Source organism: Phytobacter sp. (assembly GCF_059074235.1).
Map to the genome: position 1 here is coordinate 115,343 of NZ_JCACPZ010000008.1, position 115,343 is coordinate 230,685.

At 53.1% G+C, this 115,343-nt stretch carries 98 protein-coding genes, 1 tRNA gene and 3 pseudogenes (1 of these 102 cut by a window edge); 43 read left to right on the forward strand and 59 right to left on the reverse strand.

The features are described 5' to 3' along the window. Positions 1-86 precede the first annotated feature (86 nt). The 6 genes and pseudogenes from dusC to AC5JPW_RS18465 all read right to left on the reverse strand — a co-directional run bounded on the left by dusC (position 87) and on the right by AC5JPW_RS18465 (position 5,280). Positions 87-1,026: pseudogene (dusC, locus tag AC5JPW_RS18440) on the reverse strand (tRNA dihydrouridine(16) synthase DusC). Between the two features lie 75 nt (positions 1,027-1,101). Continuing rightward, positions 1,102-1,947 carry a metal ABC transporter permease gene (locus tag AC5JPW_RS18445; RefSeq protein ID WP_494242579.1) on the reverse strand — a complete coding sequence of 282 codons (846 nt, stop codon included), beginning with the start codon at positions 1,945-1,947 and terminating at the stop codon, positions 1,102-1,104. Further along, positions 1,944-2,801, reverse strand: coding sequence for an iron/manganese ABC transporter permease subunit SitC (gene sitC / locus AC5JPW_RS18450; RefSeq protein WP_494242580.1), 858 nt, complete (start codon positions 2,799-2,801; stop codon positions 1,944-1,946). Before sitC ends, AC5JPW_RS18445 begins: the two co-directional genes overlap by 4 nt. Continuing rightward, complete coding sequence (locus AC5JPW_RS18455) at positions 2,798-3,625, reverse strand: manganese/iron ABC transporter ATP-binding protein (RefSeq protein ID WP_494242581.1); 828 nt, start codon at positions 3,623-3,625, stop codon at positions 2,798-2,800. The genes sitC and AC5JPW_RS18455 overlap by 4 nt, the downstream gene beginning before the upstream one ends. Positions 3,626-3,628: 3 nt before the next feature. Further along, positions 3,629-4,534, reverse strand: coding sequence for a metal ABC transporter substrate-binding protein (locus tag AC5JPW_RS18460; protein WP_494242582.1), 906 nt, complete (start codon positions 4,532-4,534; stop codon positions 3,629-3,631). 197 nt (positions 4,535-4,731) lie between these two features. Next, positions 4,732-5,280: a GNAT family N-acetyltransferase gene (locus AC5JPW_RS18465; protein WP_494242583.1), complete on the reverse strand. Its 549-nt coding sequence runs from the start codon at positions 5,278-5,280 to the stop codon at positions 4,732-4,734. Positions 5,281-5,375: 95 nt separating this feature from the next. Between AC5JPW_RS18465 and AC5JPW_RS18470 the strand changes: the two genes are divergently transcribed. From AC5JPW_RS18470 to sanA, 5 genes are all read left to right on the forward strand, one after another. Next, positions 5,376-6,287 carry a LysR family transcriptional regulator gene (locus AC5JPW_RS18470; protein ID WP_494242584.1) on the forward strand — a complete coding sequence of 304 codons (912 nt, stop codon included), beginning with the start codon at positions 5,376-5,378 and terminating at the stop codon, positions 6,285-6,287. 123 nt (positions 6,288-6,410) lie between these two features. After that, a complete protein-coding gene (locus tag AC5JPW_RS18475; protein WP_494242585.1) occupies positions 6,411-6,806 on the forward strand; it encodes a CidA/LrgA family protein in 396 nt (131 codons plus the stop codon). Continuing rightward, positions 6,806-7,501 carry a CidB/LrgB family autolysis modulator gene (locus AC5JPW_RS18480; RefSeq protein WP_494243861.1) on the forward strand — a complete coding sequence of 232 codons (696 nt, stop codon included), beginning with the start codon at positions 6,806-6,808 and terminating at the stop codon, positions 7,499-7,501. The genes AC5JPW_RS18475 and AC5JPW_RS18480 overlap by 1 nt, the downstream gene beginning before the upstream one ends. A 129-nt stretch (positions 7,502-7,630) precedes the next feature. Then, complete coding sequence (cdd, locus tag AC5JPW_RS18485) at positions 7,631-8,515, forward strand: cytidine deaminase (RefSeq protein ID WP_494242586.1); 885 nt, start codon at positions 7,631-7,633, stop codon at positions 8,513-8,515. 126 nt (positions 8,516-8,641) lie between these two features. Then, entirely contained in the window at positions 8,642-9,358 is a 717-nt protein-coding gene (gene sanA / locus AC5JPW_RS18490) for an outer membrane permeability protein SanA (RefSeq protein WP_494242587.1), read from the forward strand. A gap of 7 nt (positions 9,359-9,365) precedes the next feature. Here sanA and AC5JPW_RS18495 read toward each other — a convergent pair whose 3' ends face one another. Continuing rightward, on the reverse strand, positions 9,366-9,791 hold the full coding sequence (locus AC5JPW_RS18495; protein ID WP_494242588.1) for a hypothetical protein: 426 nt from the start codon (positions 9,789-9,791) through the stop codon (positions 9,366-9,368). 225 nt (positions 9,792-10,016) lie between these two features. Beyond that, positions 10,017-10,244 (reverse strand): hypothetical protein, encoded by a 228-nt coding sequence (locus AC5JPW_RS18500; RefSeq protein WP_494242589.1) that lies wholly within the window; start codon positions 10,242-10,244, stop codon positions 10,017-10,019. 423 nt (positions 10,245-10,667) lie between these two features. On the opposite strand from AC5JPW_RS18500, the gene AC5JPW_RS18505 reads away from it, so the two are divergent. Beyond that, positions 10,668-11,552, forward strand: a complete 885-nt coding sequence (locus AC5JPW_RS18505; protein ID WP_494242590.1) for an SDR family oxidoreductase — start codon at positions 10,668-10,670, stop codon at positions 11,550-11,552. Between the two features lie 91 nt (positions 11,553-11,643). Here the strand turns inward: AC5JPW_RS18505 and mglC are convergent, their stop codons facing one another. From mglC to AC5JPW_RS18540, 7 genes and pseudogenes are all read right to left on the reverse strand, one after another. Further along, positions 11,644-12,654, reverse strand: coding sequence for a galactose/methyl galactoside ABC transporter permease MglC (gene mglC, locus AC5JPW_RS18510; protein ID WP_494242591.1), 1,011 nt, complete (start codon positions 12,652-12,654; stop codon positions 11,644-11,646). Positions 12,655-12,669: 15 nt separating this feature from the next. Next, positions 12,670-14,191, reverse strand: a pseudogene (mglA, locus tag AC5JPW_RS18515) (galactose/methyl galactoside ABC transporter ATP-binding protein MglA). 77 nt (positions 14,192-14,268) lie between these two features. Next, positions 14,269-15,267 (reverse strand): galactose/glucose ABC transporter substrate-binding protein MglB, encoded by a 999-nt coding sequence (mglB, locus tag AC5JPW_RS18520; RefSeq protein WP_494242592.1) that lies wholly within the window; start codon positions 15,265-15,267, stop codon positions 14,269-14,271. Between the two features lie 292 nt (positions 15,268-15,559). Continuing rightward, on the reverse strand, positions 15,560-16,585 hold the full coding sequence (galS, locus tag AC5JPW_RS18525) for an HTH-type transcriptional regulator GalS (RefSeq protein WP_494242593.1): 1,026 nt from the start codon (positions 16,583-16,585) through the stop codon (positions 15,560-15,562). Positions 16,586-16,743: 158 nt separating this feature from the next. Next, the gene (yeiB, locus tag AC5JPW_RS18530; protein ID WP_494242594.1) at positions 16,744-17,904 is read right to left on the reverse strand and encodes a DUF418 domain-containing protein YeiB; all 1,161 of its coding nucleotides are present in this window, start codon (positions 17,902-17,904) and stop codon (positions 16,744-16,746) included. Positions 17,905-17,925: 21 nt separating this feature from the next. Then, positions 17,926-18,591 (reverse strand): GTP cyclohydrolase I FolE, encoded by a 666-nt coding sequence (gene folE, locus AC5JPW_RS18535; protein ID WP_494242595.1) that lies wholly within the window; start codon positions 18,589-18,591, stop codon positions 17,926-17,928. Positions 18,592-18,716: 125 nt separating this feature from the next. Next, positions 18,717-19,844: a YbfB/YjiJ family MFS transporter gene (locus AC5JPW_RS18540; protein WP_494242596.1), complete on the reverse strand. Its 1,128-nt coding sequence runs from the start codon at positions 19,842-19,844 to the stop codon at positions 18,717-18,719. 149 nt (positions 19,845-19,993) lie between these two features. On the opposite strand from AC5JPW_RS18540, the gene fghA reads away from it, so the two are divergent. After that, positions 19,994-20,830 (forward strand): S-formylglutathione hydrolase, encoded by an 837-nt coding sequence (gene fghA, locus AC5JPW_RS18545; protein WP_494242597.1) that lies wholly within the window; start codon positions 19,994-19,996, stop codon positions 20,828-20,830. Positions 20,831-21,075: 245 nt separating this feature from the next. Continuing rightward, positions 21,076-23,061, forward strand: coding sequence for a ligand-gated channel protein (locus AC5JPW_RS18550; protein WP_494243863.1), 1,986 nt, complete (start codon positions 21,076-21,078; stop codon positions 23,059-23,061). 74 nt (positions 23,062-23,135) lie between these two features. On the opposite strand, the gene AC5JPW_RS18555 is transcribed toward AC5JPW_RS18550, so the two are convergent. The 6 genes from AC5JPW_RS18555 to yieE all read right to left on the reverse strand — a co-directional run bounded on the left by AC5JPW_RS18555 (position 23,136) and on the right by yieE (position 28,704). Next, positions 23,136-24,605, reverse strand: a complete 1,470-nt coding sequence (locus AC5JPW_RS18555; RefSeq protein ID WP_494242598.1) for an amino acid permease — start codon at positions 24,603-24,605, stop codon at positions 23,136-23,138. Between the two features lie 219 nt (positions 24,606-24,824). Then, positions 24,825-25,562: an amino acid ABC transporter ATP-binding protein gene (locus AC5JPW_RS18560; RefSeq protein WP_494242599.1), complete on the reverse strand. Its 738-nt coding sequence runs from the start codon at positions 25,560-25,562 to the stop codon at positions 24,825-24,827. Then, positions 25,543-26,199, reverse strand: a complete 657-nt coding sequence (locus AC5JPW_RS18565; RefSeq protein WP_494242600.1) for an amino acid ABC transporter permease — start codon at positions 26,197-26,199, stop codon at positions 25,543-25,545. Before AC5JPW_RS18565 ends, AC5JPW_RS18560 begins: the two co-directional genes overlap by 20 nt. After that, on the reverse strand, positions 26,199-26,864 hold the full coding sequence (locus AC5JPW_RS18570; protein WP_494242601.1) for an amino acid ABC transporter permease: 666 nt from the start codon (positions 26,862-26,864) through the stop codon (positions 26,199-26,201). The genes AC5JPW_RS18565 and AC5JPW_RS18570 overlap by 1 nt, the downstream gene beginning before the upstream one ends. A 9-nt stretch (positions 26,865-26,873) precedes the next feature. Further along, on the reverse strand, positions 26,874-27,659 hold the full coding sequence (locus AC5JPW_RS18575; RefSeq protein WP_494242602.1) for a transporter substrate-binding domain-containing protein: 786 nt from the start codon (positions 27,657-27,659) through the stop codon (positions 26,874-26,876). Between the two features lie 178 nt (positions 27,660-27,837). Next, positions 27,838-28,704: a DNA-binding transcriptional regulator YeiE gene (gene yieE / locus AC5JPW_RS18580; protein ID WP_494242603.1), complete on the reverse strand. Its 867-nt coding sequence runs from the start codon at positions 28,702-28,704 to the stop codon at positions 27,838-27,840. Positions 28,705-28,822: 118 nt separating this feature from the next. On the opposite strand from yieE, the gene AC5JPW_RS18585 reads away from it, so the two are divergent. The 3 genes from AC5JPW_RS18585 to AC5JPW_RS18595 all read left to right on the forward strand — a co-directional run bounded on the left by AC5JPW_RS18585 (position 28,823) and on the right by AC5JPW_RS18595 (position 31,905). Then, positions 28,823-29,878 (forward strand): YeiH family putative sulfate export transporter, encoded by a 1,056-nt coding sequence (locus AC5JPW_RS18585; protein WP_494242604.1) that lies wholly within the window; start codon positions 28,823-28,825, stop codon positions 29,876-29,878. A gap of 74 nt (positions 29,879-29,952) precedes the next feature. Beyond that, positions 29,953-30,810 carry a deoxyribonuclease IV gene (nfo, locus tag AC5JPW_RS18590; protein ID WP_494242605.1) on the forward strand — a complete coding sequence of 286 codons (858 nt, stop codon included), beginning with the start codon at positions 29,953-29,955 and terminating at the stop codon, positions 30,808-30,810. Beyond that, on the forward strand, positions 30,811-31,905 hold the full coding sequence (locus AC5JPW_RS18595) for a sugar kinase (protein WP_494242606.1): 1,095 nt from the start codon (positions 30,811-30,813) through the stop codon (positions 31,903-31,905). Between the two features lie 32 nt (positions 31,906-31,937). On the opposite strand, the gene AC5JPW_RS18600 is transcribed toward AC5JPW_RS18595, so the two are convergent. Together AC5JPW_RS18600 and rihB are read right to left on the reverse strand one after the other, a co-directional pair. After that, positions 31,938-33,188, reverse strand: a complete 1,251-nt coding sequence (locus tag AC5JPW_RS18600) for a NupC/NupG family nucleoside CNT transporter (RefSeq protein WP_494242607.1) — start codon at positions 33,186-33,188, stop codon at positions 31,938-31,940. A gap of 124 nt (positions 33,189-33,312) precedes the next feature. Further along, positions 33,313-34,245, reverse strand: coding sequence for a ribosylpyrimidine nucleosidase (gene rihB, locus AC5JPW_RS18605; protein WP_494242608.1), 933 nt, complete (start codon positions 34,243-34,245; stop codon positions 33,313-33,315). A gap of 128 nt (positions 34,246-34,373) precedes the next feature. Between rihB and AC5JPW_RS18610 the strand changes: the two genes are divergently transcribed. After that, positions 34,374-35,072 carry a transcriptional regulator YeiL gene (locus tag AC5JPW_RS18610; RefSeq protein WP_494242609.1) on the forward strand — a complete coding sequence of 233 codons (699 nt, stop codon included), beginning with the start codon at positions 34,374-34,376 and terminating at the stop codon, positions 35,070-35,072. Between the two features lie 72 nt (positions 35,073-35,144). On the opposite strand, the gene fruA is transcribed toward AC5JPW_RS18610, so the two are convergent. The 3 genes from fruA to fruB are packed head-to-tail and all read right to left on the reverse strand — an operon-like array spanning position 35,145 to position 38,917. Beyond that, the gene (gene fruA / locus AC5JPW_RS18615; RefSeq protein WP_494242610.1) at positions 35,145-36,833 is read right to left on the reverse strand and encodes a PTS fructose transporter subunit IIBC; all 1,689 of its coding nucleotides are present in this window, start codon (positions 36,831-36,833) and stop codon (positions 35,145-35,147) included. 15 nt (positions 36,834-36,848) lie between these two features. Continuing rightward, a complete protein-coding gene (gene fruK / locus AC5JPW_RS18620) occupies positions 36,849-37,787 on the reverse strand; it encodes a 1-phosphofructokinase (RefSeq protein WP_437888780.1) in 939 nt (312 codons plus the stop codon). Beyond that, a complete protein-coding gene (gene fruB / locus AC5JPW_RS18625) occupies positions 37,787-38,917 on the reverse strand; it encodes a fused PTS fructose transporter subunit IIA/HPr protein (RefSeq protein WP_494242611.1) in 1,131 nt (376 codons plus the stop codon). The genes fruK and fruB overlap by 1 nt, the downstream gene beginning before the upstream one ends. Before the next feature lie 398 nt (positions 38,918-39,315). Between fruB and AC5JPW_RS18630 the strand changes: the two genes are divergently transcribed. Beyond that, positions 39,316-40,095: an isocitrate lyase/PEP mutase family protein gene (locus tag AC5JPW_RS18630; RefSeq protein WP_494242612.1), complete on the forward strand. Its 780-nt coding sequence runs from the start codon at positions 39,316-39,318 to the stop codon at positions 40,093-40,095. After that, positions 40,082-41,179, forward strand: a complete 1,098-nt coding sequence (locus tag AC5JPW_RS18635; RefSeq protein WP_494242613.1) for a bifunctional transcriptional activator/DNA repair enzyme AdaA — start codon at positions 40,082-40,084, stop codon at positions 41,177-41,179. The genes AC5JPW_RS18630 and AC5JPW_RS18635 overlap by 14 nt, the downstream gene beginning before the upstream one ends. Here AC5JPW_RS18635 and AC5JPW_RS18640 read toward each other — a convergent pair. After that, positions 41,139-41,393: a YkgJ family cysteine cluster protein gene (locus AC5JPW_RS18640; protein ID WP_494243865.1), complete on the reverse strand. Its 255-nt coding sequence runs from the start codon at positions 41,391-41,393 to the stop codon at positions 41,139-41,141. The genes AC5JPW_RS18635 and AC5JPW_RS18640 overlap by 41 nt on opposite strands. A gap of 146 nt (positions 41,394-41,539) precedes the next feature. Between AC5JPW_RS18640 and yeiP the strand changes: the two genes are divergently transcribed. Further along, positions 41,540-42,112: an elongation factor P-like protein YeiP gene (gene yeiP / locus AC5JPW_RS18645; protein ID WP_437430955.1), complete on the forward strand. Its 573-nt coding sequence runs from the start codon at positions 41,540-41,542 to the stop codon at positions 42,110-42,112. Between the two features lie 39 nt (positions 42,113-42,151). Here the strand turns inward: yeiP and uxuA are convergent, their stop codons facing one another. Then, positions 42,152-43,342 (reverse strand): mannonate dehydratase, encoded by a 1,191-nt coding sequence (gene uxuA / locus AC5JPW_RS18650; protein WP_494242614.1) that lies wholly within the window; start codon positions 43,340-43,342, stop codon positions 42,152-42,154. Between the two features lie 205 nt (positions 43,343-43,547). Here uxuA and AC5JPW_RS18655 point away from each other — a divergent pair, with 205 nt between their 5' ends. From AC5JPW_RS18655 to yejF, 9 genes are all read left to right on the forward strand, one after another. Further along, complete coding sequence (locus AC5JPW_RS18655) at positions 43,548-45,014, forward strand: mannitol dehydrogenase family protein (RefSeq protein WP_494242615.1); 1,467 nt, start codon at positions 43,548-43,550, stop codon at positions 45,012-45,014. Between the two features lie 114 nt (positions 45,015-45,128). After that, positions 45,129-46,106, forward strand: coding sequence for a CobW family GTP-binding protein (locus AC5JPW_RS18660; RefSeq protein WP_494242616.1), 978 nt, complete (start codon positions 45,129-45,131; stop codon positions 46,104-46,106). A gap of 42 nt (positions 46,107-46,148) precedes the next feature. Continuing rightward, positions 46,149-46,841 carry a phosphatase PAP2 family protein gene (locus tag AC5JPW_RS18665; RefSeq protein ID WP_494243867.1) on the forward strand — a complete coding sequence of 231 codons (693 nt, stop codon included), beginning with the start codon at positions 46,149-46,151 and terminating at the stop codon, positions 46,839-46,841. Positions 46,842-47,275: 434 nt separating this feature from the next. Then, positions 47,276-47,839, forward strand: a complete 564-nt coding sequence (mepS, locus tag AC5JPW_RS18670; RefSeq protein ID WP_494242617.1) for a bifunctional murein DD-endopeptidase/murein LD-carboxypeptidase — start codon at positions 47,276-47,278, stop codon at positions 47,837-47,839. 193 nt (positions 47,840-48,032) lie between these two features. Next, on the forward strand, positions 48,033-49,589 hold the full coding sequence (locus AC5JPW_RS18675; RefSeq protein WP_494242618.1) for a cyclic di-GMP phosphodiesterase: 1,557 nt from the start codon (positions 48,033-48,035) through the stop codon (positions 49,587-49,589). Positions 49,590-49,717: 128 nt separating this feature from the next. Continuing rightward, on the forward strand, positions 49,718-51,493 hold the full coding sequence (locus AC5JPW_RS18680) for an extracellular solute-binding protein (RefSeq protein WP_494243869.1): 1,776 nt from the start codon (positions 49,718-49,720) through the stop codon (positions 51,491-51,493). 9 nt (positions 51,494-51,502) lie between these two features. Beyond that, entirely contained in the window at positions 51,503-52,603 is a 1,101-nt protein-coding gene (locus AC5JPW_RS18685) for a microcin C ABC transporter permease YejB (RefSeq protein ID WP_494242619.1), read from the forward strand. Then, positions 52,603-53,628 (forward strand): microcin C ABC transporter permease, encoded by a 1,026-nt coding sequence (locus AC5JPW_RS18690; RefSeq protein ID WP_494242620.1) that lies wholly within the window; start codon positions 52,603-52,605, stop codon positions 53,626-53,628. The genes AC5JPW_RS18685 and AC5JPW_RS18690 overlap by 1 nt, the downstream gene beginning before the upstream one ends. 1 nt (position 53,629) lies before the next feature. Then, positions 53,630-55,219 carry a microcin C ABC transporter ATP-binding protein YejF gene (gene yejF, locus AC5JPW_RS18695; RefSeq protein ID WP_494242621.1) on the forward strand — a complete coding sequence of 530 codons (1,590 nt, stop codon included), beginning with the start codon at positions 53,630-53,632 and terminating at the stop codon, positions 55,217-55,219. A gap of 3 nt (positions 55,220-55,222) precedes the next feature. Here yejF and AC5JPW_RS18700 read toward each other — a convergent pair whose 3' ends face one another. From AC5JPW_RS18700 to rsuA, 3 genes are all read right to left on the reverse strand, one after another. Further along, positions 55,223-55,567 (reverse strand): YejG family protein, encoded by a 345-nt coding sequence (locus AC5JPW_RS18700; protein ID WP_494242622.1) that lies wholly within the window; start codon positions 55,565-55,567, stop codon positions 55,223-55,225. A 347-nt stretch (positions 55,568-55,914) separates the two neighbouring features. Beyond that, positions 55,915-57,108, reverse strand: coding sequence for a Bcr/CflA family multidrug efflux MFS transporter (locus AC5JPW_RS18705; RefSeq protein WP_494242623.1), 1,194 nt, complete (start codon positions 57,106-57,108; stop codon positions 55,915-55,917). A gap of 14 nt (positions 57,109-57,122) precedes the next feature. Beyond that, the gene (gene rsuA / locus AC5JPW_RS18710; protein ID WP_494242624.1) at positions 57,123-57,830 is read right to left on the reverse strand and encodes a 16S rRNA pseudouridine(516) synthase RsuA; all 708 of its coding nucleotides are present in this window, start codon (positions 57,828-57,830) and stop codon (positions 57,123-57,125) included. Between the two features lie 158 nt (positions 57,831-57,988). On the opposite strand from rsuA, the gene radD reads away from it, so the two are divergent. Next, a complete protein-coding gene (gene radD / locus AC5JPW_RS18715; RefSeq protein WP_494242625.1) occupies positions 57,989-59,749 on the forward strand; it encodes a DNA repair helicase RadD in 1,761 nt (586 codons plus the stop codon). Positions 59,750-59,876: 127 nt separating this feature from the next. Next, positions 59,877-60,161 carry a 50S ribosomal protein L25 gene (gene rplY, locus AC5JPW_RS18720; protein WP_494242626.1) on the forward strand — a complete coding sequence of 95 codons (285 nt, stop codon included), beginning with the start codon at positions 59,877-59,879 and terminating at the stop codon, positions 60,159-60,161. A gap of 43 nt (positions 60,162-60,204) precedes the next feature. On the opposite strand, the gene AC5JPW_RS18725 is transcribed toward rplY, so the two are convergent. Continuing rightward, positions 60,205-60,849 (reverse strand): hypothetical protein, encoded by a 645-nt coding sequence (locus AC5JPW_RS18725; RefSeq protein ID WP_494242627.1) that lies wholly within the window; start codon positions 60,847-60,849, stop codon positions 60,205-60,207. Positions 60,850-60,878: 29 nt separating this feature from the next. Then, a complete protein-coding gene (yejK, locus tag AC5JPW_RS18730) occupies positions 60,879-61,883 on the reverse strand; it encodes a nucleoid-associated protein YejK (RefSeq protein ID WP_494242628.1) in 1,005 nt (334 codons plus the stop codon). A 133-nt stretch (positions 61,884-62,016) separates the two neighbouring features. Between yejK and AC5JPW_RS18735 the strand changes: the two genes are divergently transcribed. The 4 genes from AC5JPW_RS18735 (at position 62,017) to iraP (ending at position 64,738) form a co-directional block, all read left to right on the forward strand. Then, the gene (locus tag AC5JPW_RS18735; protein WP_494242629.1) at positions 62,017-62,244 is read left to right on the forward strand and encodes a YejL family protein; all 228 of its coding nucleotides are present in this window, start codon (positions 62,017-62,019) and stop codon (positions 62,242-62,244) included. A 17-nt stretch (positions 62,245-62,261) separates the two neighbouring features. Further along, positions 62,262-64,022, forward strand: coding sequence for an LPS biosynthesis-modulating metalloenzyme YejM (gene yejM, locus AC5JPW_RS18740; protein ID WP_494242630.1), 1,761 nt, complete (start codon positions 62,262-62,264; stop codon positions 64,020-64,022). 75 nt (positions 64,023-64,097) lie between these two features. Continuing rightward, a tRNA-Pro gene (locus AC5JPW_RS18745) sits at positions 64,098-64,174 on the forward strand. Positions 64,175-64,393: 219 nt separating this feature from the next. Continuing rightward, entirely contained in the window at positions 64,394-64,738 is a 345-nt protein-coding gene (iraP, locus tag AC5JPW_RS18750) for an anti-adapter protein IraP (RefSeq protein WP_494242631.1), read from the forward strand. Positions 64,739-64,853: 115 nt separating this feature from the next. Here iraP and mqo read toward each other — a convergent pair whose 3' ends face one another. After that, positions 64,854-66,509, reverse strand: a complete 1,656-nt coding sequence (gene mqo, locus AC5JPW_RS18755; RefSeq protein ID WP_494242632.1) for a malate dehydrogenase (quinone) — start codon at positions 66,507-66,509, stop codon at positions 64,854-64,856. A 278-nt stretch (positions 66,510-66,787) separates the two neighbouring features. Between mqo and AC5JPW_RS18760 the strand changes: the two genes are divergently transcribed. Then, positions 66,788-68,023: a SulP family inorganic anion transporter gene (locus AC5JPW_RS18760; RefSeq protein WP_494242633.1), complete on the forward strand. Its 1,236-nt coding sequence runs from the start codon at positions 66,788-66,790 to the stop codon at positions 68,021-68,023. Here the strand turns inward: AC5JPW_RS18760 and mgtE are convergent. From mgtE to AC5JPW_RS18790, 6 genes are all read right to left on the reverse strand, one after another. Then, a complete protein-coding gene (gene mgtE, locus AC5JPW_RS18765; RefSeq protein WP_494242634.1) occupies positions 67,986-69,422 on the reverse strand; it encodes a magnesium transporter in 1,437 nt (478 codons plus the stop codon). The two genes, AC5JPW_RS18760 and mgtE, sit on opposite strands and share 38 nt — an antisense overlap. Positions 69,423-69,548: 126 nt before the next feature. Continuing rightward, positions 69,549-71,192: a multidrug ABC transporter permease/ATP-binding protein gene (locus AC5JPW_RS18770; RefSeq protein WP_494242635.1), complete on the reverse strand. Its 1,644-nt coding sequence runs from the start codon at positions 71,190-71,192 to the stop codon at positions 69,549-69,551. A 73-nt stretch (positions 71,193-71,265) separates the two neighbouring features. Further along, positions 71,266-71,916 (reverse strand): DNA oxidative demethylase AlkB, encoded by a 651-nt coding sequence (gene alkB / locus AC5JPW_RS18775; RefSeq protein WP_494242636.1) that lies wholly within the window; start codon positions 71,914-71,916, stop codon positions 71,266-71,268. Then, entirely contained in the window at positions 71,916-72,995 is a 1,080-nt protein-coding gene (gene ada, locus AC5JPW_RS18780) for a bifunctional DNA-binding transcriptional regulator/O6-methylguanine-DNA methyltransferase Ada (RefSeq protein WP_494242637.1), read from the reverse strand. The genes alkB and ada overlap by 1 nt, the downstream gene beginning before the upstream one ends. A gap of 72 nt (positions 72,996-73,067) precedes the next feature. Beyond that, the gene (apbE, locus tag AC5JPW_RS18785) at positions 73,068-74,108 is read right to left on the reverse strand and encodes an FAD:protein FMN transferase ApbE (RefSeq protein WP_494242638.1); all 1,041 of its coding nucleotides are present in this window, start codon (positions 74,106-74,108) and stop codon (positions 73,068-73,070) included. Between the two features lie 116 nt (positions 74,109-74,224). Then, positions 74,225-75,346 carry a porin OmpC gene (locus AC5JPW_RS18790; protein ID WP_494242639.1) on the reverse strand — a complete coding sequence of 374 codons (1,122 nt, stop codon included), beginning with the start codon at positions 75,344-75,346 and terminating at the stop codon, positions 74,225-74,227. 837 nt (positions 75,347-76,183) lie between these two features. Here AC5JPW_RS18790 and rcsD point away from each other — a divergent pair. Continuing rightward, positions 76,184-78,856, forward strand: coding sequence for a phosphotransferase RcsD (rcsD, locus tag AC5JPW_RS18795; protein WP_494242640.1), 2,673 nt, complete (start codon positions 76,184-76,186; stop codon positions 78,854-78,856). 17 nt (positions 78,857-78,873) lie between these two features. Beyond that, positions 78,874-79,524, forward strand: a complete 651-nt coding sequence (gene rcsB / locus AC5JPW_RS18800) for a response regulator transcription factor RcsB (RefSeq protein WP_437430751.1) — start codon at positions 78,874-78,876, stop codon at positions 79,522-79,524. 37 nt (positions 79,525-79,561) lie between these two features. Here rcsB and rcsC read toward each other — a convergent pair whose 3' ends face one another. Then, on the reverse strand, positions 79,562-82,408 hold the full coding sequence (rcsC, locus tag AC5JPW_RS18805; protein WP_494242641.1) for a two-component system sensor histidine kinase RcsC: 2,847 nt from the start codon (positions 82,406-82,408) through the stop codon (positions 79,562-79,564). A 113-nt stretch (positions 82,409-82,521) separates the two neighbouring features. Beyond that, positions 82,522-85,179, reverse strand: coding sequence for a DNA topoisomerase (ATP-hydrolyzing) subunit A (gene gyrA, locus AC5JPW_RS18810; protein ID WP_494242642.1), 2,658 nt, complete (start codon positions 85,177-85,179; stop codon positions 82,522-82,524). Positions 85,180-85,337: 158 nt separating this feature from the next. Between gyrA and ubiG the strand changes: the two genes are divergently transcribed. The 4 genes from ubiG (at position 85,338) to yfaE (ending at position 90,187) form a co-directional block, all read left to right on the forward strand. Further along, the gene (ubiG, locus tag AC5JPW_RS18815) at positions 85,338-86,066 is read left to right on the forward strand and encodes a bifunctional 2-polyprenyl-6-hydroxyphenol methylase/3-demethylubiquinol 3-O-methyltransferase UbiG (protein WP_494242643.1); all 729 of its coding nucleotides are present in this window, start codon (positions 85,338-85,340) and stop codon (positions 86,064-86,066) included. 345 nt (positions 86,067-86,411) lie between these two features. Beyond that, the gene (gene nrdA, locus AC5JPW_RS18820; RefSeq protein ID WP_494242644.1) at positions 86,412-88,697 is read left to right on the forward strand and encodes a class 1a ribonucleoside-diphosphate reductase subunit alpha; all 2,286 of its coding nucleotides are present in this window, start codon (positions 86,412-86,414) and stop codon (positions 88,695-88,697) included. A gap of 105 nt (positions 88,698-88,802) precedes the next feature. Continuing rightward, the gene (gene nrdB / locus AC5JPW_RS18825) at positions 88,803-89,933 is read left to right on the forward strand and encodes a class Ia ribonucleoside-diphosphate reductase subunit beta (RefSeq protein ID WP_494242645.1); all 1,131 of its coding nucleotides are present in this window, start codon (positions 88,803-88,805) and stop codon (positions 89,931-89,933) included. Next, entirely contained in the window at positions 89,933-90,187 is a 255-nt protein-coding gene (gene yfaE / locus AC5JPW_RS18830; protein ID WP_494242646.1) for a class I ribonucleotide reductase maintenance protein YfaE, read from the forward strand. The genes nrdB and yfaE overlap by 1 nt, the downstream gene beginning before the upstream one ends. A 30-nt stretch (positions 90,188-90,217) precedes the next feature. On the opposite strand, the gene glpT is transcribed toward yfaE, so the two are convergent. Continuing rightward, complete coding sequence (glpT, locus tag AC5JPW_RS18835) at positions 90,218-91,570, reverse strand: glycerol-3-phosphate transporter (protein ID WP_494242647.1); 1,353 nt, start codon at positions 91,568-91,570, stop codon at positions 90,218-90,220. 275 nt (positions 91,571-91,845) lie between these two features. Between glpT and glpA the strand changes: the two genes are divergently transcribed. Genes glpA through glpC form a run of 3 tightly spaced genes read left to right on the forward strand, consistent with a single transcriptional unit; the run spans position 91,846 to position 95,901 of the window. Next, on the forward strand, positions 91,846-93,468 hold the full coding sequence (gene glpA, locus AC5JPW_RS18840; RefSeq protein ID WP_494243871.1) for an anaerobic glycerol-3-phosphate dehydrogenase subunit A: 1,623 nt from the start codon (positions 91,846-91,848) through the stop codon (positions 93,466-93,468). Beyond that, positions 93,458-94,714 carry a glycerol-3-phosphate dehydrogenase subunit GlpB gene (gene glpB, locus AC5JPW_RS18845; RefSeq protein WP_494242648.1) on the forward strand — a complete coding sequence of 419 codons (1,257 nt, stop codon included), beginning with the start codon at positions 93,458-93,460 and terminating at the stop codon, positions 94,712-94,714. Before glpA ends, glpB begins: the two co-directional genes overlap by 11 nt. Next, complete coding sequence (gene glpC, locus AC5JPW_RS18850) at positions 94,711-95,901, forward strand: anaerobic glycerol-3-phosphate dehydrogenase subunit GlpC (protein WP_494242649.1); 1,191 nt, start codon at positions 94,711-94,713, stop codon at positions 95,899-95,901. The genes glpB and glpC overlap by 4 nt, the downstream gene beginning before the upstream one ends. 37 nt (positions 95,902-95,938) lie before the next feature. Here glpC and AC5JPW_RS18855 read toward each other — a convergent pair whose 3' ends face one another. Continuing rightward, positions 95,939-97,138, reverse strand: a complete 1,200-nt coding sequence (locus tag AC5JPW_RS18855) for a nicotinamide mononucleotide deamidase-related protein YfaY (RefSeq protein WP_494242650.1) — start codon at positions 97,136-97,138, stop codon at positions 95,939-95,941. A 97-nt stretch (positions 97,139-97,235) separates the two neighbouring features. Then, entirely contained in the window at positions 97,236-97,778 is a 543-nt protein-coding gene (locus tag AC5JPW_RS18860) for a YfaZ family outer membrane protein (RefSeq protein WP_494242651.1), read from the reverse strand. A gap of 187 nt (positions 97,779-97,965) precedes the next feature. Between AC5JPW_RS18860 and nudI the strand changes: the two genes are divergently transcribed. Further along, a complete protein-coding gene (gene nudI / locus AC5JPW_RS18865) occupies positions 97,966-98,391 on the forward strand; it encodes a nucleoside triphosphatase NudI (protein ID WP_494242652.1) in 426 nt (141 codons plus the stop codon). 19 nt (positions 98,392-98,410) lie between these two features. On the opposite strand, the gene AC5JPW_RS18870 is transcribed toward nudI, so the two are convergent. From AC5JPW_RS18870 to AC5JPW_RS18910, 9 genes are all read right to left on the reverse strand, one after another. Next, the gene (locus tag AC5JPW_RS18870) at positions 98,411-99,349 is read right to left on the reverse strand and encodes an Rpn family recombination-promoting nuclease/putative transposase (protein WP_494242653.1); all 939 of its coding nucleotides are present in this window, start codon (positions 99,347-99,349) and stop codon (positions 98,411-98,413) included. 98 nt (positions 99,350-99,447) lie between these two features. Next, entirely contained in the window at positions 99,448-100,812 is a 1,365-nt protein-coding gene (gene menE / locus AC5JPW_RS18875) for an o-succinylbenzoate--CoA ligase (RefSeq protein ID WP_494242654.1), read from the reverse strand. Further along, complete coding sequence (gene menC / locus AC5JPW_RS18880; RefSeq protein ID WP_494242655.1) at positions 100,809-101,774, reverse strand: o-succinylbenzoate synthase; 966 nt, start codon at positions 101,772-101,774, stop codon at positions 100,809-100,811. The genes menE and menC overlap by 4 nt, the downstream gene beginning before the upstream one ends. Then, a complete protein-coding gene (gene menB, locus AC5JPW_RS18885; RefSeq protein ID WP_494242656.1) occupies positions 101,774-102,631 on the reverse strand; it encodes a 1,4-dihydroxy-2-naphthoyl-CoA synthase in 858 nt (285 codons plus the stop codon). The genes menC and menB overlap by 1 nt, the downstream gene beginning before the upstream one ends. After that, positions 102,628-103,404: a 2-succinyl-6-hydroxy-2,4-cyclohexadiene-1-carboxylate synthase gene (gene menH / locus AC5JPW_RS18890; RefSeq protein ID WP_494242657.1), complete on the reverse strand. Its 777-nt coding sequence runs from the start codon at positions 103,402-103,404 to the stop codon at positions 102,628-102,630. The genes menB and menH overlap by 4 nt, the downstream gene beginning before the upstream one ends. Next, the gene (gene menD, locus AC5JPW_RS18895) at positions 103,401-105,071 is read right to left on the reverse strand and encodes a 2-succinyl-5-enolpyruvyl-6-hydroxy-3-cyclohexene-1-carboxylic-acid synthase (protein WP_494242658.1); all 1,671 of its coding nucleotides are present in this window, start codon (positions 105,069-105,071) and stop codon (positions 103,401-103,403) included. The genes menH and menD overlap by 4 nt, the downstream gene beginning before the upstream one ends. Before the next feature lie 71 nt (positions 105,072-105,142). Beyond that, a complete protein-coding gene (gene menF / locus AC5JPW_RS18900; protein WP_494242659.1) occupies positions 105,143-106,441 on the reverse strand; it encodes an isochorismate synthase MenF in 1,299 nt (432 codons plus the stop codon). A gap of 87 nt (positions 106,442-106,528) precedes the next feature. Continuing rightward, on the reverse strand, positions 106,529-106,831 hold the full coding sequence (gene elaB, locus AC5JPW_RS18905) for a stress response protein ElaB (RefSeq protein WP_494242660.1): 303 nt from the start codon (positions 106,829-106,831) through the stop codon (positions 106,529-106,531). Between the two features lie 53 nt (positions 106,832-106,884). Further along, positions 106,885-107,346 carry a GNAT family N-acetyltransferase gene (locus AC5JPW_RS18910; RefSeq protein ID WP_494242661.1) on the reverse strand — a complete coding sequence of 154 codons (462 nt, stop codon included), beginning with the start codon at positions 107,344-107,346 and terminating at the stop codon, positions 106,885-106,887. 72 nt (positions 107,347-107,418) lie between these two features. Between AC5JPW_RS18910 and rnz the strand changes: the two genes are divergently transcribed. After that, complete coding sequence (gene rnz / locus AC5JPW_RS18915; protein WP_494242662.1) at positions 107,419-108,336, forward strand: ribonuclease Z; 918 nt, start codon at positions 107,419-107,421, stop codon at positions 108,334-108,336. 77 nt (positions 108,337-108,413) lie between these two features. Next, positions 108,414-109,439 (forward strand): chemotaxis protein, encoded by a 1,026-nt coding sequence (locus AC5JPW_RS18920; RefSeq protein WP_494242663.1) that lies wholly within the window; start codon positions 108,414-108,416, stop codon positions 109,437-109,439. A 67-nt stretch (positions 109,440-109,506) separates the two neighbouring features. Here the strand turns inward: AC5JPW_RS18920 and nuoN are convergent, their stop codons facing one another. The 5 genes and pseudogenes from nuoN to nuoJ all read right to left on the reverse strand — a co-directional run. Beyond that, positions 109,507-110,964: an NADH-quinone oxidoreductase subunit NuoN gene (gene nuoN, locus AC5JPW_RS18925; protein ID WP_494242664.1), complete on the reverse strand. Its 1,458-nt coding sequence runs from the start codon at positions 110,962-110,964 to the stop codon at positions 109,507-109,509. Between the two features lie 6 nt (positions 110,965-110,970). Continuing rightward, a complete protein-coding gene (gene nuoM, locus AC5JPW_RS18930; protein ID WP_494242665.1) occupies positions 110,971-112,500 on the reverse strand; it encodes an NADH-quinone oxidoreductase subunit M in 1,530 nt (509 codons plus the stop codon). A 235-nt stretch (positions 112,501-112,735) separates the two neighbouring features. Then, positions 112,736-114,584, reverse strand: a pseudogene (gene nuoL / locus AC5JPW_RS18935) (NADH-quinone oxidoreductase subunit L). After that, positions 114,581-114,883, reverse strand: coding sequence for an NADH-quinone oxidoreductase subunit NuoK (nuoK, locus tag AC5JPW_RS18940; RefSeq protein WP_002463445.1), 303 nt, complete (start codon positions 114,881-114,883; stop codon positions 114,581-114,583). The pseudogene nuoL and the gene nuoK overlap by 4 nt, the downstream one beginning before the upstream one ends. Then, positions 114,880-115,343 carry the 3' portion of an NADH-quinone oxidoreductase subunit J gene (gene nuoJ / locus AC5JPW_RS18945; RefSeq protein ID WP_494242666.1) on the reverse strand. It continues 91 nt past the right edge of the window, so only the last 464 of its 555 coding nucleotides appear in the window; its start codon lies beyond the right edge, outside the window — the gene reads right to left on this strand; it ends in the stop codon at positions 114,880-114,882. Before nuoJ ends, nuoK begins: the two co-directional genes overlap by 4 nt.

The window sequence follows — 115,343 nt, forward strand, 5'->3', positions numbered from 1 at the left end:
CAGTAACAATCCACGGAGCGAAACTCTATCAGGTTGCCTCTTGCACTCAATCGGCGTCGCGCAAAAACGTGATTACGATCTCAAGATTATTGATTTATACCCTGAATAACACGGGCAATATCCGCAGAGGTTTTGAGGGTACGAATCTGCTCAAATACGCCCTGCGACTCGTCATACTCTTTACGCAGGTAGCCCAGCCACTGTTTGATTCGGGCCACGTGATACAATCCCGTGTCCCCTTGCTTCTCCAGGCGGGTATATTTTTTCAGCAGCGTGATAACGTCAGACCAGGGCATCCGCGGCGCATTGTATTTCACCACGCGACTCAAATTGGGTACGTTCAGCGCACCACGACCCATCATTACCGCATCACCAGCCGGTGGCTGCCATACAGTCCTGTGCGCTTTGCCAGTCCCAGATTTCCCCGTTGGCGACAACCGGAATGCTCAGCCGCTTGCGGATCTCGCCGATGGCCTGCCAGTTAATGCGCTCGGCCTTGTAGCCATCTTCTTTGGTGCGCCCATGTACCACCAGCTCAGAAGCGCCAGCCTGCTGCACCGCATCGGCAATTTCAAACTGCCTGTCACCGCTGTCCCAGCCAAGACGCACTTTCACGGTGACCGGCAAATGAGAGGGCACCGCTTCACGCATCGCTTTTGCGCCGAGGTAGATCATTTCCGGATCTTTGAGCAGCGTAGCCCCGCCACCGCTGCCGTTGACCATCTTAGACGGACAGCCGCAGTTTAAATCCACGCCCCAGGAACCCAGCTCTACCGCACGCGCTGCGTTTTCCGCCAGCCACTGCGGGTATTGCCCCAGCAATTGCACGCGCACCAGCGTGCCGGAGGGGGTGCGGCTTTGGTGATTGAGTTCCGGGCAGATGCGGTGGAACACTTTTGCGGGCAAAAGCTGGTCGACCACGCGTACAAATTCGGTGATGCAGTGATCGTAGTCGTTGACCTCGGTTAGTAGCTCGCGCACCAGCGAATCGAGCACACCTTCCATCGGCGCCAGTAATACACGCATATCTTGCCCCTGAAAAAATGAGGCGACATAGTAGCGCCTCTTTCAGGGGGAAGGAAGGCTCCTGATTCACCCGTATTACCCCTCCGACAACCGCCTTAATTCCATCCGCTTTGCCTTACGGCTCGAAACAATAAACGTCACCACAAACACCAGAGCAAACAGCACCACAATCGTGGGTGCGGGTGCACTGTCGATAAAGAACGACAGATAAATCCCCAACAGTGACACAACCACTGACACCGCTACCGACACCAGTAGCGCAATATGAAAACGGTTGGTCAGCAGCACCGCAATGGCCCCCGGGGCAATCAACAACGAAATAGACAGCACAATCCCCACGGCTTTCAGGGTCGCCACAATGGTCAACGACACCATACACAGCAGGCCGTAATGCAGCCAGCGGGTGCGTAAACCGCTGACCTGCGCCTGCTGGTAGTCAAAACAGAAGAGCAGAAAATCACGCCATTTTACGCCAATGACCACGGCGATCAGCGCCGCAATAATTGCCGTTTGCAGGATGTCGGCCCCATTAATTCCCAGCATATCGCCAAACAAAATATGGTCGAGATGGACTTCCGGTTTCACCGCCAGATAGAGCAGCAGCCCGGCGGCAAACATACCGGAGAAGACAATCCCCATCACCGTATCCTGTTTAATACGGCTGTTGTCTTTCAAAAAACCGGTGGCGACGGCACAAAAAAGCCCGGCAACAAATGCCCCTAAGGCCAGCGGTAGCCCCATCATCCAGGCCAGTACCACGCCGGGGAACACTGCGTGACTCATCGCATCGCCCATCAGCGCCCAGCCTTTGAGCACCAAAAACACCGACAGCAACGCACAGGGAATAGCGACAATAAATGCAATCAACAGCGCGTTGTTCATAAACGCAAACTGGAAGGGTTCGAGCAGTAGCGCCATCATTGTTCAGCCTCCAGTGCCAGCCGCGCACGGCGACGGTTTGCCAACAGTCCGTGCGTGGGAGCGAACACAAAAGCCAGCAGGAACAGCAGCGTTTGGGCGACCACAATCACCCCGCCGGTGGCTCCGTCCAGATAGTAGCTGGCCCAGGCACCCGCAAAACTGGTGATGCTACCAATAGCTACCGCAATCATCAGCAGACGCGGAAAACGGTCGGTCAGCAACCACGCCGTGGCCCCCGGCGTGACCACCAGACAGATAACCAGGAACGCGCCAACGGTTTGCAAAGCGGCGACGGTGGACAATGCCAGCAGGGTGAAGAACAGCACTTTCAGGCGTTCGGGACGTAAGCCAATAGCCCGGGCATGGTTTTCATCGAAAAAGGTCACCATCAGGTCTTTCCATTTAAAGAACAGGATAACGATGGAGACGACGCCAATGATCGCCAGTTGCAGAATGTCCGCCGGGGCGATAGCCAGAATGTTGCCCAGCACAATGGTCTGGATATTGACCGACGTTGGGTTGAGCGACACCATAAACAGGCCAAGACCAAAGAAAGAGGAGAAAATCAGCCCGATAATGGCATCCTCTTTCAGCCGGGTTCGCTGGTTAAGAAACAGCATGCTGCCTGCCGCCAGTCCGCCCGACAAAAACGCCCCCAGCGCAAACGGCAGCCCGAGCATATAAGCGCCCGCCACACCAGGCACTATCGAATGCGACAAGGCATCACCAATCAGCGACCAACCTTTGAGCATCAGGTAACAGGAGAGAAAGGCACACAGGCCACCCACCATCGCTGAGACCCACATGGCGTTACGCATGTACTCATACCCGAAGGGTTCAAACAGCGCATTCATCCCTGCCCCCTTTCATCTGCGGGCAGACGGTGTGCGACAAACGGACGCTCATCATCGGTGATAATGCGGTCTTCCGTGCCACTCAACACCACATGACGCAGCACGCCGCTGAAGGCCTGCTCCAGATTGTCTGCCGTAAAGGTGGTTTCAGTAGGCCCGCTTGCCAGCACCGTGCCTTTGACCATCACCGTGTAGTCACAAAACTCGGTCACGGAACCAAGATTGTGGGTGGAGACCAGCATGGTTTTGCCTTCATCGCGCAGTTCACGCAGCAGATCGATGATTTTGGCTTCGGTTTTAACATCCACGCCGGTAAAAGGCTCATCGAGCAGGATCACATCCCCCTGCTGGGCAATAGCGCGCGCCAGAAACACACGCTTTTTCTGCCCGCCGGAGAGCTCGCCAATCTGCCGGTGGCGAAACGCCAGCATGTCCACCCGCTCCAGCGCCTCAGTGACAATGCGCTTATCGTGTTCTTTTGGAATGCGCAGCATCCCCATTCGCCCGTAACGGCCCATCATCACCACGTCTTCCACCAGCACCGGAAAAGACCAGTCCACCTCTTCAGCCTGAGGAACATAGGCGACAAGGTTACGCCGCAATGCCTGCTGCGTAGGCATACCCGCAATGGCAATGTGACCTGCGGCCAGGCGTACGAAGCCCATCACCGCTTTAAACAGCGTTGATTTTCCTGAGCCGTTAACCCCCACCAGAGCCGCTATCGAACCACCGGGAACACTGAAGGTGGCATCCCGCAACGCGGTGTGCCCATTACGGTATGTCACCGTCACGCCTGAAACCGTGATTCCTGCTGTTTGCGTCATGGTTTACTCCTTCATGCCATCTTTGATGCCCTGGACGAGCGTGTGGGTGGTGACGTTAAGTAAATCAAGGTAAGTCGGCACCGGTCCGTTCGCCGCACTGAGAGAATCGACATAGAGAACGCCGCCGTAGTGGGCACCGGTTTCCCGTGCCACCTGGCGAGCAGGTTTATCTGAGACGGTACTTTCACTGAAGACCGCCGGAATATGTGACGTTTTGACCTGATCGATGACGCGACGAACCTGCTGCGGCGTGCCCTGCTGATCGGCGTTGATCGGCCATAAGTAGAGCTCTTTTAAGCCAAGGTCGCGTGCGAGATACGAAAAGGCCCCTTCGCTGGAGACCAGCCAGCGCTGTGCCTCAGGAATATTCGCCACCTGTTTACGCAGCGGTTCAAGCGTGTCGGTTATCCGCTGTTTATACTTTTCTGCGTTTTGTTTGTATGTGTCGGCATTCGCCGGATCGTATTTCACCAGCGCATCGCGGATGTTATCAACGTAGATAAGCGCATTCGCCGTCGACATCCAGGCATGCGGATTGGGTTTACCGTTGTACGGTCCTTCGGAGATGCCCATCGGGGTGATACCGGTCGTCACCACCACTTCCGGCACGCCGTTCAGGTGTTGGTAGAAACGCTGGAACCACAGCTCCAGATTCATGCCGTTGGCAAGAATAAGCTGCGCGCCCTGCGCCCGCTTGATGTCTCCTGGCGTGGGCTGATATTCGTGGATCTCCGCACCGGGTTTGGTGATAGAAGTCACCTCCGCTGCATCCCCCGCTACGTTTTTCGCCATATCAGCAATAACGGTAAAGGTGGTGATGACCTTAAACTTCTCAGCCGCATGTGCACCCGTCGTCAGTGCCAGCAGTAAGCCTAACGATGCCACTTTTACTTTCTTCATTATCCGCATGCAGGAGTCTCCAGAGGTGATTAAAATCAGAACGAAATTAGCCTGTGCTAATTTATATAGCATAGGCTATGTTTTAATGAAAATGATTATCGTTAATTAAATCAGGAAGGGGCTGCGCTGAAGGGAAAATCATAACATGAGGGCCCATCAGGATTCCCCGACAGGCGAAAAGGATTTAAAAAAAGGATACAACGCGTTTACGCGCAGGCCGCGCCACCCCCTACATTCACCAGTGGCAAGGTCAGCGCACCATCTCCCAACGTGCGCTGCAGGATAACAATATCCAGCCAGCGTCCGTGCTTAAAACCGACATTTTTTAATGTGCCGGTGGTGGTAAATCCGGCCCGATGGTGCAGCGCAAGGGAGGCAGCATTTTCACTGTTACCGACCACGGCTATAAGCTGGCGATAACCGTGTTGTTCCGCCCATTCGATGCACTTTGCAAGCAGCGCTTTACCCGCCCCTTTGTGGCGATAACGCTGATCCACATAGATAGAATCTTCCAGCGTAAACTGGTAGGCCATACGGGTACGGTAGCGAGACAGGTAGCAATACCCTTTCACCACCCCTTCGTCGATAAGCACAAACCACGGTAGCCCGGCCTCGCGCAGTTTTGCCATCCTCTCACGCATGTCATCGATACCCGGCACTTCGGTTTCAAAAGAGGCGGTGCCATTCGCTACGTGCCAGGCATATATTGCGTGGATAGCGGGAATATGTTGTTCTTCTGCTTCAGTAATTACCATTATTCGACTCCTGCTCGTCACTGCTGACAGGCTAGCCGCAACCTCTGCCTTCTGGTACGGGTCGGCACTTATCACCCGCATAAGGAAAACGTTGGATGACCACCCTCAGTCTTGATCAACTGGCCACTTACAGGTTGGTGATAAACCGGGGAAGTTTTACCGCAGCCGCTGACGTGCTCGGTCTCTCTCAGCCCGCGGTCAGTTTGCAAATACGCCAACTGGAAGCCACGTTACAGGCGCGGTTAATCGAGCGAACCGGGCGCGGCATCCGCCCTACTCCCGCCGGACTGACTCTGCTGGAACATTGCGGAGCCATTGAAAACGCCGTCAATGCCGCAGTGCAATCCGTCGCCCTTCACCAGCAAGAGATCCGGGGTACGGTGACCCTGGGGACAGGTGCCACTGTCTGCATTCATCTGCTCCCCACCGTGTTGCAGGCGCTTCACCAGACCTGGCCGGAACTCACCGTGGGTGTGCGCACCGGTAACACGCAGGACATCGTGCGGGCGGTTGAGGAAAACAGAATTGATATTGGCCTCGTCACCTTACCGGCAACAGGTAAGAATCTGGACGTTACGCCGGTTATGAAAGAAGAATTTGTTGTCATCAGTGCAACGGAAAGTAACGAGACGACAGCAGCATTCACCCCCTCTCACTGTGCACACCTCCCGCTTATTGTGTTTGAATCCGGCAGCGGAACGCGTCAGTTGATCGATAATTGGTTTTTGAGTGCCGGAGTGCCAATGAACCCCGTCATGGAGCTTGGCAGTATCGAAGCCATTAAGCGCATGGTGCGTGCCGGGCTCGGTTACAGCATTGTGCCGCGTCTGGCGGTAGACAGCCCGGAAGAGAGAATCGGCTTAACACTGCATCCGTTGGTGCCTGAATTGCACCGTACACTGGGAAGAGTGATGCGCCAGGACAGGCTCATCCATCGCGGTTTACATGAAGTCATTGCGCGTATAGAAGAAGCAGTCAGAGCAAAGACAGAGAGCGCATTGGAATAATCTTGTGGTAATGCCTGACGTTCCAAAAAGGAATGTTTGGTATGCTCACAAGTCATGATGTGATCGGTAGCACATTTTAGGCTTTAATTGTATGATGAATGAAGTTCATCAAGGGTTTCCACCATGAGTAAATCACTGAATATTATCTGGCAATACCTCCGCGCCTTTGCCCTTATTTACGCCTGCCTGTATGCGGGAATTTATCTCTCCTCGCTGCTACCTATCACCATTCCGGGCAGCATTATTGGCATGCTGATTCTGTTTGTCCTGCTGGCACTGCAAATCCTGCCGGCAAAATGGGTTAACCCCGGTTGCTACGTGCTGATACGCTACATGGCGCTCCTGTTTGTCCCCATCGGCGTAGGCGTTATGCAGTATTACGATATGCTGCGTGCCCAGTTTGGCCCCATCGTCGTCTCTTGCGCTATCAGTACTCTGATTGTGTTTGTGGTGGTGAGCTGGAGTACCCATCTGGTGCACGGCGAGCGCAAGATCGTTAGTAAAGAAGAGAGCAAATAATCATGGCGTATATCTGGTGGTCCCTTCCTCTGACCCTGGCCGTTTTCTTCGCCGCCCGCAAGCTTGCGGCACGCTTTAAGATGCCGCTGCTCAACCCCTTACTGGTGGCAATGGTGGTGATCATTCCGTTCCTGCTGATTACCGGGATCCCTTACGAAAACTATTTCCAGGGCAGCAAAATCCTGAATGATTTATTGCAGCCCGCCGTCGTAGCACTCGCCTTCCCGCTGTATGAACAACTGCATCAGATTCGGGCGCGCTGGAAATCCATCATCACCATTTGCTTTATTGGTAGCATCGTTGCGATGGTTACGGGCTCTGTTATTGCACTGATGATGGGTGCCACGCCTGAAATTGCCGCATCTGTATTGCCAAAATCGGTCACCACGCCGATTGCGATGGCGGTCGGTGGCAGTATTGGTGGCATCCCGGCCATTAGCGCGGTCTGCGTGATTTTTGTAGGCGTGCTGGGTGCCGTGTTCGGTCATACTCTCTTGAATTTGATGAGAATTAAGACTAAATCGGCTCGTGGACTGGCAATGGGAACGGCCTCTCATGCCCTCGGCACCGCACGCTGCTCTGAGCTGGATTACCAGGAAGGGGCCTTCAGTTCGCTGGCACTGGTGATCTGCGGCATTATCACGTCGCTGCTCGCACCGTTCTTGTTCCCGTTAATCCTGGCGATTGCGGGCTAAAATTTGCGATGCGTCGCGCATTTTTCATTTGAATTTCATAAGTTGCATATACAGTGAGATGTTGATCACATATAAAGGCCACATCGGCCCGTAAACTACGATCCCATTACATTGTTATGAGGCAACGCCATGCATTCACGTTTTCACACTGCGTTTCCGGCGCTCGCGGAAGATTTACAAGCCGCACTGGCACCTGTCCTGGCTGACGCGCATTTTCCTGCGATGTTAACGGCCGGACAGGTTTCCGCGCTGCTTGACGCCACAGGGATGGACGAAGACGCGTTGGCCTTTGCTCTGCTGCCGCTCGCCGCAGCCTGCGCACGCACCGAACTTTCCCACTTTAACGTCGGTGCCATTGCACGCGGCGTCAGCGGTACCTGGTATTTTGGTGCCAACATGGAGTTTCTTGGCGCAACCATGCAGCAGACTGTACATGCTGAGCAAAGTGCCATCAGCCACGCGTGGTCACGGGGAGAAAAAGCGCTCTCCTCCGTTACCGTTAACTACACGCCGTGCGGTCACTGCCGTCAGTTTATGAACGAGCTGAACAGCGGGCTGACATTGCGTATTAATCTGCCAGGCCGTGCGCCGCACACGCTGGGCGACTATCTACCGGATGCCTTCGGTCCGAAAGATCTCGAGATTAAAACCTTGCTGTTAGATGCTCAGGATCATGGGTTTGCATTACAGGGTGACGCGCTTGCGCAAGCCGCGATTGTAACAGCCAACAAAAGCCATAGTCCCTATACTCACTCCCCTTCCGGTGTGGCGATTGAATGTCGCGACGGGCAGATTTTCAGCGGCAGTTACGCGGAAAATGCCGCTTTCAACCCGACGCTTCCTCCGCTGCAAGGCGCTCTGAATCTGATGAGCCTCAGCGGCTACGACTATCCGGACATGCAGCGCGCTGTTCTCGCGGAAAAAGCGGATGCCCCATTGACCCAGTGGGATGCCACCGTCGCCACGCTGCGTGCACTCGGCTGTGAAAACGTCGAGCGTAAACTGCTTGCCTGATCGACTCACTGCGGGTTTATTGCCCGCAGTGGTGAAAAACCCCGCAATTGAACACCCGTTTCTTGCGCTTGCCGAACGGGTAAAGTAGCCTTGAGTGAAATTTAACCCTGTACTGAGTTCGTCTACATGTTGAAGCGTTTTACCTACAGCCTGTTGGTCCTTATCGGCTTACTGCTGTTGACTGCGCTCGGCCTGGATCGCTGGATGAGCTGGAAAACCGCCCCCTATATCTACGATGATCTGCAGGATCTGCCGTGGCGTCAGGTGGGTGTTGTGCTGGGGACCGCAAAATACTACCGCACGGGCGTCATTAATCAGTATTACCGCTACCGTATTCAGGGTGCGTTAAATGCCTATAACAGCGGCAAGGTTAACTACCTGCTGCTGAGCGGTGACAATGCTCTGCAAAGTTATAATGAACCCGTCACGATGCGAAAAGATCTTATTGCTGGTGGCGTGGATCCTTCCGATATTGTCCTCGATTATGCCGGGTTCCGTACCCTGGACTCTATTGTCCGTACACGCAAAGTATTTGATACCAACGACTTCATTATTATCACCCAACGCTTCCACTGCGAACGTGCGCTCTTTATTGCGCAGCATATGGGAATTCAGGCCCAGTGCTATGCCGTGCCTTCACCTAAAGATATGTGGAGTGTGCGTGTGCGAGAATTTGGTGCACGACTGGGTACTATTGCTGACTTATATATATTTAAGCGTGAACCGCGGTTTTTAGGCCCACTGGAACCTATCCCTGCGTTACAGGAAGTGCCTGACGATGCCCAGGACTACCCGGCGGTGACCGTCGAGCAGCTGCTTGAGTTACAAAAGAAAAACAATTGATCCCCTTTCAGTAAACGGATGCGCCGCGATTGATATTTCTGACCGGCCCGAGCAATTGATAGTTACGTTCAACAAACCCCTGAATATCGATATACCGTTTTTCCGTTTTGTTCACCGTCCACAAACCTGTCAGGGCGTTAAAGGGCAAAATAACTTCACCTTCCGGTGTCGCAACAAGATACTCCCCGGTTTTGATATACCCTGCAGAACATTCAAGTCGCAGCTGTGAGCGGTTACGCATCGTAAATTCTATTTTCCCAAACCCCGTAGGTACGATGGAGAAATAAAAGAAGGGCAAGGACGTGATTTTCAAGTCCCCGGCATCGACAATTATTTCATTATCACGCGTGAGTTGCACAGCTTTGAGATAGAAGTGAATCGGATTGATTTTTTCATGCGGCGGGTGGTCAACTTTGAAATACACAACATTCATAGGCGCTCCAGCTCATCATAACTACAGGTATATATTGTCTCTATATTCAGGATACAATCAAAAACAGCCCATACATTCAGAATAGGCTTAAACAGCAATATTTGTGAAGGATGCTTCGGATAAAAGAAGGTAAAGGATTGTAAAACTCAGAATATATCCTGCGCAGCAGGCTGTTGATACTTTACAGACTGCTGCAACGTCATCCGCTCTTAACTGCATGACGCTTCAGGCAACTTTGTTTTCATACTTGTGTAGACTTAACTGAAGATCGTATATGAGACTTTTGACCTTTTCAGGAGTGAGGCTAAAAAATTGCGACTCGAATGTTGACCCACCCGGCGCATAAGGAGACGTACTGTAGCCAAACTGAATCACCACGCCATTCAGATCTTCCACGGTACCGACCTGCCATCCATTAACGGGAAATGCAGGAAACGCTGATTCATTATTCATCCTAATCTCCTTGCGAATGTTGTGACTTGATCAGCGTAGCACTGAATTGAAAAATTTAACAAGTGAGAATTCATGAAGTTTAGTCGAGTACTTAAAATCATTATTAATTTTAATAGCCGTTAGCCAACTAATTAAAAAGCAACCGCCGTTTCATTCTGAGTCAATGTTATTTTCGCGCCACACAAAGTTAACGACATGTTGCCATCATGTTCATAACAAAGCATCTTTTCAGGATATATCCTCGTTTGGTAAACAAAGTAGATTTATCTGAGGCGAGGTCATATCCCGTTCTAAATAAATAATAAACGTTCCCAAAAATCGTTTTTCGATAAATAGAAAAACGTTTCGATATTAGAATTTTGATAGCGAGAGTGGTGAGCAGCGTCTACCTTAAGTTTTCGGTTTGCTAAAAAATGGATATATATGACACCTCCTGACAAGAAGCATCATCACTATCCCCGTCCCCCCTTCCCGGAACAACCTCAACAGCCTCCAGGGCTGGCTTCTGAAATGAAGCCCCTCCCCGATCATGGAGAAACAAGCTATATCGGTTCTGGCAGACTGGCGGGTAAGCGAGCATTGATCACGGGTGGCGACTCAGGCATTGGTCGGGCTGTGGCGATCGCCTTTGCACGTGAAGGTGCCGATGTGGCGATCAATTATCTACCAGAAGAACAGTCTGATGCCGAAGCCGTTATTGCACTCATCACCGCTGAGGGGCGTAAAGCCGTCGCACTGCCTGGCGATATTCGTGGTGAGGTGTTTTGCCAGCAGCTGGTGGCCAATGCTGTACGACAGTTAGGTGGACTGGACGTTCTGGTGAACAACGCTGGCCGACAACAGTTTTGCGAGTCCATCGAAGACCTCTCTACAGAAGATTTTGATGCGACCTTCAAAACAAACGTCTATGCCCCTTTCTGGATAACCAAAGCGGCGATTCCTCATCTGCAGGAAGGTGCTGTCATCATTAACACCACCTCTGTTCAGGCCTTTAAGCCCAGTGAGATTTTGCTGGATTACGCGCAAACCAAAGCCTGCAACGTGGCCTTCACGAAAGTGCTGGCGCAGCAACTCGGGCCAAAAGGAATTCGCGTGAATGCGGTTGCTCCGGGGCCATACTGGACTGTGCTGCAATCCAGCGGCGGTCAGCCACAGGAAAAAGTACAACAGTTTGGCGCTTCCGCACCGCTAGGACGCCCTGGTCAGCCGGTGGAAATCGCTCCGCTATATGTGCTGTTTGCGTCCGATGAAAGTTCATTTTCATCAGGCCAGGTCTGGTGCTCAGATGGCGGTACCGGCACGTTGTAAGCGGCAAGAGGACTCAAATAATAAACCCCCGCCAACGGATTGACGGGGGTTTTGCTTTACATCGGCGCCAACGTGGCCGAAGAAATAGAGATTACTTCTTACGGGCGTACTTCAGGGAGTCCAGCGCCACCGCGAAGATGATGATGCCGCCCTTGATGATGTACTGCCAGTACGGGTTGATACCGATATAGGTCAGACCGTAGTTGATAACGGTGAAGATGATTACACCGGTCACTACGCCGAGCACGGTACCCACACCACCGCTAAAGGAGACGCCGCCAACGACGCAGGCTGCAATCGCATCCAGTTCGTACATAAAGCCGAGGTTGTTGGTTGCAGAACCGATACGACCCGCTTCCAGCATCCCACCGAACGCATAGAACACGCCGGACAGTGCATAGATCATCAACAGGTTCAGGGCGACGTTAACACCTGACACTTTCGCCGCTTCCGGGTTACCACCGATGGCAAAAATGTTTTTACCGAAGCGGGTTTTGTTCCAGAGCACCCAGACAAATGCGACAGCAATCAGCGCGTAGAAGGTGATATAGGACAGGCGGAATGATCCCAGCGCAATAAAGCCCTGCGTGAAGGTAGAGAAGCCGCTGTCGAAACCGGAAATCGGTGATGCACCCACAAAGTCGTAATACAGGGAGTTAATACCGTAAACGATGATCATGGTACCGAGGGTGGTGATAAACGGTGTCACGTTCAGATACGCGATGATAATACCGTTGATCAAACCGATGATTGCACCAATAACGCAAACAATCGCCACCACCACGATGATTGGCATGGTCTGCATCTCAGGGAAAACTTTGTTCACGTTTTCCATCGACTGCAGTAACGTTGCCGCGACCACCGCTGCCAGACCGACCTGACGGCCCGCTGACAGGTCAGTACCCTGCGTTACAATCAACCCGGCCACACCCAGTGCAATAATAATACGCACCGAGGACTGGGTCAGAATGTTACTTAAGTTCAGCAAACTTAAGAATGTGGGGTCCTGGAATATGATGATTGCCAGTAACACTAAAAGAACAACGTAAATACCGCCGTCTTTCAGATAAGTGAGAAAAGTTTTTTTATTTAACGCACTCATGAGGAGCCCCTGATCTTAAAGGTGCAAAGACGCAAGACGGAGTATTTCGTTTTGCGTTGTCGTTTTAGTGTCAACAATTCCAGCAACGAGACCATTGCTCATTACCAGAATACGGTCAGTGATACCCAACAATTCAGGCATTTCAGAGGAGATAATAATAATCCCCTTATTCTTCTTCGCCAGCTCTGCGATCAGCTGATAAATTTCGAATTTCGCCCCTACGTCAATACCGCGCGTAGGTTCATCAAGCATTAATATCTCCGGTTGTGTCAACAGCCAGCGACCGATAATCACTTTCTGTTGGTTCCCGCCGGAAAGGGAGCCGATTTGGGTGCGGTGTCCTGGTGTTTTCACACGCATAGAATCGATAACCCATTGGGTATCACTCTTCATGCGGGAGTTATCCAGTAAACCTACTTTGTTTTTATAATTCTGAATATTGGAAATCAACGAGTTGAAGCCAATGTCCAGGTAAGCATAAATACCGGTTGAACGACGTTCTTCCGTAACCAACGCAAAACCATTATTAATGGCTTCATTCGCATTGTGGTTATTAATACTTTTGCCGTGCAGTTTAATCGTACCCGCTGCTTTTTCACGGATACCAAATAACGTCTCAACAATATCGGTACGCTTCGCCCCGACCAGACCCGCGATACCGAGAATCTCACCTTTATGCAAATCAAAGGAGATATCACGGATAGACGGCTGGCGCAGTGACGTCAGGTTGCGCACTTCAAGGATGGTTTCACCTGGGACGTTTTGTTTATCCGGGAAACGCTGGTTCAGAGAACGACCGACCATCATGGCAATGATCTTGTCCATATCCAGCCCTTCCAGCGGCTGGGTGGCAATCCACTGGCCATCGCGCAGGATCGTGATTTCATCACACAGCTGGAAAATCTCTTCCATTTTGTGCGAGATGTAAACGATGCCGCAACCACGGTCTTTCAGCTTACGAATAATAGTGAAAAGGTGGTTAACTTCTTTTTCGGTCAACGAGGAAGTCGGTTCATCCATAATGACGATTTTGGCATCATAGGAGAACGCTTTTGCAATTTCGATCATCTGCATTTGCGAAACAGATAATGTCCCGACACGCGCACGTGGATCGATATCAATATCCAGTTCATCGAAAATAGCTTTGGTATCGCGATACATCTTGTCTTGATCGACAAACACACCTTTGGTTGGATAACGACCCAGCCACATGTTGTCCATGACAGAACGCTGCAACACCAGGTTTAAGTTCCTGATGAACCATTGAGATACCATTTTCCAGTGCTTCTTTTGCAGAATGGAAGTCGATCTCATTTCCCATAAAAAGAATGCTGCCGGAATCTTTTTGGTAGATCCCAAAAAGGCATTTTAATAATGTTGATTTACCCGCGCCATTCTCTCCCATTAATGCATGGATAGAATGAGGACGCACTTTTAAATTCACATTATCGAGAGCCTTTACGCCAGGAAAGGACTTGTTGATATTGCTCATTTCCAACAAGAATTCACCGGACGACTGAGTATTGTTGCTGACCATAATTATACCTTGTTGGCCTGGCATATTTATTATAACAGGGCGCGAGATAGCGCCCTGTGTGTACGAAAAACTAACTATTACTTACCAGTAAACTGAGACAGGTTTTCCTGATCTACACCAACGTAAGGAATACGAACAATTTTGTTGTCAATTTTCCAGTTGGTGCCATCAGCGGCGCCTTTACCGTCTGCCAGGTTTTTCGCCAGATCAAACGTAGCTTTCGCCTGGTTGTTGGCATCGTTCAGTACGGTACCGGCCAGGGCGCCAGATTTAACCAATGCCAGCGCTTCAGGCAGAGCATCGACGCCGAATACCGGGATAGAGGATTTGTTATGTGCTTTCAGCGCTTCGACCGCACCCATTGCCATTGCGTCGTTGTTCGCGATCACAACTTCAATTTTATTGGCGTTCGGGCCAGACAACCATGCGTCCATCTTATCTTTCGCCATTGCGGTATCCCACATAGCGGTATCTAACTGCAGCTGCTCGGTTTTGATGCCTTTATCGTTCAGCTCTTTGATAACATAAGTGGTGCGTGCTTCAGCATCCGGGTGACCCGGCTCGCCTTTCAGCAGGACGAACTGGATTTGACCGTCTTTGTTCAGATCCCAGTTTTTGTTCGCAGCCCAGTGCTTAGCAATCAGATCGCCCTGAATGATGCCAGATTCTTTGGAGTCTGTACCCACGTAGAAGGCTTTGTCGTAGCTGTCCAGCGCTTTGCGGTTTGGTTCTTTGTTGAAGAACACGATTGGCACATTCTGGCCGCGTGCTTTCTCAATAACAGTACCTGCGGCTGCCGGGTCAACCAGGTTGATTGCCAGTGCTTTCACGCCTTTTGCCAGCAGAACGTCGATCTGGTCGTTCTGTTTGGACTGGTCGTTCTGGGAGTCGTTCATCAGCAACTGTACGCCAGAAGCATCTTTAGCGTCTTTCTCGATGGCTTTACGCACAACAGACATAAAGTTGTCATCGTATTTGTAGATGGTCACACCAATACGGGTATCCGCAGCGTGAGCAGCCGCGCCAAACAGCATGCTTGCCATAACAGCAGACAGAGTTAACACCTTCTTATTCATGGTATCTCCGGTTTTATTATGCAGGGTAGTTCTTGTGAATAAAGGGTCGGCGGGGCAGTAAGTTAATGAAACGTTACTGTCGGCCGAAGTTCACTCAAAAAATTCTTTCTTCCGTGTAGGGTAACGCTCCAGTGATGCGTTTTTTTCGATGCTTAAAGCTTTATGCTTCCGTAAAAGTGAATACTCACCGTTACATCGTGTTTCAGCTCCTAAAACGCTGACATCATAGTCAGCGCGTTGTTAAGATACTGTGAATTTACTCACAGATTGAAAACGGTTACATCATCAAACATCATGGGTTAGTGATCGTTACCGCAATTTGCCGTGATGTAACGGAGTGACGACGCACCAGCGTAGGCATAAAGCAGTGCGTCGCCTCAGGATCAAGCTTGCCGGCAGCCCCCATCAACGCCAGTTCTGTCGCCAGACGGGCCATTGATGCGATGGGATAACGTACCGTTGTCAGTTGTGGGTCGGTGTAACGGGCAATCGGAATATCATCAAATCCAATCAAAGAGAGATGCTGCGGCACCGCAATGCCGTTGTCTTTCAGCGCCGTCAGTGCACCGGCTGCCATGCTGTCATTGTAGGCAAACACGGCACTGAGTTGCAGGTTGCGTCCAAGCAGTTCGACCATGGCTGCCTCGCCGCCCTGCATGTCCGGTGAGCCCGTACCCACCCATGAATCCGGCGCAATGATGCCGTGCTCTTCCAGCGCTTTAAACCAGCCATCACGGCGCAAATCGTTATCTTCAATATGGTGGCTGGAGGCGAGATAGCCGATGCGCTGGTGCCCATGATTAAGCAGCATACGGGTCGCCATCATCGCCCCACTGACGTTGTCGAGCGCCACGCACCGATGGGCATAACCAGGGACCACACGGTTGATCAATACCATGCCTGAAATCTGTTCCATAAACCCGGCAAGCTCTTCATCGCTCAAGGCTTTTGAATGAACAATCAAGGCGTTACAACGTTGACGAATCAAGACTTCAATCGAGTGGCGCTCTTTTTCTGCCTCATGGTAACTGTTGCCAATCAGCACATATTTCTGGTGCTGTTGAGCTACCACATCCACCGCTTTGACCAGCGCACCAAAGAAGGCATCAGAAACGTCCATCACCACTACACCAATGGTGTCGCTGACCTGCGTTGCCAACGCCTGCGCGTTAGCATTGGGTCGATAGCCAAGCTGCGCAACCGCTTTAGTCACCGCTTCGCGCGTCTCCTGGCTCACCAGCGCACTGTTATTCAATACGCGAGAAACCGTCGCAACGGAAACGCCCGCCTGACGGGCCACGTCACGAATGGTGACCATAGTATTCAACCTTGTGTTGATTGCGGCAGCTCACAGAGACGCCCCCTGGTGTTTAACAAGGAGGCTATTCTCTCAGTCGCCGCAAGCAGACTACGTGAGTGGCATCACACGGATGGAAACGGTTACATCCATTTTGTTAATGATTGTGATCCAGATCGTTATCTGGATGTGCGTGGTAATGATGTCCCCGCAGCACGTGCGGTTAATTGACGCCATATCCACTCAAGGGGGCCCTGACGGAAACGACGCAGCCAGAGAACAGAGAAGAGAATATTGATAGCCCAGATCGGCGGCACGAACGCCAGCAGTTGCAGACGGTCGAACTTCATGAACAGGCCGAAGCGATAGAAGAGCGTGGTACAGATAAGTGTTTGCAGCAAATAGTTACTGAGTGCCATCCGCCCGACGCAGGCAATGGCATTCACCAGCGTGCAACGGCAAAGCTGCGGCCAGAAGCCAAAGATAAGTGAGGTATAACCCAACACCTGGATGGGAGCGCTGAGCTCGCGGGGAGCCTGTAAAATAAACGCACACCAGCGGTACGCCCACTCTAACTGCCACTGGGCAACAATCGCAGGCAGGTTGATTGTCACACCCAGCAACGTCAGAAAGAGCCCCGTTCGGCGGTAGTGAGTGAGACTAAACTGCCCTTTCAACCAGCCGCTGCGCATCAGCGCGGCACCAATCAGCATCAGCCCGGCAAGCTGCCAGCCATATTGCGCCCCCAGCGCTAATAAGCCGTTAGAGAGCATATCGGCGCGATTACCGATTGCCTCCATGAGGCCGCCCGTGGTTTTCCAGTAGCCTTCGTACTGAATATTTGCCGCATCTGGTATCCAGGAGCGATTTGGCGTACTGCCGGAAATCACCCCTAACAGCAGCAACACGGCAATGCCAATGATGTAGAGCGCCACCCCAGTATTAAACAGCGTTTTCACATTGGTGGCATCACGAACCATTCGCCAGGCAATCAGCCCAATCAAACCATACGCCAGCAGAATATCCCCGTCCCAGAACAGCAGACCGTGGATAAAGCCGAGCAGGACCAACAGCGTTAAGCGTGACTGGATCCAGCGCTTGCCGCGAGGCAACAGCATCTGCAAACCCGCACCGAACAGAATGGCAAATAAGGAGAGGAATTTGACCTGTGCAAACAGATCCAGCGCCGCCCAGGTCCAGGCATCACTGAGTGTGGCACTGCCGTACCAGGCGGGATTAAGATAGGCTGCCTTGGGCAGACCAAAACCGACAATGTTCAAAAGCAGGATACCGAGAATGGCTATGCCACGAACAAAATCCAGCGTGACATTTCTTTCCATGTACCCGGCTCCTGTTAAAAACTAGTTGTGGTGACGTACAGCGCGTAGGAATTCCTGACGCGTGTTCTGGCTGGACTTAAACAGTCCTCCCAGCGAGGTGGTGGTTGTGGCACTGGTTGCGTCACGAATGCCACGCGCTTTCACGCAATAATGCACGGCATCAATGGACACCGCGACATTGTTGGTTCCGAGCAAAGTTTGCAGTGCGGTCAGGATCTGCTGCGTCAGACGCTCCTGAACCTGCGGGCGCTGGGCAAAAAATTGCACGATACGGTTAATTTTGGACAGGCCAATCACTGACTCTTTCGGGATGTAAGCCACCGTCGCTTTTCCGTCGATGGTCACAAAATGGTGTTCGCAGGTACTGGTCAGGGTGATATCACGCACCGTCACCATCTCATCCACTTTCATTTTGTTTTCAATGACGGTGATTTTCGGGAAGTTGGCATAATCCAGCCCCGAGAAAATCTCATCAACGTACATTTTGGCGATACGATGCGGCGTTTCCATCAGGCTGTCATCCTCCAGATCGAGATTAAGAAGTTGCATAATCTCAGTCATGTGACCAGCTATCAGGCGCTTACGGGATTCGTTATCCATGTCGACGGGCGGTCGCAACGGTGTTTCAAGGCCGCGGGCAACCAGGGCTTCATGAACGAGAGCCGCTTCTTTACTGAGTGATGACATTTTTTATTCTCCTGCAGGTGTGGCATCTTCGCCGGGGCAACAAGCGAAGTGAGGAAACATTGTGCGTGAGGTCGCGCACAGAATCCAGTATTCACCGAGATAATTAATGAAATAGCCTGCGCCTGTTATGCCACCCGCTTCCACACCAGAATTCCGCCAATGACCAGGGCGATACCTGCCAGGCCCAGCGCAGGCTCCAGTCGCTGCGTGAGCCAGGTGGAGAGCGCCGAGGTCACCGGACCAATCAATTGCCCAACCGCGTATCCCGTGGTCAGCAACCCGGCCATATACCGCGTGTGGTTCGGTGCCAGTTCACGGCCATATAACAGTGAAAGCTGCACCGCACAGAGAAATCCGCCCCCCACCAGCAATGCGCCAATCACCAGTCCGCTCATTCCCGGCAACACGCTTGCTGCTACTACGCCCAGACCCTGGAGCCACAACACGATCGCGAGACGCTGGTGGCTCTGCCCCAAATGGCGCAGCGCAATACTCAGAGCAATGCCGATAACCGCCGCCGCACCAAATACCGGCCAGACAAACTGAGCGAACAAACTGCCTGGAAAACGCAGTGCCGCCATTTGCGATAAAAAGGTCGCCGGGAGAATGTAGCCAAAGCCCGCCAGGCTGTAGCTCCAGACCAGACGTTTCAGGTCCGGCGTTAAATGCAGCGGTTGCGGCTGTTCGCCTGAACGATGCAACTGCCCTGGACGCGGCAAATAGCGACCAATAAAGACAATCAGTACCAGCGCCAGTACGCCATAAACCTGCCACGCCGCAGCCGCGCTAAGCCCGCGCGATTGAATCGCCACCGCCAGCAGGCCGCTCAGGGCGATACCGGCACCGGGGCCGGCAAACACCGCAGCGCTGAGGCCAGGGCGGGCATAGTGGGCCAAGCGTTCGTTTGTCCAGGCCGCGGTGAGCACCATTGCCCAGCCGCTCATCGCACCAATCACCAGGCGCAGCGCCCCGTGCGTAATTGCATTATCTGCCAAGGCAGAAAGAAACGTCAGACCAACGGCACCGGCAACGCCCAGGTAAAGACGCATTTCGACGTGGCGACGCGCACGCATGGCATCCCACGCGCCGAGAAGATAGCCAAGATAGTTCATTGCCGCCACCAGCCCGGCGCTGGTCAGCGTCAGTTGCCCATCCTGAATCATCAGAGGGACCTGCGGCGTAAAGGCGAAGCGCCCTATTCCCATCGCCACGACTAATACAATAAAGCCGCTCAGCGCAATTCGAAGCGCCATGCGCACTCCAAAAGTTAATAAAAAGTAAAATTAATGATGCAATATGATGCAGCTAAGCGAAAGTGAAAGTTGCTCACAGCCACATGAATAATCTGTATTATGGAGAGCTATCACGCTTTTATTGTTAATCATTATCGAAGGAGCCTGGCATGGAATTGCTTGAAGAGCACCGCTGTTTTGAAGGGCGCCAACAACGCTGGCGGCACGACTCCACGGTGCTGAATTGCGCGATGACGTTCAGCATCTATTTGCCCCCTGTCCGTGAAAATACACCACCTCCTGTTCTTTACTGGCTGTCCGGCCTGACCTGTAATGACGAGAACTTTACCTTTAAAGCAGGCGCGCAGCGGGTTGCCGCAGAGCTGGGTATTGCGCTGGTCATGCCGGATACCAGCCCGCGCGGTGACGATGTAGCAGATGCTGATGGTTACGATCTGGGTAAAGGCGCGGGTTTCTACCTCAATGCCACCGAGCAGCCGTGGGCCGCGCATTACCGCATGTATGATTACCTGCGCGACGAGCTGCCCGCGTTGATCCAGTCTGAGTTTGCGGTGAGCGATCGCCAGGCAATCAGCGGTCACTCGATGGGCGGGCACGGTGCGCTGATCATGGCACTGAAAAACCCAGGCCGCTTTACCAGCGTTTCAGCCTTCGCACCGATTGTGAATCCGGCGAAAGTGCCGTGGGGCCAGAAAGCCTTCACCGCCTATCTCGGCACTGACACCACAACCTGGCAGGCGTGGGACAGCTGCGTGCTGATGCAGGCAGGTCAGGCGACAGACGCCATTCCAACGCTTATCGATCAGGGTGATGCGGATCAGTTCCTCGCAGAGCAATTACAACCCGCACGTCTGGCAGAAGTCGCCCGGCAGAGCGCCTGGCCGCTAACCCTGCGCGTCCAGCCTGGTTACGATCACAGCTACTATTTCATCGCCTCGTTCATTGAAGATCACTTACGCTTCCACGCTGAACATTTGCTCAAGTAACACCGGAGGGCGTTCGCCCTCCTCTTTACCTTCCCTTACATTCCTCGCTATCCCGTTGATGAATATTGTTTTCTTCTTTCTTTTATTTTAAATACAAATGATTTCAATTCTCACTTGTATTTACATAAATACATTATTTCTCCACAATTCATCCGCTTCGCCATCCAGAGAATTCTTCAAAGACAAACACTTAGATTTTTCATGGTTTTGAGATGGCGCTTTTTTCATTGAAACGGAATGAGATGATGATGACTCCTCGCGCAAAAATTCTCGCTGTCGCAATCTGGGCAGCCACTACCCCTCCTTTACTTCACGCAGCCGATCAGGACACCCTGGTGGTCTCTGCCACCGGGTTCGAGCAAAAGATTCAGAATGCCCCGGCCTCGATTTCGGTTATCTCTAAACAACAGATTGAAGACAAAGCCTATCGTGATGTCACCGACGCCCTGAAAGATGTGCCGGGTGTGGTGGTGACAGGCGGGGCCAGCAGCAGCGATATCAGCATTCGCGGTATGGGCTCTCAGTACACACTTTTCCTGGTGAACGGGAAGCGTATCAGCACCCGTGGCACACGCCCGAACAGCGATAACGCCGGTATCGAACAGGGTTGGCTGCCACCGCTGGAATCCATTGAACGTATTGAGGTGATCCGTGGCCCGATGTCATCGCTGTACGGCTCGGACGCCATGGGCGGCGTGATTAACGTCATCACCAAAAAAGTCTCCAACACCAAAGGCTGGACCGGCTCCCTGCACGGTGATGCTACGTGGCAGGAAAACCGAGACTCAGGCGACCTCTATCAGACCAATGCCTATGCGTCTGGCCCACTGGTTGATGGCCTGCTGGGTGCCAAAGTGACCGGGCTGTTCTCGCGTCGGGCCGAAGACAAAATTCTTAACGGCTATAACGAACAGCGCCTGCGCAACGGGGGGATCACACTGAACTTCACCCCGGATGATAAAAACGACATTGATTTTGACGTGTCACGTGAGTTGCAGGACCGTAACAGTACGCCGGGTAAATCCTCCGCGGCAGAGAGCTGCCGTGGTAACGTCTGCACACCTAACAGCAAAAGTGAAAGCCGTTATGAGCACACCACCTATGCGTTAACCCACAGCGGTTATTACGAAGACATCAACACCACCAGCTATATTCAGCAGGAAGAGACCAATAACCCTGGTCGTCAGATGACGTCTTACAACACCATCTTCAACAACCAGAATCAGATTTTCCTCGATGCGCATACGCTGACGCTGGGTGGTCAGTATCGCTATGAAAAACTGCGCGATAACGGCAACCAACTGGAGGCGGCTGACGGGCTGAACAAGCTCACCCGCTGGAGCTGGGCGCTGTTTGCAGAAGATGAATGGGCCATTCTTGACAACCTGAGTCTGACCGGTGGCCTGCGTATGGACAAAGATGAAAACTATGGCACCAACTGGACGCCGCGCGGCTACGGTGTCTGGCATCTGACCGATCAATGGACGCTGAAAGGCGGTGTGTCGGCAGGCTATCGTGCGCCGGATCTGCGTCAGTCTTCTGCAAACTGGGGCCAGGTCACCGGCGGTGGACGACTGAACGGCATTATCGTCGGCAACCCGGATCTGAAGCCGGAAAAGAGCCTGAGCGAAGAGCTGGCGTTATTGTGGGATAACAACGATAACCTGAACGCTGGTATCACGCTGTTTAACACCGACTTCAAAGATAAAATCACCGAAGTGCGTCGTTGCAACAGCAGCGCCGATCCGTCCTGCACTATCGGCAGCGTGAGCTATGATTTCGTCAGCGACCGCGTCAATGTCGATAAAGCTAATATGCGCGGCGTGGAATCGACCTTTGGCTGGAAAATCACCTCAGACCTGAACCTGACCGCCAACTACACCTTCACTGAATCTGAGCAGAAAAGCGGGCAGTTCTCCGGTAAGCCGCTGAACAAGATGCCAAAACATATGCTCAATACCACGCTGGACTGGCAGGCCACTCAGGATGTCGGTTTCTGGAGCCGTCTCAACTTCCGTGGCAAAACGTCGGAGTACCTGAGCCGTACCTCTATGTCGCAGGGCACGCCTTCTTACACCCAGGTGGACATCGGTTTGCGTTACAACGCGACCAAAAACCTGCTGGCTTCTGCAGGTGTCTACAACGTGCTCGATAAACAAATTGATTACGCGACCTATGACACTATTCTCGACGGCCGCCGTTACACCGTCGGTTTAACCTATAGCTTCTGATAGCGTACATATAAAAAACGCCCCGACATTGCTGCCGGGGCGTTTTTGTTTATCAGAGCTAAAGAACCAGACTGTTACTTCTTAAAGCGCTCCGGGAACACCATATCTTTGTAGCTGACAAAGTGGGTGCCTTTGGTGAACTTGTAGCTCAACCAGATAATCAGGAACAGCGGGATACCGATGTAAGTGGCAGCCACTGCGCCCCAGTCAATGGTATCGGCCAGGAAGGCTTCATAGTTCTGACCCAAGGTAATGATCAGGCACAGCACGAAGGCGAAAATCGGCCCCAGCGGGAAGAAACCAGAACGGTACGGCAGGTTGTTCAGGTCATGCCCTTGCATCACATAGCCGCGACGGAAGCGGTAGTGGCTGATCGCAATCCCCAGCCAGGCGATAAAGCCGGTCATACCGGAGGTGTTCAGCAGCCACAGGTAAACGGTCTGGTTGCCAAACATGGAGGTCAGGAAGCACAGACCGGCGATAACCGTGGTCGCATACAGTGCATTACGCGGCACACCGCCACGAGACAATTTCGCGAAAATACGCGGTGCTTTGCCATCGCAGGCCAGGGTGTAAAGCATACGGGTGGAAGCATACATACCCGAGTTACCGGCAGAGAGAACAGCAGTCAGGATAACGGCGTTCATGACCGCTGCCGCAGAGAGCAGACCGGCATGCTGGAAGACCAGGGTGAACGGGCTAACGCTGATATCTTTCACGTCGTTACGCAGCAGGCTCGGATCGGTATACGGAATGATCAGGCTGATAATCAGGATAGCAAACACATAGAACAGCAGAATACGCCAGAACACCTGACGCACCGCACGCGGAATGTTCTTCTCAGGATCTTCAGATTCGCCCGCCGCAATACCAATCAGTTCGGTGCCCTGGAAGGAGAAGCCAACGATCATCGCGACGCCAATCATTGCCGATAAGCCGCCGGAGAACGGGGCATCCCCGATGCTCCAGTTACTCCAGCCCGCAGGCTGCGCACCTTTGAAGATGCCGACAATCATCATGATGCCAACAACAATAAAGATGATAACGGTCGCCACTTTGATCAGGGAGAACCAGTATTCCGCTTCACCAAAGCCTTTCACGGAGATGTAGTTCAACAGGAAGATGACGCACAGGAACAGCGCGCTCCAGATCCAGCCCGGCGTATCCGGGAACCACCAGGTCATCACCAGTTGCGAAGCCACCAGGTCAACGGCAATGGTCACCGCCCAGTTGTACCAGTAGTTCCAGCCCAGTGCGAAGCCAAAACCTTCTTCAACATACTGCTGCCCGTAGGTCGCAAACGAGCCTGAAACCGGCATGTAGGCCGCCAGTTCACCGAGGCTGGTCATCAGGAAGTACACCATCAGACCGATAAGAATATAAGAGAAGAGTGCGCCACCTGGGCCTGCTGCGGAAATCGTCGCCCCTGATGCGACAAACAACCCTGTACCGATTGAACCGCCAATGGCGATCATCGTCAGGTGACGCGCCTTGAGTTCACGGCGAAGCGTGGGCGCTTGTGTGGTTTTAGTTTCGGAAACCATAAGAAAATGCTATCCATCCAAAAAATGAGGCGCGATTGTAGCAAACGAAAAGGCTTCAATCCGGCACAAAAAACCTCTTATTAGACACCTTCATGATCGGGGTTGGATTATAAGTATTGCAGTGGAATAACAGCCTGGCTCTCCCTCAGGGTGAGGAAGCCTCGCATTATCTAGTGGAGATCCCTCACCCTTTAAGGAGAAAGTTAGCGAAATAAAGGACTAATTCAACCCCCGCACAGATGCAATAAACTGCTGCAACTCGGCCGTGCGTGGCTGGTTAAAGAACGACTTACTCTCTCCCTGCTCCCATACTTTTCCCTGATGCATAAACACCACCCGGTCCCCTACTTCACGGGCAAAACTCATCTCGTGTGTCACCAGAATCAGCGTCATACCTTCGGCAGCCAGTTGCTCCAGCACACGTAAAACCTCACCGACCAGTTCCGGATCGAGTGCCGAGGTAATTTCGTCACACAGCAGCACTTTCGGCTTCATCGCCAACGCGCGGGCTATCGCCACACGTTGCTGCTGACCACCGGACAGGTTCGACGGGTAATAATCCATCCTCTCACCCAGCCCCACCTTTTCCAGCATCTCTTTTGCCAGTTGTCGGCATTCATCTGCAGGCAATTTCAGCACCCGACGCGGTGCCAGCATTACGTTTTCCAGTGCGGTCATATGGGGAAACAGATTAAAGCTCTGGAACACCATCCCAACGGAGCGGCTGATTTCACGGGCTTGAGAATCTCTGTCCGTTACCGTCATGCCGCCGAGTTTGATGCTGCCGTCCTGGTAGCCTTCCAGCCCGTTCATACAGCGCAGTAACGTACTTTTGCCTGAACCGCTGCGTCCGATAATCGAGACAACCTCTCCCATTTCGATGTCCAGACTTACGCCCTTCAGCACATGGTTGTCGCCATAATATTTCTGCACGTCATTAATGGTGATGAGCGGCATGGAATTTCTTCTCCAGGTAACGGCTGTAGCGCGACAGCGGGTAACACATCAGGAAATAGCCCAGCGCAACCAGGCCAAATACTTTAAACGGGGCGAAGGTGACGTTGTTGAGCATGGTGCCGGCCTTCGTGAGTTCGACGAATCCAATGATGGAGGCCAGCGCCGTTCCCTTTACGACCTGTACGGAAAACCCCACGGTGGGCGCGATAGCAATCCGTATCGCCTGGGGAGCAATCACACGAAACAACGTCTGACCAAAGCTCAGTCCCAGGCAGCGACAGGCTTCCCACTGCCCTTTCGGTAGCGCTTTGATGCTGCCGTACCAGATATCAAGCAAAAAGGCGCTGGTAAAGAAGGTCAGGGCCAGCGTTGCCGCCGTCCACGGGCTCACGTCAATACCAAACAGCGCAATGCCAAAGAACGCCAGGAAGAGCTGCATCAGCAGCGGCGTGCCTTGAAACACGGCAGCATAGGCGGCAATGACGCGTTTCGGCCATACCCAGCGGCTGATACGCAACACCAGCAGGGGCAATGTCACCAACGTACCGCAAATGAAGGCAATCAAAGAGAGGAGCAACGTCCAGCGCGCCGCCAACAACAGGTTGCGCAGAATATCCCAATCGGTAAAGGTGCTCATCAGCTTTCACCCCCTAACCATTTACGCCCAACCGCCAATAACACCTGACGCATCAGCAACGAGAGTGCCAGATATAATAAGGTGGTCACAAAATAGACTTCAAAGCTCAAAAAGGTACGTGACTGAATCAGGTTCGCCATAAACGTCAGCTCTTCGTACGAGACCTGCGAAACGACCGACGATCCCAGCATCACGATGATGCACTGGCTGACCAGCGCCGGATAAATGCGCTTCAGCGCCGGAGGCAAAATCACCCGCATAAAGGTCTGCAGTTTTGTCAGCCCCAGCACCCTCGCCGCTTCCCACTGTCCTTTTGGCGCAACCTGGATACCCGCACGGATGATTTCCGTGCTGTAAGCCCCGAGGTTGATCAACATAGCAATCAGCGCCGCCTGCCCTGCTGTCAGCTTTAGGCCAAGCCCCGGCAGGCCAAAGACGATGAAAAAGAGCTGCACCACGAAGGGCGTATTGCGAATAAGTTCCACATACGCCCCCCAAATGTGGCTTAAGACGGTCGGTTTACCGGTTCGTAGCGCTGCACCGAGGATCCCCAGCGACACACCGCCAATCGTCGCCACAGTGGTGAGGGTGACCGTGGTCCATAGCCCCGCCAGCAGCTGCGGCCAGAAGGGCCAGAGCGCAGCAAAATCAAGGGTTGTCGTCATGCCCGACCCTTACGCGCCGAAGTTTGCTGGCAACGGTGCCTGCATCCATTTTTCAGAATACGTATTCAACGTGCCGTCTTTCAGCGCCTGCTCAACCAGCTTGTCCACTTCCGCTTTCAGGGCCGGTTCATTTTTCTTCAGGCCAATGTAGCACGGTGAATCTTTGAGCATAAATTTGCTCACCGGGGATTGTGATGGGTTCTGCCGCGCAATGGCAGCGACCACGACGTTGCCGGTGGCGAGATACTGCACCTGCCCGGAGAGATAAGCAGAAATGGTGGTGTTGTTATCTTCGTAACGCTTGAGCTGCGCATCTTTTGGCGCAAGGTCGGTCAGAACCATGTCCTCGACCGCTCCACGGGTCACGCCCACGGATTTACCACTAAGGGCAGCAGCATCGGCAAGTGTGGCGTCTTTCGGGCCAAACACACCGAGGAAGAACGGTGCGTAGGCACGGCTGAAGTCGATCACTTTTTCGCGCTCCGCATTTTTACCGAGGCTGGAGATGACCAAATCCACTTTGTTGGTTTGTAAATAAGGCACCCGGTTAGCGCTGGTCACCGGTACCAGTTCCACTTTGACCTTCATGCCTTTCGCCAGATATTCCGCCATATCAATGTCGTACCCCTGCGGCTTAAGGTCGGTGGCGACCGAACCAAACGGCGGGAAATCCTGCGGTACGGCAACGCGCAGCACGCCGCGCTTTTGGATATCCTGCAACTGGTCAGCTAATACTGACCCAACGGAAGAGAACATCAATGCTGCACCTGCTGCTGCCAACATCCACTTTTTCATCGTCATCACCTTATCGCATCATGAAACAAAAGATTCTTTGAATCACATTCTGCAACTAATGTGCCAACGCAAAATGTTTTACTGAAGGCTTAACGGGCGGGGATTTAATGAAGAAATAACCAGATGAGGAACGCACACTTGCACCCCAGAATGGTGCAAGTGCGTCGTTTTGGTGCGCTTACATATCGCAATAGCGCAGAAAGCGATTTAGCGCACTGGAAAGGTGCTTTTGACGATGATGGATACGCCAAAGTGTGCGCACCAGACGTGGAAGCGGAACAGGCACTTCGACCAGAGAACCGGCATCCAGCTGCTCGGCAATCACCCGGCGCGATAAACAGCTGATGCCCAGCCCGTGGCGCACCGCATGTTTAATCGCCTCGGAGTTCCCCAGCTCCATCCCCAGGTGAAACTCCGGCAGATGGGAGAGCAACAGGTAATCGACAATTTCACGGGTACCGGAGCCACGCTCACGCAGGATCCATGGGGCTGCCGCCAGCCGAGCCAGGGTAACCTCCCCCTGCAACAGTGCAGAATCGGGCGGCGCGAACACCACCAGTTCATCTTCCAGCCAGGGTTCCGCGATAATTTCTGCCGTGTGGCATGGGCCTTCAATCAAACCAATGTCGACACGGAAATCCGCCACTGCATTGATGACGTCCTGACTGTTGCCGACGCTCATATCCAGCGGTAAATCCGGCAGGTCACGGCGGTAGCGAGCGATCACTTCCGGCAAAATATAGTTACCGATGGTGCTGCTGGCATACACCCGAATTGCCCCGTTATCTTCACGGAACAACTGCTCTATTTCGATGGCCTGCTCAAGTAGCGCCAGCGCACGCGGGTAAAGCAGGCGGCCATGCTCATTAACCACCAGCCTTTTACCGACGCGATCAAACAGCTGCACGCCAAGTTGGCCTTCCAGATCGGTCAACGCCGCGCTGACCGCAGACTGCGATAACGCCAGCATTTGTGAGGCCTGTGTCGTTGATCCACTTTTCAATACCTCAGCAAAGACTTCCAGTTGCCGGAGTGTGATATGCATAACCTGCCTTCCTGAGGTAAGCGCCCTTACCACTTATAAAGATTAATTATAAATATATAATCAATTTTACCTTTAAGCTATCCCGCCGTAACCTTTTATCCAGAGAAAGGAGAAGGTTATGAGCGAAATCACACAACATCTGAATTTACAGCGTATTAAAGCAGGCTTGCTGTTACCCGGTCTGGCATTAAGTGCCCTGGTGGCAGGCGTGGCATTGTGGGCTGGCACTATCCCGACGCTGGCAAATGCGGGGATGAGTGCGCTGACGCTGGCCATTTTGTTCGGCATCCTGGTCGGCAATACTCTCTATCCGCGTTTAACCGGCTCTTGCGACGAAGGCGTCCGCTTCGCAAAACACCATTTACTGCGTCTGGGTATTATTCTTTATGGCTTTCGTTTGACGTTTACGCAAATTGCTGACGTCGGCGTCAGCGGTATCGTTATTGACGTGCTGACGCTCAGTTCCACCTTTATGCTGGCCTGTTGGTTGGGGCAAAAAGTGTTTGGTCTTGACCGTCAGACAAGCTGGCTGATTGGTGCCGGGAGCAGCATTTGCGGGGCGGCGGCTATTCTGGCAACCGAGCCGGTGGTCAAAGCCGAGTCATCAAAAGTTGCGGTGGCCGTGGCTACGGTGGTGATTTACGGCACGCTGGCCATCTTTTTGTACCCGGCAATTTATCCGTTCCTGAGCCATCTGTTCAGCCCGGAAACGTATGGTATCTACATGGGCTCGACCATGCATGAAGTGGCTCAGGTGGTGGCTGCCGGGCACGCTGTCAGCCCGGACGCAGAAAACGCCGCAGTGATCGCAAAAATGCTGCGCGTCATGATGCTGGCCCCGTTTCTGATCATTCTGGCGATGCGTGTAAAAACCCTGGCCCCGGCAAATGCAACGCAAAAGAGCAAAATCACCGTTCCGTGGTTCGCCCTGATTTTTATTGCAGTCGCTTTCTTCAATTCGTTTCACCTGCTGCCGCAGGCAATGGTGAATGCGCTGGTGACGCTGGATACCGTATTACTCGCCATGGCGATGGCAGCACTGGGGTTAACCACACATATCAGCGCACTGAAACGCGCAGGTTCTAAACCGCTGCTGATGGCGCTGGTGTTATTTATCTGGTTAATCGTCGGTGGCGGCGCAATAAACCTGCTGGTTCACCAGCTGCTGGCATAAACCCATACATCACACCTGTTAACCCGCTATGATAAAGGATTGCTTTCCCCTGGCGGGTTTAACAGGAGTTTTTCATGAAATACATTGGAGCGCATGTCAGCGCTGCTGGCGGCCTTGCGAATGCCGCAATCCGTGCTGATGAAATTGGCGCCACCGCATTTGCCCTGTTCACTAAAAATCAGCGTCAGTGGCGGGCGGCCCCGCTCACCACCGAAGTGATTGATGATTTCAAAGCCGCCTGCGAAAAATACCGTTATCAGTCTGGGCAGATCCTGCCGCACGACAGCTACCTGATTAACCTCGGCCATCCGGTCGAAGAGGCGCTGGAAAAGTCCCGCGAGGCATTTCTCGATGAGATGCAGCGCTGTGAACAACTGGGGCTGACCCTGCTGAACTTCCATCCCGGCAGCCATCTGCTGCAAATCAGCGAAGAGGAGTGTCTGGCGCGGATCGCCGAGTCCCTCAACATCGTGCTGGATAAAACCAAAGGCGTGACGGCGGTGATTGAAAACACGGCAGGCCAGGGCAGCAACCTCGGTTTTCGCTTTGAGCATCTGGCGGCTATCATTGATGGCGTGGAAGACAAATCCCGTGTGGGCGTCTGCATTGATACCTGCCACGCCTTTGCGGCCGGGTATGATTTGCGCAGTGCGGAAGCCACAGCGGATGTGTTTGCTGAATTCGACCGCGTGGTGGGCTTTAAGTATCTGCGTGGGATGCATCTCAACGACGCGAAAAGCCAGTTTGCCAGCCGTGTTGACCGCCACCATAGCCTGGGCGAAGGCAACATAGGTCATGACGCGTTTCGCTGGATCATGCAGGACAACCGTTTTGACGGTATTCCACTGGTTCTGGAAACCATTAACCCGGATATCTGGGCAGAAGAAATTGCCTGGTTGAAAGCGCAGCAAAACCAAGAGGCCGCCGCGTAAATGAATGATAGGGAAAAGCAGATACTTAAAATTCTGCGCAGTAACCCGCTGATTCAGCAAAATGAAATCGGCGAAATTTTGCAAATAAGCCGTTCGCGTGTTGCCGCTCATATCATGGATTTAATGCGCAAAGGGCTTATTAAAGGCAAAGGTTACATTCTCACCGAACAAGATTATTGCGTTGCTTTTGGCGCGATTAATATGGATATCCGTGGCTCGGCGGATATTCACTATCCCCAGTCCGCTTCCAATCCTGGCACCATTCAGTGTTCAGCGGGTGGCGTGGCGCGCAATGTGGCCCACAATCTTGCGCTGCTTGGGCGCGACGTGCATTTGATTTCTGCGGTGGGCGATGATTTCTACGGTGAAACGCTGCTGGAACAGACCCGGCTTGCCGGGGTGAACGTGCAAAACTGTCTTCGTCTGCATGGACACAACACCTCGACCTATCTGTCGGTTGCTAATCCACTGGAAGAGACGGTACTGGCCATCAACGACACCCAGATTTTGCAGCAACTGACGCCGCAGCTGCTGAATAATTCGCGGGATTTGGTGCTGCATGCGGGCGTCGTCATGGCCGACTGCAATCTGACGGAAGAAGCCCTGGAGTGGATTTTCACCATGGCGGGCCATCTGCCGGTCTTTGTAGACACCGTCTCTGAATTTAAAGCAGACAAAATTCGCCCCTGGCTTTCCCGCATCCACACGCTGAAACCGACGCTCAAAGAGTTGCAGATTCTTTGGGGTCAGCCGATCCGCCGTGAAGCCGACAAATTTGCCGCGCTGAAATCACTGCACGAACAGGGCGTTCAACGTATTTTTGTCTGCCTGGACGATGAATCCGTATTTTGCAGCAAGCATGACGGTGAACAACATCTGCTTAACTCACCGGATCATCTGGCGGTCGATCGTTTTGGTGCAGACGATGCTTTTATGGCAGGGCTGGTGTACAGCTTTATGGATGGGGGGAATTTTATGGAATGCGCCCATTTCGCGATGGCCTGTGCCGCAATTTCTCGCGCCAGCGTCAGCGTCAACAATCCGGCCCTTTCTGCCGAAAATGCGCTTTCCCTGCTTCAGGCCTCACTGGCCTGAAGCAGTCCTGTTTTCACTCTGGCAGTATCGTTCTACGCCAACCCAATAAAAAACCCGGCAATGGTAGCACTCATCAGATTAGAGAGTGTTGCCGCTGCCAGCGCCCGCAGACCAAGTTGGGCAATTTCCGGCGCACGCTGTGGGGCGATGGCAGAAAATGCGCCCACCACCACCCCAATCGACCCGAAGTTCGCAAAACCGCACAGTGCAAAAGAGATGATGGCGATGGTTTTCACGTCCAGCGTCCCTGCCGCTTGCAGATACGGCGAAAAGTGGAGATACGCCACAAACTCGTTGATAGCCAGCTTCTGCCCGATCAGGCTCCCGGCAAGCGTCGCATTTCCCCAGTCCACGCCCATCAGCCAGGCAAGAGGTGCCAGTGCATAGCCAAAGATCCCTTCGAGCGATGCCTGCCCATAACCAAACAAGCCCCCAATACCGCCAATAATGCCGTTCAGCATGGCAATGATCGCCACAAAGGCCATCACCACAGTTGCCACACCTGCTGCAATTTTTAGCCCTGCCATTGCGCCGCTCGCCGCCGCTTCAATGAAACTCTTCGGCGGTGTTTCGGTGAATGAGAGATTATCGAAGGTGACTTGCGTCGCTTCCGTTGCCGGACTCAATAAACGCGCGAACAGAATCCCGCCTGGAATCGCCATTAATGATGCCGCAAGCAGGTAGTCGATGGGCACACCCAGACCGGCGTAACCAATCATCGTTGAACCGGCAATAGAGGCCATGCCACTGCATATAGCGGTAAAAAGTTCATTGCGGTTGAGCTTATCCATAAAGGGTTTAACGATCGCCGGGATCTCGTTTTGACCGAGGAAGATAGTCGTAACCGCCACGAAGGACTCAATTTTGCTGATGTTCAATGCTTTCTGAAAAATGCCGCCGAGGATCCGAATCAGGAATCCCATGACGCCGATGTAATACAGTAAGCTCACCAGGGCAGTAATAAAGATAATGGCGGGCAATACACGAAAGGCAAAAACAAAACCGGCACCATCAAACACCGCATCCATCTTCGGCCCCACCAGCGAGCCAAATATAAATGCGCTACCGGCATCACTGTAGGTCATGACTTTATGAATACCCAAAGCCGCCTGCTCCGCCAGCCATTTGCCCGGAGGAAAGTAGAGCATAATACCGCCGATGATAATCTGCAGCCCTAATGCAGCACCTACCGTTCTCAAGCTAATAGATCTTTTATTTACTGACAGCAGAAATGCTATCGCCAGTAATACCACCATACCCAGAACACTTCTCATTATATCCATAATGATTATCTCTATATTTTATTTTTGGTATGACTGATATTGATATGGGCGACAGCATACTGCCCATGAATACAGGTCAGAGTAAGATTTTTAATACGAAAAGCGATAATAAAGATTCAGCAAGTCACATATACATCCGCACGCACTCTTCGGTTAAATCCCAGAACCATTTGGTGTCGATGCTGATCCCAACTTTGGCATTGGCCGGTTTGCCTAATACCCCCAGTTCATCACACACGGTGCGTCCGTAACATGGGCCGCTGTTGACATCGATCTCAACGTACATGTCCTGGGTTTTGATGCCCTGCGGATTGATAAGATAACCGATACAGGTTGCATCGTGCACCGGGCCGCCTGCCAGTCCGTAATTCTCGAACTGCGTTTTCAGCGTAAAGTTCATGATATCGCTGAATAACTGCCCTGCCGGGCCGCCTGCTTTTTCCATCCGGGCAATGACATCCGCCGTACATACGGTCTGGTTGGTCAAATCAAGCCCCATCATCACCAACGGGACGCCGGAGGTGAAAACGACCCGCGCCGCTTCCGGATCGGCATAAATATTAAACTCAGCTGACGGGGTAAAATTCCCGGTCCCATACGCGCCTCCCATCAACACAATTTCGCGAATTTTAGGCACAATGGCGGGCTGCATACGCATAGCTACGGCAATATTGGTCAGTGGCCCAACAGGCACCAGAGTAATATCCCCTTCACTTGCTAATAGCGTATCGATAATATACTTCACGGCATGAGTATTTTCTGCCTGACGAGTGAGAGGTTCAAATACAGGACCATCTAACCCTGTTTCACCGTGAATATTATCGGCGACAATTTGCTGGCGCATAATAGGCTGAGGCATACCGGCATAAACGGGAACATTAATACCTAACTTCTGACATACGTTTAATCCATTGATCAGTGTTTTATCCAGCGTTTGATTGCCTGCAACAATAGTAATACCCAGTAAATCTATTGCCGGATGTTTTGCTGCCATCATCATAGCAATAGCATCATCATGACCAGGATCGCAATCCAGGATAATCTTTCTTCTTTCCATTTTTTATTTCCTCTGTTGCTGTTAGGTTATTTTCGCTTCGTCAAAGAAAACTAAATCAGGTCGATGATTGAAGCATAACAACAGAAAACCTATGCTAAATATGAGAAATCTCACACCGGGAAGCCATTGTGAAAGAAATCCAAAATGACGAACTAAAACAGCGGCTTATTCGGCATTCTGGCTACAGAGAACGCTTTAGCGCAGACGTCATCGGCGAAACCCGTCTGTTTCATGTGATGGCCGGGGATTTTATTATCAGAGAAGGCCATCAACCGGCGTACCTGTTCTATCTGGCGCGCGGGCGAGCCAAGCTCTATGCCACCTTGCCTAATGGTCGGGTGTCGCTGATTGATTTTTTCGGTGCGCCTTGTTTTATCGGCGAAATTGAACTCGTGGACCTCAATCATGAGCCACGCGCAGTACAGGCCATTGAGGAGTGCTGGTGTCTGGCATTACCGATGAAAACGTTTCGGACACTGCTGTTAAATGACGTGGTGTTTCTGCGTTATCTCTGCGTCGCTCTGAGCCATAAAAATTACCGCAACATCGTTTCGTTAACGCAGAACCAGTCGTTCCCTCTGGCAAATCGGCTGGCCGCCTTTATTTTGCTGACCCAACACGGTGATGTTTACCATGAAAAACACACACAGGCCGCGGAATACATGGGTGTCTCTTATCGCCACCTGTTGTATGTGATAGCGCAGTTTACGCAGGAAGGATTGCTGGTGAAGCAAAAGTCGGGCTATCTCCTGCGCAACAAACAGGCGATTACCGCCCTGGCGCGGGAAATGGATCCTGATAATAAATTTAGTGAGTTACTACATTGATAGAAGCAGGAAGAGAATTCATACAGATAAAAAAAGGCCGGTTTCCCGGCCCTTTGTCATTCAGAGAATGGATTAGGCTGCTTTGGCAACGGCTTCGGTTTCCGGACGTTTCAGGAACGCGTAGACCAGACCTGCCAGCAGGGTACCCGCGATGATAGCGAAGAGGTAACCCAGTACCGGGGTGATTGCACCCGGGATAAGCAGAACGAACAGACCACCGTGTGGTGCCATCAGTTTTGCGCCAATCGCCATCGAGATAGCACCGGTCACTGCACCACCTGCGATACAGCAAGGCAGAACGCGCATCGGGTCACGGGCGGCGAACGGAATCGCACCTTCAGAGATAAAGCACAGACCGAGAACCAGTGCGGCTTTGCCCCCTTCCTGCTGACCTTTGTCGAATTTCTTACGCGCAACAATCGTTGCCAGGCCCATCGCCAGCGGTGGCACCATGCCGGCTGCCATGATGGCGGCCATCGGTGCGTAAGTCTGGGTACTCAGCAAGCCCACGCCAAATGCGTATGCCGCTTTGTTGACCGGACCACCCATGTCGGTACACATCATGCCGCCGAGGATTGCGCCCAGCAGGACGGCGTTAGCCGTACCCATCGTTTGCAGCCAGGCAGTCAGGCCAGCGAGGATCTTCGCAACCGGAGTACCAATCAGGTAGATCATCGCCAGGCCAACGACCAGGCTTGAGACCAGCGGAATGATCAGGATTGGCTTCAGCGCTTCCATGCTTGGCGGCAGCTTCAGACCTTTGCTGATGGCTTTTGCCAGGTAACCGGCAAGGAAGCCTGCAATGATACCGCCGATAAAGCCAGAACCGGTGCTCACGGCCAACATACCGCCGATCAGACCCGGCGTCAGGCCAGGACGGTCAGCAATGGAGAAGGCGATAAAGCCTGCCAGTACCGGAACCATCAGGGCGAAAGCAGAACCGCCACCGATTTTCATCAGCGCGGCAGGCAGCGTGCCATCAACTTTGAACGCTTCAATACCAAAGGCGAAGGAGAGTGCGATTAACAGACCACCCGCAACCACCATTGGCAGCATATAAGACACACCGGTCAACAGGTGACGGTATGCGCCCGCACTCTCTTTCTTGCCTTCACCACTTGCCGCCTGGGCGTTGCCGCTCGGCTGGTAAGGTTTGGCTTCAGCTTGTGCTTTATCCAGTTCCTGGGCTGTTTTCTTCAGTGCCAGGCCCGTGGTGGTGCGGTACATCGGTTTACCGGCGAATTTCGCCAGATCCACTTCGATGTCTGCGGCCACAATCACCAGGTCAGCTTCAGCCACTTCTTCCGGGGTGATGGCATTGCCAGCGCCCACGGAGCCACGGGTTTCAACCTTCACCCACCAGCCACGTTTTTTCGCTTCGGTTTCAATGGCTTCAGCAGCCATAAACGTATGCGCAACACCCGTCGGGCAGGCGGTGACCGCCACAATACGCTTCGGACCCGTGGAGACAGCAGCAGGTGCCGCAGCCGGGGCAGTGTAGAGTGAAGCGTGATTTTTAGCTTCGCTCAAAAACAGTTCCGGGTGAGCCACTGCGCGATTGATATCGCCCAGCCAGACTTTTTTACCCGTCAGCGCGCTGTCGGACGGCACGCGTGAACCCAAAACGATAGCCAGTTCCGCTTCGCCAGGGTTGTCGATAAACTGCAAATTCGCTTTTTGTGCAGCCGCGCCTAACAGGCTTTTTGCCATATATGCGCGAGCTTGACCAAGTTCAGAATCAATTATCAGCAGCGTTTTCATTATGCTCTCCTGCTGTTAGTTAAAGGGTTTTAAGTCAACACGCGCCATCATCGCGGCTAACTGGGTACGATCGGTAATACCAACGTTGCTCTGACTGACTGCCAGTGCTGCAACCGCAGTGGCCAGGCGCAACGTATGTTCACTGGACTCTCGCATCAACAGACCATAGATCAGACCGCCAACCATCGAATCCCCTGCGCCAACGGTGCTTACCACTTCCATTGACGGCGGTTTGGCGATCCATTCGCCAGAAGCGTTAACCCACAACGCCCCTTCCGCGCCCAGTGAAATAACCACATGGGCAATGCCTTGCTCACGAAGCGCATGCGCCGCTTCGATAACATCCTGCAGATCCGGTAATTTACGTCCCGCCCAAATTTCAAGTTCACGGCGGTTCGGTTTCACCAGCCACGGCGCGGCTTTCAGGCCTGCGACCAGCGCGTCACGGCTGCTGTCAAAAATAATGCATGGGCACTGGCTGCGCAGGCGAGTCATCCAGTCAGTAAAGGCTTCCGGGCTGACGCCTGACGGCAGGCTACCGCTCACACACACCATGTCGAACTGACCTAACCAGCTCAGGGAATCAGCCACAAAGCGTTCCCAGTCTGCCGGGGTCACTTCAAAGCCAGAGAAGTTGAAATCGGTCACTTCACTGTCTTTCTCGGTCAGTTTCACGTTGATACGGGTACGGCCCTGGACCACCTGGAAACGGTTAGCAATTCCCAGTTCGCTGAACAACTGCTGGAAACCGTCCTGGTTATCTTTGCCGAGGAAGCCGCCCACAGTGACGTCGATGCCTAAGTCTTTCAGCACTTTGGCGACGTTAATGCCTTTACCGGCAGCATGCAGGCCAGTGGTGCGAACCAGGTTCACTTCACCACGTTCGATTTCCGGGGTATAGCCCACCAGGTCATAGGCGGGATTCAGGGTAATGGTGGCAACACGTCTGCTCATTACGCGCCCTCCCCAAGACCGGCTGCGATAGCATCACCAATCGCTTTCAGCGCAAGTTCAGCATCTTCACCCTGTGCAGTGAAGCGCAGGCGATGGCCTTTCTTCACACCCAGTGCAACCACTTTCATCAGGCTGCGGCCGTTGGCAGGTTTACCGGAACCATCAAGGTTGGTCACGGTCACTTCGCTGTTAAACTGTTTAATGGTGTTGACCAGCATGGTACCTGGACGGGCATGCAGACCGTGTTCGTTGCGGACGACGTATTCAGCAGTCAGCAGATCGTCGGCAATAGCATCATCGCTGGTCAGCAGGGCCAGCAAGGTAGCCGCATCAGCGGTGTGCAGACGGTCAGCTTTTTTCGCCAGCAGCAGGTCGCTCAGGCGTTTGAGCACCGCAATCGGCTGGTCATCGGCCATCGCAACGCTTACCAGTAGCGCAACGGATTCACCGTCAGCAGTGAACGGCGTTGCCGCACGGCTGACCGCGATGGCACTCTGCACGTTGCCTTGCGCGCTGTCGTTCAGCCAGATGCCCTGACCCAGATTCAGCGGTTGTTCGTTAATAGAACGCGCGACGTACACAGCATCGACCGCGCCGGCTTCTTTCAGGCGAGCGGCATTCAGTGCCTGTAGCGTAATCAGGTCACTGGCAGCAACCTCAAGAGACAGAGTGTCGTTATCCAGCTTCAGCGTGGCGCTCTGTTGTTCACCCATCAGCAACGCACGCAGCTCTTCAGCGGTGGTGGCTGACTGCAGTTGTGCAGAAACAGAATCATCGCTCAGGACGTGAGTCAGCTGACGCAGCAGACCCAGGTGTTCATCGGAACTCGCGGCAATACCGATTGCTACATAGGCCACCTGACCCTCGCCCCACAGAATGCCCTGCGGGAACTGGAACACTTTCACACCGGTTTTCAGCACCTGATCGCGGGTATCGGTGGTACCGTGTGGAATGGCAATGCCATTGCCAAGGAAGGTAGAGGTCTGCTGCTCGCGTGCCAGCATGCCTTCAACATAGCCACCGGCTACATTGCCTGCTTCGGTCAGCGCGGCTGCAATCTGGCGAATCGCCTCTTCTTTATTCCCGGCCTGCTGGCCCGGATGGATGTCCTGAACGGATAACTGGAACATGTAAATCCTCTCCTGCTGAACTGAATCGTTTCAGCTAACTTGAGAAATAATGCGCCACCCTGAAATGTGTTGAAAGCAAGATGACGCTGAAACGTTTCACGGAGTCTTGACCTTAATGCTTCAGCAATCAAGAAAAGTCTCAAATTTGATTGCAAAATTAAGATCTACAGCACATTTCTTACTCTGGTGGAAATTTTCTGCTGAACAACGCTGACCTCTTTTAGGGCATTCGTTCAGCAAACGTCAGCTTTCTGCTGACGTTAAAAGAATAGTTCGAAATGATGACACCATAAGTGAGCCAGAAAGGGACAAAACAAAAAATACTTGTCCGATTTTCGGTTGTGAGGGATACGCCTTGTTTATAACGTCATGGCCTCACTTCACTAAGGAACAGCAGAATGAACTTCACCGATATGCATACCCAATCTACCCCCTTACTTATTGCGAATGTCTGGGACGTGACCAGCGTGAAAGCCGCACAGCATGCAGGTTTCACGGCTGTGGGGACATCGAGTGCGGCGATTGCCGACATGTACGGCTATGCTGACGGAGACGGAGAGGGGCTCTCATTCCAGGAACTGCTTTATCTGGTTAAACGGCTGCGCGCATGTTGCAGCCTCCCTCTCACTGTCGACATGGAGTATGGCTACGCAAAGAGCACCGAGGAGATTGTGGGTAACGTGCTTGCGCTTGCTGAACTTGGCGTTGCCGGTATCAATCTGGAAGACAGTCTGGTTCAGCACGGGCAGCGCACCCTGAGAGACGCAACGGAGTTTGCCCGGCTTTTACGCGCCTGCCGTCAGCAACTCGACCAGAATCACCTTGCCCTGTTCATTAATGCACGTACCGATAGCTTTTTACTGAGTCTTGAGGATGCGCGTGAAAACACCCTCGCCAGAGGATTGCTGTACGCAGCGCACGGTGCTGACGGCCTGTTTGTCCCCTGCATTACACAGCCGGGCGATATTTCCGCGGTTGTTGACGCCGTCCCGCTCCCGCTGAACGTTATGTGCATGCCTGCCCTTCCCGACTTCAGCACGCTCACATCTCTGGGCGTTAAACGCATCTCAATGGGTAGTTTTATTCATCAACAATGCCAGGCATCGTCGCAACGGCTGTTTTCCTCTATTCTGGCAAACCAATCCTTTAAGGCGGTATTTGCCCATGCTGATGAATGACGACGCGGTTTGTAATACCTGGTACCAGGCACTGATTGCGCGCGCTTCAGACTATGCGGGGATTTTTTTCGTGGGGGTCAAAACGACCGGCGTATTTTGCATCGCCACCTGTCGTGCGCGTAAACCAAAGCGGGAAAATGTGCTGTTTTATTCCGATATGAAGTCTGCCATTGATGCAGGTTTTCGCCCCTGCAAAGTGTGCCGCCCAACGGAAAATGCCTGCACTGCACCGCCGGATGTTGAAAGGGCGCTGGCCTTACTGCGCAGCAACCCACAAACAAAAATCAGCGATGACGTCCTGCGTGAACACCAGATAAGCCCCGAGGCGCTGCGTCGATGGTTTCGCAAGCATCACGGCATGACGTTTCAGGCATACCAGCGCATGCTGCGGGTCAATGAAGCCATGCAGTCGCTGAAATCCGGACGTAAGGCCACAGAAACCGCTTTCGACAGTGGCTACGACTCCCTGAGCGGCTTTGGTTATACCTTCAAAAAGCTGACCGGCGCTGCGCCCACCGATTTAGCGAGCGTTATCCTGATCCAGCGTTTCACCACGCCGCTGGGGCCGATGTTTGTCTGCGCGACCGATAAAGGCATCTGCCTGCTGGAGTTTACCGACCGAAAAATGCTGGAAACCGAGTTCGGCGATCTTCAGCGACTCTGTAAGGCCAGGATCCTTGCCGGAGAGAATGCACACACCCGGCAGGCCATCAAAGAGATCGACGAGTATTTTCTTGGCACGCGTACGCATTTCACAGTGCCGCTGGATACCCCAGGCTCTGTCTTTCAGCAAACCGTCTGGCAAACGCTGCCGGCCGTTGAATGTGGCAAGACCGAACCTTACGCCATGCTGGCAGAAAAGATGGAGCGCCCCGACGCCGTTCGCGCCGTAGCGAATGCAACAGGTGCGAACCGTATTGCCATTATCATTCCCTGCCATCGAATCATCGGCAAGAATGGGGCGTTAGGTGGATATGGCGGCGGCGTTGCACGAAAAAAATGGCTGCTAGAGCACGAAGAAAAGGTGAGACAGCAACAAACCGCTAGGGTGCCGTTGCCGCTTCCAGCGCAATCAGATAAGTGATGGCATCGTCCCGGTGACTAAAACACATCTCGCGGCTGGGCTGTAAACCGGAACAGACTTTCGGACGCAGTGGTGAAGTGAAAATCTTGCATTTAAAGTCGTCCGCCAGTTGAACACAGCGCGTATTGGCCGGTTTGCCCTGCGGCATCCCGGGGATCGGGCTTGATATAGAGGGGGCGATACAACAGGCCCCGCAATCCGGGCGGCATTCCATAATGACAACTCTCAGGTAGATTGGCCGCCAAACTACCATCTTTAGCCTCTCAAACGCAAAACTCAGCGATTCCACTTGCCTGCAAAGGCCCTCGCGAGTAATTTGTCGCGATATTTTCTCTATTTTAAATTCACAGGATTTACGCGATGCCAAGAGCGAACGAGATTAAAAAAGGTATGGTGCTGAATTACAACGGCAAACTGCTGATTGTAAAAGATATTGATATTCAGGCACCGAGCGCCCGTGGTGCTGCGACACTGTACAAAATGCGTTTTGCTGACGTCCGTACCGGGCTGAAAGTGGAAGAGCGTTTTAAAGGTGATGATATCGTTGATACCGTGACCCTGACCCGTCGTTATGTCGATTTCTCCTACATCGACGGCAACGAATACGTGTTCATGGATAAAGAAGATTACACCCCGTACATCTTCACCAAAGACCAGATTGAAGAAGAGCTGCAGTTTATTCCTGAAGGCGGCATGCCGGACATGCAGGTTCTGACCTGGGATGGTCAGTTGCTGGCACTGGAATTGCCGCAGACCGTCGATCTGGAAATTGTTGATACTGCACCGGGCATCAAAGGGGCTTCCGCCAGTGCGCGCAACAAACCGGCAACCCTGACCACCGGTCTGGTTGTACAGGTCCCTGAATACCTGTCTGCTGGCGAGAAAATCCGCATCCATATCGAAGAAAAACGTTATATGGGTCGCGCAGACTAAAAACAAAAAACCCGGCTTTTGCCGGGTTTTCTTTTTCTGTTACAGCAGTTCAGGATATTTGGTCATCTTCAGCGCCAGCTCAACACCGCGCACTTCCGCCATCCCTTTCAGACGCCCGATTGCCGAATAGCCCGGGTTGGTTTTCTTGCGCAGGTCATCCAGCATCTGGTGCCCGTGATCTGGTCGGAACGGAATCGGACGCAGGTCGCCGGCTTTTTTACGGCGCTGCTCTTCGCTGAGAATCGCATCAACCACCGCCACCATATTCACGTCACCGCCCAGATGTGCCGCCTCATGGAAGGTTTTCGGGTTTGCTTCACGGCAGGTTGAGCGCAAATGGGTAAAGTGAATGCGATCGCCAAAGGTTTCGATCATCAGCACCAGGTCGTTGTCAGCACGCACGCCATAGGAGCCGGTGCACATGGTGAAGCCGTTATTGATGCTGTTAACCGCCTCTTTCAGCCACTGCATATCTTCCAGCGTGGAGACAATGCGCGGCAGGCCAAGGATAGGACGCGGTGGATCGTCCGGGTGAACCGCCAGACGTAACCCGCAGGCTTCCGCAACCGGTACAATTGCACGCAGGAAATACGCCATGTTTTCGCGCAGCTGTGCTTTATCGATGCCATCGTATTCGGCAAGGCGCGCATGGAACTGCTCCAGCGTATAACCCTCTTCCGCACCCGGCAGACCTGCGATGATGTTGCGCGTCAGCTTTTCAATTTCGGCGGCAGTCATCGCTTCAAAACAGGCCTGCGCCTGATGTTGCTCTTCTTCGCTGTAATCCGCCTCAGCACCTTCACGTTTAAGGATGTAGAGTTCAAATGCGGCGAAGGCTACCTGGTCAAAACGCAGTGCTTTGGAACCATCCGGCAACTGATACTCCAGATCGGTACGCGTCCAGTCGAGAATCGGCATGAAGTTATAGCAGACGGTATCGATGCCACATTCAGCCAGGTTACGAATGCTTTGCTGGTAGTTAGCAATCCAGGTGTCAAACTGACCCGTATGGGTTTTGATCTCTTCGTGAACCGGAATACTTTCCACTACCGACCAGACCAGCCCTTTTTCGGCCAACAGCGCCTGGCGTTTTTTAATCTCATCAACCGGCCAGACCTGACCATTTGGAATGTGATGAAGCGCGGTCACCACGCCTGTTGCGCCAGCCTGACGCACATCATCTAAAGACACCGGATCGTTCGGTCCGTACCAACGCCAGGTTTGTTCCATCGCCTCACCCTCTAAAAGTTGTTATACCAATACAGAACAGTTAATGACGACTACCATACATGTTTCACAAAACAGATCAAAGCCCGCACCAACAATGATTGATCCAGCTCACATTCCCCGGATATTTAAGGCACACCAATTCAATTTGCTGTCATATAACTTTACACTGCATATTGTTAATTATTGGTTAATCAGGTGTCATTTTATGCAGACCATTGCCACAGCAACGTTACCGGATACGGTACAACGCCCTCAGTACGATCGTCATTCCCTACGCTCTCGCATTGTTCACTTTGGCTTTGGTGCCTTTCATCGTGCCCACCAGGCTCTGTTGACCGACCGCGTTTTGAACGCAAAGGGAGGCGACTGGGGGATTTGCGAGATCAGTTTGTTCAGCGGCGATCTTTTGATGGCGCAACTGCGTGAACAGGATCATCTCTATACGGTGCTGGAAAAAGGTGCAGCGGGAAATGAGGCTCGAATCATTGGCGTGATCAATGAATGCCTGAACGCAAAACTGGATACACTGGCCGCCATTATTGAGAAATTTTGCGAACCTCAGGTGGCGATTGTGTCGCTGACCATCACCGAAAAAGGGTATTGCATCGATCCGGCGACCGGCAAACTGGATCTGAGCCAGTCGCGTATCGCCCATGACCTTGAACACCCTACCGAGCCACACTCCGCGCCCGGTATCCTGGTTGAGGCGTTGTCGCGTCGTCGCGAACGCGGTCTTCCCGCTTTCACCGTGCTCTCATGCGATAATATTCCGGACAATGGCCACGTTGTGAAACATGCGGTGCTAGGGATGGCTCAAACACGATCGGCAGAACTGGCCGACTGGATTAACCAGCATGTCCGCTTTCCATCCACCATGGTGGACCGTATCGTACCCGCCGCCACCGACGAGTCGCTGGCAGAAATTACGGCGGTACTGGGCGTGGCTGACCCGGTGGCGATCAGTTGCGAACCTTACATCCAGTGGGTAGTGGAAGATGATTTTGTTGCCGGGCGCCCTGAATGGGAGGTTGCCGGCGTACAACTGGTGCAGGATGTTCGCCCGTGGGAAGAGATGAAATTACGCATGCTCAATGGCAGCCACTCTTTCCTCGCTTATCTCGGCTATCTGGCCGGATTTGCCCATATTTCGGATTGCATGCAGGATGCCGATTACCGTGCTGCCGCAGGCAAGCTGATGCTGAATGAGCAGGCTCCAACCCTGGGCATCAGCGGTGTGGATTTAAACGCTTATGCTGAAAGTTTGCTTGACCGTTTTGCTAATCCGGCACTGAAACATCGTACCTGGCAAATCGCGATGGATGGCAGTCAAAAACTCCCGCAGCGTATGCTGGAAAGCATCCGCATTCATCTTCAGCGTGGTAGTGACTGGTCATTACTGGCATTGGGAGTGGCAGGCTGGATGCGCTATGTCAGCGGCGCTGACGATGCCGGAAACGACATTGACGTGCGTGACCCGCTGGCCGAAAAAATTCACGGTATCGTTGAAACCAGCAGTGAAAATCAGCGCGTGGTGGCTTTGCTGTCACTGAGCGAGATCTTTGGTACCGATCTTGCTGCCAACACTGTGTTTGTGAATGCTATCGAATCTGCCTGGCAAAAACTGGTAAAAAACGGCGCCCATGTGGCTGTCCGTGAGGCCGTTAATTCTTAACATTTTCTGCGATTAAACGGAGTGGGCATCTCTTTCGCCACTCCCGCCCTTCTCTTTCTTGTACTTTTTCGCCAGGATTGTCGCACCCATTTCATGCGTCATCCTGGAGTGCACGTGACCAAAACTAACTTGATTACCGGCTTTCTCGGCAGCGGTAAAACCACTGCGATTCTGCATTTGCTGGCGAATAAACCTGAGAATGAAAAGTGGGCCGTGCTGGTCAACGAATTTGGCGAAGTCGGTATTGATGGTGCCTTACTGGCAGACAGTGGTGCCTTGTTGAAAGAAATTCCCGGCGGATGCATGTGCTGCGTCAACGGCTTGCCGATGCAGGTTGGCCTGAACACACTGCTGCGCCAGGGCAAACCCGACCGTCTGTTAATTGAACCGACCGGGCTGGGCCACCCCAAACAGATCCTCGATATGTTAACCGCCCCGGTCTATGAACCCTGGATCGACCTGCAGGCGACATTATGCCTACTCGATCCCCGCCAGTTGCTGGATGAAAAAAGCCTCACCAATGAAAACTTTCGCGATCAGTTAGCCGCCGCCGACATCATTGTGGCGAACAAGCAGGATCGTGCTGGTCAGGAGAGCATTGATGCTTTCGACCAGTGGTGGCAATTGTATGGCGGCGAGCGTCAGCGCATTGACACCACGCAGGGTAATATTCCTGTCGAACTGCTCGACATACCGCGTCGTAATACGCGTGAACTGCCCGTCAGTGCAGAACACCATCATCACACCGGGGAACGTAAAGGTCTGGCGGCATTAAGTCTGCCGGCGCAACAACGCTGGCGTCGCAGCCTGAACAGCGGTCAGGGCCACCATGCGTGTGGCTGGATTTTCGATGCCGATACCCAGTTCGATACCATTGGTCTGATGGAGTGGGCACGTCTGGCACCGGTCGAGCGTGTTAAAGGGGTGATGCGGATCCCGGAAGGATTAGTTCGGCTTAATCGTCAGGGTCAGGATTTCCACATTGAAACGCAGAATGTTGCGCCACCGGATAGTCGAATCGAGCTTATTACCTCATCCGAGGCCGACTGGAACGCACTTCAGTCCAGTCTGTTGAAGCTTCGTTTAGATTAAGCGTACTACTGTTTTGCCCCTGTTTGTTAAGAATGGCTAATGATGAAAACTCGCTTACCGCTAATTTTACTCCTTAATGCCGCCGGTCTGGCGCTGTTTCTCTCCTGGTATCTGCCAGTGAATCACGGTGCCTGGTCCCCGCTGGACGCCTCCATCTTCCATTTCTTTAACCAGGGGCTGGTCGAAAGCCGCGCCTTTTTGTGGCTGGTTGCACTGACGAACAACCGTGCCTTTGATGCGTGTTCACTTCTGGCAATGGGCTGTTTAATGTTGTGGTTCTGGATGCAGGAAGATAGCCAGGGACGACGTCGCATCCTCATTATTGGTCTGACAATGCTGTTGTTTGCCGTGGTATTAAATCAACTGGCGCAATTAGTTATTCCCGTTAAACGTGAAAGTCCAACGCTATTTTTTACCGATATTCATCGGGTCAGTGAATTACTAAATTTCCCAACTAAGGACGCGTCAAAAGACAGCTTCCCGGGAGATCATGGAATGATGCTGCTTATTTTTTCATCCATCATGTTGCGATATTTCGGCAAAAAAGCCTTTGCCATAGCCCTGATTATTTTTGTGGTTTTCGCTTTCCCACGTGTGATGATTGGTGCTCACTGGTTTACAGATATTGCTGTCGGTTCGCTTTCAGTGGCGCTGATTGGTCTTCCGTGGTGTCTGATGACCCCATTGAGCGACAAAATTATTGCGGCATTTGATCGGTACCTGCCGGGAAAATAAACAGCCACTAAACATTTTATTAACATCAATACACTGTCAACATCAGGGATCGTTTTCGCTCCCTGAGCCAAATTTCCCGAAATCACCCAATTACCGTCATATTCCCGTCACAATATTCATGATGAAAATGAGTAATTTGCATGTTTTTTAACCCAAATTGACCACTTTTTATCCATTCCCGATATTTAACTTTTTGTATCATTATTTCTTATAAAAAATCGCGGAAAAGCGCTCGCAATGCTTAGGGTGATAGGGTAATCTCGGTCTGCCTCGTCGCAAAAGAGCAATTATTCTCATTGTGAATAAATTTGTGCGTTCTTCCACAGATTTGACCATCAAGAATTGTCTCATTGAACGCAGGTAATTAATCTCGCTGCGTTGGCAATATTTATAACGATAATTTTCGTTAAGGACTTCAAGGGAAAATAATTAACATGGTCAAATCTCAGCCGATTTTGAGATATATCTTGCGGGCGATTCCCGCGATTGCAGTAGCAGTATTGTTGTCGGCGTGTTCATCGAACACTGCGAAAAATATGCATCCTGAGACGCATGCTGTGGGTGAAGATCCTTCTTCACTGCAAGCCTCTCAGGATGAATTTGAAAGTATGGTTCGTAATCTGGATGTTAAATCCCGCATTATGGATCAGTATGCAAGCTGGAAAGGCGTTCGTTATCGTTTGGGTGGTGACACCAAAAAAGGTATCGATTGTTCCGGTTTTGTGCAGCGTACTTTCCGCGAACAGTTTGGTTTAGAGTTGCCACGTTCTACTTATGAACAGCAGGAAATGGGGCGTTCAGTTTCGCGTACCAGCTTGCGTACCGGTGACCTGGTGTTGTTCAGAGCGGGTTCGACGGGTCGCCATGTGGGCATCTATCTGGGTAATAACCAGTTTGTTCACGCTTCCACCAGCAGTGGTGTCGTGATTTCCAGCATGGATGAGCCTTACTGGAAGAAGCGCTATAACGAAGCACGCCGCGTCCTGAGTCGCAGCTAATCTCTGTCTTCGCTGGTTATTCCCTTGGCTGGCGCAAAGGCAATAAAAAAACACCGCAAAGTCGGTGTTTTTTTATTGCTAAAATTCACCGCAAAAATCTATGTCTCACCGCTCTATCCAGGCTATATTCCAGGAAATCAATCAGATCAATAGTCTGGCTTAATGCCTTCGTACTTCAGAATGGACCCCAGTGATGTTTACCCGCGACTTTTCTTCAACCCGAAAAATTTTGCTGCTGAGTATTCTGGCGGGGTTGTTGACGGCAGTGATCGTAGGTGGAATGCAATTCCTTATTCTGCAAAACAAGCATGAAGAGAAGATGGATGCCATGGTGGGTGGCATCAGACACTGGTTGGTCGACTATCTGGCTGACATCAAAACCACAGCAGAATCTTTGCAGCCTCTCACCCTGAATGAATGCAGTGATGTCGCCAGTGAACTTACTTCCCGCGCCGCCTTTACACTCAATGTGCGTGCTTTCCTGCTGATCAAAGGTCAAAACGCGGTCTGCTCTTCGGCAACAGGTCCAATGAATGTGCCACTGCGCGATTTGATACCTGAGATTGATTTAAACAAGAATACCGATATGGCGATTTTACCCGGGACCCCTATGATGCCGGATAAACCGTCGGTGGTGATGTGGTTTCGCAGTCCGCTACTGGACGACAGGGGAGTCTTTGTCTCTCTTAATATCAACCTTACCCCTTTCCTCTTCTACACCACTCAGCAACAAGACCTCAACGGCATCGCGCTGGGTATCGGCAATAAAGCCATATCCACCTTCGCCCCCGGACTGATTGATCTGCAATCGCTGAACACCCCGCCTTTTCGCATCGCTCACATAGCCAACCATCCTCTGACTATCTATCTGTATGCCGAAAAGTGGAAACCGGAAGATATCCAGTTTGCAGCCTTATTTGGCGTGATGTCGGGAATACTGGTGGGCATGCTGACAGCCTGGGTTCTCTTCGTAAATATGCGGCCCGGGAAAGAGATTCTTACTGCAATTAAGCGTGACCAGTTTTATGTGGTCTATCAGCCCGTACTGGACTCTGCGGAGTTAAAGGTACGAGGTGCAGAAGTATTAATGCGCTGGAAACACCCGACCGCCGGAGAGATCCCGCCGGATGCGTTTATCCAGTTTGCTGAAGCACAAAAGCTGATTGTCCCGCTAACGTTGCATCTGTTTAAGCTGATTGCCCGTGATGCGCCGGTACTACAAACACTGCTGCCGGAAGGCGCAAAGCTTGGAGTCAACATCGCGCCTGGTCATTTACATGCCAAAAGTTTTAAAGAGGATATCAGAGCCTTCTCGCAATCCCTTCCGCCTGACTATTTCAATTTGGTGCTGGAAATCACGGAACGGGACATGCTACGAGAAACGGAAGCGGCAAACTTATTCCAGTGGCTTCGTAATGAAGGTTATGAAATTGCCATTGACGATTTTGGTACCGGACACAGCGCATTAATTTATCTCGAACGGTTCACTCTGGATTATTTAAAAATCGATCGTGGCTTTGTGAATGCGATTGGCACCGAAACCGTCACTTCTCCGGTGCTGGATGCTGTACTGATGCTCGCCAAAAGACTCAACATGGCCACCGTTGCCGAAGGTGTTGAAACCCCCGAACAAGCCCGATGGCTGCGTGAACATGGGGTGCATTTCCTGCAGGGTTATTACTTCAGCCGCCCCATGACACTGGATAATTTCGTCGCCTGGAAACCCGCCCCCTTTTCATCACAACTTTAGCGCCTTTATTATTTCCCATCAGGCCTGAGCTCCCTTATTATTCAATAAGAAGACGATGTCGCGCCCGGCGCGCAGCTGGTAAAGGAACTCACCCCATGACGTTTTTGCGCGTAGTTGTTTCATTTTTTATGCTTGCCAGCCTGGTAACCCAAGCCCAGACCATCAAAGAGAGCGATTCTTTTGCTGTCATCGGTGAGCCCAAATATGCTGTCAACTTTACCCATTTTGATTACGTGAACCCGGCAGCCCCTAAAGGCGGCAGCATCACGCTCTCGAGCATCGGCACATTTGATAACTTCAACCGTTTCGCACTCCGTGGCAACGCCGCAGTGCGCACGGAATCACTTTACGATTCCCTGTTTACCACCTCTGATGACGAGCCAGGTAGCTATTACCCACTGATTGCGGAAATGGCGCGCTACGCAGATGACTATTCCTGGGTCGAAGTCGCCCTTAACCCACGGGCAACCTTCCATGACGGCTCACCCATTCGTGCCAGCGATGTGGCCTTTACTTTCCAAAAATTTATGACCGAAGGGGTTCCACAATTTCGTTTGATCTACAAGGGAACGACGGTTAAAGCAATTGCCCCGCTCACGGTGCGTATTGCGCTGGGAGAACCGGGCAAAGAGAATATGCTGAGTCTTTTATCTCTGCCGGTGATGCCAGAGAAATTCTGGAAGGACCACAAACTTAGCGACCCACTCGGCAAGCCGCCGCTGGCCAGTGGTCCTTATCGCATCAGCGCCTGGCGCATGGGCCAGTACATTACTTATTCGCGCGTGAAGGATTACTGGGGGGCAAATCTGCCAGTGAACCGTGGTCGCTGGAATTTCGATACCATCCGCTACGACTATTATCTTGACGATAACGTTGCCTTCGAAGCCTTTAAAGCGGGTGCCTTCGATATGCGCACCGAAGGCAGCGCGAAGAACTGGGCAACCCGCTACATCGGCACCAATTTTGCCAATGGCTACATTGTGAAAGACGAACAGCAGAACACCTCTGCGCAAGATACACGCTGGCTGGCCTTTAACATCCAGCGCCCGGTGTTCAGCGACCGGCGCGTCCGTGAAGCAGTGTCACTGGCGTTTGATTTTGAGTGGATGAACAAGGCCCTCTTCTACAACGCCTATAGCCGCACCACCAGCTACTTCCAGAATACTGAGTACGCCGCCCGTAACTATCCGGATGCTGCTGAATTGATGCTGCTTGCGCCAATGAAAGCCGATATTCCTCCTGAAGTCCTTACCTCAATTTATACCCCCACCGTGTCGAAAGGGGATGGGTACGATCGGGAAAATCTGCTGAAGGCCAGCGAATTGCTGAAGCAAGCGGGATGGGTCATGAAAGACCAGAAGTTGGTGAATGCGCAGACCGGTAAGCCCTTTGTCTTCGAAATGCTGCTCTCCTCCGGCGGCAACAATCAGTGGGTACTGCCGTTCCAGCACAATCTGGCGCGCCTGGGCATCACGATGGAAATTCGCCAGGTCGATAACTCGCAGATAACCAACCGCCTGCGTACCCGCGATTACGACATGATGCCGCGCGTCGTGCGTGCGATGCCCTGGCCAAGCTCGGATTTACAAATATCCTGGAGCTCGGAGTACATCGATTCCACCTACAATTCACCGGGGGTGAAGAATCCGGTGGTCGACAAATTGATCGCACAAATTATTCAGGCTCAGGGTGACAAGGACAAACTGCTGCCACTGGGGCGAGCGCTGGATCGCGTGCTGACGTGGAATTATTACATGCTGCCGATGTGGTATATGTCTGCCGACCAGATAGCTTACTGGGACAAGTTTTCGATGCCGGGCATTCGTCCTGTCTATTCGATCGGGTTTGATACCTGGTGGTATGACGTAAACAAAGCGGCAAAACTGCCCGCCGCCAGACGTTAAGGAGAAGGAATGGGCGCCTATCTGATTCGACGCTTATTGCTGATAATCCCGACGTTATGGGCCATTATCACCATTAACTTTTTTATTGTGCAAATCGCACCGGGTGGTCCGGTCGACCAGGCTATTGCCGCCATTGAATTTGGCAGCTCCGCCGGATTACCCGGCACGGCGATGGACGGGACCAGTGCCACCCATGCCCGTACCGGTGTGGGTAGCGCCGTCAGCAATGACAGCCATTATCGCGGTGGCCGCGGCCTGGATCCGGAAGTGATTGCAGAGATAACCAAGCGCTACGGCTTCGATAAGCCAATGCATGAGCGCTATTTCAAAATGCTGTGGGACTACGTGCGTTTTGATTTTGGCGACAGCCTGTTCCGCAGTTCGTCCGTTTTGCAACTCATCAAAGAGAGTATGCCGGTCTCGGTCACCCTCGGACTGTGGGGAACGCTGATTATCTATCTCGTCTCCATTCCCCTGGGCATCCGTAAAGCGGTCTATAACGGCAGTCGGTTCGATCTCTGGAGCAGTGCGTTTATCATCATCGGCTATGCGATTCCGGCTTTCCTGTTTGCGATTCTGTTGATCGTCTTCTTCGCCGGCGGCAGCTACTACGATATCTTCCCGCTGCGAGGGCTGGTGTCGGCCAACTTTGACACCCTGCCCTGGTATGGAAAAATCACTGACTACTTATGGCACATCACGCTGCCGGTGCTGGCAACGGTGATTGGCGGTTTTGCTGCACTCACCATGCTGACCAAAAACTCGTTTATGGATGAGATCCGCAAGCAGTATGTGGTCACCGCACGGGCAAAAGGGGTCAGCGAAGGCAACATTATGCGCAAGCATGTGTTCCGTAACGCCATGCTGCTGGTGATCGCCGGTTTCCCGGCCACATTCATCAGCATGTTCTTTACCGGGTCACTGTTGATTGAGGTGATTTTCTCGCTTAACGGCCTGGGGCTGCTGGGCTATGAAGCCACTGTCTCAAGGGATTATCCGGTGATGTTCGGCACGCTCTATATTTTCACCCTGATTGGCCTGCTGCTGAATATCCTCAGTGATATCAGTTATACGCTGGTCGACCCGCGCATCGATTTCGAGGGACGCTGATGTTTCAATTAAGCTACGTCAACCAGACCCGCTGGGCGCGCTTTCGTCACAATCGTCGCGGCTACTGGTCGCTGTGGATCTTTCTGCTGCTGTTCATGTTCAGTCTGTTTGCTGAACTGATCGCCAACGATAAACCACTGCTGGTGCGCTATCAGGGAAACTGGTATGTGCCGGTGGTAGCGGACTACGGTGAAAGCACGTTCGGTGGCCCCTTCGCTACGCCTGCTGATTACCAGGACCCCTGGCTACAGCAACAGATTAACCAGCACGGCTGGATGGTTCAGGCCCCCATTCGCTTTGGTGCACGCAGCATTAACTACGGTACCACTCAACCCTTCCCCTCTCCGCCTTCAGCCCAGAACTGGCTTGGCACCGACTCCAACGGGGGAGACGTGCTGGCACGCATTCTCTACGGCACGCGCATCTCTCTTCTCTTTGGCCTGATGCTGACCGTTTGCTCCTGCGTGATAGGCGTGCTGGCGGGGGCCATTCAGGGGTACTACGGCGGTAAAATAGATCTCTGGGGGCAGCGCTTTATCGAGGTGTGGTCGGGGATGCCCACCCTGTTCCTGATTATTCTGCTCTCAAGCGTGGTTCAGCCCGACTTCTGGTGGCTGCTGGCAATTACCGTGCTGTTTGGCTGGATGAGTCTGGTGGGTGTGGTGCGCGCCGAGTTTCTGCGCACGCGAAACTTTGACTACATACGTGCTGCACGAGCACTTGGAGTGAATGACCGCAGCATTATGCTGCGCCACATGCTGCCCAATGCAATGGTCGCCACGCTCACGTTTCTGCCGTTTATTTTGTGCAGTTCTATTTCCACGCTCACCTCCCTCGACTTCCTCGGGTTTGGTTTGCCGTTGGGTTCACCGTCTTTAGGTGAGCTGCTGTTGCAGGGAAAAAACAACCTTCAGGCCCCGTGGCTGGGCATTACAGCCTTCCTGTCAGTGGCGGTGCTGCTGTCGTTGCTGATTTTTATTGGTGAAGCCGTGCGCGACGCCTTTGATCCCAATAAGGCGGTCTGAGATGACAACTCCTCTGTTACGCATTGATTCCCTCTCCATTGCCTTTCGCCAGCAGGAGAGCTTACGCACCGTGGTGAGTGACCTTTCCTTACAGGTTGAAGCGGGCGAAACTCTGGCACTGGTTGGCGAGTCAGGGTCGGGCAAGAGCGTGAGTGCGCTGTCCATTCTGCGCCTGCTCCCCTCCCCGCCAGTCGTGTACCCGCAGGGGGACATTTTCTTTCGTGGCGAGAGCCTACTTCACGCCTCTGAAAAGACCTTACGCCAGGTGCGCGGCAATAAAATTGCGATGATTTTCCAGGAGCCGATGGTCTCGCTGAACCCGCTGCATAGCGTGGAAAAACAGCTCTACGAAGTGCTCTCTTTACACCGGGGTATGCGCCGGGAAGCTGCGCGAGCGGAGATCCTCACCTGTCTCGATCGTGTGGGTATCCGCAATGCGCGCCAGAGGCTGGGTGACTTCCCTCATCAGCTTTCCGGAGGGGAACGCCAGCGCGTGATGATCGCCATGGCGTTGCTGACAAAACCCGAACTGCTGATTGCCGATGAACCTACCACCGCACTGGACGTGACTGTGCAGGCACAAATCCTCGCCCTGCTGCACGAGCTTCGCCAGGAACTCAACATGGGCCTGCTGTTTATCACCCATAACCTGAGTATCGTCAGAAAACTGGCAGATAACGTCGCGGTGATGCAAAACGGCAAATGTGTGGAGCAGAACAGCACAGACGCGCTTTTTTCCGCCCCGTCCCACCCTTACACGCAACGGCTGATTAACAGTGAGCCTGCGGGCGATCCGGTGCCTTTGACGCCAGGTACCACACCGCTACTGCGGGTGGAAAATCTGGGTGTGCGCTTCCCCATCCACAAAGGCATCCTCAAGCGTGTTGTCGGTCATAATGACGTGGTTAAAGCGGTGAGTTTCGAACTGCATCCGGGTGAAACCCTGGGACTGGTGGGTGAGTCCGGTTCGGGTAAGAGCACGACAGGTCTGGCGTTGCTGCGCCTGATTGCCTCGCAAGGGAAAATTCACTTCGACGGGCAGCCAATAGATCAGTGGAACCGTAAGCAGATGCTGCCAGTGCGCCACCGTATCCAGGTCGTATTCCAGGACCCTAACTCGTCGCTCAATCCGCGTCTGAACGTGCAGCAGATCATTGAAGAAGGTCTTCTGGTGCATCAGCCGACCCTGAAACCCAACGCACGTGAAGAAGAAGTCATTCGGGTTATGAACGAAGTGGGGCTGGATCCTGAAACACGTCGCCGTTTTCCCGGAGAGTTTTCCGGTGGCCAGCGTCAGCGTATCGCGATTGCCCGTGCGCTTATTTTAAAACCCGCTCTGATCATTCTGGATGAACCAACCTCTTCACTCGATCGCACCGTACAGTCGCAAATTCTGACCTTGCTGAAGACCCTTCAGCAAACGCACCGCCTGGCCTATATCTTTATCAGCCACGATTTGCAGGTAGTGCGCGCCTTATGTCACAAGGTGATTGTGTTGAAACAAGGGGAAGTAGTCGAGCAGGGAGAGTGTCAGCAGGTATTCAACAGCCCGCAGCAGGCCTATACACGTCAGCTATTAGCACTACGCTGACGCTCAGAAAGGATTTTGACCGGTAAACGGCTCGGCAATGGCGACGCCAAAGTTTTTCAGACGGCAGGTCGCTGCGAGCTCATCCTGGCAATTTACGAACAGGCAGGGCTCGCCTTCGCATTCCACCACAGAGCAATCCACTTCAATATCGCTTAACGCCTGGCTGAGTTTGTGCATAACAGGCCAGGCTTTATCACCATCCGGGCTCAACAATTTGAGGGCCACAAGGCTCCCTTCCGCATCATCATCGTTTTGCGGAATCGGTTCAACTTTGGCACCTGCAAAACCGTCCAGCCAGCGATAGCACTGGGGGAGACGGTGGATGATGGAGAGCTGTAATGTATTCACTTTCATTCCCCGGAAGTAAGTTTACTTCACAAATATTTTACATTCAGATTAACACATTATTGACAAATCGTCTTGTCACTCACATTGAAAAGGTGAAAAGCCTTATGCCTTGCGGGTTAGCGGTTCATTTAACTGGATTTTGTGAATGAACCCCAGCCTCTTTTTCGGCTATATGTACCTGTTTCTGAGATCTAACTCAACCTTTTTCACTACAATGATGTGACTTTTTACATTAATTGATTTTACATAAAATAAACAAACGTGTCTGAATGTATGTCTGTTTTGGTTGATGTGTATCAAAAAAGGGAGCATTTTTGCTCCCTTAATTTGATAACTGTGATGAACAATCAGGCCGGTTTTTTACCGCGACTGGCGTAGATGTAAAAGAGGATGGAGCTTGTCGCGCAGAAAGTAATGGACCAGATCATCGGCCAGGCCGAATTGAATGTCGACAGCGACAGCAGTGCGCCCACAATGGCACCAATACCGAAGCGGAATGTTCCCGCCAGCGAGGATGCCGTCCCGGCCATGTGCGGAAACTCATCAAGGATCACCGCCATTGCGTTGGAAGAAACCAGCGAAACGCAACCAATAAAGGCGGCAACTCCCACCACCAGTGACCAGAATCCCGCCCCCATCAATGCGGTTACCACCATCCAGACCGCCATCGTGAACTGGATCCACAACCCGCCACGGAACATGTTCAGCGCCCCAACACGACGCACAAACCGGCCGTTAATGATGGTCATCAGGAACAGAAACACGATGTTCAACGCGAAGTAATAGCCAAAGTCCTGAGGTGAAACATGGTTCACTTCGATATAGACAAACGGGCCGGCGCTAAGGAAAGAGAACATCCCGGCAAAGCTGAAGCCGCTTGCCAGCATGTAGCTCAGCACGCGTTTATGGCGAAACAGTGAGGCAAAGTTGCCGACCGTGGTGCGCAGATGAAAAGGCTGACGGCGCTCTGGTGGCAGGGTTTCGCGAATGAAAAAAGCGATCATCGCTGAGGCTAACAATGCCGCAATCGCAAGGATCCAGAAGATGGCGTGCCAGCTAAACCAAATCAGCACGGCCCCACCGACCATCGGCGCCAAAAGTGGCGCAATGGTTGTCACCAGCATGACGAAGGACATCATGCGGGAAAACTCTTCCCGCGGGTACATGTCACGCATCAGGGCGTTAATGACCACGCTCGCGGCGGCGGCGGCCAGTCCATGGAAAAAGCGCATGGTAATGAGCTGATCGATGGTCTGTGCCAGTGCACAGGCTACGGCAGCGGCGGCGAAAATCAGCGTGCCGCCAAGAATCACCGGTTTACGCCCAATACTGTCGGCCATCGGGCCATAAATCAGTTGCCCCAGCGCAAAGCCCAGAATATAGGTACTCAGGGTCATTTGCGCGCTGCCCGCAGGCACCCCGAACTGCCCGGCGATCACCGGCAGTGCGGGCAGATACATATCAATCGATAACGGCATTAACATGGCCAACAGGCCAAGAATAAAAACAATACTCAGTGATGAGTGTGGCCTGGTGGTCACGACAAGCTCCTGTCTCAGCGCGACGGTAATCCGACGCTGGCAATCTCTTCTTCCGTCAGAGGGCGGTAATCCCCCTCCGCCATATCGTCATCAAGGGCGATCGCGCCAATGCGCTCGCGATGCAGTCCCACCACGTGGTTACCCACGGCAGCAAACATGCGTTTTACCTGATGGTAACGACCTTCGCTGATGGTCAGACGCACCTGAGTCGGGGTGATCACTTCCAGCTGCGCTGGGCGGGTGAGATCTTTTTCGTTATGCAACTGCACGCCTTTGGCAAACTGCGCGGCGGTATCGTCAGAGACCGGCGACTCCAGCTCAACCAGATAGGTTTTCTCGCAATGATGGCGCGGAGAGGTAATACGATGCGACCACTGCCCGTCGTCGGTCATCAGTACCAGGCCCGTGGTGTCGATATCCAGACGGCCCGCCGCGTGCAACTGGTAAGCAACCGGCTCATCAAGGAAAAACAGCACCGTCGGATGATCGGGATCGTCCGTTGAACAGACGTACCCCTGCGGTTTGTTCAGCATGAAATAGCGCGGACCTGTCTGTTGGACCAACGCATTCCCCTCGTATTCAACCTGGTGTTCAGGGCGTAATTTAAACGCCGTATCTCTTACCACTTCGCCGTCAACCGTAACGTGACTGGCGCGGATTTGACGCCCAGAAATAGCACGGCTCACGCCGAGTTGCTGAGCGATAAATTTATCAAGTCGCATGAAGTTCTTTTGCCTGTATGGTGCTGGGAGCTGGACATGGCGTCCAAAAAAATGAAGTTGGGACCGTTAAGACCCGTAAGTATAGCGGTCATTCTACACCGCTCAAGGGAAAGATTCGTGGCATACTTGTGACACGATGTTGTCACACCGCGAAGACCATGACTTTTACCTTACGCCCTTATCAACGCGAAGCGGTAGACGCTACCCTCGCCCACTTCCGCCACCACGATGAACCTGCCGTGATTGTCCTGCCCACCGGTGCAGGCAAAAGTCTGGTGATTGCCGAGCTGGCAAGGGTAGCGCGTGGCCGTGTGCTGGTGCTTGCCCACGTTAAAGAACTGGTTGCACAGAACCACGCCAAGTATCTCGCCCTCGGTCTGGAAGCAGACATCTACGCCGCCGGACTGAAGAGCAAACAGAGTGAAGGCAAAGTGGTGTTCGGTAGCGTGCAGTCCGTGGCGCGCAATCTCGACCATTTTCAGGGAGAGTTTTCCCTACTGATTGTCGATGAATGCCACCGCATCAGTGATGATGACGAAAGTCAGTATCAGCAAATTTTGCAGCACCTGCGCAAAGTGAATCCTCGCGTACGTCTGCTCGGGCTGACCGCCACCCCTTTTCGTCTGGGTAAAGGCTGGATTTATCGCTTTCATTACCACGGCATGGTGCGCGGCAATGAAAAAGCACTGTTCCGCGACTGCATTTATGAGCTGCCGCTGCGCTACATGATTAAACATGGCTATCTGACGCCGCCGGAACGGCTGGATATGCCCGTCGTGCAATATGACTTCAGCCGCCTGCAGGTACAGAGTAACGGGCTGTTTAGTGAAGCGGACCTGAACCGCGAGCTGAAAAAACAGCAGCGCGTGACCCCGCATATCATTAGCCAGATAGTGGAATTTGCCAATTCGCGCAAAGGGGTGATGATTTTTGCCGCCACCGTTGAACATGCCCGCGAAATCACCGGCCTGTTACCCGCTGATGATGCGGCACTGATAACTGGCGAAACGCCGGGTCCGCAGCGTGACGCGCTCATTGAGGCGTTCAAAGCGCAGCAGTTTCGTTTTCTGGTCAACGTCTCGGTGCTGACCACCGGTTTTGATGCCCCACATGTCGACCTGATCGCCATTTTGCGCCCGACGGAGTCCGTCAGCTTGTATCAACAAATCGTGGGGCGCGGGTTGCGTCTGGCGCCGGGCAAAACGGACTGTCTGATTCTGGATTACGCCGGGAATCCACACGATCTCTATTCTCCCGAAGTGGGCTCACCGAAAGGTAAAAGTGATAACGTTCCGGTGCAGGTCTTCTGCCCGGCCTGCGGCTTTGCTAACACGTTCTGGGGTAAAACGACCAGCGACGGCAAACTCATTGAACACTTTGGCCGCCGCTGCCAGGGATGGTTTGAAGATGACGACGGGCTACGCGAGCAGTGCGATTACCGTTTTCGCTTTAAAAACTGCCCTCAGTGTAATGCCGAGAATGATATTGCCGCCCGTCGTTGCCGGACCTGCGACACTGTACTGGTTGATCCCGACGACATGCTGAAAGCCGCGCTTAAGCTTAAAGATGCGCTGGTTCTGCGTTGCAGCGGAATGGATTTACAGCACGGTGCTGATGACAAAGGCGAGTGGCTGAAAATCACCTATTACGATGAAGACGGGGCCGATGTCAGCGAGCGTTACCGCCTGCAAACTCCGGCCCAGCGCACCGCTTTTGAGCAGCTTTTTATCCGTCCGCACACCCGTACGCCCGGTGTGCCGCTGCGCTGGATTGTCGCCAGCGATATCCTCGCTCAGCAGGCATTGCTCCGACATCCCGATTTTGTGGTCGCCCGAAAGAAAGGGCAATTCTGGCAGGTGCGTGAGAAAGTGTTCGATTATGAGGGGCGCTTTCGCCGCGCCAATGAGTTACGTGGCTAAGTCGCGCCCATGCGACTTGTCACAGGGGGGGATACGGGTATAATCCCGCCCGCTTTTGCATCCGCAGAGCAGAAAATCTGCCTGTTGCTGGGTCGCCTGCAGCAGGAACTATAGAAGAGAGTTTTAAATGTTTACTATTAACGCAGAAGTACGTAAAGAGCAGGGTAAGGGTGCGAGCCGCCGCCTGCGCGCAGCGAACAAATTCCCGGCTATCGTTTACGGTGGTGAAGAAGCGCCGTTCGCTGTTGAACTGGATCACGACAAAGTGTGGAACCAGCAGAATAAAGAAGGTTTCTACACCGAAGTTCTGACCCTGGCCGTTGACGGCAAAGAAGTAAAAGTGAAAGTTCAGGCTGTTCAGCGTCACCCGTTCAAGCCAAAACTGACTCACATCGACTTCGTTCGCGCTTAATCGCCAACCTCGTCGAAAAAAAACCCCGCACTGCGGGGTTTTTTTATATCTCATCATTCTCTGTCAGCGGTTTCGCTATGCGCGGATTATCGCGTTCTTCCGGCACACCCTCGCGCTTCAGCTGGTTCAGTAACGCCCTCTGGCGAACGGAAGCACTCTCAGGTATCCACGGCAAAACACGTATCGGGATGGCCTGCCCTTCACTTAACGCCTCAAACAGTTTCTCACTGCTAATCAGATCTGCACACTGCCAGCGTTGACCATCAAATTCGAAATCGAACCAGACTTTGAGTTCCAGTTCATCGATATGCTCATGGTGCGTGTTTCGGTTGATATCGAGTGTGATGTCAGTTTCCGTACGCGCTTTGCGGCTTAACGTGGCATTGAGGTTCAGCCCATTCCGCTTGAGCAGTCCTTTTTCGTAGTAGTAGCCAATGCTGCTAAAACTCGATTTAAAGGCAAAGCCGATAAGAAACAGCCCCGTACAAAGGAAAACGCCACCGAGAAGCAGTTTTACAACGCGGTCATAGCCGCTGACATCAGACCACCCGTTGAAAATCAGCAGCGACGCCAGCACGGAAAACACCCCGAAGCCCAGCAGCATGGCAAACAGGACCAGGTGTTTACCGGCAACCTGCTTTAATAGTGCAAAATCAACGGGTGGTTTCTGGCGTAATCCCTTACGCATCGCCATATCCTTTGATGAGAAAAGGAGAGTTAGTTGCCACCGGTCCGGCGCTGCAACTGATCGCGAAGGTTTGGCGGCGTGCCTTTGATGGTCAGCGTATCCGTTGCCGGATCCCAGAAAATGCGTTCGCCGAGCAGCATCGCATCGAAGTTGATCGTCAACCCGCCGCCGCTGCCCGCATATTTGGTTAACTGACGCAGGGTGCTGCGATCCGCCGGGAAGCTCTCTTCGAGCTCATAGCCCTTGTCGGCAGTAAAGTCCTGGAAGCTCACCTCACTGACGCCCGCCAGCTCTTTCGATAGAGATTCCAGTTCAATTTCTTCGCCCGCCTGCAGTTGCTCATTACAGTAGGTGTAGACCTGCTTACGCACTTCCTGACGCTCAGATTTGTCGAGCTGCGCTTCAGCGGTAAAATCATCCACCGCTTGCAACAAACCGCGGTTCTGCGCTTTGGCATTCAGCCCTTCAGTGGCACCTAAGAAGTCCATGAAGAAATCGGCCACTTTGCGCCCTACCCGCCCTTTCAGGAACGTCAGGTAGCGAGTGGATTCCGGATTGGTTTCCCACTCGGTTAAGTCGATGCGCGCCACAATATCTGCGTGATTGATATCCAGATAGTGTGTCGCACTGATGTCCAGTTGTTCATTGACGCGCATGCTGCTGAGGTTGTTCAGCACCGACACCAACAGGTATTCCACCGCCAGGTAGCGATAATGGCAGAACAGCACGATACCACCATCGGCAAACGGATATTTCGCCAGTTCATCACGTAAACGTCCGGTCGCCGCACGGCTGAAGGCCAGGAAATCGTCTTCACCCTGGCGCTGCTGTCGCAGAGACTGGGCCAGTTCGCTCTCTTCATTAAACATGCCGTAGGCTTTATTTTTTGCGCTGTAAACCCGATGTAGCTCGGCAACCATCTCCTCAACGGGGGCCGTTGGTTCCAGCAAAGAATCGCGCAGCACCAGCTCAAGATTCTGCTCATCACGCTTGATAAGCTGATGCAGGGCAATCTGGTTGATGTCCAGACTCATGATAAACTCTCCTTTATGACCGGGCGGTATTCAACCATCACCCAGGCAACTGTGCAACAGCAGATAAAAAAGCAGAAAAAAACCTCTTGCTACGGTAATATGTTGGACTTTATGAATAAACAGATTTCGATTTATGCCGCAAATTTCCCGTTATAGTGATGAACACGTAGAACAACTGCTGAGTGAACTGGCTAACGTGCTGGAGCAACACAAGGCGCCAACCGATCTTTCCCTGATGGTACTGGGAAACATGGTGACGAACTTGATTAACACCAGCGTCGCACCAGCTCAACGCCAGGCTATCGCAAAGTCCTTCGCCCAGGCTCTGCAGTCGTCCGTTAATGACGATAAAGCGCACTAAGGTAAACAGCGACACTTATGGTGACACATCGTCAGCCCTACCGTGAAAAAGTCTCCCAGATGGTTAGCTGGGGGCACTGGTTTGCCCTGTTCAACATTCTGTTGTCTATGGTGCTCGGTAGCCGCTATCTGTTTGTCGCCGACTGGCCGACAACCCTCGCCGGACGAATCTATTCTTACCTGAGCGTTGTCGGGCATTTCAGCTTTTTGGTGTTTGCCACCTACCTGCTGATCTTATTCCCCCTCACCTTTGTCGTGATATCACAGCGTCTGATGCGTGCCCTGTCAGCCATTCTGGCGACCGTCGGTATGACGCTCTTGCTCATCGACAGTGAAGTCTTTACCCGATTCCACCTGCATCTTAATCCCATTGTCTGGGAACTGGTGATTAACCCCGACCAGAATGAAATGGCGCGAGACTGGCAACTGATGTTTATCAGCGTGCCGGTGATCCTGCTGATTGAGATGTTGTTTGCCACCTGGAGTTGGCAAAAACTGCGCAGCCTCACCCGTCGTCGCCATTATGCGAAGCCGGTGGCCAGTTTCTTCTTCGTGGCGTTTGTCGCCACGCATGTGATGTACATCTGGGCTGACGCCAATTTTTATCGTCCGATTACGATGCAGCGCGCAAACTTACCGCTCTCCTACCCAATGACAGCGCGTCGTTTCCTTGAGAAGCATGGTCTTCTGGACGCACAGGATTACCAGCGCCGCCTGGTCGAACAGGGCAATCCGGAGGCAGTGTCAGTTCAATATCCTTTAAGCGATTTACGCTATGTGGATATGGGGCCAGGCCAAAACGTCCTGTTGATCACCGTCGATGGCCTCAACTATTCGCGTTACGAAAAACAGATGCCACAGTTGGCCAGTTTCGCCGAGCAGAACGTCAACTTTACCCAGCATATGAGTTCGGGTAATACGGCAGATAACGGCTTCTTCGGGCTGTTCTACGGAATTTCCCCAAGTTATATGGATGGTGTGCTGTCAGCCCGTGTACCTGCGGCCCTGATTACCGCACTGAATCAGCAAGGCTATCAGCTTGGTCTGTTCTCGTCTGATGGCTTCAGCAGCGCACTCTACCGCCAGGCATTGCTGTCTGATTTCTCGCTGCCTGCACCGAAAGCACAGAGTGATGCTCAGACCGCCGATCAGTGGATCGACTGGCTGGGTCGCTACGCGCAGGATGAAACACGGTGGTTCTCGTGGGTGGCGCTCAACGGCACGGGTTCACAGGATACTAACCAGCAGAACTTCGCCCGCCGTTACAGCCGCGCGGTCAGCGATGTCGATACACAGATTGGCCGTCTTCTCGACACCTTGCGCGATGCCGGGAAACTGGACAACACGGTGGTGATCATCACTGCTGGTCATGGTATGCCGGCGGAAAAATCAAAAAATGATTTCTCATGGTCCCGTGATAATCTGCAGGTACCATTAGTGATCCACTGGCCGGGCACACCAGCACAGCGCATCACCAAACTGACCGATCATAAAGACATTATGACCACGCTCATGCAACGACTGTTGCACGTGAGCACACCGGCGAATGAGTACTCGCAGGGGCAGGATCTGTTTAATGCGACTCGTCGACATAACTGGGTTACCGCGTCCAGTGGTGGGACACTGGCCATCACAACGCCACAGATGACATTGTTGCTGAACCAAAACGGGAGTTACCGAACCTGGAATCTGCAGGGTGAGAAGGTTAATGACCAAAAACCGCAGCTCAGTTTGCTGCTGCAAGTGCTAACGGATGAAAAACGTTTTATCGCTAACTGATTGATTAATTTTAAATCAGTCAGACACCCGTCACTTGCAATCAGCCCTGAAAAGGGTAGTATTACCGCCACAAATCGGCACGTAGCGCAGCCTGGTAGCGCACCGTCATGGGGTGTCGGGGGTCGGAGGTTCAAATCCTCTCGTGCCGACCAAATTATCCCTGAAAAAACCAACCTTAACGGTTGGTTTTTTTATGTCTGCAATTTGCTAACGTTAAAACCCACCCTTTTATTGCCTTTCTAACCTCTCTCCTCCGTATCTGGTTTTCACGAATGTGTTCTGCACGGCATTCTTTAAGGTGAGAAATGCCCTAAGCTCAATGGCAATAGTGGAAGATCTATCGGGCTTTTCGGGCACACGAAGGGGATCAGATGAAAAACGTCATCATAAGTATGATTGCCAAAATTTCTAAAATGGACGCAGAAGCAAAGCGGTTAACTGCACGGGTTGAAGCGCAGTCGTTGTTACTCAGTGCGCTGATGCTGACAATCGGTAAAAACGGCGGTGTGCGCGACATCATTGAGAACGTAAAGAAAGCGATCAATACCGCGGTTGAGGTAGCGGAAAGCCCCCTAAAATCGGATGCGGAAATGCTCCTCGCGGAATTCACCGAACTGCTGTCAGTAACACGATTGCTTGATGATGCCGATGCCGACATTGACTACCAGTCCCTGAATGAAAGGTTATCAAATACCGATCAGGACGATCCGGCTTAAGCGGATGAGTTATTCTTACCGCAAATAAGAATCCTCTAACCGTATGAAAAATTGAATGAATTCAGTTTAAGATTTGCGTACACATAAAAAAACCTGCCGAAGCAGGTTTTATTGTTTACAGCGCGATATCTGAAACCGGTTCGTTATCCGCCGGTAGTGGGTGCGAAGGTTTGCGTACGGGCGGCGTGGCATCGGCAATCAGCGATTCATCGCATTTCAGCCCCAACACACGACTGGTGTACTGTGATTCTTCATTCGCCGCATCAGTGTTGCCATCCAACTGCACACCGAGGAAAGGAATGATCCTTTTGAGCGTCGCCTGCCACTCTGGCGAAACCACTTTTTCAGGGAACACTTTTTCCATCAGTTCCAGCATAATCGGTGCCGCTGTAGAGGCACCCGGTGATGCGCCCAACAGGGCGGCAATGGTACCCTCTTTATCGCTTACCACTTCGGTACCAAGACGCAGCACACCGCGCTGTTTGCCGTTACGTTTGATGATTTGCACGCGCTGACCAGCCTGCCACAAGCGCCAGTCTTCTTTATTGGCGAGTGGGTAGTATTCGCAGAGCGCATCAAAACGATCGTCATCATTCTGCAGAACCTGACCGACCAGATATTTCACCAGGCCAAAGTTCGACAGCCCGACGCTCACCATCGGCAGGAAGTTGGCGCTGTTAGTTGAACCCAACAGATCCCACAATGAGCCGTTTTTCAGGAAACGCGTGGAGAAGGTGGCGAACGGTCCAAACAGTACGACGCGCTTGCCATCGATAATACGGGTATCGATATGCGGCACCGACATTGGTGGCGCGCCTACGGAAGCCTGACCATAGACCTTCGCCAGATGATGGTTGACCACATCCGGGTTTTCCGACACCAGGAACTGCCCCCCCACCGGGAAGCCTGCATAGTCTGACGCTTCCGGAATGCCCGACTCCTGCAACAGTTTCAGTGCGGCCCCGCCTGCGCCGATGAAGATAAACTTCGTCTTCACAACCTGCTCCATGCCGCTGTTCTTGCTGGCAATGGTCACATTCCAGGTGTTGTCGGCATTACGCTTAATACCGCGCACTTCGCTGCCCAGTTTCAGAGAGAAATTCTCTTTTTTCTGCAGCGACGTAATCAACTGACGCGTGATCTCGCCAAAGTTAACATCTGTGCCGATCTCCGTGCGCGTAGCCGCAACCTTCTGCTGCGGGTCGCGCCCGTCCATGACAAGCGGTGCCCACTTGCGGATCTGGTCGTGATCTTCGGAGTAGCGCATGCCATGGAACAACGAGCTTTGTTGCAGTGCTTTATAGCGTGCACGCAGGAAGTTCACGTTTTCATCGCCCCACACCAGACTCATGTGCGGAACGGTGTTAATAAATGAGCGCGGCTCGCTGAGTACACCGGTTTCCACCTGATGCGCCCAGAACTGACGAGAGATACGAAACGCTTCGTTAATCTCAATCGCCTTCTTGATACTGATGGAACCATCCTGGTTTTGCGGGGTGTAGTTCAGTTCCATTAACGCGGCGTGCCCTGTACCGGCATTGTTCCAGCCGTTAGAGCTCTCTTCCGCCAGGGCATCCAGCCGTTCGACCATGGTGATTGTCCAGTTGGGCTCCAGTTCCTGGAGGTAGGTCCCCAACGTGGCACTCATGATCCCACCACCGATTAAAAGCACATCCGTTTCCTGCTCTTTCGACGCGTTAGCTTTTGCCGCCGCTGAGACAGCATTAAGCCCGACAGCCATCGAAAACAGCTTGGCAGTCATTCTTTTCATAATGTTAATGCCTTACTTTTAGTGCTGCTTTATTAGCATTTATCGCGGGTAAACTTGTTAGCGGATCTAACCTAGCACTTAAAACTGCGTTTTTAAATAATGTTTAAACATTAAATAGTCATTATATAAATGTTACTAATAAGTTGCTTTTTAGCATTAAATTTAACCAGTTTTTCTGGCATTGTGATCTGATTAACAGTACTATTTTGCCCCTTAATAAAACCGGGGCATTCATAGTTTTTTCTTATGCCTTTCACCGATTTCCAGTCCATAAAGTTATGTCAGAAAAATTAAACTGTTTACCCGGTCATGTGAGCGATGTATTGCGCTCGCCTCAGTTGCTCACACGCGAAGCGCTGGCAGGCGTCATTACTGCACTGGCGCTGATCCCTGAAGTGATCTCTTTCTCGGTGATTGCTGGCGTTGACCCAACGGTCAGCCTGCTGGCATCGGTGGTTCTTTGTATTGGCATGTCACTGTTAGGCGGTCGCCCGGCAATGGTCACTGCCGCTGCCGGTTCGGTAGCGCTGGTTATTGGCCCAATGGTCCACCAGCATGGCGTGGCTTACATTCTGCCCGCAGTGGTTATGGCGGGGGTTATCCAGATTATATTCGGTCTCACCCGCATGGCGCGCCTGATGCGGTTTATTCCCCAATCGGTGATGACCGGGTTCGTGAATGCACTGGGTATTTTGATTTTCTTCGCCCAGGTTCCTCACTTCTGGAGCCGTGATCCCCTGATTCTGGGTCTCTTTGTGCTGACACTGCTGATTGTGTTGTGGTGGCCGCGTTGGGTGAAAAGTATTCCTGCGCCGCTGGTGGCTATTGTGGCGCTGACAATGTTTACCGTGTTCAGCGGGCAAATCCTGCCGACCGTTGGCGACGAAGGTCCGATGCAGGGCGGGCTCCCGGGCTTTACCGAGTGGCTGGTGCCCTTTAACCTGGAAACGCTGGCGATTATCTGGCCCTGTGCACTGAGTATTGCATTTGTGGGTTTACTGGAGTCGCTGCTGACCGCACGCCTGGTGGATGACATCACCCATACGCCTTCCAATAAGAGTCGTGAAAGTACCGGGCTGGGCATTGCCAACATTCTGGCCGGTTTTTACGGTGGCATTGCGGGCTGCGCCATGATCGGGCAGACCATCGTCAACGTTGAGATGGGGAAAGGCCGCAGCCGTGTATCAACAGCGGTTGCAGGCCTGGTACTGCTGTTGCTGGTTACCGCGCTGAGCAGCGTGATGGCGAAAATTCCGATGGTGGTGCTCGCCGGGATCATGGCGATTGTCGCCGTGAAAACCTTTAGCTGGCACAGCATTCAGCCAGGTACCTTACGCGAGGCACCGGTGGCAGAAACCCTGGTGATGTTCGTCACCGTGGCCGCCACCATCAGCACCGGCAACCTGGCGATTGGCGTGGTAGCCGGGCTCATTGCGATGGTGATTTTGCCCGCCCGCCTGCATAAAAAGCACGGCACTACAGCAGAAAAAGTGTCGCCAGGCCAAGAAAAATAAAGAAGCCTCCGGTGTCGGTAATTGCGGTAATCAATACGCTGGAGCCGACCGCCGGATCGCGACCAAAACGCATCATGGTCATCGGAATGATGACCCCCATCATCGCCGCCACCAGCAGATTCAATATCATCGCCAGCGTCATCACGCCGCCCAGCGCCATGTCGTCATAAAGCAGCCAGGTAATGCCCCCCATAATCCCGCCCCAGACGAGGCCGTTGATCAGCGCCACGCCTAACTCGCGCAAAATTAAAAAGCGAAAGTTGCCAGGCTGGATGGTTTGCAGCGCCAGTGCGCGGACAATCATGGTGATGGTTTGATTACCGGTATTGCCGCCAATGCCCGCAACGATGGGCATCAGTGAGGCCAGGGCCACCAGTTGCGAGATGGTGTGCTCAAAGCCATCGATCACCCTTGAAGCAATAAATGCAGTGCAAAGGTTAATTGCCAGCCATGCCCAACGATTTCTTACCGCGCGGGTAACCGGGGCAAAAACATCTTCTTCACTGCTGAGGCCCCCCATCCGGCGCAGATCGTTGTCCGTCTCTTCATAGACCACATCCACAATTTCATCGATGGTCAGACGGCCGAGTAATTTCCCGTCGGGATCAACTACCGCAGCACTGATCAAGTTGTCACGCTCAAAGGTGCGGGCCGCATCTTCCGAATCTTCATGGGGAGAAAACACCACCGGTTCGACGTTCATCACCTCGTCAACGCGCCGATCTCCAGCGTTCAGCAGGATTGTTTGCAGGCCCAATTCACCTACAAGGATCTCGTCGTGCCCGATGACAAACAGTTTGTCGGTGTTTTCTGGCATCCTGCCTAACTCTCGCAGGTAACGTTGTACCGTTTCGAGGGTCACGTCCGGGCGGACGGTGACCACCTCAAATTCCATAATCGCCCCGACGCAATCTTCCTTATAACGCATCACCTGATGAACGCGGGCACGTTCAGCCGCCGGTAGCGTGGCAAGCAGACGGCCGGTCAGGTTTCGCGGCAGATGCTGTACCAGCCAAATCTGTTCATCGATGTCGAGCGTTTCCAGCGCGTTTAACAGTGCTTTGTCACTCATCTCATCGATCAGGTCTTCCCAGACGTTTTCTGAGGCTTCCAGCAAAATTTTGCCGCGCTTCTCATCTTCAACCATGCGCCAGAGCGCATGACGCGCATCGACAGGTAGCCCTTCGAGTGTGTCGGCTAAGTCCGGAGGCGGCAGATGTGAAACCAGCGCCTTCACTTCACTGATATCACTGGTGAGCGCATCGGCATCAACTTGCTCTGCAAGCGTCAGTTCACCCAGCAGCGTGGCGGTGAGGGTCTTATGAGTGGTGAGCAGCCAGATCAGACGCGCACGTTCCTGATCGCGTAAGCGAGTGCTTTTTTTGGTGATAACGGACATATAACCTTCCCTGCAAATAATCCAGCAGGCTTAAGCATAGCGGCAGACTGTGTAAATAAAACTAAACGGGCAGTGTGTATGCGGGAAAAACAGACAGCGCCCTCCCGTCAGGGAGAGCGCCAGGGGTTATGCGGTACGGGCGACAGCGTCCCGGGACGCGAGCGCGCGCTCTTCCCCGGTCAGTTCACTGAGTTGGCCGTTGCGCATTTCGAGCAGGCGATCGGCATGGACAAAGTAGTGGTCATCGTGGCTGATCGCAAAAATGGTTTTTCCCATCTCTTGCATCAGCGGCAGCAGCACCTGATAGAACTCGCGACGGAAATGCGGATCCTGGTCAGCGGCCCACTCATCAAGCAGTAAAATATCGCGCTCTTCTGCCAGTGCCAGCAACAGCGCCACGCGCTTCTTCTGCCCTTTCGAGAGCTTCAGGTCGAGGATTTTGCCGTCTTTCAGCTCCAGCTTGTGCGACATCTTAAGTTGATGCAGCCATTTTTCCACCAGCTGTGGATTGGCCTGCTGGCCTTCCGATCCAAGCAGTTGGTCAAACAGCCAGACATCCGTGAACACAGCAGAGAACAGCTTACGGTAATCTTCCGGTTTCTCTTGCGCCAGCGGTTTGCCGTCCACCAGGATTTCACCCGCTGCCGGTTGGTACAAACCGGTCAGCAGCATGGCAAAGGTGGATTTACCGCTGCCGTTACCGCCAATCAGGAACACCTGTTCACCCCGTTTGAGGGTCAGGTTGATGGGCCCGACAGAGAAGGTATTGTCCTGATAGGTAAAAGTGACGTCACGGAATTCCAGGGTTTCCCAGTCCGGGTAGATCTGCGGGCGCGGGAACTCAGCTTTATAGGGCGTCAGCGAGAATTGCTTAAGTTTGTTGAATGCCACCTGCGCACTGAGCAGGGTCGGCAGTGCGCCGACTGCAGAAAGCAGCGGAGTGCGCAGGAACAACAGCGTCAACGAATAGGTCGCCGCTACGTTGGTATCCGCCCAGCCCAGGCCGTTCGCCATCCAGAACACCAGGCCAATGGCGCCCAGCATCATAATGTTCGACCAGTTCACCGCACTCAGGTGGAAGGTATCAGCGCGAATGATGTGGTGACGATACTCTTGTGCGTCCGGCAGATATTGGTTCTTAAAGATGTGCTCGGCACGCTCGCGGTTGAGGGTCAGCTCTTTACGCCCTTCCAGCACCGTCTGGAAGTCGTTGTACAGCTTGTCTTCGGTTTCACGCAGCGTCGCAATGTGTTTGTAAACGCGGGACACCAGCACAAATCCACCCCAGATAGTCAGCGCCATCCACAGTGCAGTGACGACCAGCATTTTGCCCGACAACCACGCCAGATAGGCCGATGACCCCACCGTCAGGATAATCCCCTGCACCAGTTCCGGCAGACGCACAAATGCGATGGTGATGTTACGCACATCGCTGGTCAGCCCGGCAAGCAACGAGGCGCTGCCCAGCTTTTCAATACGCTCAATCGGCGTATCCAGAATGCGTTTGATAAACTCGCTGCGCATGCGATAAACAAAGTGGTGACCGAGCGCCGTTAATGCCAGCTGTGAGCCTAGTGTCACCGCCATTAGCAGCAACAGCAGTCCAAGGAACTCCGGCAGCACGGTAAGCGAGATATCCACGGTTTCAATCAACCGCAGATTGATAAAGGCGATGAGCCCAATGCCAAGTGCCGCACTAAGTAGCGTCAGCGCAAGCACGGCAATAAAAGGCCAGCGATACTGGCGCCAGACCAGCAGGAGAAGTTCCATAGTAACAACCTGTAAACATAAACAGCCCGCAGTTTAAACGGCTGATTGTTTACATCAAGAATAATTCTTATTTTTATTCAATCTTTCTGGCCTGACGAAAAGTGAGGTTATACCGGCATTCCCCTGTCGCCGGATGATGCCCTGCTTTAAGCGGTGCAATACCGTGGTAGAAGAGTCGCGACTCGCCGCCCCACACCACCACATCGCCATGTTCAAGCATCAGGCGCTGTATTGGGCTGTTGCGCGCAAGGCCACCAAACTGAAAAATCGCCGGTAACCCCAAAGAGACGGAGACAATGGGTGCACGGAGATCCGGCTCGTCTTTATCCTGATGCAACGAGAGCTTTGCGCCGGGAACGTAACGATTGATAAGACAGGCGTCCGGCCGGAAATTCGCATAACCTGCCGCGACGGCTGCGGCATCGCAGAGTGCAGTGAAAGCAGCGGGCATGGCAGGCCAGCGCTGGCCCGTTTGCGGGTTGATGGGGGAGTAGAGATACCCACCGGAATCCGTTGTCCAGCCTACCTCACCGCAGTTGGTCATGGCGACGGACATGGTGTAGCCGCCCGGTGTGACCATATGGCGCAGCGGCGATTGTTGAGCAACCTCATCTACCCCACGAAGCAGCGCGTCGGCGTCTTTCAGGGCAAAGCGGCGCAGAACCACAGCACCGGGTGCCAGACTCTCCTGCCAGGGCTCTTCATCGGCGAACAAATCCAGCATTATCTCTCCTGCTCTTTGGCTTCCTGTTGCAGTAATCGCATCTTACGCGTCGCCCCCCAGCGATAACCTGACAGCCCGCCATCAGCCCGTACCACCCGGTGACAAGGTACTACGATAGCCAGTTTGTTCGCCCCGCAGGCGCTGGCTACCGCCCGCACCGCCTTCGGTTTGCCAATGCGCTCTGCCAGCGTCTGGTAGCTTATGGTTTCCCCTGGAGCAAGCGAGCGTAGCGCCTGCCAGACCTGAAGCTGGAAGGCCGTTCCCCGAAGATCCAGCGGCAGTGTAAAGGGCGATTTCGGGTCATCCAGACGCTGCACAACCTGAGCAACACGTTCAGTAAATCGTGCACTCCCCGGCTCACGTTGAGCATGAGGGAAAATCTGCTGCAACTCGGCGAGTAGCGCTTCGTCACTGTCAGCCAGCAGGATCGCACAAATACCCCGCTCGCTCTCTGCCACCAGGCAGTGGCCCAGCGTGCAACGACTCAAAGCATAATGCACGGCGATGTCATCCCCCCCACGGCGATACTGGCTGGCAGTCATTCCCAGTGCGGCATCGGCCTGTCGGTAGTAACTGCTGTTGTCCGGAAAACCCGCCGCGAGGACTGCTTCGGTAATTGTGCTGCTCTGGATTAATGTGTCCTGTAGGCGCTTTGCCCGGAAGGCCTGTTGCCAGTTTTTTGGCGTCATGCCGGTCACGCTTTTGAAAAGCCGGTGGAAATGCCAGGGGCTCATCGCCACGGCATCGGCTAATGTCTCCAGAGTGACTGGGGTATCCTGTTCCAGCAAACGGCAGGCTTTTGCCACTTTCGCCTGACGCTGGAGCAGCGGATCGATTTTATCCGGCTGGCAGCGCTTGCAAGGGCGGAAACCGGCGGCAAGAGCAGCACCGGCATCAGAATAGAAGCCAACATTCTCCCGTAGCGGGCGTCGTGAGCGACACGAGGGTCGACAAAAAATACCGGTGGTGCGCACTGCGAAGACAAACTGTCCGTCTTGCTGGCTGTCTCGCTCGCAGACCGCCTGCCAGCGCTGCTCGTCAGTGAGTGATGCGGTCGATAATAAAGTGGCTGTTTTCATCTCAGGCTCCTCGTTCAAGTCTAGCCCCACTCTGCCCGTTCACCTGGACGAAAAAACCCGCATTCTTGCTCTCTAATTCTTCTCGCTTAACAAAAACGCAGAAAACTGTGGCGACATCCACGTCGTGAAATGATCGCCTTCGCGGCTGATCATATAGACGGCCAATCCTTCACGTTGTACGACAGCCTGCGCTTTCTCTTTACCCAGCACCATCAACCCGGTATCCCAGGCATCGGCCTCCAGCGCCGTGGGCGCAATCACCGTGACCGAGACCAGTTTATGTTCGATAGGTCTGCCCGTCTGCGGATCAATCACGTGGGAAATACGTTTGCCATCCAGTTCATAATAGTTGCGGTAACTCCCGGAGGTGCTGATACCGTGGCCATTAATATCGACCACCGCCTGGACCGCGTTTTCCTGGTCAGTGGGTTTTTGGATGGCTACGCGCCAGGGGGTTCCCTGACCATTCATCCCACGGCTGACCAGTGCCCCGCCGACGGAAACCAGATAGCGCGAAATCCCTTCATGCTCCATAAGACGAGCCAGATGATCGGCAGCATAGCCCTCACCCACCGTCGAAAGATCCACAAACAGATCGGGCAGATCTTTTTGCAGATACTGCTGCTGAGCCTGATTGATAACCTTCAGATGTTGTAACCCGGTACGGGCTTTCGCGGCATTGATATCGGCCTGAGTCGGTGTTTTAACGGGCTGTTTATCCGGGCCAAACCCCCAGAGATTAACCAGCGGGCCAACGGTAATATCCATCGCGCCCTCGGTTTTCGCCCCCACACGCAGTGCGATCGTGACGATATCCGCCATCCCTTCACTGACCGGCCAGGGTTCAAGGCTTGTGGCGTGGTTAAAACGCATCAGCGCGGAATCGTGTTTCCAGGTCGAAAGGAGTTGGTCATCGCCATCCAGCATCGCCTGAATTTTAGTCGTGAGAATTTTTGCCTGTTCCGGCGTGGTCGCAGGCGTACTGACCCGCCAGAAGGTACCCATGGTTTTCCCTTCCAGTACCGTTTGTTGTTCCGCTTTAGGGGATGGGTTGTCACACCCGCACAGTATCAGCGCAAACAGTATGCCCACGCGCCATGAAGTTATCGCCATGTCGTATTTCTCCCTGAGTTCTGGCCGCAAGCGTACACCAAAATTTACCCCTTGTGAGGCTGAGTTCAGACATAAAAAAAGGGGCCAGATTGGCCCCTTGATACAAAGCGCAGTGCTTAGAACTGGTAAACCAGACCCAGAGCAACGACGTTGTCGGTGCTGGTGCCAGTGTTACGAGTAAAGGTGTTGTCGTCCAGCAGGTTGATTTTGTAGTCAACATAGGTGGACATGTTTTTGTTGAAGTAGTAAGTCGCGCCTACATCAACATATTTCAGCAGATCCTGATCGCCGTAGTTGGTCGTACCGTTGGTCACGTCCTTACCTTTGGACTGCAGGTAAGCGATGGACGGACGCAGGCCGAAATCGAACTGGTACTGAGCAACCACTTCGAAGTTTTGCGCTTTGTTAGCAAAACCGTAGTCGGTGCTGCCGTTCTGAGAGTTACCAAAACGGGTTGCGTTGTAGGTCTGGGAGTACTGAGCTGCCAGGTAGATGTTGTTCGCATCATATTTCAGGCCGCCAGAGTAAACGTCAGCACGATCGCCGCTGCCGTATACGCCTGCTGCATTCTGGTCAGAAGTACGTTTAGATGAAGATGCTGCTGCACCGGCGCTGAAACCTGCACCGATATCATAGGTAACAGACATGCCGTAGCCGTCGCCATTCTGTTTCAGCGTGCTACGTCCAGTGTCGTTTTCACCGCTTACGCTGCCATTTTTACCCTGATACTGCAGAGCAAAGTTCAGGCCATCAACCAGACCGAAGAAGTCGGTGTTACGGTAGGTCGCCACGCCATTAGCGCGAGACTGCATGAAGTTGTCAGAACCGTAGGTGTCGCCGCCGAATTCTGGCAGAACGTCGGTCCAGGAGGTCACGTCATAGATGACGCCATAGTTACGACCATAGTCGAAAGAACCTACGTCAGCGACACGGATACCCGCGAACGCCAGACGGGTCCAGGCCTGATCGCTTGCGCTTTCAGTATCGTTGGCCTGGACGTTGTATTCCCACTGGCCGTAGCCGGTGATCTGGTCATTGACCTGAGTTTCGCCTTTAAAGCCGAAACGCACATAAGTCTGATCGCCGTCAGAGCCTGCATCATCAGAGAAATAGTGCAGGCCATCAACTTTACCGTACAGATCTAATTTGTTGCCATCTTTGTTATAAATTTCAGCTGCATTTGCTGCGCCTGCTACCAGCAGTGCTGGTACCAGAAGGGACAGTACTTTAACTTTCATGTTATTAACCCTCTGTTATATGCATTTTTATCGCCACTGCTTACTGATCAATCCTCTAATCAGTCAGTCAATTCATTCTCCTTAAAAATACAGAATAATCCAATAAGAATATGATACGAAAATTTTGAAGATGTTTCATATTTAATAGAGGTGTTTCAATTTGTAAATTTAACGGAACTTTTTAAAGCACGAATAGCTAAAAAATATAGCACGAATAATCAATATATAATATAAGTACAATAGAAATCATGAAGTTAGATGAAAAATACATTTTTAGCACTGAATGCAAAACCTCAACAAAAAATCATCACTAATATAATAAGCGCTATCATCATTAACTTTATTTATTACCGTCATTCGATTCTGAATGTCTATTTACCCCTATTACGACCGAATGCCTGGCATTCGGTTTTTTTTTACCTTTCTTTACAGTCGACGTTATTCACTCAAAAAATCAACAATTTGTAATGACTATTAATTAATCAATTATCATGCCATAAAAAAATTTATCGAGTGAATATTAATTAATTTCTTGTTATTTCGTGCGATTTAATTCAACGAGGCGGCAAATATTGCGTCAATTTCGCACGAATTGTTCGTTTTTTACCGCTTCGTTTAAAAAACATGATTTTCTTTTCTTGTGTAGGCACTTGCCTGAAAGAGAGTCTGGAAATTCATTCAGTACCCGATATACTGCCTGCTGTACACTGCTCTGCAACATAACATCTACAAGAGCGCCACGACTGCTGGCGGGCTCTTATGGCATGGCAGCAATATTGTCTCAGCGCTGGCGTTGAGTTTCTTCTGCAGTGTTGTCATTACGGGTTACACACACGAATGAGTCGATCGGACACCATGATCCCTGGCAAGTTTTCCCTGATACCGGGCAACATTACCCGTTTCTTTCTTTTATTGATCATCGTTCTGCTGGTGACGATGGGCGTGATGGTTCAAAGCGCGGTCAATGCGTGGCTAAAGGATAAAAGTTACCAGGTTGTCGACATTACGCATGCCATGCATAAGCGGATTGACACCTGGCGTTATGCAACATGGCAGATTTACGACAACATTGCCGCTGCATCGTCGACCACCACCAGTGACGGTTTGCAGGAAACGCGCCTCAAACAAGATGTCTACTATCTGGAAAAACCTCGCCGGAAAACGGAAGCGCTGATTTTTGGTTCGCACGACAGTTCCACGCTTGATATGACCCAGCGGATCTCCACTTATCTGGACACGTTGTGGGGCGCCGAGACCATTCCGTGGTCAATGTATTATCTCAACGGCCAGGATAACAGCATGATTCTGGTCTCCACCCTGCCCTTAAAAGATTTGTCCTCCGGTTTTAAAGAGTCAGCCATTGGCGGCATTGTCGACTCCCGACGTGCCGAGATGCTTCAGCAGGCAAATGCACTGGATGAACGCGAAAGTTTCTCGACATTGCGCAGTCTCGCCTGGCAAAACGGTCACTACTTTACCCTGCGCACCACCTTTAATCAGCCAGGTCATCTGGCGACCGTGGTTGCCTTTGATCTGCCTATTAATGATTTAATCCCGCCAGGCATGACGCTGGACAGTTTCCGTCTGGATAACGATCCCACGCAAACCAACCTGCGCACAACAGATAAAGAAAGTGCCGATAGTGCCACCATCAATTTTAACAGTTCAAAAATTGAGATTGCCTCTTCGCTGAACACCACTGGCCTTCGCCTGGTCTGGCAGGTGCCGTTTGGTACGCTCCTGCTCGACACTCTGCAAAACATCCTGTTGCCGCTGTTACTGAATATCGGACTGCTGGCGTTGGCGCTTTTTGGCTACACCACGTTTCGCCATCAGCCCGGTCGCAGTAGCGACAGCCTTGCCCCGGCAGGGAACAGCAACGAATTGCGGATGATGCGGGCATTTAATGAAGAAATTGTTTCACTGTTGCCTTTGGGTCTTCTCGTTCACGACCAGGAATCCAACCGCACGGTGCTAAGCAATAAAATCGCCGACCATCTTTTGCCGCACCTGAATCTGCAGAACATCACCTCAATGGCGGATCAGCATCAGGGAGTTATTCAGGCCACGATTAATAATGAACTGTATGAGATTCGCCAGTTCCGCAGTCAGGTCTCCTCACGGACACAGATTTTCATCATCCGCGATCAGGACAGGGAAGTTCTGGTGAATAAAAAGCTCAAACAGGCTCAACGCCTGTACGAGAAAAACCAGCAGGGACGTGCGGCCTTTATGCAAAATATTGGCGACGCTCTTAAGCACCCGGTGAGTGCCCTGGTCAGCGAAGCACTGGCGATTGGCGACAAAGATGCGAATCAACTGGCGACGCATGCAGAAGCTGTGGCGCGTCTGGTGGATGATATCCAGTTGGCTAACATGCTGGAAAACGATAGCTGGAAGGGTCAGCCCACGCAATTTTCCATCCAGGATTTGATTGACGAAGTGGTGCCACAAGTTCTGCCGGTGATTAAACGCAAAGGACTTCAACTTCTGATCAACAACGCGCTCCCAGCGAATGAAGTTCGCCATGGCGATCGCGATGCATTACTGAAGATTCTTATGCTGCTGATTCACTACGCGGTCACGACCACGCAAATCGGTAAAATTACCCTTGAGGTGAACCGGGACGAATCGGCAGACGATCGCCTGACCTTCCGCATCCTCGATACCGGGACGGGTGTGACGACCAGCGAAATCGATAATCTTCATTTCCCGTTCCTCAATACCACGCAAAACGATCAGTACGGTAAAGCCAACGCCCTCACCTTTTGGCTGTGCGATCAGCTGGCAAGAAAACTCGGCGGGCATCTCAATATAAAATCCCGGGAAGAGTTGGGAACACGCTATTCACTGCATGTGAAGATGGCTGCCCGTTCGCAGAAGGCAGAAGAGGAAGAAGAGAAACTGCTTGATGATGTGGTTGCGATGATAGATATCACCTCCAGTGAAATCCGCAATATTGTGGTTCGACAGCTCGAAAACTGGGGGGCAACCTGCATCTCCCCGGACGAACGACAATTAAGTCAAGAGTTTGACCTGTTTTTAACTGATAATCCGTCTAATCTTACATCCGCGGGCTTGCTTTTAAGCGATGATGAAGCGGGTCTGCGGAAAATTGGCCCAGGCCAATTGCGCGTCAACTTTAATATGAGCAATGCAATGCAGGAAGCGGTATTGCAACTCATAGAAGAACAACTGGCACAGGAAGAGGTACTGGAGTCACCGTTGGGGGGCGATGAAAACGCGGAACTCCACGCCAGCGGCTATTATGCGCTGTTTGTTGACACAGTACCGGATGATGTTAAGAGGTTGTATACTGAATCAGCGAGTAGCGATTTCGCTGCGCTGGCTCAGACAGCGCACCGCCTGAAAGGGGTGTTTGCCATGCTTAATTTGGTTCCTGGTAAGCAGTTGTGCGAAACGCTGGAGCATTTAATTCGAGAGAAGGATGCTCCAGGCATAGAAAATTACATCAGCGACATTGACGCTTACGTCAAGAGCTTGCTGTAGCAAGGTAGCCTAAATACATGAACAATATGAACGTAATTATTGCCGATGACCATCCGATTGTACTGTTCGGTATTCGTAAGTCACTCGAACAGATCGAATGGGTTAATGTCGTTGGCGAATTTGAAGACTCCACAGCACTCATCAATAATCTGCCAAAACTGGACGCCCACGTTTTAATTTCTGACCTGTCCATGCCAGGCGACAAATACGGTGATGGCATCACGCTGATTAAGTACATCAAGCGCCATTTCCCGAACCTGTCGATCATTGTTCTGACGATGAACAACAACCCGGCCATTTTGAGCGCAGTGCTGGATCTGGACATCGAAGGTATTGTCCTGAAACAAGGCGCGCCGACCGATCTGCCGAAGGCACTGGCCGCATTGCAGAAAGGCAAAAAATTCACCCCGGAAAGCGTGTCCCGTTTGCTGGAAAAAATCAGCGCTGGTGGATATGGTGACAAACGTCTGTCACCGAAAGAGAGCGAAGTATTGCGTCTGTTCGCTGAAGGTTTCCTGGTCACGGAAATTGCCAAGAAGCTGAACCGCAGTATTAAGACCATCAGTAGCCAGAAAAAATCAGCGATGATGAAACTGGGTGTTGAGAACGATATCGCTCTGCTGAACTATCTCTCCTCCGTCACCCTGACGCAAACAGAGAAAGAATAATACCTCGCAACCCCGGCACTCGCCGGGGTTGATTTTTTTACCTTCTGTTTTTTCTTACCTGCGCGCTGTAGGTTGCCAGCGTCACTTTCAGTACATCCAGAGTGACCGGTTTCGACAGGCAGCTGTCCATGCCGGATTCGAGGCAGCGCTGCTTCTCTTCAGCCAGTGCGTTAGCCGTGACGCCAATCACCGGCAACGTCAGCCCCATTTCGCGAATGCGCTGCGTCAGGCGATAACCATCCATATTCGGCATGTTGACGTCGCTCAGTACAATATCAATCTTGTTTTTACTCATCACATTGAGCGCATCAACGCCATCTGCCGCGGTTTTGCACTGATAACCCAACGATCCTAACTGATCGGCAAGCAGGCGACGGTTTATCGGATGATCGTCTACAACCAAAATCATCAGGTCATCGTTTTGTGCTTCTACGTTACCTGATAATGGCAGAGCATTGCTCACTTCCTGTGTATCCAGATCGATACGGTAAATATGCCCCAGCAAGGCAATCAGATCATGTGGTGCCGCAACGCTCACCAGCCATTCACCCGGCGCACGTTCTAACGGTATACCGATATGCCGACGGCAAAACACTATAGCTGCCCGTCCGCTCCAGTCTGCTGGCAGATCATCATCCGTAATCAGCGTATCCTGCGCATCCAGTTCGCGGCCATCCCAGGTTTTCGCCAGAATGCCATTGTGTGCCAGTAAGGTTTCAAGATAGCTGGACAGGAAAGCATTACGTACCGAGAGCCAGCAACAGGTGTTCGTCAGACCATCCACATCCACGGGAACAGGTGCAACAGCATTATAGAGCGGTATACGAATTGTGAACTGGCTGCCCATACCCGGTTCGGTATCAACAGCAATGTCGCCATCCATCATGCTGATCAGTTTTTCACAAATCGCCAGCCCCAGCCCGGTGCCCTGGAAGTTACGCTGCACGCCGGTCCCGACCTGGAAGAACGGATCGAAAAGGCGTACCACCTCTTTGCCCGGAATCCCCACACCGGTATCACGGACGCGGATGCTGAGATAGTGCTCGTCGCTGCGAACATGAAGGATAATGCAGCCAATATCGGTGAACTTAATCGCGTTGCTGAGCAGGTTGGAGATAACCTGCTGCAAACGCATGGGGTCGCCGTTGAGCGTATCGGGCACATCGGGTTCAATAAAGCAGTACAGTCCAAGCTGCTTGCGCACCACCAGGGGAGCATAGTTGGCTGTGATGTGGCTCATCACTTCACGTGGTGAAAACTCACGTGGTTCGATTTTAAGCTGCTCGGATTCGATTTTTGAGAAATCGAGAATGTCACTGATGATTTTTAGCAGCAGACTGGACGAGTTATTCATCGCCGTAACCAGTCTGTCGACCCCTTTCGGCAGTGCTTTGGTCTGCAGCAGGTCCAGGTTACCGATTATGCCGTACAACGGGGTGCGCAATTCATGACTGACGGTGGCAAGGAACATGGATTTCGACTGACTGGCCTGCTCTGCTGCCTGCGCCATATCCTGTAGCGACTCTTCCATTTTGACACGGGCGCTCACGTCCACCAGCACGCAAATGGCTACGTTCTCGTTACGATAGCGAGAGTGCACAAAACTGATTTGCAGGTTGGTGTTATTACTGGTCAGCACATCAACAAAGTTGACCTGTTGCCCGCAGATGATTTGCGTCAGCCGCTGCCGATCTTCATGCGTCAGCATATTGAGGTAATTGTGCGCCAGCTCGTTACTCAGGATGTTGGTGCCATCCTGGGTACGCAGAATACAGATCCCTACTGGCGCGGAGGCGACAATTTTACGGTTGAACTGCTCGTGTTCTTCAAGACGCTGGGCATCGGTTTCTGCCGGGATAAAAATGCGCCGCTCGTACATACGTGCCAGCGTGAAAAGCGCAATCCCCACCAGAATGTTCAGCAACACGGCATTGAGAATAAGCATCCGAATGCGTTCAAGTACCATATCCACAGGCACTGAATAGACGATGCTCAGGGAAGAAGGCGGCAGGCTTTTCTTGAGGATCAACTCATGGAAACCGGAGGTATAGCCAAACCAACTGCGCGCTTGCATCCAGCGCGGATCAACCTCAAGGCGGCTATCCTGCCCCGTCAGGGAGATCAGTGCGTGACCATTCTCGTCGAGGATCGTCACGCCCATTGGCAAACTGCCGGGCGTGAAGAAATTCTCCATCCGGATAGACTGTTCAGTACCCAGCAGCGCCTGCAGACGGTTACCCAGGTAGACGGGCGTCAGCGCATAGAAGTAACCAACACCAGGCCGAGGGCCCTGGCTCATCCAGTAGAGATTGTTGCTACGTTCTTCCTGCGGGGCGTTACGGTATTTCACGATCCGTTCGTGCAGGCTTTTCAGCGTGTTGTCACGCTCAACGGGCATATCACGCAGGCCAAAGTCCGCCATACACAGGTTTTCACTGCCAATCAGGAATACGCGGTTGAGATCATAGGCCGCAGAAAAATTGTCGCGCCAGTAGCGCATGAACCAGGCCAGTGACTCGAGGGAGCCACGCCAGGCAGCGCCCATTTTAGAACAGTCTGAGTCGGGAAAAAGCGGCTCAAAGTCAGGAACATCGGTTTTGGCGTCCAGCCCTCGCGAGGCAAGGATGCCGTTTTCTGCCGTCAGGCGATTTTCTGCGATGTATTTTAACTCTTTCATCACATCCGATGTGCGCTGGATGTAGCGCTGAGCCTGATCGGAACTCAAGTTAAATTCCTGACGAATTTCCGACTCTTTATCACGCAACGCGTTAACGATTAAAAAAACCGAAAAAAGCGCAATCAGCAGCCAAAGCAATAGCGCAAGTGCCCTGAAGAGGTAACGTGAAACTTTCAGGGTGCTGCGAAAAGAGACGAGGTATTTCAACCTGGGGAAGCTCCGCCATGGGGGGTGAATAAACTGAGGTTAAAGTAGCGTTAAAACATCGGTGCCGCAATGGAAAGAGAAAGGGCCGGAAAGACCGGCCCTGATAAGTCAGATTATTCGTCGGTGTCGTCGGCTTCGTCCGCGTCATCCACTTCATCGGCGGCGCTGTCATCAACTTCCGGGGCGATGTCATCATCCCCTTCCGCGACACTACCGTCGATAGAGTCGAGTTCTTCGTCATCTACCGGTTCTGCGACACGCTGCAGACCCACTACGTTTTCATCTTCAGCAGTACGGATCAGAATCACGCCCTGCGTATTACGCCCTACCACGCTAATCTCCGAAACGCGTGTACGCACCAGCGTACCGGCATCGGTAATCATCATGATCTGGTCGCAATCATCAACCTGCACGGCACCCACAACAGCACCATTACGCTCGGTGACTTTGATAGAGATAACCCCTTTTGTCGCACGGGACTTGGTTGGGTATTCTTCTACCGCAGTACGTTTACCGTAACCATTCTGCGTTGCCGTCAGGATTGCGCCTTCGCCACGAGGGATGATCAGTGACACCACGCTGTCGCCTTCGCCGAGGCGAATACCGCGAACACCCGTGGTGTTACAACCCATGGCACGTACAGAGGACTCTTTAAAGCGAACCACTTTACCTTCTGCGGAGAACAGCATGACTTCATCGTCACCGCTGGTCAGATCCACACCGATAAGCTCATCGCCTTCAACGAGTTTAATCGCTACTTTACCGGCCGTACGCAAACGGTTGAATTCGGTCAGAACGGTTTTCTTCACAGTACCGCTGGCGGTAGCCATAAAGACTTTCACGCCTTCTTCGAACTCGGTCACTGGCAGGATTGCGGTAATGCGCTCATCCTGTTCCAGCGGCAGCAGGTTGACGATCGGACGACCACGCGCACCACGGGACGCTTCCGGCAACTGGTAGACTTTCATCGAATAGACGCGACCACGGCTTGAGAAGCACAGAATGTGATCGTGAGTATTCGCCACCAGCAGGCGGTCAATAAAGTCTTCTTCCTTAATACGTGCGGCGGATTTACCTTTACCACCACGACGCTGCGCTTCATATTCAGAAAGCGGCTGGTACTTCACATAACCCTGGTGAGACAGCGTCACAACCACATCTTCCTGGTTGATCAGGTCTTCCAGATTGATATCAGCGCTGTTAGCAGTGATTTCAGTACGACGCTTGTCACCGAATTGCTCGCGAATCAGCTCAAGTTCTTCACGAATCACTTCCATCAGGCGATCAGCGCTGCCAAGGATATGCAACAACTCAGCAATCTGCTCCAGCAGCTCTTTGTACTCGTCGAGCAGTTTTTCATGCTCAAGGCCAGTCAGTTTCTGCAGACGCAGATCCAGAATTGCCTGGGCCTGCTGCTCAGTCAGGTAGTACTGACCATCGCGCACGCCAAACTCTGGCTCCAGCCACTCCGGACGCGCAGCATCATCGCCTGCACGTTCCAGCATCGCCGATACATTACCCAGATCCCAGGAGCGTGCCACCAGGCCCGCTTTCGCTTCAGCCGGAGTCGGCGCACGACGGATCAGTTCAATGATAGGATCAATGTTCGCCAGGGCCACAGCCAGTGCTTCAAGGATGTGCGCACGGTCGCGGGCTTTACGCAGTTCGAAAATGGTACGACGTGTCACCACTTCACGGCGATGGCGGACAAACGCGGAAAGAATGTCTTTCAGGTTCATGATCTTCGGCTGGCCATGGTGCAATGCCACCATGTTGATACCGAAGGAAACCTGCAACTGCGTCTGTGAATAGAGATTATTCAGAACCACTTCACCAACGGCATCACGTTTGATTTCAATGACCACGCGCATACCGTCTTTGTCAGACTCGTCACGCAGCGCACTGATACCTTCAACGCGTTTCTCTTTTACCAGCTCGGCGATTTTCTCAATCAGGCGTGCTTTGTTCACCTGATACGGAATTTCATGCACGATGATGGTTTCACGGCCGGTTTTCGCGTCCGCTTCCACTTCCGCGCGTGCGCGGATGTAAATTTTGCCACGACCGGTACGGTACGCTTCTTCAATGCCACGACGACCATTGATGATCGCCGCCGTTGGGAAGTCCGGACCCGGGATGTGTTCCATCAGCCCTTCAACGCTGATGTCTTCATCGTCGATGTAGGCCAGGCAACCGTTGATCACTTCCGTCAGGTTATGCGGAGGAATGTTGGTTGCCATACCGACAGCAATACCGGACGAGCCGTTCACCAGCAGGTTTGGCACCTTGGTTGGCATCACATCCGGGATTTTTTCCGTGCCATCGTAGTTATCTACGAAGTCGACGGTCTCTTTTTCCAGATCGGCCATCAGCTCGTGCGCGATTTTCGACATACGGATTTCCGTATAACGCATCGCTGCGGCGGAGTCGCCGTCTACCGAACCGAAGTTACCCTGGCCATCAACCAGCATGTAACGTAAGGAGAATGGCTGTGCCATACGAACGATGGTGTCGTAAACGGCAGTATCACCATGAGGGTGGTATTTACCGATGACGTCACCCACCACACGGGCAGATTTTTTGTAGGCTTTGTTCCAGTCATTGCCCAATACGTTCATGGCGTAAAGTACGCGACGGTGAACCGGTTTCAGGCCATCGCGGACATCTGGTAACGCACGGCCAACAATGACCGACATGGCGTAATCCAGATAGGAGCTTTTCAGCTCTTCCTCGATGTTAACCGGTGTAATTTCTCTCGCAAGGTCGCTCATCTAACCGCTATCCCTCTACTGTATCCCGGATTCAAAGGTCGCAAATTATAACACAACCGTAATGAATCAGGTAAATGGAAAGACCCCGCACAACGCTTTATTCGCGCCTGCGGACTGTTATACTCGACGGTCTTGAAAAAAAAGGAGTCATTGCGCCCATGAATGCCGAAAAATCGTCGGTTGCTCAAAACGTTGACCACGCTGAAATTGCCAAATTCGAAGCGGTGGCATCACGTTGGTGGGATCTTGAAGGTGAATTTAAGCCTTTGCATCGCATCAACCCACTGCGCCTTGGCTACATCGCAGCACGTGCCGACGGCCTGTTTGGTAAAAACGTGCTGGATGTGGGCTGCGGCGGTGGGATCCTGGCAGAAAGCATGGCCCGCGAAGGCGCGACTGTGACCGGCCTGGATATGGGCTTCGAACCGCTGCAGGTGGCACGCTTACACGCGCTGGAATCCGGTATTGCTGTCGATTATGTGCAAGAGACTGTGGAAGACCATGCTGCGAAGCACCCGCAGCGCTACGATGTCGTCACCTGCATGGAGATGCTGGAGCACGTCCCCGACCCACAATCCGTGGTTCGCGCCTGCGCGCAACTGGTTAAACCCGGTGGTCATGTCTTCTTCTCTACCATTAACCGTAATGCCAAAGCCTGGCTGATGGCAGTAGTAGGCGCAGAATATGTGCTGAAGATGGTGCCTAAGGGCACGCACGACGTGAAGAAGTTTATTAAGCCCGCTGAGTTGTTAACCTGGATTTCCAGTACCGGCCTACAGGAGCAGCACATCACCGGCTTGCACTACAATCCTCTGCTGAACAGTTTTAAGCTTGCGCCGGGTGTGGATGTTAACTATATGTTGCATACAACCGCTAAAAACAACTAACGTCATTCAGTATTCTTATAAAGATTGCGCGACATCATGTTGTGCAATCTTCTCCTCCCGATGAAGAAATCAGCGTTTGATCAAATTTTCATTTTTTTTTATGGAATATTGACATCCCCGCCAGGCCTTATGAGACGAGGACTTAGCGTTTATTACCCTTTTGCAACCTGAATTTAACGTCAAAATCAACTCTTGTACTCAAAAGAATCCTTACTAGAATACTCACCATATAGCGTTTCTCTTATCTAAAACCCCCTATATATAGTATTTATCCACAGAGTTAGTCACAAGGCTGAGTTGTGGATAAATGGGGGGATATTTTTCTCACGGACAGGTAAATTTCACATGAATCAGAGTCTACTGGTGACAAAGCGCGATGGCGCGACAGAACGCATCAATCTCGACAAAATTCATCGGGTGCTGGATTGGGCGGCAGAGGGGCTGACCAATGTGTCCATCTCCCAGGTGGAATTGCGTTCCCACATCCAGTTTTATGACGGTATCAAGACCTCTGATATCCATGAGACCATCATCAAAGCCGCTGCGGATCTGATTTCCCGTGACGCACCGGATTACCAGTATCTCGCCGCACGTCTGGCGATTTTCCACCTGCGTAAAAAAGCCTACGGTCAGTTCGAACCGCCTGCGCTCTACGATCATGTTGTTAAAATGGTTGAGCTGGGCAAATACGACACGCATCTGCTGGAAGACTACACGGAAGAAGAGTTCAAGCAGATGGACGGGTTTATCGACCACTGGCGCGACATGAACTTCTCCTATGCGGCGGTAAAACAGCTCGAAGGTAAATACCTGGTGCAGAACCGCGTCACCGGTGAAATCTACGAAAGCGCGCAGTTCCTCTATATGCTGGTTGCGGCCTGCCTGTTCTCCGGCTACCCGCGCGACACCCGTCTGGACTACGTGAAGCGTTTCTATGACGCCGTTTCCCTGTTCAAAATCTCGCTGCCAACGCCGATCATGTCAGGCGTTCGTACCCCTACTCGTCAATTCAGCTCCTGCGTACTGATCGAATGTGGTGACAGCCTGGATTCAATTAACGCCACCTCCAGCGCTATCGTGAAATACGTTTCTCAGCGCGCCGGTATCGGCATCAACGCCGGTCGCATTCGTGCGCTGGGTAGCCCGATCCGTGGCGGCGAAGCATTCCATACCGGTTGTATTCCGTTCTACAAACACTTCCAGACAGCAGTGAAATCTTGCTCTCAGGGCGGTGTGCGCGGCGGAGCTGCCACGCTGTTCTACCCGATGTGGCACCTCGAAGTCGAAAGCCTGCTGGTACTGAAAAACAACCGTGGTGTTGAAGGCAACCGCGTTCGTCACATGGACTACGGCGTACAGATCAACAAACTGATGTACACCCGTCTGCTGAAAGGTGAAGACATCACCCTGTTCAGCCCGTCCGATGTACCGGGCTTGTACGATGCGTTCTTCGCCGATCAGGATGAATTCGAACGTCTGTACACGAAATATGAGAAAGACGACAGCATCCGTAAGCAACGTGTTAAAGCGGTAGAGCTGTTCTCTCTGATGATGCAGGAACGTGCATCAACCGGACGTATCTATATTCAGAATGTAGACCACTGCAACACCCACAGCCCGTTCGACCCGGCCATCGCGCCAGTGCGCCAGTCCAACCTGTGTCTGGAAATTGCCCTGCCGACCAAACCGCTGGACGATGTGAATGACGAAAACGGCGAAATCGCACTGTGTACGCTGTCTGCGTTCAACCTGGGTGCCATTTCAAACCTGAACGAACTGGAAGACCTGGCCGTACTGGCCGTGCGCGCGCTGGATGCCCTGCTGGATTACCAGGATTACCCAATTCTGGCCGCCAAACGCGGTGCAATGGGTCGTCGTACGCTGGGTATTGGCGTGATCAACTATGCCTACTGGCTGGCGAAGAACGGTAAGCGTTACTCCGATGGCAGCGCCAATAACCTGACCCACCAGACGTTTGAAGCTATTCAGTACTACCTGCTGAAAGCCTCGAACGAACTGGCGAAAGAGCAAGGTGCGTGCCCGTGGTTCAACGAAACCACCTATGCCAAAGGCATTCTGCCGATCGACACCTACAAGAAAGACCTGGATGCGATCACCAGCGAGCCGCTGCATTATGACTGGGAAGCACTGCGCGAATCTGTGAAAACCCACGGTCTGCGTAACTCCACCCTCTCTGCCCTGATGCCGTCCGAGACCTCTTCGCAGATCTCCAACGCCACCAACGGCATTGAGCCGCCGCGCGGTCATGTCAGCATCAAAGCATCAAAAGATGGCATCCTGCGTCAGGTGGTGCCGGACTATGAGCTGCTGAAAAACAACTACGAGCTGCTGTGGGAAATGCCGAACAACGACGGCTACCTGCAACTGGTGGGCATCATGCAGAAATTTATCGACCAGTCGATCTCTGCTAACACCAACTACGATCCGTCACGTTTCCCGTCCGGAAAAGTGCCGATGCAGCAGTTGCTCAAAGACTTGCTCACCGCCTACAAATTCGGCGTTAAAACCCTGTACTATCAGAACACCCGTGACGGTGCTGAAGATGCGCAGGACGATCTGGCTCCGTCGATTCAGGATGATGGCTGCGAAAGCGGTGCATGTAAGATCTAATAATGCATACCCTCCCCTGACCACTGCTCCGAGCGGTCTTCTCCCTCGCCCCTTCGGGGAGAGGGTTGGGGTGAGGGGAACAATCAATAACAGGACTCACATCGAATGGCCTATACCACTTTTTCACAGACGAAAAATAACCAGCTGCTGGAGCCAATGTTCTTCGGTCAGCCGGTGAACGTGGCGCGCTACGATCAGCAAAAATATGACATCTTCGAAAAGCTGATTGAAAAGCAACTCTCCTTTTTCTGGCGTCCGGAAGAAGTGGACGTTTCCCGCGACCGCATCGATTACCAGGCATTGCCGGAACACGAAAAACATATCTTCATCAGCAACCTGAAATACCAGACGCTGCTGGATTCTATTCAGGGTCGTAGCCCGAACGTCGCGCTGCTGCCGCTGATCTCGATTCCTGAGCTGGAAACCTGGGTGGAAACCTGGGCGTTCTCTGAAACGATCCACTCCCGCTCTTACACGCACATCATCCGTAACATCGTTAACGATCCGTCCATCGTGTTTGACGACATCGTCACCAATGAACAGATCCAGAAACGTGCGGAAGGTATTGCCCACTACTACGATTCGCTGATTGAGATGACCAGCTATTGGCATCTGCTGGGCGAAGGCACGCACACAGTTAACGGCAAAACCGTTACCGTTAATCTGCGTGCGCTTAAAAAGCAGCTGTACCTGTGCCTGATGAGCGTTAACGCGCTGGAAGCCATTCGCTTCTATGTCAGCTTTGCCTGTTCCTTTGCATTCGCCGAGCGCGAACTGATGGAAGGCAATGCCAAAATTATTCGTCTGATTGCCCGCGACGAAGCCCTGCACCTGACCGGCACTCAGCACATGCTGAACCTGCTGCGTTCCGGTGTGGATGACCCGGAGATGGCGGAAATTGCCGAAGAGTGCAAACAAGAGTGCTATGACCTGTTTGTTCTGGCAGCGGTGCAGGAGAAAGAGTGGGCAGAGTATCTGTTCCGTGACGGCTCCATGATCGGTCTGAACAAAGACATCCTGTGGCAGTACATCGAGTACATCACCAACATCCGCATGCAGGCGGTTGGCCTGGACTTACCGTTCCAGACCCGCTCTAACCCGATTCCGTGGATCAATACCTGGCTGGTGTCTGACAACGTGCAGGTTGCACCGCAGGAAGTAGAAGTCAGCTCCTACCTGGTCGGTCAGATCGATGCTGAAGTCGATACTGACGATCTGAGCAACTTCCAGCTCTGATGACTCGCGTAACCTTGCGTCTGACTGGCACACAGCTGTTGTGCCAGGAAGAGCACCCTTCTCTGCTGGCGGCGCTTGAATCACACCGTGTGACGGTGGAGTACCAGTGCCGCGAAGGCTATTGCGGCTCCTGTCGTTGCCGTCTGGTCTCAGGCCAGGTGGACTGGCTGACCGAGCCACTGGCGTTTATTCAGCCCGATGAGATTTTGCCCTGCTGCTGCAGAGCAAAAGGCGATATCGAGATTGAGATGTAAAAAAGGGCCTTACGGCCCTTTTTTATTGTCTTACTGACGCTTCGCCGCCACTTCCGCATGATGTTTGCGTTCGCCAATCATCACCACAATCAGCAGTAGCACCGCCAGAATACTGCCACCGATCATCACCATAAAGCCGCCGTCCCAGCCGAAGAAATCGACCGTGTAACCGACGATGGCGCTGGCTGCGACAGATCCGCCCAGATAGCCGAACAAGCCGGTAAAGCCCGCTGCTGTTCCGGCGGCTTTTTTCGGCGCCAGTTCAAGTGCGTGCAGGCCAATCAGCATGACCGGACCGTAAATCAGGAAGCCGATAACAATCATACAGGCCATATCGACGCCGGGATTACCCGCCGGGTTCAACCAGTACACCACGGTGGCGATAGTCACCAGCGTCATGAAGAACACACCGGTCGCACCACGGTTGCCTCTGAAGACTTTATCCGACATCCAGCCGCAAATTAAGGTGCCAGGGATCCCGGCATACTCATACAGGAAGTAAGCCCAGGAGGATTTATCCAGCGCAAAGTGTTTCACCTCTTTCAGGTAGGTCGGTGACCAGTCCAGAATGCCGTAACGCAGCAGGTAAACGAAGACGTTAGCAATGGCGATGTACCACAGCAGACGGTTCGGGAAGACGTACTGCATGAAGATTTGCTTCGCCGTTAACTCCTCTTCTGCCTTGTCGCTGTAATCATCCGGATAGTCATTTTTGTACTCTTCAATCGGCGGCAAGCCGCAGGACTGCGGTGTATCGCGCATCATCGCGAAAGCAAACAGTGCCACCACGATCGCCCCGAATGCAGGCATATACAGCGCCGCACGCCAGTCATTAAACCAGGCCATCCCCAACAAGAACAGCAGTGGAGGAATACCGCCCCCCACGTTGTGCGCGCAGTTCCAGACTGACACGATACCGCCGCGTTCTTTTTGCGACCACCAGTGCACCATCGTACGCCCGCATGGCGGCCAACCCATCCCCTGGAACCAACCACATAAAAACAGCAGCACAAACATCACGGCAATACTGGAGGTCGCCCAGGGCACAAACCCCATAAACAGCATCACTGCCGCCGCAAGGATCAGGCCAGCCGGAAGAAATACGCGCGGATTCGAGCGATCCGACACCGAGCCCATGATGAATTTCGAAAACCCGTAGGCAATAGAAATGCCGGACAACGCAAAGCCCAAATCACCACGTGAGAACCCTTGCTCCACCAGGTAGGGCATAGCCAGAGCAAAGTTCTTGCGCACCAGGTAGTACGCGGCATAACCGAAGAAAATGCCAAAGAAAATCTGCCAGCGAAGGCGGCGGTACAACGGGTCAATCTGTTCGGGTGGAACGCGGTCCCGATGCGCTTCGGGTCGAAAAATACTCAGCATGTTAGCCTCCGTGGCGTGTATTTCTCATGATTTATGGCTGTCATGAGTGAAAACGAAACTACAGTGTGTTTCTTTGGCCGCAATATTAAGGAAAGTCTAATAAGAAAGAACCAACTGTCGCAGTTTATGTTACAGAATTATGACAAAGCTCCAATTTCACGCATCAAACAGGCTTTCAATTTTCGTTTTTTGTTCGAATATGCGCGATATCAAACAAACCACAGTGACAGTGTGGCTAAATGATGAAAATGATTTCGCTGTGGAAGGACGTGACGATGAGCAATGCGAATGACTTCGATGTCATCATTATTGGCGGTGGTGCAACCGGGGCCGGGATTGCCCGCGACTGTTCGCTACGAGGGCTACGCGTCGCACTGGTTGAACGGCATGATATTGCCACCGGGGCGACGGGCCGCAATCACGGCTTACTGCACAGCGGCGCGCGTTATGCGGTGACCGATAACGAATCGGCGCGAGAATGTATTGCTGAAAACCAGATCCTCAAGCGTATTGCCAGGCACTGTATTGAACCCACCGGCGGGCTGTTTATTACCTTGCCGGAGGATGACATGGCATATCAGCAACACTTTATTGATGCCTGCCAGAAAGCAGGAATCAATGCGCAAGCCATCACACCTGCCGAGGCGCTACGCATTGAGCCCAGCGTCAATCCGGCACTGATTGGCGCGGTACGCGTACCTGACGGCACTGTCGATCCCTTCCGCTTAACCGCCAGTAATATGCTTGATGCGCGTGAACACGGCGCGGTTATCCTGACCGGCCATGAAGTCTGTGGTCTGGTTCGTCACGGTGACAGAGTGACCGGGGTGCAACTTCGTCACCCTCAGTCTCACGAAGTCTATACATTACATGCCCCCGTGGTGGTGAATGCCGCCGGGATCTGGGGACAGCACATTGCCGAATATGCCGATTTGCGCATCCGCATGTTCCCGGCAAAAGGCGCACTGCTCATCCTGGAGAGTCGCATCAACCAGCATGTGATTAACCGCTGCCGCAAACCTGCCGACGCCGACATTCTGGTGCCTGGGGACACCATTTCACTGATAGGCACCACATCCACCCACATTGATTACAACGACATAGACAACACCCGAGTCACCCCCGAAGAGGTCGACATTTTGTTGCGTGAAGGGGAGAAACTGGCACCACGGATGGCAAAAACACGCATCCTGCGCGCCTATGCCGGTGTGCGACCATTAGTCGCCAGCGACGACGACCCAACCGGGCGAAACGTCAGCCGGGGCATCGTGCTACTCGATCATGCAGAGCGTGACGGTATGGAAGGGTTTATCACCATCACCGGCGGTAAACTGATGACCTACCGTCTGATGGCGGAATGGGCGACCGATGCGGTCTGCCGCAAGCTGAATAACAGCGCGACCTGCACCACCGCCACAACCCCATTACCGGGTTCTCAACAACCTACGGAACAGACGCTGCAAAAAATTATCTCTCTGCCCGTGCCACTACGTGGTTCCGCAGTCTATCGCCATGGCGATCGCACTCCGGACTGGCTGGGGAGCCATCGCCACAACCGTAGCCTGGTCTGCGAGTGCGAGGCGGTAACGGCCGGTGAGGTGCAGTATGCCGTGGAAAATCTCAATGTGACGTCGCTGCTGGATTTACGTCGCCGCACCCGTGTGGGAATGGGGACCTGCCAGGGAGAATTATGTGCCTGCCGTGCCGCCGGGCTGCTCGCCAGTCTGCGGGTCACCAGCGAGACGCAGTCTATCGACCAGCTATCGGCCTTCCTCAATGAACGCTGGAAAGGGGTGAAACCCATCGCCTGGGGCGATGCACTGCGAGAAAGTGAATTCACTCGTTGGGTCTATCAGGGACTGTGTGGACTGGAAAAGGAGTCAACCGATGAAATTTGATACGGTCATTATTGGCGGTGGCCTGGCGGGATTACTGTGTGGGATCCGTCTTCAGGAGCAGGGTCAGCACTGCGCCATTATCAGCCGCGGACAGAGTGCACTCAGTTTCTCTTCTGGTTCACTCGACCTACTCTCGCATCTGCCCGGTGGCGAGCCCGTAACAAACCTTGCAGCGGGCATTGAAGCCTTGCAGGCCATGAACAGCCCACATCCTTATGCTCTGCTTGGAGCAAAACGCGTCCGTCATTACGCCACACTGACCCAGACCTTACTGGCCGATTGCGGCCTGGCGTTGCAAGGGGATGTAGATACGCCTCATCAGCGCGTCACCCCTCTGGGTACCTTCAGGCGTGCGTGGCTTAGCCCAATAGAGATTCCACTCAGACCTGATGCCAGTCGGACCATCGGCGTCGTCGGCATTAGCGGTTTTCTGGACTTCCAGCCCCCCCTGGCCGCGGCCTCATTGCGAAAACGCGGCATAAACGCCACCGCTGAAGAGATTGAATTACCGGTACTGGACAAACTGCGCGACAACCCGAGTGAATTCCGGGCGGTGAACATCGCCCGTTTACTGGACAAACCGGATAACTTTTCTGAGCTCTACCGCGCCCTCCTGCCGCTGAGTCGCAGCTACGATATGCTCTATGTTCCTGCCTGTTTTGGCCTGGAGAACTGTGAAGTTTTCGAGCAACTCAATCAGAAACTCTCCTGCCCTGTTTTCTTGCTCCCTACCCTGCCCCCCTCTGTACCCGGCACGCGTATGCAGTACCTTTTACAGCAACGTTTTGTTCGCAGTGGTGGCACCTGGATGCCGGGAGACGAGGTCATTAATGCCGATATTGACACGGGACGAGTGACGAAGCTCTGGACCCGCAAGCACGAAGACATTCCGTTAACGCCAGATCATGTGGTCCTCGCCAGCGGTAGTTTTTTCAGCAATGGGTTGATCGCCGAACGCACACGCGTGCGCGAAACCGTATTTGGCCTGGATGTACTGCAGAGTGAGGGACGTGAACATTGGTACCGGGATGATGTCTTCGATGCTCAGCCATGGCAGCAGTTTGGCGTGATAACCGACGAGAAACTTCGCGCGCAACGCGGCGGAGAAAATATAGAGAATCTGTACGTCATCGGTTCTGTACTTGGTGGTTTTGACGCCATCGCGCATGGGTGTGGTGGTGGTGTCAGTGCCACAACGGCACTGTTTGCTGCCGATCAGATTTGCGCGTCAGGAGAGATGAAATGACGACAACCCAGTTTGAAAGCTGCATTAAATGCACGGCCTGCACCACTGTCTGCCCGGTCAGTGCCGTTAACCCCAACTATCCAGGCCCAAAACAATCGGGGCCAGATGGGGAACGTCTGCGACTTAAAGATCCGGCATTGTTCGACGAGGCGCTGAAATACTGCACCAACTGCAAACGCTGCGAAACGGCCTGCCCCTCAGGAGTCAAAATTGGTGATATTATCCAGCGCGCCAAAGCACAGTACGCCCCACATACTCGCTCATTACGCAATGCTATCCTCAGTCATACCGATTTGATGGGTTCACTTTCAACGCCTTTTGCCCCGCTGGTCAACGCCGCAACCGGGCTCAAGCCCGTACGTCAGTTGCTGGACGCAGCACTGAAAATAGACCATCGTCGCACTCTGCCGAAATATTCAAGTGGCACGTTCCGCCGCTGGTATCGTTCCGTTGCTGAACAACAGAAAAATTTTACCCAGCAGGTGGCGTTTTTTCATGGTTGCTATGTGAATTACAACAACCCACAACTGGGCAAAGACATGCTCAAGGTGCTCAATGCCATGGGCATCGGCGTGCAGTTGCTGGACAAGGAAAAATGCTGCGGTGTGCCGCTTATCGCCAACGGCTATGTCGAGAAAGCCAAAAAACAGGCCGAGTTCAACCTGCAGGCCATTGAGCAACGGGTGAATGAAGATGGGCTGCAGGTCATCGCCACCTCGACCACCTGCACCTTTACGCTGAGAGACGAATACCCACATTTGCTGGATGTCGACAACCGTCACCTGCGTCAGCACATCGATCTGGCTACCCGCTGGGTGTGGCGCAAACTGGCTGAAGGTGCTGAATTGCCTTTGCGCGAACTGCCGCTAAAAGTGGTCTATCACACCCCCTGCCACATGGAGAAAATGGGCTGGACGCATTACACCCTCGACCTTCTGCGACGTATTCCGGGGCTGGAGTTGACTGTACTGGATTCTCGCTGTTGTGGCATCGCAGGCACCTATGGCTTTAAGAGTGAGAACTACCCGACGTCACAGGCTATCGGGGAGCCGCTATTCCGCCAGATCGAAGAGAGCGGTGCAGACCTGGTCATTTGCGATTGCGAAACCTGTAAATGGCAAATTGAGATGTCCACCAGCAAACGCTGTGAACATCCCTTTACTCTCCTGGCGCAGGCACTACGGTAAGTCAGCAATGCCCTCCCGAGGCAGGGAGGGCATGACATTACTCGATGAACAGTGATTCAACAACGTTGATCCAGCCGTGGTCGCTGGCAACATCCTGGTCGTTCAACCAACGACGTAAAATGTTCAGCGCCATCATGGCGCACACATCCTGACGTACAGCCAGGCTATGTCGGTTAGTGTTAAATTTGACGCGCAAGGCATGGGTGCCTTCCGGCGTCGCCAGCGCAAAATTCAAATACTCTTCTTCAAGCCCCGTGACCGTTAACGCCAGCCCAGCCAGGTGACGATTGCGCAGACCCGCTGCCCAACGTGCTGCCTGTAACAGGGCTTCGTCCTGCGACGGTAACACTTCACTAACCAGTAACGGTGCGCCAGCTCGTGAAAGCTGCAATGCGACCAGACCACCCGTAAATTGTTCACTCAGCGTCAGGCTGAGCTGGCGCTCACGTAGTCGTTGAGCAAGCAGAGCGGGCAGACCAACCGTGCCTTCAAAAATGAGGCTTTCACCTGCAACCCGCTGAACTTCAGGCCAGATTGCTTCCATCGCCTGCTTGTGTTCTGCAGGGCCAGTGAGCTTAAGCTCAATAATCGGCATGGATGAGCGGTAACCCATCACCACACCTTCCGGCAATGTCAGATGCGCCAGGTTTTGTGCAAGATCGCTTTCAGAACGGCCAAAGGTGGTCAATCGCAGGCAAACCGGCGGTTCCGGCAGCGTAAAGCGTGCACGAAGACGCGGCAGGATCTCCTTCTCAACCATCACTTTGAATTCAGAAGGAACGCCTGGCGTGAAGAACATCAGGCAGCGGTTAAGCTGCACGGCAAAGCCACAGGCAGTCCCTACCGGGTTATCGACCAGCTCGGCGCTCGCAGGAATTTCAGCCTGTTTGCGGTTGCTCGGTGCCATGACGCGTCCGCGTTCGCTAAAAAAGCGCTCCATTTGGGCGAGCCACTCTTCGTGTAAGACGAGTTCTTCGCCTTTTGCGGTTGCGGCGGCAAGTGCACTGAGGTCATCACTGGTCGGGCCCAGGCCCCCGTTGACGATCAGAATATCGCAGTGTTCACTGCGTTCGCGCAAAATGGCGATCAAGTCATTCAGGTTGTCCCCAACGGTATTGCGACGGGTTAACGGTAGTCCCTGATTAAAGAAAAAATCTGCCAGCCAGGCTGCGTTAGTATCGACAATTTGTCCATGCAGCACTTCATCGCCGGTTGACAGCATCTCCACGTTTAACATTATTTTCTCCAGCAATAGAGGTCAAAACACTATACCGCATGAGAGGATGAAAGGAGGTAAGAAACTGGCGCGACGGGTGCCGCGCCGGAGAGAACAATCAGAAGCTGGCGTTCACACCCACGTACGGGCCGTCCGCTACGGTGTTGTCACGTTTGCCATCTTTACCAGTCATATCAACATAACGGTAACCGGCTTCAACACTGAGTGGGCGGAAAATAGTGAAACGCGCACCTGCATTGGCTTCTTTGTAATTTTCCACGCCGCTGGAAAGGGAGTCCGGGGAGTAGTAGTACTCACCGAATACGCGGAAGCTATCGCTGACCTGCCAGCCCAGACCGCCACCCACTGCCAGTGCGTAACCTTCGCTGCCTGAATTAGGGTTAAGGTAGACTCCTTTGCCGCCAACGGTGCCCATAAACGGCCCCAGGGGAATGTTATAACCCAGACCCAGGCCCACGATGTCACCGTCGTCATCACTGTGCGCCCAGTTGCCACTCAGCGCCACGCCACTGGTTTCGGTACCCATACCGACACCCATATTAGTGTAGTGCTCACCAACCTGACCGCTAAGACTCACTGCATTCGCACCGGCAGAGGCCAGAATCAGAGCTGCAACGCCCATAAAAGCAATCTTTTTCATTTCCATATTCCGCGCAAAAGTATCCAACAATCAAAGTCGATGATTGTACGATCTTTTTTTTTGTGAAGAGTGAACTAAAAATGATTTGTTACACCAATTGTCGCTTTTTAAAGCATTCACGGTATGAACTGCATCTTCAACAAGATAGTGGTATAAACAAATCCCTCATACAAGTAAGGATTAAGCGATGCGTCAAAGGACAATTGTATGCCCACTGATTCAAAACGACGGCAGCTATCTGCTTTGCAAAATGGCCGATGATCGGGGTGTTTTTCCGGGACAATGGGCTCTTTCTGGCGGCGGCGTTGAACCGGGTGAACGCATAGAAGAAGCGCTGCGTCGGGAAGTTCGGGAGGAGTTAGGCGATAAGTTGGTTCTGGAAACCATCACGCCCTGGACGTTCAGTGATGACATACGAGTGAAGACGTATGCTGATGGCAGCAAAGAAGAAATCTATATGATTTACCTGATTTTCGACTGCACCAGCACCAACCGCGATGTCACTATCAACGAAGAGTTTCAGGCTTACGCGTGGGTAAAACCAGCAGAGTTGGCTCACTACGATTTGAACGTTGCCACCCGCCGAACCCTGGCGCTTAAAGGTCTGCTCTAAAACATGGCATCTGGCGCACTCAATGCTGAAAGTGCGCCACATCCTCGTCGCTTAAACCGGTTATTTGCAGCACCAGCGCCTTATCAAACCCGCTGCTTAGCATGTGGCTGGCAATGCGTAACGCCTCTGCCTTTTGCCCCTCTTTTAGCCCGACATTAAGGCCTTCCTTTTTCCCCTGACGAAAACCTTTACGTCTTCCCAGTTCTTCCAGATGTTCTGCAATGGTCATCAACGTGTCCTTATGTTGCGGAGTTCGCAGGGCCAGTTGGCGTAGAAAATCAACTGGCGTGGGTGTGTTTCCGGTGCTGATCAGATAATGCATGGCGGTGTGCAATTGCTGAGCGGTAGTGTATCCCAGCGACAAAGTGGTGACCAGTTTGTCCAGAACGAGGCTCAAATCCCGCTGGCGGATATGCTTTTGCAGCAACTCCAGTAATGCAACACGCCGATGCTCCAGAATCTGCTCGTCGGGTATCACCGTCACGTCGACGATTGGGAACGCTGCGTTGTAAAGCAGACCAGCAAGTGCAGGATCGTCAAATTCATCCAGCCAGCATAACGACCAGGGATAAGGACTCACACGTCCATGGTAAAAAAGGATGGGAATGACCAAAGGCAGTGGCGTATTCCCCACATCAAGATGACGCTGCATAGCCGCCACCGAGTAACGCATTAGTCGAAAAGCCATATGCCTGTCCGGAGAACTTTGATGTTCTATCAACGCATACAGGTACGCAGGTTTGTCACGCATCCGTAAAGAGTACAAAACATCTGAATAACAGGCTCGCAGGTCGTCATCCACGAAACTTCCGGATTCCAGCTTTAACGTGTCGAGGTCACAGTGTTCCCGCAGATGGGCTGGTAAATGGATAGACAGAAAGTCCTGTGCGGTCTCTTTATGGGTGAGAAATCGTTTGAAAAGTGCATCATGCACTGACATCCCTGAGCGGTGTTTCATCTTCGTCCCTGAAAACGGAATACTGTTCAGGGAGACTAACACTGACCTGATAAGCTGACAGAGCAGCACTTATAGACTGGAAAGCGACGCGCAAAAAATCATCTGCCAGCCTGTGTCGCGACCCACTCCTGCAGCGCACGTCGGGAAATTTTAATGCCGCCCTGGGAGAGATGTTCCGGCATCGCTAACCACGCCACGGGTTGTTGAAAACGGGCCAGTTTCTGACGCGCCCAGGCTTCAAGCTCACTGATGTTGAGCACATCATGACCCTCCACGATGGCAACCGGCCGTTGACCAAATTCACGATCGTCAATCGGCGCCACGAAGACTTGCCGGACGTCAGGATGCCCGGCGATAACGCGTTCCACTTCTTCAGGCTGAATACCCTCTCCACCACTGAAAAACAGATTATCCAGTCGTCCGAGGATAGTCAGACAATCGCCAGCAAGCACTCCGCGATCGCGAGTGGCAAACCAGCCACTGTCATTCACCAGTGGATGCAGCATGCCATTACGCCAGTAACCGCAGGCCAGGCTGGTCGCACGCAGCCAGACTTCACCGTCAACAATGCGAACCTCTCGTCCGGGTAGCGCAAAACCGACATCCGGCTCACCATCCGCGGCTTTGGCACAAACGGTTGAAGCAAACTCTGTCAGCCCATACCCGCACCAGGTACTGATACCCCGCTCTCTGGCATGATTCGTCAGGTCAACGGGAATTGACGCGCCACCCAGTAGCACTGCTTTGAGAGAGATGGATTCTCCCTCGTTAAGCAAGCGCCAAAGCTGCGTCGGCACCAGCGACGCATGGGTGCAGCCCTGCAACGCGGCCGCCAGAGGTTTATCGGAGACCGTTAATTTTGCGCCTGCCAGCAGCCAGCGCCAGAGTATCCCCTGCCCGGAAACATGGAACAACGGCAGCGACAGCAACCAGTCATCCTCGGACATAAACGGGATCAGAGACAACACCCCTTGCGCGCTGGCAAGGTGCGCAGCACAGGTGTGTACTGCCGCTTTTGGCAACCCTGTCGAGCCCGATGTCAGGGTCATCGACGCCAGACGCTCTGGCTGCCAGCCCGCATCGTACACCCCGGTAGCTTCACAAAGTTCAAGCGCCTTCAGCCCGGCATGCTGCGCGTCATCTGCAAGATTCACTGCGAATTGCAGCGTCAGTGAAGGAAGGAGTTCATCAAGCAAAGAAGAAGGAAGCTGCGGGTTGACCGGTAGCACACGCACACCGCACTGCAGCAGTGCCAGCCAGGCTAGCAAGGTATGAGGATGGTTTTTGCCACGCAGCATCACCCCTTCACCGGGTCCTACACCCTGGGCGCGAAATCCACTGGCCAGCGCATCAATACGCGCGCACAGATCACGCCAGCTTAGCGCCTCACTATGTAAACGCAGCGCCGTCGTTTCGCCGCGCACATCACGCCAGTGACGCCATGGCCAGTCGCTGAAGATCATAACAACGGCTCCAGCGCATCAATCTGCAGGCAAGGCAACTGAGAACCCGGCCAGCGGCGCAGCAACTGCGCTTGCATAAGATTAAGCGTGTCGAGGCCAGGAATACTCTCTGGTGTCAACCAGGCAGCAATGCGTGCAAGCTGCGTCAGCCCAAGACTCGACTCAATAGAAGAACTGATGACCACCTCAAGTCCTGATGCTCTGGCCGCGGCAACCTGCGCCTGCACCTTCTCCAGGCTTCCGGTCAGGGTTGGCTTAATGACCACGGCACGCACGCCCTCCTGCGCTTCGAAGACGAAGCCCTCATCACGTAAACTTTCGTCCCAGGCGATAGCAATACCCGTTTCGAGAGCGAAAGCGCTTGATTCCTCGCGGGTCTTGCAAGGTTCTTCAAGAAAAGCAATACGGCTGCGATAGGCCGGATTGATGTATTTGGCGAATTGCTGCGCTTTGAGCGGCGTCCAGGCGCGGTTAGCATCAAGACGAAGCCGCAAATCCGGGATGGCTTCCAGCATAAGATTGACCACCATCCCGTCACGCACCGCTTCGTACAACCCCACCTTCATTTTTGCCACTTTTTCACCAGGCATGGCGGCAAGGGCAACAAACAACTCATCCGGATCGCCAGTACAGAGCATCGCAGCGCGGTAATTCGCCGCCTGCGGCAAGGTATTGTGCAGTTCCGCTAGCGCACAGCTAAGACCAAAATCGGCAGATGGCAACCCGGGGAGTCCAGGCTCATGCCCTTGTTGCCAGGCCTTAGCCCAGCTCAGGGCTGCCACCGTTGCCTCTTCAAGCGATTCATGGCTGAATCCCGGCAGGGGTGAAATTTCGCCCCAGCCTTCACGTTCGGCGTCCTGTAAATGCACGAACAGTCCGTCGCGGGTTTTCAGTCTCTGCTCACGCAGCACCACACCCGCGTCCATTGGAATCTGCCAGCGGTAAACCTGCACACTGCGCATTATGGATTCCGTTTAAATTTACTGAAGTCAGGCTGGCGTTTTTCGTTGAACGCGTTGCGGCCTTCTTGCCCTTCTTCCGTCATGTAGAACAGCATGGTGGCATTACCTGCCAGTTCCTGCAGACCAGCCTGCCCATCGCAATCGGCATTCAGAGCCGCTTTCAGGCAGCGCAGCGCCATCGGGCTGTTTTGCAGCATTTCGCGACACCAGCGTACGGTTTCACGTTCCAGTTCAGCCACCGGGACCACGGTGTTGACCAGGCCCATATCCAGTGCTTCTTTCGCATCGTACTGACGGCAGAGGAACCAGATTTCGCGGGCTTTTTTCTGCCCGACAATACGAGCCATATAAGACGCGCCCCAGCCGCCGTCGAAGGAGCCGACTTTCGGGCCAGTCTGGCCGAAAATTGCGTTTTCAGCAGCAATGGTCAGGTCGCACATCATGTGCAGTACGTGACCACCACCGATAGAGTAGCCCGCAACAGCAGCAATCACGGGTTTTGGACAGGTGCGGATCTGACGCTGAAAATCGAGCACGTTCAGGTGGTGAACACCGGAATCATCTTTGTATCCGCCGTAGTCGCCACGCACTTTCTGGTCGCCGCCGGAGCAGAAGGCTTTTTCACCTTCGCCAGTCAGAATAATCACCCCGATATCATCATCATAGCGCGCATCGGACAGCGCCTGAATCATCTCTTTGACGGTTAACGGACGAAACGCATTACGCACTTCCGGACGATTAATGGTGATTTTTGCAATGCCGTCTTTGGATTTGTGATAACGAATGTCGTTAAAACCCTCAGAACAGTCCTGCCAGTCAATCGGCGCATAAAGCATGGTTTCATCAGGATAGATCATAGTTTGCCCTTTATATCGAGACGCAGAATTTGAGCCAGACAAGCGGCTACAGCATCGGGATTATCCCGGTGCGCGTTATGTCCGGCAGCAACAATGAGATGACAACGTGCGGCAACCTCTGTCGCCAGAGCACGGAACTTGCTGTCAAACTCACCACATAAATAATGAACAGGAAACGTACATTGTCGCAGCGCATCCCGGAAATCAGGCTGTACCGCCAGGGAAGTGGCTTCCAGCATGGACGCCAGCGCTTTGCCGTTATTCTGGCCGCGTAGCTCGACCAGAGCGCGACGTTGCTCTGGCAAGAGTGAGGCAAATACAGGCTGCTGATACCAGTCGGCAAACACTGTGCTTAATGACTCAGTACGGAATCTGTCTGCCCAGCGTTGGTCGGAAATCATGCGTGAATCACGTTCACTCTCATCAACCAACCCAGGATGCCCCCCTTCCACCACCAGTCCGCATAACCCTGCGGGGTGCTGGCAGGCAAAATCCATCGCCACCCTGCCGCCAAGCGAATACCCGACCAGCCAGAATCTAAGTATGTTGTAACTATTTAAGGTACTGAACAGTAGATCACGCAGGTGTGCAAATGTCGTCACCACGACATCGGCTGAACCGCCATGCCCTGGCAAATCGACATAAAGACGCGGGTAATCAGCAAATCGTTCACCTACCTCCTGCCACTCGCGGCTATCGCCAGAGAAGCCGTGCAGAAAAACCAACCACGGCCCGGAGGCATGGGCGTTTTCAACCTGCGCATGAAGCATCAAAACTGGCTGACCTGCGCCAACAGGCTTTGTAGCGTTTGCGCGCCATCCGTATCGTTCACCACCAGTTCAATCACCGTGGTGCCCGGTCGGCTCCAGGCTTTTGATAATGCCGCGTCGAGTTCCTGCCAGTTGGTTGGGCTGTGATATTTCAGCCCAAACATAGCCGCCGCGTGCTCAAAACGCACATGCTGCGGCATCAGATAAAATTGTTCGCGCTCACTTTGCGGCGTCGGTAGCAGAGAGAAAATTTGCCCGCCATTGTTGTTCACCACAATGAGCACAAACGGGGCCGACACCTGGCGCAGCAAGGCCAGCGCGTTGAGGTCATAAAGGGCTGAGAGATCGCCCACCAGAGCCAGCGTGGGTCTCGCACTGCCGCGCTGCACCCCCGCAGCCGTTGAGATAAGGCCGTCAATGCCGCTGGCCCCACGGTTGCTGTAAACCGGATAACCCGCCGGAATTTTCCCCAATGCGTCAACAAGACGGACCACCAGGCTGTTACCGAGGAATAACTGCCCCTGGTCCGGTAAATAAGTTGCCAGACGATGCGCCAGTTGCGCTTCACCGAAATATTCCCGGCGCTCGGCCACCGCTTCCCAGGCCTGCGCTGATAACCGCGGGAGTTCAACACACCAGGGGGGGCTTACTTCTGCAGGATGTGCAGCGAGCCAATCAGCAATGCGTGACGTCAATCGACGACCACGGTGATGCGCTGGATCCAACCGCCCCGGCATCAGGTCAACCAGCCAGTACTCTTCAGGCTCGCAGGTTGCCTGCCACTGCAACAGACGTTTGCTTGTCAGGCTCCCCCCCAGTTGCACTACAATTTGTGCCTGCTGAAGTTCGGTCACGGCACGCGCATTACCCAGCCACAAATCGGCGCACGGCAGCGGCTGACCGGTCTGGGACAGTACATCACCGATTAACGGCCAGCCGAGGGTTTTAGCCCAGGCAGCGGCCAGCTTACCTTCAGCCGCGCTCATGCGGCCGGCGACAACCACCCCCCGCTTTTGCCGCCAGAAAAACCAGTCACGCTGGGCAGCGCTGCCGGTTTGCAAATCTTCGCGCAGCCAGGGTTTATCATCCTGCCACCATTCTCCCGGAGCCTGTTGCCAGCTAAGACCCGTTTCATCCATTTCGCCGTACAGCGGTTCAGCAAACGGACAGTTGATGTGCACTGCACCGACAAGGGATGAACCCACCAGGTTATCAATTGCTGAAATCAACCAACGGGCAGGAATGTCCTGCGAGGGACGGGGTAAGGCCAGAGACTGTGAGGGATGGGTAGAAAAAATACCGGGCTGGCGAATCGCCTGATTCGCGCCGCAGTCTATTAACTCGGGCGGCCTGTCAGCCGTAAGCAGAATTAATCTTTCACCGGTCAGGCTGGCTTCAATCAGCGCCGGGTAGAGGTTTGCCACCGCCGTTCCGGAGGTCACAATCACGGCGACTGGGGAGCTGCTCGCTTTCGCAAGCCCGAGTGCAAGATGCCCTAATCCACGCTCATCAAAGTGTGTATGGCGAATAAACGCTGGATTCTCAGCCGCCGCCAGGGTCAAAGGCGTAGAACGGGAGCCAGGGGCAATACAAACATGGCGCACGCCATGGCGCGTTAAGGCTTCGAGGATCACCGCAGCCCAGCGTCGGTTAAAGGCACTCACTGACATAAATTTGTCCGGTATCAATAATGCGGTTCAGTATAAAGAATCGAAAACAATAGATTTTTGATATGGGTCGGTTATGCGTGCGACATTAATAATAAAGATCGCAATCCTGCCGCCTTATTTTCGATCTCCTGCCACTCTTGTGCCGGGTCGGAACCTGCCACAATTCCCGCCCCCGCATACAATCGAACATTATCACCGCTTATCTTTGCACAACGTAGTGCAACGCAAAATTCACTTTCGCGTAAGGAGAGATGCCCGGCCGAACCGGCATACCATTCACGTTCAAAAGGCTCTGCCTGTTGAATGAACTCACGAGCGATCTGACGCGGTAACCCGGCAACGGCCGCTGTAGGTTGGAGCAGTGACAGGCACTGTGCATCATCTTCATTTTCCAGTTCCGTCCAGATGCAGCGGCGCAGATGCTGTACCTTACGCAGTCGTACAATCTGCGGCGGCAGTACATCCAATGACGCCACTACGCGCTGCAATCGCTGGCAGATATCCTCCACCACCAGCATATTCTCGCGCTGGTTTTTGTCGTCTGCCATTAACCATTCTCCGAGCGCTTGCGCTTTAAGGTCATCCTGATGACCGGCAACCGTCCCGGCCAGCGCTTCGGTGCGCAGTGCCGTTCCCCGCCGACGCCACAAGCGTTCCGGAGTCGAACCTAAAAAGGCCTGCTGCTCATTAAACGCCATATAGAAGTGGAAACAATGATGGTTCAAACGGCGGCTGGCTGCCATCAATGAGGCGGCATTAACGGGTCGGTAGAAACGGTGATCCGTGGTGCGAGCCAGCACGACTTTCTCCATCTCACCACGTGCAATCGATTCGGTCGCCTGTGTAACGAGCCGTTCCCATCCGCGCTTGTCAGGCGTATGAGATTGTTCAAGCAGCGGTTGGTGGAGGTCAGGAAGGGTTTTCGTGCTGACCAGCGAAGAGAGAAAATCTTTGGCGCATTGTGCGTCGTTATACAGAGAGCTATCGCTCAGGACAATCAGCCGAAGGGTGGCCTGTCCACCATCACGACGCCATTCCAGCCGCGGTAAAAACAGTGCCCCATGTTCAGGCGTGAAAGCATTCAAACCATAGACGCGCAGATTGTATTCAGGGTATTCACGCAGGAACTGCTGAGCCAATGGCAAAGAGGAAAATTGTTGCAGTGCGCCCAGTGCGGCAGCTTCATCTTCACCGCTACGCTGTTGCCAGTAAAATTGCGGAAAACAGGACTGACTCGCCATCCAGGTGAGCGGGTCGAAGGCATCATTCAGGGCGAAGGGAACATCAAAGATAAGCAGGCCTGGCGAATGCGCAAAATCGCCTGATAGTTTTTCGAACAAGTGTTCCAGCGCAACAGAAATAGAATGCACGCAACCCCCTCCCTGTTAAAAACCGCATATTATACGGGGTGTATGCCATAAATAGCAGTACCCCCGTTGAGGGAGGGGATTTTTTGTTTAACGGCGCAGCAGCAGGCCTAACACCAGACCGACAGAAGCACCTACGCCAATGCCATGCCAGGGGTTTTCATGCACGTAATCATCGGCACGATACACCGCTTTTTTCGCCCGGTAGTAATAGGTATCCGACGCGTTGCTGATGCGGTGTTTCACTTCGTTCAGCGCTTGCTCCGCACGTGCCTTCAACTCAATATACTTCTGATCTGCAGGGTCACCGGATGAGCGCAGGACTTCTTCCAGCGTTTCGCTCAGCAAAGCCAGGTCGTCATCGATACGTGAATCATAAAATTGATTAGACATCAGTTATCTCCATGTTATGAACCTGTCCGCTAAACTATAGACAATCTTACGGGTTACGCCTGATGGGCTTCCCGTGCCATTCCGACGTGTGGGATGCCATCTTCATCGTAGATTTCGGTAACAGCAACAAAACCGAAACGCCCGTAGAATTGTTGTAGATGAGCCTGCGCCCCCAGATACAATGCGTGCTGCGGCCAGTGTTGCAGGCTAGAATCTACCGCCCGTTCCATCAGCGCAAACCCCAGTTTTTCACCGCGAACGGCGTTGCTCACAATCACTCGCCCTATCACTACTGGCTCCAGATCATCATCACTTTTCAGAATCCTCGCATACGCCACCAGTTGATCCTCTTTCCAGCCAAGCAGGTGTCGGTTATCGCCAACGAGGTCATCACCGTCAACATCCAGATAGGGGCAGGTTTGTTCGACGACAAATACTTCGCAGCGTAATTTCAGCAGCGCATAAAGTTCCGCAACGGTTAATTCAGAGTGGTGCAGGTCCTGCCAGCGAATCATGTTGTGCTCCTTATTATGTGTGACCTCGTTATACTAAAACATTCGCTTTAAACGCAAAGGACGTCTTACCCCGTGGAACTGATTTTTTTAGGCACATCTGCTGGCGTACCCACTCGCACCCGTAACGTCACGGCTATTTTATTGAGTCTTCAGCACCCCACCCAGGCCGGGCTATGGCTGTTCGACTGCGGTGAAGGCACGCAACATCAAATGTTAAGAACGGCGTTCAACCCCGGTAAGCTGGACAAAATATTCATTACCCATCTGCATGGGGATCATCTGTTCGGGCTGCCAGGGCTGCTGTGCAGTCGTTCGATGGCGGGTAATCTTCAGCCGCTGACGATTTACGGGCCAAAGGGCGTGAAGGAGTTTGTCGATACCGCGCTGCGACTAAGCGGATCCTGGACCGATTACCCGCTAACGGTCGAAGAAATTAGCGAAGGACTGATAATGGATGACGGTATACGCAAAGTGACGGCACACGCGCTCAATCACCCTGTTGAATGCTACGGCTATCGTATTGAGGAGCACGATAAACCCGGTGCCCTGGATGCACAGGCGTTGATTGCCCAAGGCGTGACGCCCGGCCCTTTGTTCCAGAAACTCAAAAATGGCGAAACCGTCACCCTGAGTGATGGCCGCATCATCAACGGTGTCAACTTTCTTGCTCCGGCAGAGCCCGGAAAGAAACTGGCCATTTTTGGCGATACCGCCCCCTGCCCTTCAGCACATGCGCTGGCTCGCGATGTCGATCTCATGGTGCACGAAGCTACCCTTGAGCAGGCAATGGAAGAGAAAGCCAATAGCCGCGGACACAGCTCTTCGCGTCAGGCAGCGCAACTGGCATTCGATGCTGGTGCCAGTCAACTGATCATTACCCATCTCAGTTCACGTTACGATGAAGCAGGGAGTCGCCAGCTACTCGCCGAATGCCAGGCAATCTTCCCGAAAACCCTGCTCGCAGAAGATTTTCATATTGTTCCTTTGTGATGTGATATTGCGCACTCTACTTTTTGCGCAATGTGCCGATAACAGTTTTAACGCAGGCACTTCACATTGAGGGCACGATGGATAATTTCCAGAAAGATATTGATGACAGGGCGAATCTTACCCTGTCGAACCGTTTCGAGTTATTGCTGTTCAGACTTGGTGCCTCACAGAATGATGCGAAGTCAGAGCTTTTCGGCATAAACGTATTTAAATTGCGCGAAATTGTGCCTATGCCGACCTTCACCCGTCCTGCCGGGATGAAACCGCCATTGATGGGCATGGTAAATATTCGCGATCAGGTAATCCCGGTTATCGATCTCGCTGCCGTTGCAGGCTGCAAACCCGAAACGGGCCTCAACATTTTGTTGATTACTGAGTACGCCCGCAGCATCCAGGCATTCGCAGTGGAATCCGTTGAGAACATCATCCGTCTGGACTGGAAACAGGTTCACACGGCGGAGAAGGCCATTAACGGTCAGTACATCACCAGTATTGCCTGTCTGGATGAAGATAAAGACAGTAATAACCTGGCTATGGTACTGGACGTTGAGCAGATTCTTTACGATATCTCCCCGGCGGATCATGACCTGCACGGTAACCACATTCCTGACAAGAAGTTCAATATCAAACCCGGTGCTGTGGCGATTGTGGCGGAAGACTCGAAAGTGGCGCGCGCCATGCTCGACAAAGGTCTGCAGGCGATGCAAATCCCGAACACCATGCACATCACGGGTAAAGATGCCTGGGAACGCATTCAGGTGCTGAGCAAGCAGGCCGATGCCGAAGGTGTGCCTATCAGCGATAAGATCTCAATGGTGCTGACTGATCTTGAGATGCCGGAAATGGACGGTTTCACCCTGACGCGTTTGATCAAAAGCGATCCGCGCCTGAAGCAGATCCCGGTGGTGATTCACTCTTCGCTATCCGGTAGCGCTAACGAAGACCATGTGCGTAAAGTGCAGGCTGACGGCTACGTGGCCAAATTTGAAATCAATGAGCTGTCGTCGGTGATTCAGGAAGTGCTTGAGCGTTCCGCGAGCCGCATCAGCGGACCGCTGGTAAGTGGTCAGCAAATCATGTCGAAGCCGCTGCTGGCAAAATAGTTTGCAACCTGTCTTCAGAGCATAAAAAAACCGCCGAATTCGGCGGTTTTTTATTGGCTCAGAACCCTTACATCAGCGGCGTCGCCAGCGTAACCAACGAGATGAGCGGCTGCGGATAGATACCGAGCAGCAGCACCAACAACGCGGAGATCAGCACCACGATACCACCGGCGCTGTACTGCCAGTTAGATGGCGCATCGCGGGTCAGCTGTTGCGGTGCATTCAGGTACAGGCTCACGGCAACACGCAGGTAGTAGTAGAGGCCAATTGCGGAGCCAAGAACAACGGCACCGGTCAACCACCACAGGTGTGCCTGCACACCGACCGCCAGAATGTAGAACTTACCTATAAAGCCCAGCGTCATCGGGATACCGGCCAGCGACAGCATCATCACTGTCAACACGGCAGCCAGAATCGGACGGTGCCAGAACAGACCACGGTAGGAGTAGAGTGATTCTGCATCCGGGCCACGATACGGGCTGGACATCAGACTCACGACACCGAACGCACCGAGACTGCTGAACAGGTAACCGGCCAGATAGACACCCACCGCTTCCATCGACATCTCACCGCTCTGCAGGGCAATCAGGGCCACCAGCAGATAACCGAGGTGAGAGATAGAGGAGTAACCGAGCAGACGCTTGATATTGGTTTGGCTCAGCGCCATCAGGTTCCCGAAGATAATGGAAACGAAGGCGATAAGCCCCAATACCAGGCGAACGGCTTCACTGTCACCGACCGGTGCGTAGAGGAACAGACGCATCACTACACCGAAGATAGCGATTTTGCTCGCCGTCGCCAGGAAGGTTGAAACCGGGGCCGGAGCACCCTGATACACGTCTGGCGTCCACAAGTGGAACGGAACCAGTGAAAGTTTGAAGCCCAGGCCAACGATCATCAGACCCAGACCGATGAGCAGCAGCGGTTCATGGAGCACGGTACCGCCAAGGCTTTTGCCCAACGCAACAAACGACAGGTTACCGGACTGCGCGTAAACCAGCGCCATACCGAACAGCAGGAACGAAGACGCCGCCGCTGACAGGATGGTGTACTTGATACTCGCTTCCAGCGAACGTTTCTGACGAAACGCGTAGCCAATCAGACCAAACAACGGCAGAGAGATAAGCTCGATACCAAGGAACAAGGCGGCCATATGGTTCGCATTGGCCAGCAGGATCCCACCCAGTGCGGCAATCAGCACCAGTAGATAGAACTCTTCTTTGTTGTCGTTGTAGCCTTCCAGCCATGGATAAGCAAAGGTACAGGTGGCGAGGCTCGCCAACAGTACCAACCCGGTGTAAAGCATGGCGTAGCCATCAACGCGCATCAGCGGCGTGACGTCCATTGCTCCTGCCTGGCCAACAAACCAGAGGGAGACTAACGCGACGTTCAGGCCAACCACTGAAAGCGTGGCATTCAGGAAATGGTTGCGTCGCCACGCAATGGAGAGCATCACAACCACCACCGTCAATCCGACGATCAGCAGCGGCAGCAGCGCAATCAGGTGTTGTGGAGTTATTGTCATGGCGATTTACGGCCTTGTAGTAGAAACAGAATTAACAAACCACTGCTGGATATTGCTCATCGCGGAATGCGAAGTATCCAGAATCGGCTGCGGATAGAAGCCAAGCAGTACCAGAAGTACAACCAGCGACAAAATCATCAGCAACTCGCGCAGTGACATCCCTGGCAACTCTTTACTGGCCAGCTCGCTTTTCGCTTTACCGAAGTAAGCGCGATGCAGCATCGCCAGTGAATAAACAGATGCGAATACCAGACCAAAGGTTGAGATAACGGTAATCACCGGAACGACCTGGTAGCTGCCGAACAGAATCATAAATTCGCCAACGAAGTTACCGGTACCCGGCATCCCCAGCGTCGCGACTGCAAAGAACATGGAGAGGGCTGGCAGCCATTTAATCTTGCTCCAGAGTCCACCCATCATACGCATATCACGGGTATGCAGTCGTTCGTACAACTGACCACACAGAATGAAGAGACCGGCAGCGGACAGACCGTGTGCAATCATCTGGATAACCGCACCCTGATAAGCCAACTGGCTGCCGGTATAGATAGCAATCAGTACGAAGCCCATGTGGGAAACGGAGGTATACGCGATAAGACGTTTGATATCGTACTGAGTGAATGCCATCCACGCGCCGTAGAAGATACCAATCACACCCAGCCACATCGCGATAGGCGCAAACTCCGCCGAAGCGTTCGGGAACAACGGCAGCGCGAAACGCAGCAGACCGTAGGCGGCGGTTTTCAGCAAGATGCCCGCCAGGTCGACAGAACCGGCTGTCGGTGCCTGTGAGTGCGCATCCGGCAACCAACCGTGCAGCGGAACCACTGGCATTTTCACCGCAAAGGCGATGAAGAAGCCCAGCATCAGCAGATATTCCACGCCGGAAGACATTGGCGTTTTCAGCAGGTCCTGATAGTCGAAGGTCCAGACGCCGGTCGCGCTGTGGTGAACAAACACCAGCCCCAGAATCGCAATCAGCATCACCAGACCACTCGCCTGGGTATAGATGAAGAACTTGGTGGCTGCAGTAATACGCGTCTTCCCGTCGGAGGCTTTGTGGCCCCAGAGTGCGATCAGGAAGTACATCGGCACCAGCATCATTTCCCAGAAGAAGAAGAACAGGAACAGGTCGATGGCGAGGAACACGCCGATAACACCGCCCAGGATCCACATCAGGTTCAGGTGGAAGAAGCCCTGATATTTTTCAATTTCACGCCAGGAGCAGAGTACCGCCAGCACGCCAAGGAAACCGGTCAGCACCACCATCAGCAGGGACAATCCGTCCAGCGCTAAATGAATATTGATGCCAAAGCGTGGGATCCAGGGGAGTAAAAACTCCGACTGCCACTGCGGGATACCGGCAGATTGCGTCAGTGAATAGCCGCCCTGCAACCACAGTTGCAGACCAAGCGCCAGCGTCAGTCCCATGGTAATCAGCGCGATCCAGCGCGGCAACTTCACGCCGAAGCGTTCGGTCTGCCAGCAGAGGAATCCACCGATAAAGGGGATTAATATCAACCAGGGTAATAACATAGCTAAGTATGTCCCTTATATTTACTCCTGCTCAGGCTATCTCACTCGTCAGCCCAAATCCCGGCAGTGCTCGCAATCCTCACGTACTTCAGTACGCTCCGGTTGCTCTGCGCTGGCGGTCTCCGGTCTGACTTCGCCGATGACGCCTGTACTTCAGGAACAGATTTTCAACGATTTCTAAAATTATCTATGGATTTATAGGCCGAATAAGCGCAGCGCCATCCGGCCTACAAACTCAACGCAATACCATCAGCAGTGCCAGAATCACGACTGCACCGATGCTCATGGATGCCACATACCAGCGCAGATAGCCGTTCTCGCTAAGCAGCAGACCTTTGCCTGCAAAGCGGGACAGAATCGCCGGGATGTTCATCAAGGCATTCAGCGGATCGCGTTTCAGCAGCCAGGCAACGCCCAGGAACGGCTTAACGAAGACGCGATCGTACAACCAGTCGAAGCCCCATGCGTTGTACCACCAGGGTACCCAGCAGACGGCCCGGCGCACTGTTAGCAATGGACGTCACCAGCGTGCGTTTGCCCAGCCACAGCCATGCGGCAATCAGGATGCCGGCAATCGCCACGACACCAGAGGTGATTTCAAGCATCAGTACGCGACCGTGCTCAAGCTCAGTGGTTTCAGGCAGAACACCGTGCAATGGCGGAACAATCATTGCGCCCACAAAGGTAGAGAGAATCAGCAGCACAATCAGCGGCAGGTGGTGGGTAATCCCCTTCCCTGCATGAGCATGAATTTGTTCTTTCCCGTGGAAGACGATGAAAATCATACGGAAAGTATACAGAGAGGTCATGAACGCACCGACCAGACCTGCAACCATCAGGTTGATGATGGCCGTTCGCCATCGCCCCGGCAAGGATCTCATCCTTACTGAAGAAGCCTGCGGTAATCATCGGCAGTGCAGCCAGCGCTGCGCCACCCACCAGGAAGCAGACATACACCAGCGGAATCGACTTACGCAGACCGCCCATTTTGAAGATGTTCTGCTCGTGGTGGCAGGCAAGAATCACCGAACCAGACGAGAGGAACAGCAGCGCTTTAAAGAACGCATGCGTCATCAGATGGAAAATCGCCGCATCCCACGCCTGTACACCCAGCGCCAGGAACATGTAGCCAATCTGACTCATGGTGGAGTAGGCCAGCACACGTTTGATATCGGTCTGCACCAGCGCCGCAAAACCTGCCAGCACCAGCGTAACGGCACCAACGATCCCCACCAGATGCAGGATTTCCGGAGTCATCAGGAACAGACCGTGGGTACGGGCAATCAGGTAAACACCCGCGGTAACCATGGTTGCGGCGTGGATCAGCGCAGAAACAGGCGTCGGGCCCGCCATCGCATCGGCAAGCCAGGTCTGCAACGGCAGCTGTGCCGATTTACCGACGGCACCGCCCAGCAGCATCAGCGTCGCCCAGGTCAGCATGTTGTTGCCAGCCTGGCGAAGTGCGGCAGGTGCCAGCTCGACCATTTCACGGAAGTTCAGGGTGCCCAGTTCGTTGTAGAGAATGAACAGCGCGAAGGCGAGGAAGACGTCACCCACACGGGTCACGACGAACGCTTTCATTGCCGCTGCGCCATTCTTCGGATCGGTGTAGTAGAAGCCGATCAGCAGGTACGAACACAGGCCCACGCCTTCCCAGCCGAGGTACATCAGCAGCAGGTTATCGCCGAGCACCAGAATGACCATGCTGGCAATAAACAGGTTGGTGTAGGCGAAGAAGCGGGAGTATCCCTCTTCACCGCGCATATACCAGGAGGCGAACATGTGGATCAGGAAGCCGACGCCGGTCACCACCGACAGCATGGTCAGTGACAAACCATCCAGCACCAGACTAAAGCTGATGTTGAAATCACCGACAGACATCCACGTCCACAATGGCAGTGTGAAGAGCCTGACGACCGTTATTGAAGAAATCAACACCGGCGATGGCGGTAACCAGCGCCGCCAGGCCAATCGAGCCCATTCCCTACCGTCGCAGACAGGTTTTCCGACCAGCGTCCACGAGAGAAAGAGAGCAGCAAAAAGCCAATTAAAGGAAAAATAATGGTTAAGGCGAGCATGTTCATCCACGCATCTCACTTACTGAATCGATATTCAGATTCTGGCGGCGACGATGGAGTTGCAGCAGCAACGCCAGGCCAATGCTCGCTTCCGCAGCTGCGAGGCTAATGGCGAGGATATACATCACCTGACCGTCAGTCTGGCCCCAATAACTGCCCGCCACCACAAATGCCAGGGCGGCTGCGTTGATCATGATTTCAAGACCAATCAGCATAAACAGCAGGTTGCGACGAATCACCAGACCAGTAAGACCGAGAACAAACAGGATCGCGGCAAGGATCAGTCCATGTTGTAAGGGGATCATGCATGCTCCTCCGTTTTTCTTTTAGGGCGGTCTTCCGTACGGTTGCTCAGCACTTCACCCTGACGGTCTTCACGACCAACATGGAAGGCAACAACCAGACCGGCCAACAGCAGCATTGATGCCAGTTCCACTGCCAGGACATATGGTCCAAACAGAGTGATACCGACGGCTTTAGCGCTGATTGGCGTCCCTTCGATACCCTGATCATTAATGCCTGCAATGGCGTAAATCATCACGCCCAGCAAGATGGCCGACAAAATCGCCGGACCAATCCACACCTGCGGTTTCAGCCACTGGCGTTCTTGTTCGATTTCTGAACCGCCAAGGTTGAGCATCATCACCACGAACACGAACAGCACCATAATGGCACCCGCATACACGATGATTTCCAGCGCACCCGCAAAGTAGGCACCCAACGAGAAGAAGACACCTGCGATAGCCAGCAACGACACAATCAGGT

Bases quoted from the DNA above. Each gene is read 5' to 3' on its own strand.
- AC5JPW_RS18445 (WP_494242579.1), bottom strand. From the start codon at position 1,947: ATGATGGCGCTACTGCTCGAACCCTTCCAGTTTGCGTTTATGAACAAC.
- sitC (WP_494242580.1), bottom strand. From the start codon at position 2,801: ATGAATGCGCTGTTTGAACCCTTCGGGTATGAGTACATGCGTAACGCC.
- AC5JPW_RS18455 (WP_494242581.1), bottom strand. From the start codon at position 3,625: ATGACGCAAACAGCAGGAATCACGGTTTCAGGCGTGACGGTGACATAC.
- AC5JPW_RS18460 (WP_494242582.1), bottom strand. From the start codon at position 4,534: ATGCGGATAATGAAGAAAGTAAAAGTGGCATCGTTAGGCTTACTGCTG.
- AC5JPW_RS18465 (WP_494242583.1), bottom strand. From the start codon at position 5,280: ATGGTAATTACTGAAGCAGAAGAACAACATATTCCCGCTATCCACGCA.
- AC5JPW_RS18470 (WP_494242584.1), top strand. From the start codon at position 5,376: ATGACCACCCTCAGTCTTGATCAACTGGCCACTTACAGGTTGGTGATA.
- AC5JPW_RS18475 (WP_494242585.1), top strand. From the start codon at position 6,411: ATGAGTAAATCACTGAATATTATCTGGCAATACCTCCGCGCCTTTGCC.
- cdd (WP_494242586.1), top strand. From the start codon at position 7,631: ATGCATTCACGTTTTCACACTGCGTTTCCGGCGCTCGCGGAAGATTTA.
- sanA (WP_494242587.1), top strand. From the start codon at position 8,642: ATGTTGAAGCGTTTTACCTACAGCCTGTTGGTCCTTATCGGCTTACTG.
- AC5JPW_RS18495 (WP_494242588.1), bottom strand. From the start codon at position 9,791: ATGAATGTTGTGTATTTCAAAGTTGACCACCCGCCGCATGAAAAAATC.
- AC5JPW_RS18500 (WP_494242589.1), bottom strand. From the start codon at position 10,244: ATGAATAATGAATCAGCGTTTCCTGCATTTCCCGTTAATGGATGGCAG.
- AC5JPW_RS18505 (WP_494242590.1), top strand. From the start codon at position 10,668: ATGACACCTCCTGACAAGAAGCATCATCACTATCCCCGTCCCCCCTTC.
- mglC (WP_494242591.1), bottom strand. From the start codon at position 12,654: ATGAGTGCGTTAAATAAAAAAACTTTTCTCACTTATCTGAAAGACGGC.
- mglB (WP_494242592.1), bottom strand. From the start codon at position 15,267: ATGAATAAGAAGGTGTTAACTCTGTCTGCTGTTATGGCAAGCATGCTG.
- galS (WP_494242593.1), bottom strand. From the start codon at position 16,585: ATGGTCACCATTCGTGACGTGGCCCGTCAGGCGGGCGTTTCCGTTGCG.
- yeiB (WP_494242594.1), bottom strand. From the start codon at position 17,904: ATGGAAAGAAATGTCACGCTGGATTTTGTTCGTGGCATAGCCATTCTC.
- folE (WP_494242595.1), bottom strand. From the start codon at position 18,591: ATGTCATCACTCAGTAAAGAAGCGGCTCTCGTTCATGAAGCCCTGGTT.
- AC5JPW_RS18540 (WP_494242596.1), bottom strand. From the start codon at position 19,844: ATGGCGCTTCGAATTGCGCTGAGCGGCTTTATTGTATTAGTCGTGGCG.
- fghA (WP_494242597.1), top strand. From the start codon at position 19,994: ATGGAATTGCTTGAAGAGCACCGCTGTTTTGAAGGGCGCCAACAACGC.
- AC5JPW_RS18550 (WP_494243863.1), top strand. From the start codon at position 21,076: ATGATGACTCCTCGCGCAAAAATTCTCGCTGTCGCAATCTGGGCAGCC.
- AC5JPW_RS18555 (WP_494242598.1), bottom strand. From the start codon at position 24,605: ATGGTTTCCGAAACTAAAACCACACAAGCGCCCACGCTTCGCCGTGAA.
- AC5JPW_RS18560 (WP_494242599.1), bottom strand. From the start codon at position 25,562: ATGCCGCTCATCACCATTAATGACGTGCAGAAATATTATGGCGACAAC.
- AC5JPW_RS18565 (WP_494242600.1), bottom strand. From the start codon at position 26,199: ATGAGCACCTTTACCGATTGGGATATTCTGCGCAACCTGTTGTTGGCG.
- AC5JPW_RS18570 (WP_494242601.1), bottom strand. From the start codon at position 26,864: ATGACGACAACCCTTGATTTTGCTGCGCTCTGGCCCTTCTGGCCGCAG.
- AC5JPW_RS18575 (WP_494242602.1), bottom strand. From the start codon at position 27,659: ATGAAAAAGTGGATGTTGGCAGCAGCAGGTGCAGCATTGATGTTCTCT.
- yieE (WP_494242603.1), bottom strand. From the start codon at position 28,704: ATGCATATCACACTCCGGCAACTGGAAGTCTTTGCTGAGGTATTGAAA.
- AC5JPW_RS18585 (WP_494242604.1), top strand. From the start codon at position 28,823: ATGAGCGAAATCACACAACATCTGAATTTACAGCGTATTAAAGCAGGC.
- nfo (WP_494242605.1), top strand. From the start codon at position 29,953: ATGAAATACATTGGAGCGCATGTCAGCGCTGCTGGCGGCCTTGCGAAT.
- AC5JPW_RS18595 (WP_494242606.1), top strand. From the start codon at position 30,811: ATGAATGATAGGGAAAAGCAGATACTTAAAATTCTGCGCAGTAACCCG.
- AC5JPW_RS18600 (WP_494242607.1), bottom strand. From the start codon at position 33,188: ATGGATATAATGAGAAGTGTTCTGGGTATGGTGGTATTACTGGCGATA.
- rihB (WP_494242608.1), bottom strand. From the start codon at position 34,245: ATGGAAAGAAGAAAGATTATCCTGGATTGCGATCCTGGTCATGATGAT.
- fruA (WP_494242610.1), bottom strand. From the start codon at position 36,833: ATGAAAACGCTGCTGATAATTGATTCTGAACTTGGTCAAGCTCGCGCA.
- fruK (WP_437888780.1), bottom strand. From the start codon at position 37,787: ATGAGCAGACGTGTTGCCACCATTACCCTGAATCCCGCCTATGACCTG.
- fruB (WP_494242611.1), bottom strand. From the start codon at position 38,917: ATGTTCCAGTTATCCGTTCAGGACATCCATCCGGGCCAGCAGGCCGGG.
- AC5JPW_RS18630 (WP_494242612.1), top strand. From the start codon at position 39,316: ATGAACTTCACCGATATGCATACCCAATCTACCCCCTTACTTATTGCG.
- AC5JPW_RS18635 (WP_494242613.1), top strand. From the start codon at position 40,082: ATGCTGATGAATGACGACGCGGTTTGTAATACCTGGTACCAGGCACTG.
- AC5JPW_RS18640 (WP_494243865.1), bottom strand. From the start codon at position 41,393: ATGGAATGCCGCCCGGATTGCGGGGCCTGTTGTATCGCCCCCTCTATA.
- yeiP (WP_437430955.1), top strand. From the start codon at position 41,540: ATGCCAAGAGCGAACGAGATTAAAAAAGGTATGGTGCTGAATTACAAC.
- uxuA (WP_494242614.1), bottom strand. From the start codon at position 43,342: ATGGAACAAACCTGGCGTTGGTACGGACCGAACGATCCGGTGTCTTTA.
- AC5JPW_RS18655 (WP_494242615.1), top strand. From the start codon at position 43,548: ATGCAGACCATTGCCACAGCAACGTTACCGGATACGGTACAACGCCCT.
- AC5JPW_RS18665 (WP_494243867.1), top strand. From the start codon at position 46,149: ATGAAAACTCGCTTACCGCTAATTTTACTCCTTAATGCCGCCGGTCTG.
- mepS (WP_494242617.1), top strand. From the start codon at position 47,276: ATGGTCAAATCTCAGCCGATTTTGAGATATATCTTGCGGGCGATTCCC.
- AC5JPW_RS18675 (WP_494242618.1), top strand. From the start codon at position 48,033: ATGTTTACCCGCGACTTTTCTTCAACCCGAAAAATTTTGCTGCTGAGT.
- AC5JPW_RS18680 (WP_494243869.1), top strand. From the start codon at position 49,718: ATGCTTGCCAGCCTGGTAACCCAAGCCCAGACCATCAAAGAGAGCGAT.
- AC5JPW_RS18685 (WP_494242619.1), top strand. From the start codon at position 51,503: ATGGGCGCCTATCTGATTCGACGCTTATTGCTGATAATCCCGACGTTA.
- AC5JPW_RS18690 (WP_494242620.1), top strand. From the start codon at position 52,603: ATGTTTCAATTAAGCTACGTCAACCAGACCCGCTGGGCGCGCTTTCGT.
- yejF (WP_494242621.1), top strand. From the start codon at position 53,630: ATGACAACTCCTCTGTTACGCATTGATTCCCTCTCCATTGCCTTTCGC.
- rsuA (WP_494242624.1), bottom strand. From the start codon at position 57,830: ATGCGACTTGATAAATTTATCGCTCAGCAACTCGGCGTGAGCCGTGCT.
- radD (WP_494242625.1), top strand. From the start codon at position 57,989: ATGACTTTTACCTTACGCCCTTATCAACGCGAAGCGGTAGACGCTACC.
- rplY (WP_494242626.1), top strand. From the start codon at position 59,877: ATGTTTACTATTAACGCAGAAGTACGTAAAGAGCAGGGTAAGGGTGCG.
- AC5JPW_RS18725 (WP_494242627.1), bottom strand. From the start codon at position 60,849: ATGCGTAAGGGATTACGCCAGAAACCACCCGTTGATTTTGCACTATTA.
- yejK (WP_494242628.1), bottom strand. From the start codon at position 61,883: ATGAGTCTGGACATCAACCAGATTGCCCTGCATCAGCTTATCAAGCGT.
- AC5JPW_RS18735 (WP_494242629.1), top strand. From the start codon at position 62,017: ATGCCGCAAATTTCCCGTTATAGTGATGAACACGTAGAACAACTGCTG.
- yejM (WP_494242630.1), top strand. From the start codon at position 62,262: ATGGTGACACATCGTCAGCCCTACCGTGAAAAAGTCTCCCAGATGGTT.
- iraP (WP_494242631.1), top strand. From the start codon at position 64,394: ATGAAAAACGTCATCATAAGTATGATTGCCAAAATTTCTAAAATGGAC.
- mqo (WP_494242632.1), bottom strand. From the start codon at position 66,509: ATGAAAAGAATGACTGCCAAGCTGTTTTCGATGGCTGTCGGGCTTAAT.
- AC5JPW_RS18760 (WP_494242633.1), top strand. From the start codon at position 66,788: ATGTCAGAAAAATTAAACTGTTTACCCGGTCATGTGAGCGATGTATTG.
- mgtE (WP_494242634.1), bottom strand. From the start codon at position 69,422: ATGTCCGTTATCACCAAAAAAAGCACTCGCTTACGCGATCAGGAACGT.
- AC5JPW_RS18770 (WP_494242635.1), bottom strand. From the start codon at position 71,192: ATGGAACTTCTCCTGCTGGTCTGGCGCCAGTATCGCTGGCCTTTTATT.
- alkB (WP_494242636.1), bottom strand. From the start codon at position 71,916: ATGCTGGATTTGTTCGCCGATGAAGAGCCCTGGCAGGAGAGTCTGGCA.
- ada (WP_494242637.1), bottom strand. From the start codon at position 72,995: ATGAAAACAGCCACTTTATTATCGACCGCATCACTCACTGACGAGCAG.
- apbE (WP_494242638.1), bottom strand. From the start codon at position 74,108: ATGGCGATAACTTCATGGCGCGTGGGCATACTGTTTGCGCTGATACTG.
- AC5JPW_RS18790 (WP_494242639.1), bottom strand. From the start codon at position 75,346: ATGAAAGTTAAAGTACTGTCCCTTCTGGTACCAGCACTGCTGGTAGCA.
- rcsD (WP_494242640.1), top strand. From the start codon at position 76,184: ATGAGTCGATCGGACACCATGATCCCTGGCAAGTTTTCCCTGATACCG.
- rcsB (WP_437430751.1), top strand. From the start codon at position 78,874: ATGAACAATATGAACGTAATTATTGCCGATGACCATCCGATTGTACTG.
- gyrA (WP_494242642.1), bottom strand. From the start codon at position 85,179: ATGAGCGACCTTGCGAGAGAAATTACACCGGTTAACATCGAGGAAGAG.
- ubiG (WP_494242643.1), top strand. From the start codon at position 85,338: ATGAATGCCGAAAAATCGTCGGTTGCTCAAAACGTTGACCACGCTGAA.
- nrdA (WP_494242644.1), top strand. From the start codon at position 86,412: ATGAATCAGAGTCTACTGGTGACAAAGCGCGATGGCGCGACAGAACGC.
- nrdB (WP_494242645.1), top strand. From the start codon at position 88,803: ATGGCCTATACCACTTTTTCACAGACGAAAAATAACCAGCTGCTGGAG.
- yfaE (WP_494242646.1), top strand. From the start codon at position 89,933: ATGACTCGCGTAACCTTGCGTCTGACTGGCACACAGCTGTTGTGCCAG.
- glpT (WP_494242647.1), bottom strand. From the start codon at position 91,570: ATGCTGAGTATTTTTCGACCCGAAGCGCATCGGGACCGCGTTCCACCC.
- glpA (WP_494243871.1), top strand. From the start codon at position 91,846: ATGAGCAATGCGAATGACTTCGATGTCATCATTATTGGCGGTGGTGCA.
- glpB (WP_494242648.1), top strand. From the start codon at position 93,458: ATGAAATTTGATACGGTCATTATTGGCGGTGGCCTGGCGGGATTACTG.
- glpC (WP_494242649.1), top strand. From the start codon at position 94,711: ATGACGACAACCCAGTTTGAAAGCTGCATTAAATGCACGGCCTGCACC.
- AC5JPW_RS18855 (WP_494242650.1), bottom strand. From the start codon at position 97,138: ATGTTAAACGTGGAGATGCTGTCAACCGGCGATGAAGTGCTGCATGGA.
- AC5JPW_RS18860 (WP_494242651.1), bottom strand. From the start codon at position 97,778: ATGAAAAAGATTGCTTTTATGGGCGTTGCAGCTCTGATTCTGGCCTCT.
- nudI (WP_494242652.1), top strand. From the start codon at position 97,966: ATGCGTCAAAGGACAATTGTATGCCCACTGATTCAAAACGACGGCAGC.
- AC5JPW_RS18870 (WP_494242653.1), bottom strand. From the start codon at position 99,349: ATGAAACACCGCTCAGGGATGTCAGTGCATGATGCACTTTTCAAACGA.
- menE (WP_494242654.1), bottom strand. From the start codon at position 100,812: ATGATCTTCAGCGACTGGCCATGGCGTCACTGGCGTGATGTGCGCGGC.
- menC (WP_494242655.1), bottom strand. From the start codon at position 101,774: ATGCGCAGTGTGCAGGTTTACCGCTGGCAGATTCCAATGGACGCGGGT.
- menB (WP_494242656.1), bottom strand. From the start codon at position 102,631: ATGATCTATCCTGATGAAACCATGCTTTATGCGCCGATTGACTGGCAG.
- menD (WP_494242658.1), bottom strand. From the start codon at position 105,071: ATGTCAGTGAGTGCCTTTAACCGACGCTGGGCTGCGGTGATCCTCGAA.
- elaB (WP_494242660.1), bottom strand. From the start codon at position 106,831: ATGTCTAATCAATTTTATGATTCACGTATCGATGACGACCTGGCTTTG.
- AC5JPW_RS18910 (WP_494242661.1), bottom strand. From the start codon at position 107,346: ATGATTCGCTGGCAGGACCTGCACCACTCTGAATTAACCGTTGCGGAA.
- AC5JPW_RS18920 (WP_494242663.1), top strand. From the start codon at position 108,414: ATGGATAATTTCCAGAAAGATATTGATGACAGGGCGAATCTTACCCTG.
- nuoN (WP_494242664.1), bottom strand. From the start codon at position 110,964: ATGACAATAACTCCACAACACCTGATTGCGCTGCTGCCGCTGCTGATC.
- nuoM (WP_494242665.1), bottom strand. From the start codon at position 112,500: ATGTTATTACCCTGGTTGATATTAATCCCCTTTATCGGTGGATTCCTC.
- nuoK (WP_002463445.1), bottom strand. From the start codon at position 114,883: ATGATCCCCTTACAACATGGACTGATCCTTGCCGCGATCCTGTTTGTT.